At 39.5% G+C, this 115,343-nt stretch carries 111 protein-coding genes, 3 pseudogenes and 2 riboswitches (2 of these 116 running past the window's edge); of the genes and pseudogenes, 36 read left to right on the forward strand and 78 right to left on the reverse strand.

Annotated elements, in window-relative coordinates:
- A protein-coding gene (locus tag QNH29_RS29490; protein ID WP_283862782.1) for a (Fe-S)-binding protein crosses the window boundary here: on the reverse strand, window positions 1-746 show its 5' portion. Its footprint begins 1,354 nt before the window's first position; 746 of the gene's 2,100 nt are visible here — the first part of the coding sequence; its start codon is at window positions 744-746; its stop codon lies beyond the left edge, outside the window.
- A 214-nt stretch (window positions 747-960) separates the two neighbouring features.
- Here QNH29_RS29490 and cls point away from each other — a divergent pair, with 214 nt between their 5' ends.
- The 3 genes from cls (at window position 961) to QNH29_RS29505 (ending at window position 3,330) form a co-directional block, all read left to right on the forward strand.
- Entirely contained in the window at window positions 961-2,163 is a 1,203-nt protein-coding gene (cls, locus tag QNH29_RS29495) for a cardiolipin synthase (RefSeq protein ID WP_283862783.1), read from the forward strand.
- Window positions 2,164-2,178: 15 nt separating this feature from the next.
- Window positions 2,179-3,135: a UV DNA damage repair endonuclease UvsE gene (uvsE, locus tag QNH29_RS29500; RefSeq protein ID WP_283862784.1), complete on the forward strand. Its 957-nt coding sequence runs from the start codon at window positions 2,179-2,181 to the stop codon at window positions 3,133-3,135.
- A gap of 66 nt (window positions 3,136-3,201) precedes the next feature.
- Entirely contained in the window at window positions 3,202-3,330 is a 129-nt protein-coding gene (locus QNH29_RS29505) for a DUF4023 family protein (RefSeq protein ID WP_283862785.1), read from the forward strand.
- 33 nt (window positions 3,331-3,363) lie between these two features.
- Here QNH29_RS29505 and QNH29_RS29510 read toward each other — a convergent pair whose 3' ends face one another.
- The 5 genes from QNH29_RS29510 to speE form a co-directional block, all read right to left on the reverse strand.
- Window positions 3,364-3,543 carry an H-type small acid-soluble spore protein gene (locus tag QNH29_RS29510; protein WP_283862786.1) on the reverse strand — a complete coding sequence of 60 codons (180 nt, stop codon included), beginning with the start codon at window positions 3,541-3,543 and terminating at the stop codon, window positions 3,364-3,366.
- A 200-nt stretch (window positions 3,544-3,743) separates the two neighbouring features.
- Window positions 3,744-5,414, reverse strand: a complete 1,671-nt coding sequence (gene argS / locus QNH29_RS29515; RefSeq protein ID WP_283862787.1) for an arginine--tRNA ligase — start codon at window positions 5,412-5,414, stop codon at window positions 3,744-3,746.
- Window positions 5,411-5,830 (reverse strand): YwiB family protein, encoded by a 420-nt coding sequence (locus QNH29_RS29520; RefSeq protein WP_283862788.1) that lies wholly within the window; start codon window positions 5,828-5,830, stop codon window positions 5,411-5,413. Before QNH29_RS29520 ends, argS begins: the two co-directional genes overlap by 4 nt.
- A 141-nt stretch (window positions 5,831-5,971) precedes the next feature.
- Window positions 5,972-6,844: an agmatinase gene (gene speB, locus QNH29_RS29525; protein WP_283862789.1), complete on the reverse strand. Its 873-nt coding sequence runs from the start codon at window positions 6,842-6,844 to the stop codon at window positions 5,972-5,974.
- 318 nt (window positions 6,845-7,162) lie between these two features.
- Window positions 7,163-7,990 carry a spermidine synthase gene (gene speE, locus QNH29_RS29530; protein ID WP_283862790.1) on the reverse strand — a complete coding sequence of 276 codons (828 nt, stop codon included), beginning with the start codon at window positions 7,988-7,990 and terminating at the stop codon, window positions 7,163-7,165.
- A gap of 304 nt (window positions 7,991-8,294) precedes the next feature.
- On the opposite strand from speE, the gene QNH29_RS29535 reads away from it, so the two are divergent.
- Window positions 8,295-10,364 (forward strand): transglycosylase domain-containing protein, encoded by a 2,070-nt coding sequence (locus tag QNH29_RS29535; RefSeq protein ID WP_283862792.1) that lies wholly within the window; start codon window positions 8,295-8,297, stop codon window positions 10,362-10,364.
- Between the two features lie 158 nt (window positions 10,365-10,522).
- On the opposite strand, the gene QNH29_RS29540 is transcribed toward QNH29_RS29535, so the two are convergent.
- Together QNH29_RS29540 and QNH29_RS29545 are read right to left on the reverse strand one after the other, a co-directional pair.
- The gene (locus QNH29_RS29540) at window positions 10,523-11,035 is read right to left on the reverse strand and encodes a YwhD family protein (protein ID WP_283862793.1); all 513 of its coding nucleotides are present in this window, start codon (window positions 11,033-11,035) and stop codon (window positions 10,523-10,525) included.
- A gap of 20 nt (window positions 11,036-11,055) precedes the next feature.
- Entirely contained in the window at window positions 11,056-11,709 is a 654-nt protein-coding gene (locus QNH29_RS29545) for a site-2 protease family protein (protein ID WP_283865781.1), read from the reverse strand.
- 114 nt (window positions 11,710-11,823) lie between these two features.
- On the opposite strand from QNH29_RS29545, the gene QNH29_RS29550 reads away from it, so the two are divergent.
- The gene (locus QNH29_RS29550; RefSeq protein WP_045515968.1) at window positions 11,824-12,009 is read left to right on the forward strand and encodes a 2-hydroxymuconate tautomerase; all 186 of its coding nucleotides are present in this window, start codon (window positions 11,824-11,826) and stop codon (window positions 12,007-12,009) included.
- A 91-nt stretch (window positions 12,010-12,100) separates the two neighbouring features.
- Here the strand turns inward: QNH29_RS29550 and QNH29_RS29555 are convergent, their stop codons facing one another.
- From QNH29_RS29555 to QNH29_RS29565, 3 genes are all read right to left on the reverse strand, one after another.
- Entirely contained in the window at window positions 12,101-12,604 is a 504-nt protein-coding gene (locus QNH29_RS29555) for a YwgA family protein (RefSeq protein ID WP_283862794.1), read from the reverse strand.
- A gap of 23 nt (window positions 12,605-12,627) precedes the next feature.
- Entirely contained in the window at window positions 12,628-13,926 is a 1,299-nt protein-coding gene (locus QNH29_RS29560) for an HD domain-containing protein (protein WP_283862795.1), read from the reverse strand.
- A 120-nt stretch (window positions 13,927-14,046) separates the two neighbouring features.
- The gene (locus tag QNH29_RS29565) at window positions 14,047-14,268 is read right to left on the reverse strand and encodes a YuzB family protein (RefSeq protein WP_283862796.1); all 222 of its coding nucleotides are present in this window, start codon (window positions 14,266-14,268) and stop codon (window positions 14,047-14,049) included.
- Window positions 14,269-14,527: 259 nt separating this feature from the next.
- On the opposite strand from QNH29_RS29565, the gene QNH29_RS29570 reads away from it, so the two are divergent.
- On the forward strand, window positions 14,528-15,286 hold the full coding sequence (locus QNH29_RS29570; RefSeq protein ID WP_283862797.1) for an RsfA family transcriptional regulator: 759 nt from the start codon (window positions 14,528-14,530) through the stop codon (window positions 15,284-15,286).
- Window positions 15,287-15,363: 77 nt separating this feature from the next.
- Here QNH29_RS29570 and lipL read toward each other — a convergent pair whose 3' ends face one another.
- On the reverse strand, window positions 15,364-16,194 hold the full coding sequence (gene lipL, locus QNH29_RS29575) for an octanoyl-[GcvH]:protein N-octanoyltransferase (RefSeq protein WP_283862798.1): 831 nt from the start codon (window positions 16,192-16,194) through the stop codon (window positions 15,364-15,366).
- 235 nt (window positions 16,195-16,429) lie between these two features.
- Window positions 16,430-17,401 carry a phosphate acetyltransferase gene (pta, locus tag QNH29_RS29580; RefSeq protein WP_283862799.1) on the reverse strand — a complete coding sequence of 324 codons (972 nt, stop codon included), beginning with the start codon at window positions 17,399-17,401 and terminating at the stop codon, window positions 16,430-16,432.
- 233 nt (window positions 17,402-17,634) lie between these two features.
- Here pta and hemQ point away from each other — a divergent pair, with 233 nt between their 5' ends.
- Both hemQ and gerQ read left to right on the forward strand, forming a co-directional pair.
- On the forward strand, window positions 17,635-18,378 hold the full coding sequence (gene hemQ / locus QNH29_RS29585; RefSeq protein ID WP_283862800.1) for a hydrogen peroxide-dependent heme synthase: 744 nt from the start codon (window positions 17,635-17,637) through the stop codon (window positions 18,376-18,378).
- Window positions 18,379-18,589: 211 nt separating this feature from the next.
- Window positions 18,590-19,054: a spore coat protein GerQ gene (gene gerQ / locus QNH29_RS29590; RefSeq protein WP_283862801.1), complete on the forward strand. Its 465-nt coding sequence runs from the start codon at window positions 18,590-18,592 to the stop codon at window positions 19,052-19,054.
- 43 nt (window positions 19,055-19,097) lie between these two features.
- Here the strand turns inward: gerQ and QNH29_RS29595 are convergent, their stop codons facing one another.
- From QNH29_RS29595 to fdhD, 14 genes and pseudogenes are all read right to left on the reverse strand, one after another.
- Window positions 19,098-19,469 (reverse strand): DUF423 domain-containing protein, encoded by a 372-nt coding sequence (locus QNH29_RS29595; RefSeq protein WP_283862802.1) that lies wholly within the window; start codon window positions 19,467-19,469, stop codon window positions 19,098-19,100.
- Window positions 19,470-19,482: 13 nt separating this feature from the next.
- Window positions 19,483-19,773, reverse strand: coding sequence for a YwdI family protein (locus QNH29_RS29600; protein WP_283862803.1), 291 nt, complete (start codon window positions 19,771-19,773; stop codon window positions 19,483-19,485).
- Window positions 19,774-19,907: 134 nt separating this feature from the next.
- On the reverse strand, window positions 19,908-20,927 hold the full coding sequence (locus QNH29_RS29605; RefSeq protein ID WP_283862804.1) for a MoeB/ThiF family adenylyltransferase: 1,020 nt from the start codon (window positions 20,925-20,927) through the stop codon (window positions 19,908-19,910).
- A 100-nt stretch (window positions 20,928-21,027) separates the two neighbouring features.
- Window positions 21,028-21,261 (reverse strand): molybdopterin converting factor subunit 1, encoded by a 234-nt coding sequence (gene moaD / locus QNH29_RS29610; protein ID WP_283862805.1) that lies wholly within the window; start codon window positions 21,259-21,261, stop codon window positions 21,028-21,030.
- Window positions 21,254-21,718 carry a molybdenum cofactor biosynthesis protein MoaE gene (locus tag QNH29_RS29615; protein WP_283862806.1) on the reverse strand — a complete coding sequence of 155 codons (465 nt, stop codon included), beginning with the start codon at window positions 21,716-21,718 and terminating at the stop codon, window positions 21,254-21,256. Before QNH29_RS29615 ends, moaD begins: the two co-directional genes overlap by 8 nt.
- Before the next feature lie 12 nt (window positions 21,719-21,730).
- Window positions 21,731-23,653, reverse strand: a complete 1,923-nt coding sequence (locus QNH29_RS29620) for a molybdopterin biosynthesis protein (RefSeq protein ID WP_283862807.1) — start codon at window positions 23,651-23,653, stop codon at window positions 21,731-21,733.
- Between the two features lie 12 nt (window positions 23,654-23,665).
- Window positions 23,666-24,898 carry a molybdopterin molybdotransferase MoeA gene (locus QNH29_RS29625; RefSeq protein ID WP_283862808.1) on the reverse strand — a complete coding sequence of 411 codons (1,233 nt, stop codon included), beginning with the start codon at window positions 24,896-24,898 and terminating at the stop codon, window positions 23,666-23,668.
- Between the two features lie 25 nt (window positions 24,899-24,923).
- Entirely contained in the window at window positions 24,924-25,517 is a 594-nt protein-coding gene (gene mobA / locus QNH29_RS29630) for a molybdenum cofactor guanylyltransferase (RefSeq protein ID WP_283862809.1), read from the reverse strand.
- A 70-nt stretch (window positions 25,518-25,587) separates the two neighbouring features.
- Window positions 25,588-26,403: a formate dehydrogenase accessory protein FdhE gene (locus QNH29_RS29635; RefSeq protein WP_283862810.1), complete on the reverse strand. Its 816-nt coding sequence runs from the start codon at window positions 26,401-26,403 to the stop codon at window positions 25,588-25,590.
- Between the two features lie 79 nt (window positions 26,404-26,482).
- A complete protein-coding gene (locus QNH29_RS29640) occupies window positions 26,483-27,220 on the reverse strand; it encodes a formate dehydrogenase subunit gamma (protein ID WP_283862811.1) in 738 nt (245 codons plus the stop codon).
- Window positions 27,213-28,043 (reverse strand): 4Fe-4S dicluster domain-containing protein, encoded by an 831-nt coding sequence (locus tag QNH29_RS29645; RefSeq protein ID WP_283862812.1) that lies wholly within the window; start codon window positions 28,041-28,043, stop codon window positions 27,213-27,215. The genes QNH29_RS29640 and QNH29_RS29645 overlap by 8 nt, the downstream gene beginning before the upstream one ends.
- A 2-nt stretch (window positions 28,044-28,045) precedes the next feature.
- Window positions 28,046-30,445 (reverse strand): annotated as a pseudogene (gene fdnG, locus QNH29_RS29650) (formate dehydrogenase-N subunit alpha); the annotation flags it as partial.
- A 12-nt stretch (window positions 30,446-30,457) separates the two neighbouring features.
- Complete coding sequence (locus QNH29_RS30530) at window positions 30,458-31,030, reverse strand: twin-arginine translocation signal domain-containing protein (protein ID WP_481858767.1); 573 nt, start codon at window positions 31,028-31,030, stop codon at window positions 30,458-30,460.
- Window positions 31,031-31,231: 201 nt separating this feature from the next.
- The gene (gene fdhD, locus QNH29_RS29655) at window positions 31,232-31,993 is read right to left on the reverse strand and encodes a formate dehydrogenase accessory sulfurtransferase FdhD (RefSeq protein ID WP_283862813.1); all 762 of its coding nucleotides are present in this window, start codon (window positions 31,991-31,993) and stop codon (window positions 31,232-31,234) included.
- Window positions 31,994-32,468: 475 nt separating this feature from the next.
- Between fdhD and pdxK the strand changes: the two genes are divergently transcribed.
- The 3 genes from pdxK (at window position 32,469) to bshB2 (ending at window position 34,482) form a co-directional block, all read left to right on the forward strand.
- On the forward strand, window positions 32,469-33,296 hold the full coding sequence (gene pdxK / locus QNH29_RS29660) for a pyridoxine/pyridoxal/pyridoxamine kinase (RefSeq protein ID WP_283862814.1): 828 nt from the start codon (window positions 32,469-32,471) through the stop codon (window positions 33,294-33,296).
- A gap of 149 nt (window positions 33,297-33,445) precedes the next feature.
- Entirely contained in the window at window positions 33,446-33,796 is a 351-nt protein-coding gene (locus QNH29_RS29665) for a YojF family protein (protein WP_283862815.1), read from the forward strand.
- Between the two features lie 17 nt (window positions 33,797-33,813).
- Window positions 33,814-34,482: a bacillithiol biosynthesis deacetylase BshB2 gene (gene bshB2 / locus QNH29_RS29670; protein WP_283862816.1), complete on the forward strand. Its 669-nt coding sequence runs from the start codon at window positions 33,814-33,816 to the stop codon at window positions 34,480-34,482.
- A gap of 193 nt (window positions 34,483-34,675) precedes the next feature.
- Here the strand turns inward: bshB2 and QNH29_RS29675 are convergent, their stop codons facing one another.
- Window positions 34,676-35,419, reverse strand: a complete 744-nt coding sequence (locus QNH29_RS29675) for a Crp/Fnr family transcriptional regulator (RefSeq protein ID WP_283862817.1) — start codon at window positions 35,417-35,419, stop codon at window positions 34,676-34,678.
- A gap of 224 nt (window positions 35,420-35,643) precedes the next feature.
- Here QNH29_RS29675 and QNH29_RS29680 point away from each other — a divergent pair, with 224 nt between their 5' ends.
- The 7 genes from QNH29_RS29680 to QNH29_RS29710 all read left to right on the forward strand — a co-directional run bounded on the left by QNH29_RS29680 (window position 35,644) and on the right by QNH29_RS29710 (window position 42,277).
- On the forward strand, window positions 35,644-36,087 hold the full coding sequence (locus QNH29_RS29680) for a cytochrome C (protein WP_283862818.1): 444 nt from the start codon (window positions 35,644-35,646) through the stop codon (window positions 36,085-36,087).
- A gap of 16 nt (window positions 36,088-36,103) precedes the next feature.
- Window positions 36,104-37,972 carry a Sec-dependent nitrous-oxide reductase gene (nosZ, locus tag QNH29_RS29685; RefSeq protein ID WP_283862819.1) on the forward strand — a complete coding sequence of 623 codons (1,869 nt, stop codon included), beginning with the start codon at window positions 36,104-36,106 and terminating at the stop codon, window positions 37,970-37,972.
- Window positions 37,973-38,039: 67 nt separating this feature from the next.
- Window positions 38,040-38,606 carry a hypothetical protein gene (locus QNH29_RS29690; protein WP_283862820.1) on the forward strand — a complete coding sequence of 189 codons (567 nt, stop codon included), beginning with the start codon at window positions 38,040-38,042 and terminating at the stop codon, window positions 38,604-38,606.
- Entirely contained in the window at window positions 38,603-39,943 is a 1,341-nt protein-coding gene (gene nosD / locus QNH29_RS29695) for a nitrous oxide reductase family maturation protein NosD (RefSeq protein ID WP_283862821.1), read from the forward strand. Before QNH29_RS29690 ends, nosD begins: the two co-directional genes overlap by 4 nt.
- Window positions 39,907-40,704, forward strand: coding sequence for an ABC transporter permease (locus tag QNH29_RS29700; protein WP_283862822.1), 798 nt, complete (start codon window positions 39,907-39,909; stop codon window positions 40,702-40,704). The genes nosD and QNH29_RS29700 overlap by 37 nt, the downstream gene beginning before the upstream one ends.
- The gene (locus QNH29_RS29705; protein ID WP_283862823.1) at window positions 40,701-41,378 is read left to right on the forward strand and encodes an ABC transporter ATP-binding protein; all 678 of its coding nucleotides are present in this window, start codon (window positions 40,701-40,703) and stop codon (window positions 41,376-41,378) included. Before QNH29_RS29700 ends, QNH29_RS29705 begins: the two co-directional genes overlap by 4 nt.
- Entirely contained in the window at window positions 41,375-42,277 is a 903-nt protein-coding gene (locus QNH29_RS29710; protein WP_283862824.1) for a FixH family protein, read from the forward strand. Before QNH29_RS29705 ends, QNH29_RS29710 begins: the two co-directional genes overlap by 4 nt.
- 89 nt (window positions 42,278-42,366) lie before the next feature.
- Here the strand turns inward: QNH29_RS29710 and QNH29_RS29715 are convergent, their stop codons facing one another.
- The 4 genes and pseudogenes from QNH29_RS29715 to QNH29_RS29730 form a co-directional block, all read right to left on the reverse strand.
- Window positions 42,367-42,600 (reverse strand): hypothetical protein, encoded by a 234-nt coding sequence (locus QNH29_RS29715; RefSeq protein ID WP_283862825.1) that lies wholly within the window; start codon window positions 42,598-42,600, stop codon window positions 42,367-42,369.
- A gap of 14 nt (window positions 42,601-42,614) precedes the next feature.
- Window positions 42,615-43,698, reverse strand: a pseudogene (locus QNH29_RS29720) (PQQ-dependent sugar dehydrogenase).
- Between the two features lie 15 nt (window positions 43,699-43,713).
- Window positions 43,714-44,568 carry an HAD family hydrolase gene (locus QNH29_RS29725; RefSeq protein WP_283862826.1) on the reverse strand — a complete coding sequence of 285 codons (855 nt, stop codon included), beginning with the start codon at window positions 44,566-44,568 and terminating at the stop codon, window positions 43,714-43,716.
- Window positions 44,569-44,639: 71 nt separating this feature from the next.
- Window positions 44,640-45,305 carry a DNA alkylation repair protein gene (locus QNH29_RS29730; RefSeq protein WP_481858768.1) on the reverse strand — a complete coding sequence of 222 codons (666 nt, stop codon included), beginning with the start codon at window positions 45,303-45,305 and terminating at the stop codon, window positions 44,640-44,642.
- A 148-nt stretch (window positions 45,306-45,453) separates the two neighbouring features.
- Between QNH29_RS29730 and QNH29_RS29735 the strand changes: the two genes are divergently transcribed.
- Complete coding sequence (locus QNH29_RS29735) at window positions 45,454-45,609, forward strand: hypothetical protein (protein WP_169803734.1); 156 nt, start codon at window positions 45,454-45,456, stop codon at window positions 45,607-45,609.
- A gap of 44 nt (window positions 45,610-45,653) precedes the next feature.
- Here QNH29_RS29735 and QNH29_RS29740 read toward each other — a convergent pair whose 3' ends face one another.
- The 4 genes from QNH29_RS29740 to QNH29_RS29755 all read right to left on the reverse strand — a co-directional run bounded on the left by QNH29_RS29740 (window position 45,654) and on the right by QNH29_RS29755 (window position 48,215).
- On the reverse strand, window positions 45,654-45,893 hold the full coding sequence (locus QNH29_RS29740) for a hypothetical protein (protein ID WP_283862827.1): 240 nt from the start codon (window positions 45,891-45,893) through the stop codon (window positions 45,654-45,656).
- 71 nt (window positions 45,894-45,964) lie between these two features.
- A complete protein-coding gene (locus tag QNH29_RS29745) occupies window positions 45,965-47,077 on the reverse strand; it encodes a PRK06851 family protein (RefSeq protein WP_283862828.1) in 1,113 nt (370 codons plus the stop codon).
- Between the two features lie 154 nt (window positions 47,078-47,231).
- Entirely contained in the window at window positions 47,232-47,711 is a 480-nt protein-coding gene (ybaK, locus tag QNH29_RS29750; protein WP_283862829.1) for a Cys-tRNA(Pro) deacylase, read from the reverse strand.
- Between the two features lie 102 nt (window positions 47,712-47,813).
- The gene (locus QNH29_RS29755) at window positions 47,814-48,215 is read right to left on the reverse strand and encodes a hypothetical protein (protein WP_283865784.1); all 402 of its coding nucleotides are present in this window, start codon (window positions 48,213-48,215) and stop codon (window positions 47,814-47,816) included.
- A gap of 399 nt (window positions 48,216-48,614) precedes the next feature.
- Here QNH29_RS29755 and QNH29_RS29760 point away from each other — a divergent pair, with 399 nt between their 5' ends.
- Window positions 48,615-50,423: a TIGR04190 family B12-binding domain/radical SAM domain protein gene (locus QNH29_RS29760; protein ID WP_283862830.1), complete on the forward strand. Its 1,809-nt coding sequence runs from the start codon at window positions 48,615-48,617 to the stop codon at window positions 50,421-50,423.
- 30 nt (window positions 50,424-50,453) lie between these two features.
- Here the strand turns inward: QNH29_RS29760 and QNH29_RS29765 are convergent, their stop codons facing one another.
- The 13 genes from QNH29_RS29765 to QNH29_RS29825 form a co-directional block, all read right to left on the reverse strand.
- The gene (locus QNH29_RS29765; RefSeq protein ID WP_283862831.1) at window positions 50,454-51,161 is read right to left on the reverse strand and encodes an ABC transporter ATP-binding protein; all 708 of its coding nucleotides are present in this window, start codon (window positions 51,159-51,161) and stop codon (window positions 50,454-50,456) included.
- Entirely contained in the window at window positions 51,161-51,940 is a 780-nt protein-coding gene (locus QNH29_RS29770) for an ABC transporter ATP-binding protein (RefSeq protein ID WP_283862832.1), read from the reverse strand. The genes QNH29_RS29765 and QNH29_RS29770 overlap by 1 nt, the downstream gene beginning before the upstream one ends.
- Window positions 51,915-52,889, reverse strand: coding sequence for a branched-chain amino acid ABC transporter permease (locus QNH29_RS29775; RefSeq protein WP_283862833.1), 975 nt, complete (start codon window positions 52,887-52,889; stop codon window positions 51,915-51,917). The genes QNH29_RS29770 and QNH29_RS29775 overlap by 26 nt, the downstream gene beginning before the upstream one ends.
- 13 nt (window positions 52,890-52,902) lie before the next feature.
- Entirely contained in the window at window positions 52,903-53,781 is an 879-nt protein-coding gene (locus QNH29_RS29780; RefSeq protein ID WP_283862834.1) for a branched-chain amino acid ABC transporter permease, read from the reverse strand.
- Between the two features lie 128 nt (window positions 53,782-53,909).
- Window positions 53,910-55,085, reverse strand: a complete 1,176-nt coding sequence (locus QNH29_RS29785; protein ID WP_283862835.1) for an ABC transporter substrate-binding protein — start codon at window positions 55,083-55,085, stop codon at window positions 53,910-53,912.
- A gap of 276 nt (window positions 55,086-55,361) precedes the next feature.
- Complete coding sequence (locus QNH29_RS29790) at window positions 55,362-56,561, reverse strand: MFS transporter (protein ID WP_481858769.1); 1,200 nt, start codon at window positions 56,559-56,561, stop codon at window positions 55,362-55,364.
- Window positions 56,562-56,619: 58 nt separating this feature from the next.
- Window positions 56,620-58,482, reverse strand: coding sequence for an ABC transporter ATP-binding protein (locus QNH29_RS29795; protein WP_283862837.1), 1,863 nt, complete (start codon window positions 58,480-58,482; stop codon window positions 56,620-56,622).
- Window positions 58,482-60,212: an ABC transporter ATP-binding protein gene (locus tag QNH29_RS29800; protein ID WP_283862838.1), complete on the reverse strand. Its 1,731-nt coding sequence runs from the start codon at window positions 60,210-60,212 to the stop codon at window positions 58,482-58,484. Before QNH29_RS29800 ends, QNH29_RS29795 begins: the two co-directional genes overlap by 1 nt.
- Window positions 60,213-60,297: 85 nt before the next feature.
- On the reverse strand, window positions 60,298-60,645 hold the full coding sequence (locus QNH29_RS29805) for an ASCH domain-containing protein (RefSeq protein WP_283862839.1): 348 nt from the start codon (window positions 60,643-60,645) through the stop codon (window positions 60,298-60,300).
- Window positions 60,646-60,713: 68 nt separating this feature from the next.
- Window positions 60,714-61,511, reverse strand: coding sequence for an ABC transporter permease subunit (locus tag QNH29_RS29810; RefSeq protein WP_283862840.1), 798 nt, complete (start codon window positions 61,509-61,511; stop codon window positions 60,714-60,716).
- A gap of 28 nt (window positions 61,512-61,539) precedes the next feature.
- Window positions 61,540-62,337, reverse strand: coding sequence for an ABC transporter permease subunit (locus QNH29_RS29815; RefSeq protein WP_283862841.1), 798 nt, complete (start codon window positions 62,335-62,337; stop codon window positions 61,540-61,542).
- A gap of 6 nt (window positions 62,338-62,343) precedes the next feature.
- Window positions 62,344-63,228, reverse strand: a complete 885-nt coding sequence (locus QNH29_RS29820) for an ABC transporter ATP-binding protein (RefSeq protein WP_283862842.1) — start codon at window positions 63,226-63,228, stop codon at window positions 62,344-62,346.
- A gap of 12 nt (window positions 63,229-63,240) precedes the next feature.
- Window positions 63,241-63,864: a TetR/AcrR family transcriptional regulator gene (locus QNH29_RS29825; RefSeq protein ID WP_283862843.1), complete on the reverse strand. Its 624-nt coding sequence runs from the start codon at window positions 63,862-63,864 to the stop codon at window positions 63,241-63,243.
- A 162-nt stretch (window positions 63,865-64,026) separates the two neighbouring features.
- Here QNH29_RS29825 and QNH29_RS29830 point away from each other — a divergent pair, with 162 nt between their 5' ends.
- Window positions 64,027-64,986, forward strand: coding sequence for a nuclease-related domain-containing protein (locus QNH29_RS29830; RefSeq protein WP_283862844.1), 960 nt, complete (start codon window positions 64,027-64,029; stop codon window positions 64,984-64,986).
- A 199-nt stretch (window positions 64,987-65,185) separates the two neighbouring features.
- A complete protein-coding gene (pepT, locus tag QNH29_RS29835) occupies window positions 65,186-66,412 on the forward strand; it encodes a peptidase T (RefSeq protein WP_283862845.1) in 1,227 nt (408 codons plus the stop codon).
- A 64-nt stretch (window positions 66,413-66,476) separates the two neighbouring features.
- On the opposite strand, the gene QNH29_RS29840 is transcribed toward pepT, so the two are convergent.
- Window positions 66,477-68,035, reverse strand: a protein-coding gene (locus tag QNH29_RS29840) for an IS3 family transposase (protein ID WP_283861689.1) whose coding sequence is annotated in 2 segments (ribosomal slippage) — window positions 66,477-67,393 and window positions 67,393-68,035 — 1,560 coding nt in all. Because the reading frame shifts where the segments join, the coding sequence is not laid out codon by codon here.
- An 84-nt stretch (window positions 68,036-68,119) separates the two neighbouring features.
- A complete protein-coding gene (locus tag QNH29_RS29845) occupies window positions 68,120-68,731 on the reverse strand; it encodes a LysR family transcriptional regulator (RefSeq protein ID WP_283862846.1) in 612 nt (203 codons plus the stop codon).
- Between the two features lie 141 nt (window positions 68,732-68,872).
- Here QNH29_RS29845 and gdhA point away from each other — a divergent pair, with 141 nt between their 5' ends.
- From gdhA to QNH29_RS29860, 3 genes are all read left to right on the forward strand, one after another.
- The gene (gdhA, locus tag QNH29_RS29850; protein ID WP_283862847.1) at window positions 68,873-70,255 is read left to right on the forward strand and encodes an NADP-specific glutamate dehydrogenase; all 1,383 of its coding nucleotides are present in this window, start codon (window positions 68,873-68,875) and stop codon (window positions 70,253-70,255) included.
- Window positions 70,256-70,549: 294 nt separating this feature from the next.
- The gene (locus QNH29_RS29855) at window positions 70,550-71,116 is read left to right on the forward strand and encodes an RNA polymerase sigma factor (RefSeq protein ID WP_283862848.1); all 567 of its coding nucleotides are present in this window, start codon (window positions 70,550-70,552) and stop codon (window positions 71,114-71,116) included.
- A 3-nt stretch (window positions 71,117-71,119) separates the two neighbouring features.
- On the forward strand, window positions 71,120-71,860 hold the full coding sequence (locus QNH29_RS29860; protein WP_283862849.1) for an anti-sigma factor: 741 nt from the start codon (window positions 71,120-71,122) through the stop codon (window positions 71,858-71,860).
- 194 nt (window positions 71,861-72,054) lie between these two features.
- On the opposite strand, the gene QNH29_RS29865 is transcribed toward QNH29_RS29860, so the two are convergent.
- The gene (locus QNH29_RS29865; protein ID WP_283862850.1) at window positions 72,055-72,432 is read right to left on the reverse strand and encodes a hypothetical protein; all 378 of its coding nucleotides are present in this window, start codon (window positions 72,430-72,432) and stop codon (window positions 72,055-72,057) included.
- A 202-nt stretch (window positions 72,433-72,634) separates the two neighbouring features.
- Here QNH29_RS29865 and QNH29_RS29870 point away from each other — a divergent pair, with 202 nt between their 5' ends.
- Complete coding sequence (locus tag QNH29_RS29870) at window positions 72,635-73,351, forward strand: HoxN/HupN/NixA family nickel/cobalt transporter (RefSeq protein ID WP_283862851.1); 717 nt, start codon at window positions 72,635-72,637, stop codon at window positions 73,349-73,351.
- Between the two features lie 38 nt (window positions 73,352-73,389).
- On the opposite strand, the gene QNH29_RS29875 is transcribed toward QNH29_RS29870, so the two are convergent.
- The 3 genes from QNH29_RS29875 to QNH29_RS29885 all read right to left on the reverse strand — a co-directional run bounded on the left by QNH29_RS29875 (window position 73,390) and on the right by QNH29_RS29885 (window position 75,978).
- Window positions 73,390-73,986, reverse strand: coding sequence for a hypothetical protein (locus tag QNH29_RS29875; RefSeq protein WP_283862852.1), 597 nt, complete (start codon window positions 73,984-73,986; stop codon window positions 73,390-73,392).
- Window positions 73,987-73,998: 12 nt separating this feature from the next.
- On the reverse strand, window positions 73,999-75,177 hold the full coding sequence (locus QNH29_RS29880) for a ParM/StbA family protein (protein ID WP_283862853.1): 1,179 nt from the start codon (window positions 75,175-75,177) through the stop codon (window positions 73,999-74,001).
- A gap of 339 nt (window positions 75,178-75,516) precedes the next feature.
- On the reverse strand, window positions 75,517-75,978 hold the full coding sequence (locus QNH29_RS29885; RefSeq protein ID WP_283862854.1) for a DUF3052 domain-containing protein: 462 nt from the start codon (window positions 75,976-75,978) through the stop codon (window positions 75,517-75,519).
- A 244-nt stretch (window positions 75,979-76,222) separates the two neighbouring features.
- On the opposite strand from QNH29_RS29885, the gene QNH29_RS29890 reads away from it, so the two are divergent.
- Both QNH29_RS29890 and QNH29_RS29895 read left to right on the forward strand, forming a co-directional pair.
- The gene (locus tag QNH29_RS29890; protein ID WP_283862855.1) at window positions 76,223-78,058 is read left to right on the forward strand and encodes a M6 family metalloprotease domain-containing protein; all 1,836 of its coding nucleotides are present in this window, start codon (window positions 76,223-76,225) and stop codon (window positions 78,056-78,058) included.
- A 308-nt stretch (window positions 78,059-78,366) separates the two neighbouring features.
- Complete coding sequence (locus QNH29_RS29895) at window positions 78,367-80,736, forward strand: immune inhibitor A domain-containing protein (RefSeq protein WP_283862856.1); 2,370 nt, start codon at window positions 78,367-78,369, stop codon at window positions 80,734-80,736.
- A 105-nt stretch (window positions 80,737-80,841) separates the two neighbouring features.
- Here QNH29_RS29895 and QNH29_RS29900 read toward each other — a convergent pair whose 3' ends face one another.
- Window positions 80,842-82,971 carry a M6 family metallopeptidase gene (locus QNH29_RS29900; RefSeq protein ID WP_283862857.1) on the reverse strand — a complete coding sequence of 710 codons (2,130 nt, stop codon included), beginning with the start codon at window positions 82,969-82,971 and terminating at the stop codon, window positions 80,842-80,844.
- Between the two features lie 318 nt (window positions 82,972-83,289).
- On the opposite strand from QNH29_RS29900, the gene ilvA reads away from it, so the two are divergent.
- Complete coding sequence (ilvA, locus tag QNH29_RS29905) at window positions 83,290-84,462, forward strand: threonine ammonia-lyase (protein ID WP_283865785.1); 1,173 nt, start codon at window positions 83,290-83,292, stop codon at window positions 84,460-84,462.
- A 51-nt stretch (window positions 84,463-84,513) separates the two neighbouring features.
- On the opposite strand, the gene QNH29_RS29910 is transcribed toward ilvA, so the two are convergent.
- From QNH29_RS29910 to QNH29_RS29935, 6 genes are all read right to left on the reverse strand, one after another.
- Window positions 84,514-86,055: a glycine betaine uptake BCCT transporter gene (locus QNH29_RS29910; RefSeq protein ID WP_283862858.1), complete on the reverse strand. Its 1,542-nt coding sequence runs from the start codon at window positions 86,053-86,055 to the stop codon at window positions 84,514-84,516.
- 165 nt (window positions 86,056-86,220) lie between these two features.
- Entirely contained in the window at window positions 86,221-87,156 is a 936-nt protein-coding gene (locus QNH29_RS29915) for an ABC transporter ATP-binding protein (protein ID WP_283862859.1), read from the reverse strand.
- Window positions 87,153-88,208 (reverse strand): ABC transporter ATP-binding protein, encoded by a 1,056-nt coding sequence (locus QNH29_RS29920; RefSeq protein WP_283862860.1) that lies wholly within the window; start codon window positions 88,206-88,208, stop codon window positions 87,153-87,155. The genes QNH29_RS29915 and QNH29_RS29920 overlap by 4 nt, the downstream gene beginning before the upstream one ends.
- Window positions 88,209-88,227: 19 nt before the next feature.
- Entirely contained in the window at window positions 88,228-89,385 is a 1,158-nt protein-coding gene (gene opp3C, locus QNH29_RS29925) for an oligopeptide ABC transporter permease (RefSeq protein ID WP_283862861.1), read from the reverse strand.
- Between the two features lies 1 nt (window position 89,386).
- Window positions 89,387-90,313, reverse strand: a complete 927-nt coding sequence (opp3b, locus tag QNH29_RS29930; protein WP_283862862.1) for an oligopeptide ABC transporter permease — start codon at window positions 90,311-90,313, stop codon at window positions 89,387-89,389.
- Between the two features lie 170 nt (window positions 90,314-90,483).
- A complete protein-coding gene (locus QNH29_RS29935; RefSeq protein ID WP_283862863.1) occupies window positions 90,484-92,151 on the reverse strand; it encodes a peptide ABC transporter substrate-binding protein in 1,668 nt (555 codons plus the stop codon).
- Window positions 92,152-92,486: 335 nt separating this feature from the next.
- Between QNH29_RS29935 and QNH29_RS29940 the strand changes: the two genes are divergently transcribed.
- The 3 genes from QNH29_RS29940 (at window position 92,487) to QNH29_RS29950 (ending at window position 94,422) form a co-directional block, all read left to right on the forward strand.
- Window positions 92,487-92,852, forward strand: a complete 366-nt coding sequence (locus QNH29_RS29940) for a DUF3899 domain-containing protein (protein ID WP_283862864.1) — start codon at window positions 92,487-92,489, stop codon at window positions 92,850-92,852.
- A 62-nt stretch (window positions 92,853-92,914) separates the two neighbouring features.
- Complete coding sequence (locus tag QNH29_RS29945; protein ID WP_283862865.1) at window positions 92,915-93,292, forward strand: VOC family protein; 378 nt, start codon at window positions 92,915-92,917, stop codon at window positions 93,290-93,292.
- Between the two features lie 134 nt (window positions 93,293-93,426).
- On the forward strand, window positions 93,427-94,422 hold the full coding sequence (locus QNH29_RS29950) for a peptidoglycan recognition protein family protein (protein WP_283862866.1): 996 nt from the start codon (window positions 93,427-93,429) through the stop codon (window positions 94,420-94,422).
- 167 nt (window positions 94,423-94,589) lie between these two features.
- Here the strand turns inward: QNH29_RS29950 and phaC are convergent, their stop codons facing one another.
- The 3 genes from phaC to QNH29_RS29965 all read right to left on the reverse strand — a co-directional run bounded on the left by phaC (window position 94,590) and on the right by QNH29_RS29965 (window position 96,934).
- Complete coding sequence (gene phaC / locus QNH29_RS29955) at window positions 94,590-95,666, reverse strand: class III poly(R)-hydroxyalkanoic acid synthase subunit PhaC (RefSeq protein ID WP_283862867.1); 1,077 nt, start codon at window positions 95,664-95,666, stop codon at window positions 94,590-94,592.
- A gap of 77 nt (window positions 95,667-95,743) precedes the next feature.
- Complete coding sequence (locus tag QNH29_RS29960; RefSeq protein WP_283862868.1) at window positions 95,744-96,487, reverse strand: 3-oxoacyl-ACP reductase; 744 nt, start codon at window positions 96,485-96,487, stop codon at window positions 95,744-95,746.
- A gap of 42 nt (window positions 96,488-96,529) precedes the next feature.
- Window positions 96,530-96,934, reverse strand: coding sequence for a polyhydroxyalkanoic acid synthase subunit PhaR (locus QNH29_RS29965; RefSeq protein WP_283862869.1), 405 nt, complete (start codon window positions 96,932-96,934; stop codon window positions 96,530-96,532).
- A 413-nt stretch (window positions 96,935-97,347) separates the two neighbouring features.
- Between QNH29_RS29965 and QNH29_RS29970 the strand changes: the two genes are divergently transcribed.
- Window positions 97,348-99,012, forward strand: coding sequence for a peptide ABC transporter substrate-binding protein (locus QNH29_RS29970; RefSeq protein WP_283862870.1), 1,665 nt, complete (start codon window positions 97,348-97,350; stop codon window positions 99,010-99,012).
- 95 nt (window positions 99,013-99,107) lie between these two features.
- Here QNH29_RS29970 and QNH29_RS29975 read toward each other — a convergent pair whose 3' ends face one another.
- The 6 genes from QNH29_RS29975 to hprK form a co-directional block, all read right to left on the reverse strand.
- The gene (locus tag QNH29_RS29975) at window positions 99,108-99,836 is read right to left on the reverse strand and encodes a GntR family transcriptional regulator (protein WP_283862871.1); all 729 of its coding nucleotides are present in this window, start codon (window positions 99,834-99,836) and stop codon (window positions 99,108-99,110) included.
- Between the two features lie 67 nt (window positions 99,837-99,903).
- Window positions 99,904-100,686 carry a fructoselysine 6-kinase gene (frlD, locus tag QNH29_RS29980; protein WP_283862872.1) on the reverse strand — a complete coding sequence of 261 codons (783 nt, stop codon included), beginning with the start codon at window positions 100,684-100,686 and terminating at the stop codon, window positions 99,904-99,906.
- 67 nt (window positions 100,687-100,753) lie between these two features.
- Window positions 100,754-101,767: an SIS domain-containing protein gene (locus tag QNH29_RS29985; protein WP_283862873.1), complete on the reverse strand. Its 1,014-nt coding sequence runs from the start codon at window positions 101,765-101,767 to the stop codon at window positions 100,754-100,756.
- 84 nt (window positions 101,768-101,851) lie between these two features.
- Entirely contained in the window at window positions 101,852-103,189 is a 1,338-nt protein-coding gene (locus QNH29_RS29990; protein ID WP_283862874.1) for an amino acid permease, read from the reverse strand.
- Window positions 103,190-103,205: 16 nt separating this feature from the next.
- A complete protein-coding gene (locus QNH29_RS29995; protein WP_283862875.1) occupies window positions 103,206-104,033 on the reverse strand; it encodes a TIM barrel protein in 828 nt (275 codons plus the stop codon).
- Window positions 104,034-104,254: 221 nt separating this feature from the next.
- Window positions 104,255-105,190 (reverse strand): HPr(Ser) kinase/phosphatase, encoded by a 936-nt coding sequence (hprK, locus tag QNH29_RS30000; RefSeq protein WP_283862877.1) that lies wholly within the window; start codon window positions 105,188-105,190, stop codon window positions 104,255-104,257.
- A gap of 153 nt (window positions 105,191-105,343) precedes the next feature.
- Window positions 105,344-105,422, forward strand: a riboswitch (ZMP/ZTP riboswitch).
- A gap of 59 nt (window positions 105,423-105,481) precedes the next feature.
- Between hprK and QNH29_RS30005 the strand changes: the two genes are divergently transcribed.
- Window positions 105,482-106,681: a phosphoglycerate dehydrogenase gene (locus tag QNH29_RS30005; protein WP_283862878.1), complete on the forward strand. Its 1,200-nt coding sequence runs from the start codon at window positions 105,482-105,484 to the stop codon at window positions 106,679-106,681.
- Window positions 106,682-106,745: 64 nt separating this feature from the next.
- Here QNH29_RS30005 and QNH29_RS30010 read toward each other — a convergent pair whose 3' ends face one another.
- The 6 genes from QNH29_RS30010 to QNH29_RS30035 all read right to left on the reverse strand — a co-directional run bounded on the left by QNH29_RS30010 (window position 106,746) and on the right by QNH29_RS30035 (window position 112,813).
- The gene (locus QNH29_RS30010) at window positions 106,746-107,480 is read right to left on the reverse strand and encodes an amino acid ABC transporter ATP-binding protein (protein ID WP_283862879.1); all 735 of its coding nucleotides are present in this window, start codon (window positions 107,478-107,480) and stop codon (window positions 106,746-106,748) included.
- Between the two features lie 20 nt (window positions 107,481-107,500).
- Window positions 107,501-108,229, reverse strand: a complete 729-nt coding sequence (locus QNH29_RS30015; protein ID WP_283862880.1) for an amino acid ABC transporter permease — start codon at window positions 108,227-108,229, stop codon at window positions 107,501-107,503.
- A gap of 62 nt (window positions 108,230-108,291) precedes the next feature.
- Window positions 108,292-109,128, reverse strand: a complete 837-nt coding sequence (locus QNH29_RS30020; RefSeq protein WP_283862881.1) for a transporter substrate-binding domain-containing protein — start codon at window positions 109,126-109,128, stop codon at window positions 108,292-108,294.
- Between the two features lie 101 nt (window positions 109,129-109,229).
- Window positions 109,230-109,411: riboswitch (Lysine riboswitch) on the reverse strand.
- Between the two features lie 122 nt (window positions 109,412-109,533).
- Window positions 109,534-110,910 carry an MFS transporter gene (locus tag QNH29_RS30025; protein ID WP_481858852.1) on the reverse strand — a complete coding sequence of 459 codons (1,377 nt, stop codon included), beginning with the start codon at window positions 110,908-110,910 and terminating at the stop codon, window positions 109,534-109,536.
- A gap of 152 nt (window positions 110,911-111,062) precedes the next feature.
- Window positions 111,063-111,773, reverse strand: coding sequence for a purine-nucleoside phosphorylase (deoD, locus tag QNH29_RS30030; protein ID WP_283862883.1), 711 nt, complete (start codon window positions 111,771-111,773; stop codon window positions 111,063-111,065).
- A 305-nt stretch (window positions 111,774-112,078) separates the two neighbouring features.
- Window positions 112,079-112,813 carry a GntR family transcriptional regulator gene (locus QNH29_RS30035; RefSeq protein WP_283862884.1) on the reverse strand — a complete coding sequence of 245 codons (735 nt, stop codon included), beginning with the start codon at window positions 112,811-112,813 and terminating at the stop codon, window positions 112,079-112,081.
- 303 nt (window positions 112,814-113,116) lie between these two features.
- Here QNH29_RS30035 and QNH29_RS30040 point away from each other — a divergent pair, with 303 nt between their 5' ends.
- Both QNH29_RS30040 and QNH29_RS30045 read left to right on the forward strand, forming a co-directional pair.
- Window positions 113,117-114,235: an oxygenase MpaB family protein gene (locus QNH29_RS30040; RefSeq protein ID WP_283862885.1), complete on the forward strand. Its 1,119-nt coding sequence runs from the start codon at window positions 113,117-113,119 to the stop codon at window positions 114,233-114,235.
- 144 nt (window positions 114,236-114,379) lie between these two features.
- Window positions 114,380-114,637 (forward strand): annotated as a pseudogene (locus QNH29_RS30045) (EthD family reductase); the annotation flags it as partial.
- A gap of 230 nt (window positions 114,638-114,867) precedes the next feature.
- Here the strand turns inward: QNH29_RS30045 and QNH29_RS30050 are convergent.
- On the reverse strand, window positions 114,868-115,343 hold the end of the coding sequence (locus QNH29_RS30050; protein ID WP_283862887.1) for a helix-turn-helix transcriptional regulator. 487 nt of this gene lie beyond the right edge of the window; only the last 476 of its 963 coding nucleotides appear in the window; its start codon lies beyond the right edge, outside the window; its stop codon occupies window positions 114,868-114,870.

Below are 115,343 nucleotides of genomic sequence, written 5' to 3' on the forward strand. Positions count from 1 at the left end.
TCGACCTTCTTCAACTTACCTGGTTTTTCTAAACGGTTAAAATATACATTTGCCGGTCCGGCTATTAAATGTGCGTGTTTCGATTGTGGTACATAAACTAAGAAGGTTAGTAAGAATAATAAATGTATCCACCATGCCACATAAAAAATGACAATTGAAGCGGTTTCATTAATTCCCGAAAAAATAAGCGCAATAACCGAAGCAATTGGCTCTGTCCAAGTGGCCTCGTGACCATGCCAGATTATACTCATACCGTTTCCTACTAGAACGGACAGCATTAAACCGCCAATAAAAATTAATACAAGACCCGATTTAAAATTGCGCTTTAAGCGGACAAGTTTTTCCACATATCGGCGGTAAAAAGCCCAAATAACCGCAACTAGGATCATCAGTGTAACGATTTCTTGGAAAAAGGTAAACCCTGCATACAACGGGCCCAGCGGCAAATGAGAGCCCGGCACTAATCCCTTCCAAATGAAATCAATGGCACCAAATTGGACAAGAATAAAGCCGTAAAAGAACATTACGTGCATGATTCCGCTTTTTTTGTCCTTTAATAATTTCTTCTGACCAAAAACATTGACCCAAATTTTTTGCATTCGTTCTTTGACTTTGTTGTCAAATTCAACCTTTTTCCCCAGCTTAATGAATTCAATCCTCGTTTTAACCACGTAAACGAATAGACTGATTGCGTAAGCGGTTACAGCCAGGAATGCAATGAGGTTCACCCATAAAAGCCCATTCATTCAATACGCCCCCTTTGTTTTTTTAATCCCAATTGTTTGTTTTTCGTAGAAAATTTCAAAACAATAAAATTTTCTGACTACTATTAACACCATTATATAATGAATGAGCATTCAGTCAAATGATTTCTTAAAATTTATTTGACTTTTGTTCGTGATTCATACAATAGCCTCAGTTTGGCAAACCTAACAGATATGATTGGAGGAACGATACTGAATGAATTTACCATCCATCGTCATCGCTCTTATACTTCTTATCATTGTATGGTTTTACATTGACCTTACCTTAGGAAGAAAAAAGCATCGTTCACTTTTCAGCAAACGGGAAACCCCGATTCTGTACGGAAACTTCGATATTTTTCCACATGGAAAAGAATTGTTTGCTGACTACTTTCATGAATTAAAAATGGCAAACAGTCATATTCATATTCTTTTTTATATTGTGAGGGATGATCAATTTAGCCAGCAGTTTCTCGATATTTTAAAAGCAAAAGCAAAAGAAGGCCTTGAAGTTAGACTGCTGGTCGACAGGGTTGGCAGTCATAAGGTGAAAAAGCCGGCAATAAAAGAATTGCGTAATGCAGGTGTTCAATTTGCCTTTAGCAATCGATTACGGCTTCCATTCCTTTTCTATTCCACCCAGGTACGAAACCACCGTAAGATTTCGATTATTGATGGCAAAATTGGTTATCTTGGCGGTTTTAATGTTGGTAAAGAATATATTGATCAAGATCCCAAGCTAAGTCCCTGGCGCGATTACCATTTAAAAATGACGGGTGAAGGTGTCTCGTACCTGCAGCGTGAGTTTTTCTTGGATTGGAATGAGTACGCTTCTGATGATGTGATTGTAGATTCTCGTTATGCTCCTGAGCAGCCCAAAGGGACGGTACCACATCAACTTGTTCCAACGGAAGCAGGACGCCTTGAAGATAAATATTTACAATTAATTCAAAACGCAAAAAAGTCAATTACCATTGGTACTCCGTATTTTATTCCAAGCAAAAAACTCATGGATGAACTGCTTCGTGCGGCAAAGCGCGGCATTAAGATTACCATCGTTGTGCCCTATATAACAGATCATATGCTTGTACAAGAAGCTTCATACCGTTATTTACGTAAGATGTTATCAGCAGGGGCGCAGGCTTTTCAGTATAAGAATGGTTTTTACCATGCAAAATCAATCATTATCGACGATCATCTCTGTGATATCGGTACGGCTAATTTTGATAAAAGAAGTTTATTTTTAAACAAAGAAATTAATTGTTATTTTTATGACCCAGCCTTTGTAGATCGGTTTAGGGATGTCCTCCATAAAGATATTCTTGATTCAAAACCACTGAAACTGGAGGACCTTAATAAGAAAAGCTTTTTCAGGTCGATAAAGGAAGGCATTGCCGGGGCTATTTCATTCTTTTTATAGTAAGGAGTTTTTGCGATGAAGATTCGTTTCGGCTATGTTTCAACCGCTATCACCTTGTGGGATGCTTCTCCATCGAAGACACTTACGTTTACTCGCTACCAGCAGTTATCGGAAAAAGAGCGTAAAACTAAATTACTTGAGCTTACAAGGCTTAATTTAGCCCACACGCTCCGCATGTTCTATTTCAATCTCGCCCATGAAATAGAATTGTATCGGCTTTCGAGTTCGATAGTACCGTTGGCCACCCATCCAGATGTTTTTTGGGATTTTGTTACCCCCTTTAAGAAGCAGTGGAAAGAAATTGGCCAACTTATTAAAAAAAATAATTTACGGGTTAGCTTTCATCCAAATCAATATACGTTATTTACCTCTCCGCAGCAAAAAATAACCGATAATGCCGTCATCGATATGGAATATCATTACCGCATGTTTGAGGCCATGGGTGTCGAGGATAGAGGGATGATGAATATTCATATCGGCGGAGCCTATGGTGATAAAGCAGAAACCATTGTCCGTTTTCATGAGAATCTAAAAAAGCTTCCATCACATATTAAGCGCGCAATGACCTTGGAGAATGATGACAAAACCTACAATACCGAGGAGACGTTGATTGCCTGTGAAAAAGAGAGAATCCCTTTTGTGTTTGATTATCATCATCACATGGCCAATCTTTGTGAACCGCCGCTGGAGAAGCTGCTTCCGAGGATATTTCAGACATGGGACCATGTTGACTTGATTCCCAAAATCCATATTTCCTCTCCTAAAGGAGAAAAAGAATTCCGATCTCACGCCGATTTTGTGGATCTCGAATTTATCATGCCGTTAATAAAAATGCTTAAGGAAATTGGACAAGATGTTGACTTTATGATTGAGGCAAAAGCAAAGGACCAGGCTACATTGAAATTAGTCGAAGATGTTAGTAAGGTCCGCGGCTTTAAACGAATCAGCGGGGCAGCCATCGAGGTGAAATAACTCCCAGCATTTTTTCAACAGGGAATGGTTAAAGTAACTACAGATTCACACAAGGAGGGATTTTCAATGGAAAGCACCAATCAATTCGTACAAAAATTAGCAGAGAATGAAAAGAAGCAGAAAAAAAATCAAAAGCATGGCAACAACGACCCAGAAAGCAAATTACCAAACCATAAACATTCACAAGGTGTATAAAAAAGAAAGAGTCTCCCATTGCAGGAGACTCTTCTACTCTTCAATTAAGTTTAAGACAGGAACCTCTATCTCATTCTCCGGATCAGACTTTGTATACACCCGCGCCATCTTCGTATTATCATCCACATGCTGAATAATCACCGGCGTCCCCTCATACGTAACATTAATCATATCCATCGACTCAGCAATTTCCTTCGCTCTTCCCACATTCATCAAGGCCACTCCTCATCATAAAATTACTTCCATAATATTTACCAAAAAGCGGATAAATATTCAGTGATGAATAAATGGTGTCACCGTCTCTACATTGTTTGGTGCCTGTCACCGCTCGTGGACACTTTCCACCCCATATGGACACTATCACCCCAATGGAAAAAGTAAAAATGGCTCCCATAAAGGGAGCCATGCCAATTTTACATTTTTTCTGGTGCGGATACGCCGATTAATGCGAGGGCGTTGCGCAGTGTGATTTGAACGGTTTTGATTAACGCGAGGCGCGCCTTAGTGCGCTCTGGCTGCTCGCTGTCGAGTACTTTTTCTGCATTGTAAAAGCTGTGGAAGGTTGAAGCCAGTTCCATAATATAGTTTGTGACGCGGTGCGGTACGCGCTTTAATGCCGCTTCACCGACAGCCTGCGGGAACTCGCCTAGCTTTTTCAATAACTCGATTTCTTTTTCTGCGCCAATTAAGGAGAAATCCGCATTTTCATCAATTTTTATCCCCTGCTCTTCGCCTGAACGCAGGATACTGCAAATCCTTGCATGTGCATATTGAGCATAGTACACAGGATTTTCATTGGATTCTGAAACAGCTAAATCCAAGTCAAAGTCCATATGCGTATCCGAGCTTCTCATCGCAAAGAAGTAACGAGTGGCGTCGAGGCCGACCTCATCGACCAAATCACGCATTGTGACAGCCTTACCGGTACGCTTACTCATCTTCATCTTCTCACCATTTTTGTACAGGTGAACAAGCTGTATGATTTCGACCTCGAGGGCGTCCGCAGCATAGCCAAGTGACTGAATGGCCGCCTTCATACGCGGAATATAACCGTGATGGTCTGCCCCCCAAATGTTGATCAACTTTTCAAAGCCGCGGTCAAGCTTGTCCTTATGGTAGGCGATATCTGGCGTTAAATACGTATAAGAGCCATCCCCTTTAATCAGCACTCGGTTCTTATCATCGCCGAAATCCGTCGAACGCAGCCAAGTAGCGCCTTCCTCCTCATAAATATAGCCATTGTCACGAAGCACCTTTAATGCCTCATCAATCTTTCCATTCTTATATAGAGAGGTTTCAGAGTACCACACATCAAAGCGGACACGGAAATCCTCCAAATCTTTTTGAAGCTTTGCCATTTCATACCTTAATCCATACTCACGGAAGAACTCAAAGCGTTCCTGCTCATCCACATTCACATACTTATCGCCAAACTCTTCCGCCAGCGCCTTTCCAATCCCGATGATGTCTGCACCATGATAGCCGTCCTCAGGCATTGGCTTATCATGACCAAGCGCTTGGAAATAACGTGCCTCTACAGACAATGCCAGGTTATTAATCTGATTACCAGCGTCATTAATATAATACTCACGGGAAACATCATAGCCTGCTTTCGCTAGAATATTGCAAAGTGAGTCGCCGACTGCCGCACCACGGGCATGACCAAGGTGAAGGTCACCAGTTGGATTCGCGGAAACAAACTCCACTTGTATTTTCTGATTACCGCCAACTGTTGTTTCCCCGTACTTTTCCCCTGCCTCAAGAACTGTTGGAATTAAATCTGTTAGGTAGGCATTATTCATATAAAAATTGATGAACCCTGGACCTGCCAATTCAATTTTTTCAATCGAGGCTTTTGAGCGGTCAAAATTTTCAATGAGGGCTTCCGCAATCATGCGCGGCGCCTTCTTTGCCACACGTGCAAGCTGCATCGCCATGTTGGTGGAATAATCGCCGTGCGCTTTCTCCTTTGGTATTTCCAAAATCACATCAGGAATCTGTTCTTCTGCTGCAAGGTTTGCTTTCACTACAGCTGCCCGAATTTCCTCTTTCAATCTACTTTGAACCTGTTCAACTATGTTCATTTCTTCTCCTCCTGAAAAGCTATTTCTAACTGATATGTACTTGCCAGTGCACCCTCCATAGTAAAATCATAAAGAACACTAAAGTGACCTTTACCATTTTCATAGGAAAAATCTATTTTTTTTGCTTTTGTCACGGTTGCAAACTGGCCAAATGGCATTTCATAGCTGCCATTTAACTTCCGATTCAATTCAAACGGCAAACGCATTTTAATGGCACCGCCGCGTAAAATAAGGGCTTCAAGATGTCCCATCTTCACAATGGTTCGGACATTTCCCTCTTCCACCGCTTCTTCATAACGAAGATACGCAGCATTTCCTTTTTCAAAGTATGTACCAAATACGAGCAATTCAAAAGTCTCATCGTGGTCAATTGTTGTTTTTACGTTAATTTTCACAGGGATCTCAGGGATTGACATAAAACGCACACCCTTTTTTAAAAATAAACCTTATTTAGGTCATCCATAGTTTCTATTTAAACACACTTTTATCATTATACCTATAGTATGTACACAATTCAAAAGATGCCTGCCCCACTATTGGGACAGGCACAAAAAATGTTATTTCACCCAGCCAAGAAGCATTTCACGAATCAATTTGCTGGCAGTGTTTGCCGTTTGCTCAGATGGGTCGTAAATAGGCGCCACTTCAACCAGGTCGCAGCCGACAACGTTCACGCCAGAGCGGGCAATTTCATGAATAGAGGCAAGCAGCTCTTTCGAAGTGATCCCGCCGGCATCCACTGTACCAGTTCCCGGTGCATGTGCAGGATCCAACACATCGATATCAATCGTTACATAAACAGGACGTCCGACAAGCTCCGGAAGGACCTCTTTTAATGGCTGGTGCACTTCAAATTTTGAAATATGCATGCCGTTTTCTTTTGCCCATTGGAATTCTTCCTTCATCCCAGAGCGGATCCCAAAAGAATACACGTTTTTTGGTCCGATATGTTCCGCAATTTTACGAATCGGAGTGGAGTGGGATAATGGTTCGCCTTCATAGTTTTCCCTTAGGTCTGTATGTGCGTCCATATGAATAATCGCTAAATCAGGGTATTTCTTATAAACCGCCTTCATAACCGGCCAAGACACTAAGTGCTCGCCGCCCATGCCAAATGGAAACTTTCCAGCCGCTAAAACTTGATCCACGAACTCCTCAATCAAATCCAAGCTCTTTTGCGCATTTCCAAAAGGAAGCGGAATATCGCCGGCGTCAAAATATTTCACCTCTTCAAGCTCACGATCAAGGTAGGCGCTGTACTCTTCAAGACCGATGGAAACCTCACGAATACGAGCAGGGCCAAAACGCGAGCCCGGGCGATAGCTGACCGTCCAGTCCATCGGCATCCCATAAAGTACAACCTGACTATCTTCAAAACTCGGATGACTCTTTATAAACACATTACCAGAATAAGTCTCATCAAAACGCATGTTTCTAACCTCACTTATATATGTAATAAAACAGTTGAACCTCTATAGTTACCCTAATTTCAATTTCAACAAGAATACGGTCACTATAAGCTGGCTATAGTGACCCTATTTCCTTTTTCGACTCTGTTACGGTCACTATAAACCCTCTATAGTGCCCTTAATTCCTATTTCATGCATCCTTCAGTCACTATAACCCGTTTATAACGACCGCAACCTCCATATTTCAAAGTTTTCGGTCACTAACTGTCCGCCTGAGGTGTACAGTGTCCACGGGCGGTGCCTGTCACCGATATTTTTTCACCAATATTGTCACCGAATCTACTTAACCAAATCCCCAACAAATTTAGGGAGTACGAAAGCTGCTTTGTGCAGTTCTTTTGTGTAGTATTTGGTTTCGATTTCGTGGAAGCGGTCTTCACTTACTTCGAGTGGGTCGTATTTTTTGGATCCGATGGTAAATGCCCAAAGTCCGCTTGGGTATGTAGGGATGTTTGCTACATATAGACGGGTGATTGGGAAGATTTCTCGAACGTCACGCTGTACGTTACGGATTAAATCAGCTTTAAACCAAGGGTTATCAGACTGTGCTACAAAGATACCATCTTCTTTCAAAGCTTTAGAAATCCCAGCATAGAATCCTTTTGTAAATAAGTTTACTGCTGGTCCTACCGGCTCAGTCGAGTCAACCATAATCACATCGTACTCATTTTCACTTTTGGCAATATGCATGAAGCCGTCATCAACTTGAACATCGACACGAGGGTCGTCAAGCATTCCAGCGATTTCTGGTAAGAACTTTTTAGAGTACTCAATTACTTTACCGTCAATATCTACAAGCGTTGCTTTCCTAACACTTGGGTGCTTTAAGACTTCACGGATAACGCCGCCATCGCCGCCGCCGACAACTAAAACATTCTCCGGATTTGGATGTGTGAACAATGGTATATGTGCCACCATTTCATGATATACAAACTCATCTTTAACAGAGGTCATGACCATGTCATCTAATAGAAGCATGTTGCCCCATTCTTCTGTTTCCACCATATCAAGCTTTTGAAATTCTGTTTGTTCGGTATGTAAAGTTTTATTGATTTTCATGGTGATACCAAAGTTTTCAGTTTGCTTTTCTGTAAACCAAATTGCCATGTCCAACATCCTTCCGTATCTGTTTTTTGGCTGTGTTAAACTTAGCTGTTGATTTACGCTCCAATCAACAGGTTCTCAAAAGCAACAGTATCCTATAACACAGCCTTTTAATAAAGCCTTATTTACCATGAATTTCATTCCATTTTTATAGTACCCAAACTATTGAATTACAAACACAAAGAAAAGTCTAGCATAATCTATCAATTTTTTAGAAATATTTTCTTTTTGGTAGTTTAAAAACACTCTCTTAACTCAATACTGTAACTATGGGTATCTTTAAAATTTGGCAGAGGAGGGTATTGCTGTGGAAATTATGACGAATCATGGATTTCGGAAAACGATAAAATACTTGCGTGCATTTATTATCATTAGTTTGATAGGCTTTGGCTGTATGCTGATTGTTTTTCTTGGGATCCTCGGTTATGCCAAAATTCTTGGTGCACCGCCGCTAGCTGTCCCGCAATCCACTCTGTTCTTTGCCAATGACGGTACTTTAATCGGTGAGAGCAACAGCGGCCAAAAGCGTTACTGGGTTCCCCTCGAGGAAATCTCACCAGATTTAATCCATGCGACCATTTCCATCGAAGATAAAAACTTTTATGAACATAATGGCTTTGATTATAAACGAATTATGGGAGCCATCCTTGCCGATATAAAAGCAGGTGCAAAAGTACAAGGCGCCAGCACCATTACCCAGCAATACGCACGAAACCTCTTCCTAGAGCACGACAAAACGTGGTCACGGAAATTCCATGAAGCTTTTTATGCCATCCGAATTGAAATGAATTATTCAAAGGAAGAAATCTTAGAAGGGTACTTAAATACTATTTATTATGGTAACGGTGCCTATGGTGTCCAAGCGGCCAGCCAATTTTATTATGGAAAAAACGCTTCTGAGTTAACCCTGGCTGAAAGCTCGATGTTAGCTGGTGTTCCAAAAGGCCCTAGTTACTATTCGCCGCTGGAATCATTAGATAATGCTACTAAGCGACAAGCAATTATTTTAAACGCAATGGTGGAAAACGGCTATATAAAAAAAACAGCTGCACAACAGGCAAAGCAAACTTCCCTTACCTTTGTCGGTGAATACCCTCATAAACGGGTGGAGGCCGCACCTTATTTTCAAGATGCCGTTAAAAATGCCTTAAAAAATCAACTAAACCTAGATGATCGGACAATCGCTCTCGGCGGTTTAAAAGTCTATACCACACTCGACCTCAAGCAGCAGCAAGAGGCTGAAAAACAAATTCAGGAAACCATTGCCAGTAGTTCTGAAATCCAAGTCGGTCTCGTTGCAATGGACCCGAAAAACGGGTATGTAAAAGCAATGGTAGGCGGTCGTAATTATGAACAAAGTCCTTTTAATCGAGCCGTTCAAGCGGTTAGACAGCCAGGCTCAACGATAAAGCCAATCTTGTATTATGCAGCGCTTAGTCAAGGCTTTACGCCATCTTCTACGATGAGAAGTGAACTAACAACCTTTAAATTGGATGATGGCAGCACAGAATATTCTCCTCATAACTTTAATAACAAGTATGCGGATGGAGAAATTACACTTGCTCAGGCGCTTGCCGTTTCTGATAACATTTATGCGGTCAAAGCACACTTATTTATGGGTGCTGAAACCCTGATTAAGAATGTTAAAAAGTTTGGAATCTCAACGAAAATGGATAAAGTCCCATCACTTGCTCTAGGTACCTCGGGCGTTCGAGTCATTGACATGGCAAATGCCTACAGTCTCTTTGCCAATGCCGGTAAAAAGGTAACGCCCACACTGATTACAAGAGTAGAAGATTATAATGGCGATGTTATCTTTGAAAGTAACCATGAAGCTGAACGAGTACTGGATCCTGCAAAAGCCTTTGTCATGACGCATATGATGACAGGTATGTTCGATAAGAAACTAAACGGATATGCGAAGGTAACGGGTAACTCCCTGATTGATGAAATCACACGGCAATATGCCGGTAAATCTGGTTCAACCGAAACAGACAGCTGGATGATTGGCTTTACACCACAGCTGGTAACGGCTGTTTGGGCTGGCCATGATGTTGGGAAGCCAATTACCCTTACCGCTGAAAAAAGCTATGCCAAAAAGATTTGGGTAAAGTTTATGGAGGAATCGTTAAAAGGTAAGCCAGTCAAGGCATTTAACCCACCGAAAGAGGGAGTTATAGGTGTTTACGTGAACCCTGAAAACGGCAAGCTTGCTACAAAGGATTGCCCTGTTCGCCGGTTTACTTATTTTGTAGCCGGAACCGAGCCGACAGAATACTGTACCGACCATTTAGAACATAAAGAAGATAAAACGAAAGAAAAGAAAGAGGAAACAAAGGACCCATGGTATAAGCGGATTTTTAATTGGGGTAATTAAAATCGAAACCACCCCATTTAGGGGGTCCTTTAGCTAGATTAAACGGAAAAAGCTCCGAGGATTGGTCTCCGGAGCTTTTTCCTGTCCTAGTCTTACAGTGTTTACACACTGCATATATTTTACAACTTTTCGTCAAAAATTGCTATTGTAAAAAATGATTATTCTACAGCTAAGCCTTTTTTCAGCTCTTCTGCTGAATTATTCCACATGTCTTGATTGTGGTTTTGAAGGAAATCAGCTAGGACTTTCTTTGATTTATCGTCCATATGGTCGACGATGATATGACGCTTTAATGACTTATCCATCCTGTTAACGTGCTCAGGAAGTGATTTATAACCGCGGCGGATTTCGCGGTCTACTGTCATTTCGCATGCCGTTACTCCGGCATAATAAGGACCCTCTTCCTTCCTGTCAACAGTCACCCACACAAGCCAGTACGGTTTCGCATTCGGAACCTCTTCTTTGGTCTTTAGGAATTTTATTCCCTTTTCAACCACGCTGCGTGCATGCATAGCAGCGACATCAATGACCGCATCACCGGCCTCGACATCTATAATGACCGGTGAAACATTATCAAGGCTTAATGCACCTTTGCCAAAGCCTTTATGTCCATCCGTCGGATCAGGTTTTATAATATTAAAGCCAAGTGGTTTTTTCTTATTTTCTTCCATTAAAACTCAAAACCTCCTATTTAAAAAAACAAATTATAAAAGAAATTATTTAATCCCTGCCAGAGTCCAGGGATAATGAATTGGAAAATTGGCTGAATGGTGTAGCGATCTAGAGGAGTAATGACCAAAATCAGAAAGATTAATACACCATACTGTTCAAATTGCGTCATTTTTGCACGAATATGATTTGGAGCTAAATCCTCCACAATCCGATAGCCATCCAATGGCGGAAACGGCAATAAATTAAACACAAACAGCACTAGATTAAGCCAGTTAAAAATCTCAAAAAACTCAAAAATACCGGGAAGATTTACCGCTAACCCTGTTCTGCCTAATCCGAATGCAATAAAAAAACCAAGCGCGCAAAGGACAAGATTACTCAGAGGACCTGCTACTGAAACTAATATACCTGCAAGGCGCGGCTTTTTAAAGAAAAAGCGGTTAACAGGCACCGGACGAGCCCAGCCGAATCCGGCTATAAAAATTAAAATCGTCCCAAATGGATCGAGGTGCTTCAGTGGATTTAATGTTAAACGCCCCTGCTTTTGCGCCGTATGATCTCCGAACTTATAGGCAACAAAAGCATGTGCAAATTCGTGAAACGTAAATGCAATCATTAACGTAATCGCGACATAGGGAATCTCCCTTAAAGAATAAGCAAGAAATCCTTCCAAATTTTCCAAATTGGTTCCCCTTCTCCTCTTTTTTCCTATAAGTATACCTTAAACTGGATATAAAATGAAAATGTTTGCTAAACTATCCTTGTAGTAATCAAAGGAGGAATACATATGCCATATGTTACAGTAAAAATGCTTCCAGGACGTACAGATGATCAAAAAAGAGCACTTGTTGAAAAGGTGACTGACGCGGTTAGCGAAACAACTGGCGCTCCAAAAGAGGCTGTTGTTGTTTTTATTGAAGAAATGCAGAAAGAACATTACGGTGTGGCTGGCGTTAGAGCAAGCGACAAATAAGAAAAGTGGAGGCGCCCTGGCGCCGAAGCTGGACAATCATTAAAAAAGTGTCCGTGTCTTTGAAGGCAGCTTCAAAAACGCGGACACTTTTCTAATTTAGCTTAGCTTTTAATCCAGCTATATAGGTATAGGCCTGGTCAATTTCTTCCTCTGTATAGCGCTGGCTGCTTTTTAACGTAAAAACTTTCTCGGTTACTTCTTCTTTCGATAGATTATCAAAATATAAAACCGTCGAAACTAGCTCGAGGAATCTAGCATTCTGTTCGTTCATGTCTTCGAGGCAATCTTGCAGAAATGGCATTTCGACCTCATTTAAGCTCAAAAACTCTTTTCCCGCGTCTGTCAGGGTATAGCGATATTGAAAATAACCGCCTTTTTTCTCTTTGATTTCATTGAGAAAACCCATATTGCAAAGCTCTTCGACACGAAGCGTTAGTTCCTCCGAATATGGACCATAAAAATGAAACTGAAACCGCTCATGGAACGGAAAGCTCACCTTTTTTGCAATATATATCATCTTCTGCAGCTTTTTTCTCCCGATGATCTCTCCGGAAACTAAAACAGCCTGCATCAGCTTGGCATGATCTTTTAACACTCTCGTCAGCTCCTACTCCAGGATTATATCTCTAATAGGGTACGTATTTGTTTTTTTATGTCTTTTTGCGAGGATTCGTCCTGTAAAAAATCACCGGGGTAATATAATTTATGGTCCGTTCTCCTTTTACCAGAGATAGCATCCACAATCTCAGACTCTCGGGAAAGCTCCTTTAATTCCCCGCTTTTCATTAATAAATGAATTGGCAAACGTTCCTCTTCTTCACCAGGACGATAAAAATCGTATGGTAAATCAGATGATGAATCGACAACTAAGTAATATTCCGGATCAATTCCTGCTTTTTCAAAAAGACGGGTCAATTCAGCGAGCTTCTTATATTCCTTCGCTGGATCAAACTCAGCATATTTAAACAGATTTCGGTTCACAAATCGGCGGCAAAGATCGCTTAATATACCGTCTTCCTCTTCCTGCCAGATTTGAAAATAAAACAAAATAATCGATTCATCTAACTTTAAATAGTCTTCTAGCGTTACACTATCCGTAAAGAAAGAATAAAAGTGAATCGGATTATTTTTAAAAGAATAATTGTTTTCATACAGCTGCTTGGCACGATGAAGGATTTTGGTCAAGATTACCTCGGCACTGCGGGATACAGGATGAAAATAAACCTGCCAATACATCTGATAGCGGCTCATAATATAGTCCTCAACCGCATGCATACCGCTCTTTTTGATGACCACTTGGTCTTCCTTCGGCCTCATGACACGAAGAATCCGCTCCATATCAAATTGGCCATAGCTCACTCCGGTAAAATAAGCGTCCCGCTGCAAATAATCCATCCGATCGGCATCGATTTGACTGGAGATTAGGCTGACAACCAGCTTTTTAGCAGATGTTTTTGCAATCACTTCAGCGACTTGCTGGGGAAAATCAGGACTCACCTTTTTTAAAACGGAGTTAACCTCTGTATTACCTAAAACGATGTTTTGGGTAAAGTCTTCGTGGTCAAAATCGAACACTTTTTCAAACGAATGGGAAAATGGCCCATGCCCCAAATCGTGGAGAAGTGCGGCACAAAGGGTTAGGAGGCGATCATCATCATTCCATTCCGGTCTGCCTGCAAACACATCATCAATGATACGGCGGACAATTTCGTATACTCCGAGAGAGTGGTTGAAACGGCTGTGCTCAGCTCCATGGAACGTTAAAAAAGTAGTTCCAAGCTGTTTAATACGGCGCAGGCGTTGAAACTCTTTTGTTCCGACTAGATCCCAAATCACCCGATCACGTACATGAACGTAGCGATGAACAGGGTCTTTAAACACTTTTTCTTCACTCAGTTTTTCCGCCGAATATACCATTGCTTTCCCTCTTCCTCTAAACTTTCTTCTATTATATCCCAATTTCCAGCAATTTTCTGCAGGATTTTTCGACAAAGGGATGAAAAGAAAAATCACCTAAGGCTTATAAGTCATAGGTGATTATTTTAACTTTTTATTAACCTTTTCCATTAATTCCTCTTCCGTTAGGGCAGCAACCGGACGGTTATTGACAAAGGCAAATGTTTTCTTCCGGCCAGGTCCACAATAAGATTGGCAGCCAATTTTTATGTCAGCTTCAGTATCCAATTCTTTTAAACGAGGGATTAATGTCTTTAGATTCACGGCCTGACAATCATCACAAACGCGGAATTCATTTGACATTACTTCCACCCTTTCTTATCTATTACTACTATTTTAGCCAATTTCATTACCGTATAACTCCTTAGATATCTTACAATTTCTTTCAATCCATTGCAAGTTGCTTTTCTTTCGCAATCCTTCTAACTCTTTCAGTTAAAAAAACTATTATCCTTGCAGACATTTTGGTATAAAGCCTGAAAAACTTGTCCAAGATAAGACTAGAACTTTTAAAAACTCATCTTGAGTTAATGGTAATTATTATTTAGGGAGTTGAAGAGATATGAAAGTACGGCAAGATGCATGGACAGATGAAAATGATTTATTGTTAGCTGAAACCGTCCTTCGCCATGTACGTGAAGGCAGTACCCAGCTGAACGCATTTGAAGAGGTAGGCGACAAGCTAAACCGGACTTCTGCAGCGTGTGGATTTAGATGGAATGCCGTTGTGCGCCATCGCTATGAAAAAGCATTGCAATTAGCAAAAAAACAGCGTAAACAAAGACAAAGAGTGTTAGGAAAAGACCAAGGCGGAAAGAAAAAGTTACTGTACAATCCTCCAGTACCGGCTGCTGATGACTTTGAAACACTATCAGTGCCAGTAGAAATGCCTATGGAAGATTCCTATGAAATGCCAGATTTAACAACGGAAGCTGCATCTGAAACCTTTGTAAAACCTGAAACCTATGTAAAGCCAGCAGCACAAACGTACAGACCATCCACACCAGCAGCAGGTTTATCACTTGATAGCGTGATTGATTACTTACAAAACTTTAATCATGCGAATCTGCAAAATGAAGCATTAAAAAGTGAGAATGAAAGATTGAAGCGTGAAATCGCAGAGCTGCGCAAGCAAAATGAGGAAATGGCAGCGAAAATTGAAGGTCTTGAGCAAAATACCGAAACCATCCAGGAAGATTACGAGACACTCATGAAAATTATGAACCGCGCTCGTAAGCTTGTATTATTCGAAGAAGAAGAAAGACCCGCGACAAAATTCAAAATGGACCGTAACGGAAATTTAGAAAAAGTGGCAGAATAAAGAGAATGATTGGGAGAAGAGCTGTAGCACAGTATCCTCTTTTAAAAAAGCCGTAAATCCATTTGGTTTACGGCTTTTTAAATTTCATTCAGTTTTTCATTTCTCTCGACAATTCTTTTGTAATAACTTGGGAGAACCTCTAGCTCAAACTCATTCAATTGACCAGCATATAGATGGTCACTGTTATTTTTTAATTGGTTTAATAGACGCAGCATCACATCAGAAATGGTGAACGGCGTTTCCAATAGCTCAGAAAGAGAAGCCATTACTTCCGGAACAATCTCTGGATACGTAAACTTCGTTGGCTGCCCGTCTTTTGCTATCTCATAAAATTTCTGAATTACCTGGGCACGTTCACTTCCGCTGCCATTCACACATAAATAAATTTGAACAGCTACTCCTTTTTTAAGACGGCGCTGCGAAATGCCGGCAAATTTTTTGCCGCCAATACTAAGGTCATAGCTTCCCGGGCAATAGGAGCCGGCGATTTCTCTTGCTTCAATTGTGTGATTGTAATCAGAAAACATGTTTTGAACGAGCTGCCACATCGTATCATATCCTCGGTTGATGTCGATCCCTTTTTCTTTTTCAGGTAAAATCAATGAGATGTTTAAGACCCCTTCGTCGAGAACCACCGCTAAGCCCCCGGAGTTCCTGACAATAGACTGATAACCCTGTTCCCTTAGAAATTGCCTTCCTTCTTTTAAAAATGGCAGTTTGGTATCTTGTATGCCGAGTACGATGGTATTGTGATGAACCCAGGTTCGCGCCGTTGCGGGAGCCTGTCCGGAACCCACTGAGGCACAAAGAGTATCGTCAACGCCAAAGGACTGTAATGCTTGAAAATGTGTGCCAGCAGTTGACTGATCAATAATCCGCCATTCGGGCTGACGCAATAAACCTTCCATATCGTTAATCTCCTTGAATTAGATAATAAGTTTATTGTAGCAAAAAGTTAGTGTTCGTGTTGCATTTTCCAGTAAATGTCTAAATGTACAAAACACTTCAAAAACTGTACATAAGGGTTGAAAAAGTGTACAAAAACCGCCCAAAAATGTACAAAACACCAGATAAAATGTACAAAACCCCTAAAAATCCAATTATAAAAGCCAGCCCAACCTTGGACTGGCTCCCACTATCAACTTATAATCCTTGTGCCGCCGTGATTAATGCTAGTTTATAAACATCTTCTTCGTTACAGCCGCGTGATAGGTCATTTACAGGTTTATTTAACCCTTGAAGGATTGGTCCAACTGCTTCGAAACCGCCTAAACGCTGGGCAATTTTGTAGCCGATGTTTCCTGCTTCAAGACTTGGGAAGATAAACACGTTCGCATCCCCCTGAAGCGGCGAATCTGGTGCCTTCTTTTTCGCCACAGATGGCACAAATGCTGCGTCAAACTGGAATTCTCCATCAATAACTAGAGAGGAGTCACGGCGTTTCGCCTCTTCAACGGCACCTGAGACTCTCTCCGTTTCTGGAGATTTCGCAGAACCTTTTGTTGAGAAGCTAAGCATAGCAATTCTTGGTTCCATTCCGAACATGTCCGCTGTTTTGGCACTTTCAATCGCAATCTCTGCTAAATCATTGCTGTCTGGAGCAATATTAATCGCGCAATCAGCAAATACATATTTTTCATCTTCACGAACCATAATGAAGACGCCGGATGTTTTTTTCACGCCTGCTTTTGTTTTAATAATTTGCAGTGCAGGGCGGACCGTGTCAGCAGTTGAATGTGCTGCACCGCTCACTAAACCGTCTGCTTTATTCAAATAGACAAGCATAGTCCCAAAATAATTTTCATCTAATAGAATTTTTCGTGCATCTTCTTCCGTTACTTTTCCTTTACGGCGTTCAACAAACGCTGCTACTAGCTCGTCCATTGCCGCATAACTTGCCGGATCATAAATTTCTGCTGCATCTAAGGAAACTCCGAGCTCCTGGGCCTTTGCCTGAACCTGTTCGATATTTCCTATTAAAATAGGGGTTAATCGCTTTTCTTCCGCAAGCCTGCTTGCTGCTCTGACAATTCGCTCATCCAAGCCTTCAGGAAAAACGATTCGCATATCACGACCAGATAATTTTTGTTTCAAGCCTTCAAATAAATCAGCCACATTAAATCCTCCCTAAATAAATCTACCTCTTTTAGCATACTTTACCTGTTGAAAAATTCAACTTAGGCAGCGTTTACATTACAAATGTTCTTTTATTCAAAAAACTTCACACTCCTTTACTATTACCTCTTTTCAAAAAAATAACCATAAAGGTTTATTCGAGCGTGTCTTGGTCAAACTATGTTATAGTAAAGATTGTAAATAAGAAGAATGATTATTTAGGAGTGATTGTAATGAGTGAAGCAGCTCAAACGCTTGATGGCTGGTATTGTTTGCATGATTTCCGTACGGTTGATTGGACAACTTGGAAAATGCTTTCGAGTGATGAACGCCAGTCTGCGATTCACGAGTTTTTAAGTCTAGTTGAAAAATGGAATCACACACAAGATCGTAACGAAGGCAGCCATGCTTTATATACAATTGTGGGTCAAAAAGCAGATTTCATGATGATGATTTTGCGCCCAACCATGCAGGAACTAAATGAAATAGAAACAGAATTTAATAAAACAAAATTAGCGGAATATACCATTCCCGCTCATTCGTATGTTTCCGTTGTTGAGCTGAGCAACTATTTGCCTGCTGGTGAAGATCCGTACCAAAACCCGCAAATTCTCGCTCGTCTATATCCTAAGCTTCCTAAAACAGCGCATGTTTGCTTCTATCCAATGGACAAGCGCCGTCAAGGCAGCGACAACTGGTATATGCTTCCGATGGAAGACCGCCGCAATATGATGCGCAGCCACGGAATGATTGGCCGTACATATGCAGGGAAAGTAAAGCAAGTTATTACAGGTTCTGTTGGCTTCGATGATTATGAATGGGGCGTAACGCTTTTTGCTCAAGATGTTCTTCAATTTAAAAAGCTTGTCTATGAAATGCGTTTTGATGAAGTAAGTGCACGTTTTGGTGAATTTGGTGCCTTCTTTGTTGGTAACCTATTAGAAGAGGAAAGAGTTTCTCGATTCTTACACGTTTAAATCCTAAGTTCTCAGCTCATGCTGAGAACTTTTTTGTCGTTTGCATAAGTCATATTTGCCTATTCCCCTTCATACTAATAAAACAGCGAGTCTTAAGTTACAGCTCCGATTCTGCTCATATCGGGAACATCCCGATTGTCACCATTTAAGGCCTTTTGGAGTATGAATAGACTGTTGGGCATTCGTTTAGTCATTTTTAGGAGGGGAAAACATGAATCAATATTATAATCAACAAGGGTATCAGCCTTATCCCGCTAGACAGCAAGCAGGCAATCAATTTCAAGGGCAAGGGCAAGGATTTTTTCCTGGCGGGCAACAGCAAGGGTTTCCACAGTATCCGCAGCAAGGAGCTCCTGCAGGGACACCTGCAGCTTCACAGCAGCAGGCAATGCTGCCAATTGAGCAATCATACATCGAAAACATTTTACGCTTAAACAAAGGGAAGTTAGCAACTGTTTATGCAACCTTTGAAGGCAACAACCAATGGAATGCCAAAAAATTTGTTGGTATTGTTGAAGCAGCTGGACGTGATCACCTCATTTTAAGTGATCCACAAACAGGTCAGCGTTCCCTCATCCCAATGGTTTCTTTCGATTACGCTACGTTTGATGAAGAGCTTGAATACGAATATCCATTTGGTGCTGGACCGGGTTTAAGTACTTTCCCGCCAAGATAATAGAAAAAGGCATTGGAACTCAAATCCAATGCCTTCTTCTATTTTATAAGTCTTTCACAGTACCAATAATCATTAAAATCCAGCCTGCTAAGAAGGCAACTCCTCCCAGCGGTGTAATCGCGCCCAGCACTCCTACCTTCGTTAAGCTTAAAACATAGAGACTGCCGCTGAATAGGATAATTCCAACTAAAAATAACCAGCCGGACCAAGTGAAAAATGTACTAGCTGCCACTTTGCCCAGCAGAATTCCAATCACCAAAAGTGCAGTGGCATGAAACATTTGATACGTAACACCTGTTTTCCAAATGTCCAAATAATAGGGATCTAGCTTATCCTTAAGTCCATGAGCGCCAAAGGCTCCAAGTGCTACTGCTAAAAAGGCGTTAATTGCGCCAATAATAATAAATGTTTTCATTTTCTCTCCCCCATTAGAAATCAAATAAAGAGTCGCCGTTTGCTTCGTCTTCCATTTCTAGTTTTTTTGGCTGGTTTAATGTTACTGGCTGCTGAAAGGATGGCTGTACGGTTACTGGCTGATAGGCAGGGACAGGATTTAAAGGTGCTGCTTCCGTCTGTCTTTGCTTTTCATCTAGAATCAGTTCGCATAATATTTTAATAGAGTAAACTTTTTCCCGCAAGTTTTCTTGCTTTGTGCTGTTTTTCGCCAGTGTTAATTCCTCTTCGATTTTCTTTAATAATTTATCTATCGGTATATTCACGATTTATAAACTCCTCTATTTGCATTCTTGCTATCATCATACCAAATTTGCCAGCCAAATAGAAATTCGACATGTTTCACGTGAAACATGTTGGTTTATGTCACAAAAAAACCCGTACCAATTAGGTACGAGTTCTATCCTAAAATTCTTTGATAAATAGATTTAGCATAGGTTAGATCCTTTGTCCCGTGAATGAGAGCACGGCCGTCGTTAAAGATAACCATTCGTTCAGAATCCATTTCTACCGACAAAAGATACGGATTCCCTTTAACGGTATACCCGAGTGTGCTCAGTTGTCCTGCAAGCTTCTCAAGCGATAGTTCACCTTGTATCGATGGCCGGATTTGTACGGTATCCCGCCCGCATAAAACCGTCGTTTTTGTCATATTTTCTGCGTCAAGGTACGGATATGTCCTTTCCTCGCCACAGGATAAACAGCCGGAAAATTTGGCTTTTCCCATCTTCAAACTCGCATATTGGTTCCGCCATAAGTCAAAGCTCACAAATGAAGTTCGAACCGCATCCCAATCCTCGACCAGCATTTTCAACGCCTCTGCGCTTTGATGAGAGATCACCATTTGGACAGCAGGCGAGATAATTCCTCCGGTATCACAAGTTAACCCCTGCATAGGGATGGTCCGTAACAAACAATTTAAACAAGGGGTTTTCCCTGGAATAATCGAAAAACTCATCCCATAACTGCCAACACACGCCCCGTAAATCCAAGGGATCTTATATTTTTGTGAAACATCATTAATGGCCATCCGCGTCTCAAAATTATCAGTCGCGTCAATAATCACATCAACATCCTTCACCAAGTCCTCAAGCATAGAAGGAGTGGCGTCACCGATAATGGCTTTCACTTCGACGTCCGAATTGATTGCGTTTAACCGTTTTTTTGCTGCAGCCGCCTTCGGAAGCTTCTCAGCCACATCCTCTTCTGTATAAAGCTGCTGGCGCTGAAGATTGCTAGCTTCCACATAATCTCTATCGACAATTGTCAGCCTGCCAATCCCTGCACGTGTAAGCACCTCTGCGTTGCCAGATCCAAGGGCGCCTGCCCCTATCATTAACACATGTTTCGTACGAATTTTATCTTGTCCTTCTTTTCCGATCCCTGGAAAGAGGACTTGCCGTGAATATCGTTCGTCCATTCTGTTTTCCCCTTTTCCAAAATCGAACCTATATCTAGGAGGGAAAGTACCCCATCCGAGAGTAATTTCCTTCATGCGAGAGTATATCTCCCAGCTTTACTCAACCGCCGCTTACTGGCGGGATAAAAGCAACTTCATCACCATCTTGAATCACTTCATCATCCTGGGCAAACTCTTCGTTAATAGCGGTCATAACGGTATCTAATTTCGGAAGATTGTAATTGAGAGCCAATTCCGCTTTTAATTCAGCAACGGTTTTGCCGCTAGCGTCTAACTTAAGAAATTCTTCTCCGACTGCATCCCGTAAATGAGCGAAAAACAAAACTTTATTCATTCAAATCGTCCTCCTCTGGTTTGCCGCTTGGATAGGCTACAGTTTCAAGCTGGTTGCCCATCCACTCTTCGCCATCTTCCCAATGTTCTTTTTTCCAAATAGGCACGATTTCTTTAATCCTCTCAATGGCATAACGATTCGCCTCGTAGGCATCAGCACGGTGAGGAGTTGAAACGGCTATAACAACCGCGATATCCGTTATATCAAGCCTTCCTACACGATGGGTAATGGCTACTTGAGAACCTTCCCAGCGCTCTTCAATTTCCCTGCCGATTTGCTCCAATTTTTTTACAGCCATCGCTTCGTACGCATCGTATATCAAAAATAGTGTCTTTTTTCCTTTGGTTAATTCACGTACGGTTCCAATAAAAGTAGTAATCGCTCCAGCATTACGCTGAACAACTTTATCTATTACAGATTGAATATCAATCGGTTCTTTTGAAATTTGAAAATTCATTTGTGCACCTCTTCAGACCAATTTCTTAGGCTCTGCATTTTCCACCACTTCATAGCCGCCGATCTTTTCGACCTGCTGTTTAAATTCTGGTGACTGGATCATAGCAATTAACAATTTGCCGTTTTCACTTTCATAGAAGCTTCTTGTCATCACTAAATCATACTCTTCATCTGCAACTGGAACAAAATCCAGGTTCATTGCTTTCGCTGCAGGATAAATTCCCAGCCCTGCTCCATGTATGTCTCCATTTACCTCTGCGGCTACCGCTAGATGCGAGAACATTTCACGATCATAGCCGGTGAATTCTTCTGATGAAATACCGTTTTCCTCTAGCAGCATATCAAACAGAATCCTCGTGCCTGCACCTTTTTGGCGATTGACGAAGTTCGCCTTTCTCTCAAATATATCTGCCACTGTTTCAATACCAAGCGGGTTGCCCTTTGGCAAAATCCATCCTTGCTTTCTTTTTAAAAAAGGATAGAGGACAACATCGAAGCCAGCCAATATTTTCTTAACATATGAGATATTATATTGCTTTGTATTAGGGTCAAGCAAATGAATGCCTGCTACATGGGCCTCTCCTTTTCGAATCGCCATAATACCAGCCATGCTGCCAACATGGGAAGAAACTATTTTCATATCAGCACGAACCCTCTTTAACTGCGACGATAAAAGGTCAATCGTTAAATCATGGCTTCCTGAAAACATAATCGCATTTTTAATTTCCTCAAGCGGCCTTAAAAGCTCCACCTCAACGAATTCACCTTGTTCATAGCCAATGACGTTGGCTGGTACGACCAGCAGGCCATCTGCCCGCACATAGGACATCGTTACACCCGCTGCTCTTGTCAACGGATTCGCGACAAACTGTCCATTCACATAGCCGATATTCATTCGTACAAAATCTTCCGCACCCATACTTGATACAATCCGGCGGCCAAGCTTTACATTTACCGTTTGTCTTTTTGGCTCAGGTATCTGCAAATATTTGCAAATGAGCGGGCGGACAAACCACTCGAGTGCTAGATAGGCTGAAACAGGATACCCCGGAACACCTACGACAATCTTGTCATTTATTTTTCCTAATATAACAGGCTTTCCTGGTCTTGCGGCCACACCATGGGTAAAGACTGTGCCAATTTCAGCAATGATATGGACGGTATAATCCTTTGAACCTGCTGACGATCCAGCATTGATTACGATAATATCAGAAGTCTCCGCCGCTTCCAGCAAAACCGCCTTAATTTTCTCAGGATCATCCTTCACAATCCGGTGAAGTCTTGGTTCACCGCCCCAATCCTTTACAAAATTCGCAAAGACTGTGCCGTTAAATTCTATAATATTTCCAGATGAAAGCTTCGAATTCGCCTCAACAAGCTCATTCCCTGTTGGAATAATCGAGACAACTGGCTTTTTGGTGACGGGAATATGGAGCTGCTGACTTGCTAAAAGAACGCCTAAATCTGCAGGTCTTAATATATGTCCCTGTGGAAACAGCATTTCCTCCTGTACAATATCCTCTCCGATTGGGCGGATATGCTGCCAAGGGGTCGCCGGCTCAATGATTTCAATCGTTTCTTCATCAATCATATCTACGTGTTCAATCATAATGACCGCATTATACGGAGCAGGAATCGCATTTCCTGTATCGACAATGGAAAAATCCTTACCCAATTTAAGCCGTAATGGACTTTGCTCATGAGCTGTGTATGTTTTTTCAGCAATCACCGCAATACCATCCATTGCTGACGCATGGTAATGGGGCGCCGATACATTAGCAAATATCGGCTCTGCTGTTACCCTTCCAAGTGCATCCGCTGCTGGAATCAGTTCTGTTTCAAGGGGCAGCGAAAACGCCTCGAGAATTTCACGTTTCGCTTCCGATCGGGGTTTGTCCTCTAAATATATTTTCCGTTTATAGCGTTTATGGTCCATATTTGTTCCCCCTCATCGTGTTGCAATCACAGGCACATAGTCTCCCTGTGAAATACCCTCTTTTTCTGAAGTGATCTCAACAATTCCATCGCTTTTTACTAATGTTGTAATTAAACCTGATTTCCCAATAATAGGCTCTGCCCACCACTCTCCCTCCTTCTCGAACAAGCGGACACGGATATAATCTGAGCGCCCCGGTGCAGAAGGAATATTTTTGGTAATCCGTGCAAGTATTCTATCAGGTTTCTTATCTATTTTTTCGCCTTTTAATTTTCTTAGTATTTTTTCACCAAACAGCATGAAAATAATCATCGCAGAAGCTGGGTGTCCTGGTAAGCCAATCACAGGTTTTCCGTTTGCTACCGCAAGAATCGTAGGTTTCCCCGGCTTAATGGAAATGCCATGTACAAACACGCCTGGTGTACCTAGTGATTGAATGACATCTGTGGTATAATCCTTCGCACCAACCGAGCTTCCTCCTGAGAGAATTAAGCAGTCCACTTTATCATATAAACTCTGAGCCCTCTGCTGAAATTCTAGATAGTCATCTTTGACGATTCCACCGTAAACAACCTCAATATTCCATTGTTTCGCGAGGCCTGAAATCGTCAAATAATTGATATCCCGGATCTGACCTTCTGCTAATTTTACTGTTTGAAATGGAACAATCTCATCGCCGGATGATAGGTATCCAACTTTTAGCTTTCGATAAACTGTAACAGTGCTAATCCCAAGTGAAGCGATCGCGCCTAACTCCTGCGGGCGAAGTCTCGTTCCTTCTAAAAGAAGAATCTCTCCCTCACGGATGTCTTCGCCTGCACGAATAATATTTTCACCTGGTGCAACCGGCTTATAGGTATTTAAAAGACCATCATGGTCTTCACAATGTTCAATCATAATGACGCTGTCACAACCCGGCGGAATCATTCCGCCTGTCGGGACATAGACCGCTTCCCCTTGATTAACAGAAATAGCGGCAGACTCACCCATTTTGACCTCTCCAACCACTGTTAAAAATCCAGGCATTGATTCGGATGAACCATACGTGTCTTTTGCTTTAACAGCGTAACCGTCAACAGTTGAGCGATCAAAGCTTGGGACATTTTCCCTTGCGGTGACAGGCACCGCTAAAATATAATCGAGTGCGTCTTCTAATGAGCGCACTTCCATATGCGTGATGGCAGGTATTTTTTCTTCTATCATTGCAAAGGTTTCTTCGACTGTCTTTACTTTGAAAAATTGCACTGTGCCTTACATCCTTCCTATCTAATCAGCTTCTGAGCCACTTTTTTGCGTCCTCATACTCATGTGGATGATTCATATTGAAAAAGACACGCTCTATGTCTATACTACTATAATCCTGCAAATCTTTTTCGGTTAAATAAAGGACATTTAAATGGTCAAGCAGACCTTTTATCGGAAGATGTCCATTTTCAATACATTCTTCAATTTTTTTAACACTCTTCTTTTGAAAAACACCACATAAGGTTTGCATTTTTCCATTAATAACTGGTACTAAGGCGTCATAATGGTCAATCTTTTCCACGAGGGCCGCAGCAAGTTTGCCTGAAACAAATGGCATATCACACGCTACAATGAAATTCACATCATAATCAGAAGCTGATAAGCCGGCATGAAAGCCAGCAAGCGGCCCCTTGTCCTGATAGTGATCGGACACCATTTTCACGTCCAAGAACTGATAGGCTTCCTTATCATTGGTAACGAGAATAATATTTTCAAAATATACCTTTAGAGTATCGACCATTCTTTCTATGGTGGTTTTTTCATTTAATTTTAAGAGTGCCTTATTCGTACCCATTCTGCTAGATTTTCCACCTGATAAAATAATAGCCGCAGCCTTCATGTAAATGCACCTACTTAATTGGTTTGTTTAGTTTGTCTTTCGGAAGCTCCTATCAACTAGTGCACTTCATTTAACAGGCGCTTTCGCTTTTCTCATCCCCCACAGCTTGATAGCCATGCTCTTGGGCCACAAAATCAAGATGAATACTATTTAAATCCAGCAAAGCAGCTGATGGCTTGCTGAGATATTGTCTTGTATCGATCACTTTAATATATCCTGTACACTTGTCACAAACCTGGATTTGGGATGAAGCATCGCCCTCAATGGTCAAGAACTGAATCGTTTTATGGTCATCATTGCCACAGTGTGTGCATTCAATCCTTTTTGCGTTCCAATGAGCCAGGCAGCGCGGGCAGGTCATCACCTTTTTCCCTTCATCCTTAAGTACAGCAAGTCGTGCAGGCTCACCGCAAACTGGACAGCCAGCCCCAGGAACAGCGTGAGTAATTTCGTGCTGAATTTTCTCTGCCGTTAACTGCAGGTATGGTCGGAGTGCAGTTTCAGCAAGGAACTGCGGAATCCATTCTTCCAATTCATTTTCTTCAGCGAAATTTGTAAAATAAACACTGTTAAATGAAAAAGCTTCGTCAATCCAGCGAATGGCTGTTTCTTCGTTTAATAGACCGCTTACTCTCGCAAGTTTTGTTTCCCGGTCAGGGTTATTTTTGCTTAAAAGCTTATTTATCTCCTCTATCCACTGTTGGAATAGTGAAATTTCAAAATTAATAGACGCTAATGCCGCCGCAGGCACCCCTGCTGACATGGCTACTTTATCTAGGTTCGGTATAATTGATTCTGAATCAATACTCTCTTTCCAATTCGCTTGAAGTGCTATAATTTCCTTCTGTAAATTCTGATATTCTTTTGAAACAACGGATTTTTTCATTGTGCACCTCTTTTTAAATTTATAAAGCAATGGCTGTCTTATTACAGACAGCCATTTTGGTTATTAGTGATTCAATGGCTTACGCGCCTTTTTTCTTATTCTTGTTCGGACTAGTTGGCTTTTTTGGATTTCCATTTGCGTCAATATCAGGGAAGTTACCTTTTGCAACTTCTTCATCATACCAATCTGGATAGTGTTCTTTAGCCCACCAAGCAGGTACTTCTCCCGTGATAACACCTGAATATCCAGGTTTAGAGTTTTTGTGAATAACAGATAGATAAACATGTCCTACGACTACCGCTATTGCAAGGCCAAAACCAACATTGTGCAGTAAATATCCCCATTGGACTACAGCTCTAGGGAAAAATTGCGGGAACCACATTGGAAAGCCTGAACCGATAATTAAAATCGCCGTGACAATTTGGATGATTGAGTTAATCTTTTCACCAGCGTTAAAGAATGTTTGCCTTACGTGCTTAAAATTAAAACCGAATAGTTCCTTTACGAATTCAGTAAAGAACTCCAGGTCGCGCTTCTTCCAAGTAACAAGCTCCTTCATCCAAAGCTTAAAGCCTTTAAAATCAAAGATTACCCAGATAAGCGTTGGGGATATAAACGCTACTGCGAATATTCTGTGCAGCAACCGTGCACCTTCGGGACCGCCAAGTACCGGATATAACCAGTCAAAAAACTCTGTGTACATCGGCAAGGCTGTAATATAAAGTGCGAAGAAAGAAATAGCGTTAACAGCATGTGCCCAAACAAATGCCTTCGAAAAACGTCTTACTTTTACTGTCGACTTTTGAGGTTTACTCATGGTGTTCACCTCCGTCTTCGTTTTTACCGTTCTTTTTCTTACTTATAATCGTATTCGTAATGAAAGCTCCGACAACCGCCATTGTAGTTGCCCCAATCATCATCTTACCAATTGGCTGTGCATAGTCTTTCCAAATTACAGCAGATGTAGGTACTTTTGGATTTTCAGGTAATCCGTATACAGATGGTTTTTCAGCTAATACATAAACAGTATGTGTACCGCCTACACCTTGTGGATTATAAACCTGTGCATTTGGATAACGATCCTTAATTTCCTTTACACGCTTTTCAGCCTTCGCAACCATTTCAGCCTTGTCGCCGAACTCCATTGCACCTGTATGACAGGTTGTAACACATGCAGGCTGTAAGCCTTCCTCCAAACGGTCTGTACACATTGTACATTTATTTGCTTTACGGTATTTGTCGCCATTTTTATCAACGTATTCCTTAAGAGAAATCACTTCAAATGGACAGTTATTTACACAGTATCCGCAGCCAACGCACTTCTCATGGTCAATCACTACCGTACCAAACTCAGTGTAGCTGATAGCATTCTCTGGACATACCTTTTCGCAGGCAGCATCGGTACAGTGCATACAAGCGGAGTGACGGAATAGGTAATCCAGGCCGCCTTTAGAATTTTCATGCTCAATATATTGCAATACATTCCAAGTATCTGCAGTTGTTTTTGCATGTGATTGAGCACTGCCTAGGAAATCCTGCTGTTCTGCCGGAAGGTCATTCCAGTTTTTACAGGCAACCATACAAGCACGGCAACCATCACATTTGGTTACGTCGACAAATTTTACATATTCAGTAGCCATTGTTATGCCCTCCTTACGTCACAGAGGAATGCTTTGTACTCTGGAATGGTTGTATTGGCATCCCCGATATGAGGAGTCAGGCGGTTTGCTGTATCCCCAGTTGCGAATCCTTTATAACCAAAATGCCATGGCATTCCGATTTGGTGTACCTTTTTACCGTCGATGGTATGAGGTTTAAAACGTTTTGTCACCATTGCATAAGCGTTTACTTCACCACGGGCTGATGTGACAATGACTTTATCCTTATTTTTAATACCTTTTTCTTTTGCTAACTCTTCGCTCATTTCAATATACATATGAGGTACAAGTTCTGATAACCATTCCTGGTTACGAGTCATCGTTCCAGACTGCCAGTGTTCACTTACACGGTAAGTGGTAGCAACAATCGGGAAGTCTGCCTTGAAGCCGCGCTTGTTGAATTCACCTTCAAATAGTTGAATGGTTGGGTTAATTTCTTGGCTTGAGAATTTATTCTTAGTTGGACTTTCAAACGGCTCATAGTGTTCTGGGAATGGCCCATCATTTAAAGTTGGTGCATACAGTCCGCCCAAACCGTCATTCATCATGATGAATGGATCTTCAAAGCCTGGATCTCCAGGTTTTCTGACTGCTACGAAGTCCGGTACGTCCACCCCAGTCCATTTACCAAGTGCTGCATCATACCAAATAACTGCTTTGTCTTTGTTGTATGGTTTTCCACTTGGATCACAAGAAGCACGGTTGTAAAGAATACGGCGGTTCATCGGCCAAGCATATGACCAGTTTAGATATAAGCTCATGCCGGTATCTTTTTTGTCACGGTTTTTCGCGCGATTCTTTCCTTCTTCCGGATAGAATCCACAATAAATCCAGTTTCCGGAGCAGGTTGAACCGTCATCTTTCAAGTTACCAAAGCCTGCAATCAGTTTACCTGTATTCACGTCATAACCGTTGATTTCTTTACATACTAAGTCAATGTCAGGGTGATGTCCTTCACCATAATTCCAATATAATGCATTGATTGGAGCTGCAGATGGGCCAGCTTCATTTTTGTAAAGAGCCTTAATTCTTGTTGCAAGTTCATGGATGATTTCTAAGTCTGCTTTTGATTCACCCAGTGGCTTAATTGCCTGCCAGCGGTATTGCATCCAACGGGCACTGTTTGATACGCTGCCTTCTTTTTCATAAGAAGAACATGCAGGAAGAAGGAATACTTCTGTATTAACCTTAGAAGGATCGTTGCCAGCTTCTTTTTGCCAGAAAGCTGATGTTTCGGTTTCCCAAAGGTCAACTGCTACTAACCATTTCAAGTTGCCTAATGCTTCTTTCTCCTTACCAGCGTTTGGTCCGCCGACTACTGGATTTGTTCCAAATAGGAATGTTCCTTCTAGAGTACCTTCATACATTGCCTTGAAAAGGTTAATGTGTGAGTAGTTCTTGTTGCCTTTTGGCAGGTATTGATAACAGAATTCGTTATCTTTTGTTGCATTTGGTCCATACCATGCTTTTAACAAGCTGACGATGAATTTAGGCTTGTTGCTCCAATAACCTGTTTTAGGAGTCTCTTTTTCTAAGTGTCCTGCTAAAGTAGCATTTAAAGGATCTTTAGAAGTTGGAGCATTTAAGTAACCTGTTAAGTTACCATATAATAATCCAAAATCTGTTGAACCTTGGACGTTAGACTCTCCACGCATTGCTTGCAAACCGCCGCCAGGTATGCCTATGTTACCTAATAGAAGCTGTATGATTGCGAATGCACGTACGTTTTGTGTTCCAACTGTATGCTGGGTTGTTCCCATAGCGTATAAAATCGTTCCTGCCTTACCTACTTGACCAGTTGCACAGAACGCTTTATAAACTTTTAATAAATCTTCTTTTGGTGTTCCTGTAACACTTACTACTGTGTCAATATCGTAGCGTGAGTAATGCTTTTTCATTAATTGGAAAACAGATCTAGGATGTTCTAAAGTGAAGTCTTTAACTAGCTTTCCTTCAGCATCTTTCTCGAATGCCCACTGTGTTTTATCGTAAGAGCGCTTATCTTCCATATATCCAGAGAATAAGCCATCCTCGAATTTAAAGCTGTCTTTTACGATACCGCTTGCATTTGTATATTTAGCAACATACTCTTTGTGATAAAGATTATTTTCAAGCGCATATTTGATCATCCCGCCCATAAAAGCGATATCTGTACCAGAGCGTAATGGTGCATAAATATCTGACATTGACGATGTTCTTGTATAACGAGGGTCAACGCTCACAATCTTGCCGCCATTCTCTTTCGCTTTCGTTAACCATCTAAAACTGATTGGATGGTTTTCTGCAGGGTTCGCACCCATAATCAACGCACAATCTGTATACTGCAGATCATTCCAACTGTTAGTCATTGCTCCACGACCAAATGAAGGTGCCAGACCGGCAACCGTAGAACTATGTCATATTCGTGCCTGGTGCTCTAAATAGGTGACACCAAGCCCTCTCATCATTTTTGAAAGCAGGTAAGTCTCTTCGTTATCAAGAGCTGCTCCGCCGATGCTTGCTATCGCCTCGGTCTTATTTACTGTCATGCCGTCTTCTGAGACAACAAATGTTTTATCACGTGTTTCTTTTGTACGCTTGGCAATGGTTTCATACATCCATTCCCAGTCTTTTTCTACCCACTTATCACTGCCTGGTGCACGATAAAGCGGTTTCTTAAATCGTTTTTCAGAGGTATATAATTGTCTGATGGTTGTACCCTTGCTGCATAGTTTTCCTTCGTTAATTGGGTTATCCGGATCCCCTTCCGTATAAACCACTGTGTTGTCCTTTGTATGGACTAAAATTCCGCAACCAACGCCGCAAAAACAGCAAATGGTTGGCGTTACAGTTGATTTGGCAATTTTAAATTCTTTTGTTGCGGCTTGGGCTTTTTTTGTATCAAAGCCTAATTCAACAACAGCCAAAGTTGCCGCAGTAGCTCCTGACAATTTCAAAAATTGCCGGCGGTTTAAGTTGATTTCAACCATTTTTCTATCTCCTTCCCAGAATTGAATAGAACATCCCATGAAATGCGTAAGCGCCTTGCCCAGGGGCGACAGGCATAAGACGAGCCGGCTAGAAGGTTGTTTTTTAACCTTCTGGACGGATTGGCTTATGACCCGAGCCCCTAGGCGCTGAAGCTAGACACACTTTTTATCTAGTTTCTACCTTACTATTGATACCCCCCTTCAATGCATCTCGACAGCAGGTATTTCCACTAAATCATTTTCAACTCGGCCTGTTGAGGTATAAATATTCGCCATTTTCCCTCGTAAATAGCCAATTACCTCTATATTTAAGAACTTAGCCAGCTGAACAGCCTGCTTAGTGGCGGCTGTTCTTGATCCAATAACAGGAAAGCCAAATTTCGCTGCTTTGGAGAGCATTTCATATGAAACCCTTCCGGTTGTTAATAAAACTAACCGTTCAGGCTGCAAACCCATTCGTATGGTGTGGCCAATGATCTTATCGACTGCATTGTGCCGCCCAATGTCTTCGCGGACGATGATAGTGCCTGCTTCATCAACAATACAGGCTCCATGCATACCGCCGGTTTCAAGATAAAACGGTGAATTTTGAGCAAATTCACATCGTTTTTTTAATAGATAACTCAATTTATAGCTGTGTTCAGACGAAACCTTTTCAAAGTTTTTCACATCTGTCATCGAGAAAAAAGTAACCCCGCGGCCGCAGCCTGCAGTATAGTGCTTCTTCTTCGTAAACAACTCTTCTTCATTAAAGCCATTCAGAAGTTCAACATGAATGGTGCCCATTTCTTCATTTACCGTGATGGACCCAACATCACTCGATCCGTGAATAAATCCTTCAGAAAACAAATATCCATAGGCCCAATCCTCTAAATCATGTTTCGTTAGCTGAAATACAGCAATCTCATACCCATTTAAAACCAGAGTAATCGGATATTCATCAGGACATCCTTTGCGGTACATTGGTTTCCCTCCTTTCAGGAAATAACCATCTTGGCGTTTCAATTGTAAGGATGATGCCGAACCTTCTCAGCGACATTTATCACAACGAATACCAGATTGAAATGAATCCATTATTCTTTTAAATTTTTTTAATAATCTCGACGCCTTCATTTCAGGACTTTGTCAAATCTCAGACAATTTTGTGACAGATTATCGAATTCTTTCTAGTTAAATGGTTTTAATACTACGATAGAATGGTAAAGGTTTAATATGTAAGCGATTCCATTTAAAAAGTATATCTTTAGTACTATCGTACGATGAGTACTTTTTCCCTGAAGTAAGATTTATCACATATAACCATTTAATTAGGGTAAAAACAGTTATTTGTCATTTTTCTGACATAATCACTGTGTTTTGTAAAATTTCTACTATATTTTCAGGTTTGTTTTATAATAGGAATAGTGAAATTCACCAACTGTTAATAGGAGGAGTACATATGACTATCAAAAAGGTTATGACCATCGCAGGTTCAGATACGAGCGGGGGTGCTGGGATTCAAGCAGATATAAAAACATTCCAGGAGCTGGGTGTTTATGGGATGACCGCACTAACTACTATCGTTACAATGGATCCAAAGGACTGGCACCATAGTGTGTTTCCAATCTCTGTTGAGACATTAAAACCACAAATCGATACTGTCTTATCTGTAGGGATTGACGCAATGAAAACTGGTATGCTCGGGACAGTTGAGATCATTGAGTTAGTGGCTAAGGTTATTGATGAACACAAATTGGAGAAAGTTGTAATTGACCCTGTTATGGTGTGTAAGGGGGAAGATGAAGTATTGAATCCAGAAACAACTGATGCTATGCGTGAACTGTTATTACCGCGTGCATTGGTTGTGACACCTAACCTTTTCGAAGCAGGTCAATTAGCCCAAACGGGTCCGGTTAAAACGTTAGAACAGATGAAAGAAGCTGCTGTAAAAATACATGATTTAGGTGCAAAGTATGTTGTCATTAAAGGCGGCAGCAAGCTTTTAACAGAAGAAAAATCCCTAGACCTTTTATACGATGGCAAAAACTTTACCGTGTTTGAATCAGAGAAAGTGGAAACAAACTTTACACACGGCGCAGGCTGCACATTCTCATCAGCAATTACTGCAGAACTTGCGAAAGGAAGTTCTGTTGTAGAAGCGGTCGAAGTGGCAAAAGACTTCATCTCAGCTGCAATCAGCCAAGGATTCCGCTTAAATGAATTTGTCGGCCCAACTTGGCATGGTGCCTACCGCGGCGCAAAAACGGAATATTGTACAGATTGTTAATCATATAAAAACAGAGTCGGGCCTTGGGTTCGGCTCTTTTTTTAGGCAATGATTTCGCTTTTTCAATGTGATTTTAGTATGATAGTTACATTATTAAATAAACTTGTTTTTTGATTACATACCTTGCAATTGAGAAAGGAGATAGAATTATGGAACCGATTAAGGATTATCGCCAGGTTCAAGAAGCGATTAACGCATACGCGAACCAGGATGTATACATTCACCTGGAAACTACGAATGGTGCCTATGCTTCACATCACGATCAAACTTTCTTTTCAGCAGGTGCCTATATCCGCAACGCATTGGTTCGATACGAAATTGGGAAAATCACAGGAAGTGACCCCTATCGTGTTGGCTTAAAAATAAACCTTGGCTGGATTTATGCAGAAGGTCTCACTCATTTTGAAGTGGATGAGCAAAACCGTTTGCTGCTAGCCGGTCATGATAACAAAGGAAAACTCGCGGTAGCTCTTGAAATCAGTGCTACACCGTTTGAGTAAAGAAAGGAGCAGCCTTTATGGAAAAAGAACGTCATGTATTAGTCATCTTTCCACATCCGGATGACGAAGCTTTTGGAGTATCAGGCACCATTGCCACTCATGTACAAAATGGCACTCCGGTCACATATGCTTGTTTAACCTTGGGCGAGATGGGGCGTAACATGGGTAATCCGCCTTTTACCAATCGAGAAAACCTCCCGAAAATCCGAAGAGAAGAGCTTAAGGCTGCTGCCGCGGCATTAGGAATTCAGGATTTGCGGATGTTAGGGTACCGTGATAAAACGGTTGAGTTTGAAGATGATGAGAAACTTGCGAATGCGATATTGTCATTAATTAATGAGGTAAATCCATCATTGATTATTACTTTTTATCCAGGCTACTCCGTTCACCCTGACCATGACGCCACCGGTGCGGCGGTTGTCAGAGCCGTTGAAAAGCTTCCTGCCGCCGCAAGGCCTAAACTGCACTGTGTTGCTTTTTCTAACGATTGTGTGGAGAAGCTTGGTGAGGCCGACATTATCCATAATATTAGTGCTGTTGCCGATAAAAAGCTCGCTGCGATTCAAGCACATCGTTCTCAGACGGAGCAAATGTTTGGTGACGTGACAGAAAAGCTGAAAAACCAAGATCCGCAGATGATGGTCTGGATCAATAATGAACGGTTTTGGACGTATAAATTCAAATAATTCTATGTTTATAAAACCCGATATTAGGCGGAAATCACTGAGACGGTCCTCATGAGGCGTCCATGAAGCCCAAACTTAATTATAAAACCTCAAAACGGGTCTCATTACGCGTTCATGAAGCCCCAATTCAATAGAAAATCTGAAATCGGTCCTCATAACGTAAAAAACCCTCCGCCACTGGCGAAGGGTTTTTTCAATAGGCAGTATTCATCAGTGCACAAAGCCGGCACATATCAAGGATGATAATTTTCCTCGATTTCATTTCAATGATTCCCTCTTTTTTCAATTTCGAAAACACCCGGCTTACACTTTCCCTCGTGGTCCCTACGATTGTGGCAAATTCCTGAATCGTCAAAGGAATTTCAATGTTCCATCTCGAGCTGGAGGTATTAAATTTATTCCCCAGCCGCTCTAACGTCTTTACTGTCTTCGCATAAACATCTAATAACGCCAAATCTCTTAAGGTTGAGGTCATCTCGCGCAGCGAATCACTCATATATTGAATCATTTGTACTGCAAGCTCGGGATATTCATGAAGCCCCTTCTCTAATTCAAACTTATCTAAATAGAAGAGCTGACCGTCTTGGAGCATGGTGGCAGTCGCTGGATACAACTCTGAGGTTTTTGAAAATAAACAAGCCTCTGCAAACACATCACCCTTTTGCTTCATACAAACAATGATCTCATTACCACTTTCATCTTGCTTCGTCAGTTTGACGGCCCCTGTTTGGATAAAAAATACCCCTTTGGCAACATCATTCTCACAAATAACCTGTACTCCTTTTTTAACGGTTAACAGTTGAATTCGTTTGGCGATAAGACGAATCGATTTTGCAGATAAATCCTTAAAAATAACAATTTTCCGCAGAAAGTCCTCCATTTTCAACTCTCTCACTCTTCCTAATGGCTGTTCTTCTAACGCATGTACGGGATTCATTTTGCCCCTCCTCTCCTTACAACCTTGTTACTTCCCATTGTAGTAAAAATAATCACAACTCGTAGTGATTATCTTCACAAAACGTTCAATTTTTAAAACACTTACATATCAATACCCTTCACAAAACGTTCAAACTTACACAAAAAACAGTGAGGTTAATCACAAAATTAAGCTTTAAATCCATTTAGGATGAAATTGTTGAATAGACAGAAGGAGGGGGAAGTATGAAGAAGGCAATTATTAGCTTTGCCATCAGCTTAGTAATTGGTTTTGGCCTTGGATACTTAGTGTTTGGTGTCGTTATGGGGGATTCCGATAAACAGCCTCAAGTTGCTCAAACAGAACCAACCGAAGAAACAAGTGGAACGGAAGACCAAAAGGATGAAGCAAATACTGAAACAGCAACGGTAGATGCCAATAACATTCTTAACAGCAAGGGCTGTCTCGGCTGCCACGCTGTCGATAAACTCGGTTTAAAAGGCGGGGCTACGGGTCCTGATCTTTCAAAAGCCTTTACTGAAGTTGAAGGAAAGCATGGCAAGCCAATTGATGAATTCTTAAAAGAACCAACGTCAGCAGTTATGTCGAGCGTAATTGGCGGCAGCCCATTAACAGATGAGGAACGCACACAAATATTAGATATGTTGAAACAAGCATCTGAAAAATAAAAAGGTGGTGGAATAGATGAAGAAATGGGTTCCAATTGCTTCTGGATTACTAGCAGGTTTTGTAGCAGCAACGATTTCCTTTGCTGATTTTTCAAAGAGTACAAACACTCAAGTTGCTTCAAGCAGTACGAAAAGTGACGCAGAAAAGGTTTATGTTCCGTTCGGTGAAAAAGATGATTACTACTTATTTGCGTCAGGCGGCCACTCTGGCCAAATGTTTATCTATGGTGTTCCATCCATGCGTCATATCCGTACAGTACCAGTATTCTCACAAGACTCTGCAACTGGATATGGATTTGACGAGCATTCTAAAAAGATGATGGGCGGCTACACTTGGGGCGACCTTCATCACCCTGCATTCTCAGAAACAAAAGGTGACTACGACGGTAAATACATGTTTGCCACAGATGTCGGAAACAGCCGTGCAGCAGCCATGGATTTAAAAACATTTACGGTAAAAGACATTATTAACGTACCAAATACAAGCGGCCCACACTGTGCGGCGTTCGTTACCGAAAATACAGAGTACATGTTCCTGCCAACACGTTTCGCGGTTCCAATTGGCTCTGAATACAAGCCTTTAGATGAATACAGCCAGCAGTACCGCGGTGTAATGTCGGCCGTAACGTTTGATGAAACACAAGAAAAATTAAACATTGCCTACCAAGTTGCCCTTCCACCATGGTCTTACGACTTATCAGATGCTGGTAAGAAGAGTTCAGCAGATTGGGCAGTTATGACCACGTACAACACTGAAGAAGCAACTACTAATCTAGAAATTAACGCCTCACAGGCTGACCGTGACTTCATTGTTCTTTTTAACTGGAAAGAGCTAGAGAAAATGGTCGCAGACGGACAGTATGATGAAGTTACCGGCCAGAAAATGATTTTCCCTGAAAAGCATAAAGGCGGTATTTACCTTGTTCCTGTTGCGAAATCACCACATGGTGTCGACGTAACGCCAGATGGTAAACACTTTATCGCTTCAGGTAAGCTTGCACCGGCGATGACCGTATTCTCTTTTGAAAAAGCATTTGAAGCCATTGAAAAACAAGATTTCGCTGGCGAACGTAACGGTATTCCGATTATCAACTACGACTCTATTATGGAAAGAGAAGTTAATCCTGAAAACGCACTTGGACCGCTTCACACTCAGTTTGATGATAAAGGTATGGCCTACACCACGATGTTCATTTCTTCGGAAATCGTGAAATGGGATCCAAAAACAGGCGAAACATTAGACCGCGTACCTGTTCAATATTCACCAGGGCACTCTGTAGCAGCTGAAGGCGACACGGTTTCACCTGATGGAAAGTGGCTGATTGCATTGAACAAAATTGCAAAAGACAGCTATTTATCCGTTGGACCTTCACATCCTGAGTCTATGCAGCTAATTGATATCAGCGGCAAGATGAAAGTGATTCAATCTTCACCTGTAAACCCTGAGCCGCACTATGCTCAAATTATTAAAGCAGATAAGATTAAGACCATTGAAGTGTATGAGAAGGATGAAAGCAATAAGCTTGCGACTTATAAGCAAGAAGACGCAAAAATTGTCCGCAATGGAAATGAAGTTCATGTCTACGGTATCGCCATGCGCTCGAAGTTTATCTTTGACGCAAAGGCAAAACGCCCTGATGTGATTGAAGTTAATCAAGGAGATAAGGTGTTTATCCACTTAACCAATACGGATTTTGATGAGGATATTACCCATGGATTTGCCATCAACAGCTATAACTTAAACATTGAAGTTCAGCCTGGCCAAACAAATACACTCGAATTTACTGCAGACAAAGCAGGAACCTTCCCGCTATATTGTACGAACTTCTGCTCTGCACTGCACCAAGAAATGACCGGCTACTTCCTTGTGAAACCTAAGAACTAAAATGGATGGTAAGGGTATCAATTGTTTCAATTGGTACCCTTCTCCGTTTAGAAAGGACTTGTTTTACATGAAAGCAAAAAGATTATCTCTCCTTTCATCGATACTGATTGCCCTTGCTGCCGTTCTTGTCGGACTTTCATTACTCTTTCCTTGGTGGCAGATGATTTTCTTTGCTCCACAGTATCCAGAAGGATTAAATATTATCGTTTATCCTAATAAACTTGAGGGCGAAATTGATATTGTTAATGGCCTGAACCACTACATTGGAATGGAAAACTTCAGCGAAGAAAATTTCCCAGAACTAGCATACTTGTCATATTTGGTAATTGGTTTAGCAATAATCACACTGTTAACAGCCATTCTAAGAAAAAAATCAATGTTATATGGATTGATCGGTTTATTTATCATTGGCGGCAGTCTCGGTGTGTGGGACCTTTCAAGTGCGCTTCGTAAATTTGGCACCAACTTAAGCCCAACTGCACCGATTAAAATAGACCCTTTTGTTCCACCGCTATTAGGGCATAATACAGTTGCAAACTTTGTCACTGAAAGTATTCTTGGGTACGGTGCATATTGCCTTATTGCTGCATTTCTATTATTACTGATTCCGTTATGGAAGGACCGAACAAGATGAAAAAACTACTGCTCTTTCTATTCATTTTCTCTATCACTATTCTTGTATATCCTGAGAAAAATAGTGCTGCCGAAAACTTGCAAGCCATGATCGACAGCTTAGAAGAAGGAGCAGTACTCCAACTTGAAAATAAAACATATGAGGGCAATATTGTCATTAATAAATCATTGACTCTAGTTGGCACTATTAACACGGTGATAAAGGGAGATGGAACGGGAAATGTCATTTCCATTAAAGCACCTAACGTGACGATCAGAGAGCTTAGCGTCACAAATAGCAGCATGGACCGTAATTCTGCTGAGGAGTATGCGGGGATTAAGATTCATACCAACGGGAATATAGTTGAGAACGTTAAGATTTCCGATTCCTTTCACGGAATTTATTTAAGTCAGGCACATGAAAATAAAATTAATCATGTTGAGATTAAAGGTAAGGGCAAGGGAGAAATTGCCGCACAGGGTAATGGAATTCATATCTATTACTCCAATCATAACCTGTTAACACATAACACCATAGAAGGCACACGTGATGGCATGTTTTTTGACTACGGCAACAAAAATGAAAGCTATCAAAATAAGATTAGTCATACACGGTACGGCCTGCATTACATGTACTCCGACGAGAATATTTTTAAGAATAATACCTTTACGATGAATACGGGCGGCGCTGCGGTCATGAATTCGAACCACTTAGTTTTAGAAGATAACCAATTTATCGTAAACTATGGCAACCAATCTTTCGGATTACTGCTGCTGCAAGCCAATGATAATCAAATTAAAAACAATACGTTCTACATGAACCAAAGAGGCATTTACATCGATCAGGCCACTCGAAACAATATGGAAGGCAATAAAATCTCCCAAAACCAGATCGGGATTGAACTTTGGGCAAGTTCCAATGAACAAATTTTTTCTAAAAACCTAATTACTGAAAATACAATTCCCGCTGTTACCATCGGTGGAACTGGTGAAAACAACTTCTGGAGTCATAATGGCAAAGGAAACGATTGGGGAAGAGCTTTCCCGCTCACCGATTTAAACCAAGATCGCATTGGGGACTTTCCTATAACGTATCACTCTTCTTTATATCTGCTGTTAGAAGAACAAGAATTATCTTATTTATTTTTAAAAAGTCCTGCACTGCCTATCTTTGAAAAAATGAATGCAGTCTTGATGGACGAAAAGATTATGTTTTATGACCCTCACCCGCTGGCCGCTGCTAAAGGCAATAACCATTTGGTGTTAATAGCGGCTTTAGTGCTGGCCGCAGTGTTAATTTTACTAAAAGGGAGACATTTACTATGCATTACATTTGGAAGGAATGGAAGGAAAACATAAGAGGAAAAGGCTTATGGCTCGCTTTAAGCATTATCGTTCTGATTTCAATTAGTATCTTGTTTCGTTCCACTGCCCTTTCATTTGATAAAGGCTTCTATGTGCTCTTGATTAACTTGTTTGATACCATTATTTACTTTATTCCAATCCTCTGTTTATTTATCGGAGCCTTTTCGATTTTTCAAGAAAAGGAACAAAAGACGCTAATCATGCTGCTGACTAAGAAAGACAGCTATGCGAGTTTTTTACTGCGAAAGAGCCTAGGACTCTATACCGTTGTCCTTGTTCCCATCTTAGTCTGGTTTTTTCTCTATTTATTATTGCTTAAGTTTAACTTCCAGCTTGATATGAAGGCATATTTTATCTTTATTTTAGCCATTGTGACCCTGTCGCTCGTGTTCCTGCAAATGGGAGCAGCCATCGGAAGCTTTAGCCGTTCCAGAATGCAGATTATTGGGTATACCATATTTATCTGGTTTTACTTTTTCTTCTTGCATGACTTTCTTTTACTATCACTATTGCCTGACGTTACCTATGTAAATGTAAAAGTATTTTCAGCCGGCTACTTCTTAAATCCATTGCAATCTGTACGAATGTTCCTTGAAACAGGCATGGGTGTTTACTCCTTCGGTCACATGTCAAGGCTTCTCCAAGCCTTCATGTGGACAAAGCCTGTATTCTTTTTAATCGGAAATCTAGTATTTTGGTTCATCACTTCTATTGCAGCAGGTATTATTTTCCACCGTAAGGAGGGCTTTGAATGATTACGGTATCTGGTTTAAATCAATCCTTCGGGAAAAAATTGATTCTGGATTCGGTTAATATTGCAATTCAAAAACATGAAGTTTGCGCCTTGGTTGGCCGCAATGGCGCTGGAAAGTCGACTTTTATTAACAGTCTTCTTGGACTGCTTCCTGTAAAACAGGGCTCGATTTCGATTAATGGCGTTCCAGTTACGAAGAAAAATCATGAGTGGAAAAAAGCCATTGCCTATCTGCCAGAGAAATTTATGCTTTATCCCATGCTGACGGGTCTTGAGAATATTACCTTCTTTGCGGAGGCTGTTGATAAGAGTATTGATCAGGAACGGATGGAGAATGTTCTTCGGTCGGTAAGTTTATGGGATGACCGCGATGTGCAAGTGAAAAAATATTCAAAAGGGATGCTCCAGCGGCTTGGATTAGCGATCACTCTCTATCAGGATTCCAGTATCCTAATTCTTGATGAGCCGACAAGCGGAATTGACCCAATGGGACGAAAGGAAATATTAGAAGTGTTAAAATCGCTTCGTGATAAAACCATCCTTCTTTCCTCCCATCACCTTGATGAAATCAAACAGGTTTGTACACATGTCGCGTATTTAAATAATGGAAAAATGGAGAAATACAGTGTGGAGGAATTCTTACAATCACATAATCTTGGAGGGATAGAATCATGAAAAAAGCGATGAGGTTGACCGCAGTGCTGTTGCTGACACTGCTTGCAGGCTGTAATGGAGACCCTGAATATAATATTGAAATTACAAAGCCAATTTATCAGCAGCCTGATAAGGAAATGCCTATGGAAATTCAAGTAAAGGAGAAGGACGAGGCCGTAACTGGGCTTGATGCTTCGGCAGAATTCTCCATGGCCAATATGGACCACGGAATGACCAAGGTGGAATTAACGGAAGGGGAAGATGGAATTTATTCCGGTAATGTCGAGCTTCCTATGCCTGGCAAATATGAAATACTCTTCATCCTGGAAAAGGATGGGGAAAAGATTGAAAAGGTCATCAGTTATGAGGTAGAAAAACCAGAAGGTGTGGCATCAATTAACGGAGAATGGATTACGTATGAAGATGTAAACTTTTATAAGTTTATCAATTATCTCCAGCTTGCGATCAATCGTGAATCAGACCAAAAGCGATACACCGGCGATCAACTGAAAGAAGCATTAACTTATTGGGAGTCACAAGAAAAGCTGGTTGAAGACCAAAATCAATTATTAACCCAAATCATCCGCCTTCGCTCGATGGCGATGCTCGCTGAAGAAAAAGGGCACAAAGCAACCGAAGCGGAAGTAGAATCAGAACTCAACAAAGTCCGGGCCCAATACGACCAATTCCAATCAGCAAAAGCGATGATCAATGAATATGGTGAAGAAAAATTCTGGGAAACCGAAAAACAACAATACCAACTCATCGTCCTATCCCAAAAAGTACAAAAAGACATGATTGAAAAAGTAAAAAAAGAAAACCCAGAAATGAGCCAGCAAGAAATCAACTTCCAAGCCCAAAAACAATACGAAGAACTCCTAGTCTCACAGGTTAACTCATTGAAAATAGAGATACTATAACGATGGCAACGGTGACAACAACGGTGACAGGCACCATTTATGCAAAATTCGCTGTTTATGCAGCGCTTTTTGTATAAATGGTGCTTTTTTTAGGTTTCGGGTGTGTTGATGATTTTTATGGTTTTGAAGCCGAGGTTGATTTTGTAGTTTAGGTTCCAGTTTGCACCTTGGATTTCGATTTCGTTTTCTTGGATGGTGAATCTGAGCATGACGTCATTGTCTTCGTCGATGATGACGTAGGAGTTTTTGTTTGTAAAGATTTGATAGGTTGGATGGGCGATCAGTGTCCATCCATATAGTAATTTATTGCTTTTTGTCGTCATAATTACACCAGCCTTTACCCATTCAGATTGGTTAGCAGCACTCTGTACAATTTGTCATCCTTTTCATCAGGATTTCCTCTGCCGTCTGTATTGTTGCTGACAAAATAGAGGTATTCCCCCTCCACAAACACATCACGTATTCTTCCTAATCCTGTAATAATCGGCCTTGTCGTATTTTTTTCTACATCAAATTCCCGAACGGCATTGCCTCTTAATGCTGCAACATATAGCTTCCCATTAGCGGCGGCCATTCCTGATGGGGCCCAAGTTTCGTTGCCTGACTGGAACAATGGCGTCTCCATTCCGGCTTTTTCTTCATTTCCTTGTATTACCGGCCAGCCATAATTTGCCCCTGGCTTAATTACATTGAGCTCATCGCGGGCAGATTGACCATGCTCCGTCGCATATAACGCATCACCCATCCACACTAACCCCTGAGGATTCCGATGTCCATAGCTGTAAACATAGGAATTTTCAAAGGGATTATCCTCTGGAATACTGCCATCTAAATTCATTCTTAAAATCTTTCCGTTCAAGGACCGTTTATCCTGCGAAAGCTCCGGAGCAGTGGCATCACCAGTGGTGATGTACAGCTTCCTATCCGGACCAATCTTCAAACGGCCTCCATGATGGTAAGCGGCACTAGGAATCCCGTCAAGGAGAGTCCTTTTCTTCCGTCCATTTATTTCCCGCCAGCTGCAAGACAACAACCCTATTAAACTGTTCCTGTCCGGTCTCATACGTATAATAAGCAAATGCCTTTTGATTGGCTGGAAACTCCGGATCTAGGACAAAGCCAAGCAGCCCGGCTTCCGCTGCTTTCGCGAGCGGTTTTTTCAACTCCACTTGCTGCCGTTCCATTTTTCCATTATCAATTTTCACGATACTTCCTGTTCGTTCACTCAAATAAAAAGTCTCATTAACCTTATTAATCGACCATGGGACACTTAGTGTATCAGCAACAACTTCAAACTCTGGCTGCAGGACAACTGCTTCATCCTCAGGCTGGTCTTTCGGCTGCAGCCTTTCTTTTTCAAATAGAGAACAACCTGATAGCAATAGGACGATTGATAATAAAATGGAATACACTTTGACCATCCATCTCTTCCTTCCCTATAAAACTTCAAGGATTGCCTTAGCCACGCCATGCCCGTCATTTGTTGCAGTAATCACATCACAAAGAGATTTAATTTCATAATCGGCATTTCCCATTGCCACTGCTCTTCCGGCCCTTTCGAGCATGGAAATGTCATTAAAACTATCACCCATTGCCATCGTTTCGGAAATATGAATTCCTTTTGATTTAACAAACGTTTCTAAGGCAATTCCTTTTTGAGCATTTCGATTCGTTATTTCTAGATTGTTATGTCCCGAACTGGACACTGCCAACTCTGTTAATTCTTTTAATTCGTCTTCGGCAGCTTCACGTCTTTCTGCATCCATTGCAAATCCAAAGAGCTTGTAAATTTGATGCGTTTCATCATTAAATAAAAGGTCATAACTTTCAACCTGGTGGACTAAGCCATGACGAGTGCGCTCACCTGCTCGCTTCACAACATCTTCTGGGTCCACTTCAGGATTGGCACTAACTACAATATCAACCAGAATTTCGACTGCCTTATCAGGGTCTAACGAGTATGTACCTTTGTTTGTATATACTTCAAAATAAATATCCTTTTCCATAAGCTTTTCCGCAGCTTTTTTGGCTACATGCTTTTCTATCGGTACAGCAGACAGTATTTCTCCTTCTTTTGTGCGAACTTCCGCACCGTTCACACAGATTGCTGGACAATGGATACCCGCCTCATCGAGTACAAATCGTATCTCCTGATAAGATCTCCCCGATGCGATAACAACTTCTACCCCCTGTGACTGGGCTTTTAGAATGGCTTCTTTATTTTCCTGACTAACTTGTTGGTACGAATTTAATAAGGTTCCATCCATATCTGATGCAATACACTTAATCATGCTGTTCACCTATTTCTATTTTTTGTTACTGCCATCTTATCAGATATCCATATGCATTTTCACCATTTTGCTCACGAAAGATACTTACTGCCTTCCCTTATACTTAATGGAGCAAGCTTATTTTCTTCGATAAACGCCTTAACAGATAAAGGGTTTGTTTTGGAGTATTCCCGTAACGCCCAGCCAATCGCTTTTTGGATGAAAAATTCTTGACTATCCGCATTCTTAACGATGTAATCATAGAGAAGGTCCTCATTGGTTTGCTGTTTAAATTTTAATTGAAAAAGAATCGCAGTTCTCCGCAGCCATATATTCTCATCGACCGCCCAGATATCTATCGTTTCTTTAATAACTTCAGGATACTTCCGTGCGAGCTCTCCAACTAATGGGGCAATTGAATCAACACTATCCCACCATGATTTGGTTGTAATTAGCCTTTCAAGAAATGACACCACATCTTTAGGCAATTTCTTCGCGAATTTCCCTATATATGTAATAGCTGTATAGTGATATTCTCTTTCTTCCTTTTCCCAAAGACCAGTTACGAGGTCTTTGTCAAACGGCCCATTCAAGATCCCTGTCTCTTTGAAAAATGTTTTTTCCAGTTCTTTACGGAGCGGCGACTTAATTCCTAAAAAGGGAAAATGATCTTTCATATACTTTTTCATTGGTTCTGCGTTTTCTTCATTACTGTGTTCTTCAAATAAAAGTGTTAGTTTTTCAATTTCATTTTTCAAGATATATCACCTCTAAAAAAATCACTATATTTCTATTTTTGCTCTCCTACTAATTCTATAACCACCGCAGAACACCTTTATGAAAATGCATAAAGAATGATGCAAATGCCAAACTATATTGTACCAGTAGACGAAAGGAGAGGATTATATGACGAAGAAGGTTAATAAAGGCAGTAAAAATCAAAATTCTCCACGTGCAGGTCATGCTGAAGCTGAGTTCGCAAGTGAATTTGTCAGCGGAGATAACAGCAAAGGAAATAAGCGAAATAAAAGTCAGCAAAGCAAAACAAACCCTCATGAATAAAAAAGAGTCGGCTTACCACTGAGGGAGGCCGACTCTTTTTCGTTCTATTGAGGAGTAGAAATAGCTGCAGGAGAAGTGCGTATGTCTTTATTTTCGTTATTATTGAACTGGTTTTGTAACTCAATATTGGCTCTGTCTGCTTCAGATTGTGCCTGAATGGGAGCATGCACCTCTCCATCTTCCAATTGCTTGTTGATTTTAATATTGGCCTCTACGGCTGCATTTTCTGCATTCTGGTTATCTTTCAAGTCAAATAGCTCCTTCAATGTAAAATGTTTGGACATTGCTATTATCTTCCCCAACCCGCTACATAAATAACACGTAAAAAACTGCCCCACGGGACAGTTTTAATTTTCTACTGAGAGCTCACAATTGTGTCATGCTCTAATTCTCTAATTTCCTCTGCAATTCTTTCCTGAATATGTTCGACAACGGCAAAATCCATTGCTGGAACATAGATTGCTTCAAGCTGATCATGAAGTTCCTTCGCTCTTGCTAGATAAGAGATCGCTTCCTTCATTTTATTTTTGTAGCTTTCTGCAATCGGTTTAATTTTATCTTCATAGGTTTCGTCTGTACCCGGAGTAATCAGCTTTTCATACATATCAATGATTTCATCACTGGCACGGCTTGGAAAATACTCGTGTGGAGCCGTACTGTCAAAGATGGCGATGCCAAGCTCTCTAAAAATCACCATATCCAAGCTGTTGGGATCAAATCCACAGTGATATACCTCTACATCAATTCCTCTTTCTTCTGCAGCTGCCGCGAGCTTTTTCAGCATGGTTGATTTTCCGGAGCCAGGGCGTCCCTTTATAAAGTAACGCTTTTCGATGTCCTCCGTTAAATTAGGAACAAAGTCAACTGCCCCTTTTGGTGTTGCCGCCCCTAAAAATCGGTGTCGGACATCTGATTGCTTATTTATTTTTAACTTACCAAAAAAGGATTGTATTAATGTATTGGTCAGTTGATCTGCCTTTTCAAAATCCATGTTATCGATATAAATTTTTTCCCAATCATCATGAATATCTAAAGCCTGCTTAAAGGTAGAATACGCTAAATTAAAGGATGCACTGATTTGATTGGTTAACCGCTGAATGTTCTTTTTCTCACCAGCAAGTGCTTTTGCGTCCCACGCTTCTCCCAGATTAATATACTGTTCTATCGCACCTGGAGCCTTCGGTTCAATGACATGCGGAGCCGTTCCATCCACGATACCCACCTTTAAAGCACGTATGATCATGCCATCAATCGAACTATTATCTGACGAGCAATGCAAGAACTCGATATCATATCCCTTTTCAACCCATTCATTGCCTAAGTTTTTCATTAACGAAGATTTCCCTGTTCCAGGGCCGCCTTTTAGAATATAAATGCGTTCCAGCCCTTGTAAATTTGAATCATACAGGTTATGAAATCCCCTAGCTGTATTCCCGCCTGCATAGTAATTTTTTATCTTTCCTGCCACACCGAACACTCTCCTTTACGTGACATAGCAAAGTTTCATTTGTCTAGCTGCAGCGCCTAGGAAAAAAGCAATTCATTTTTTCCCTAAGCAAGGCGCTTTCGCTTTTCATTTCACCTTATCATATGCACTCTTTGTTTATAGGTGAATGCCTACATCACGATTTTCTAACATCAGGAGTTTCAGCCTTTGTCAGGTCTACTAACATTTTAGGATCTATTACGATTTGGACACCTATTTTTCCAGCACTGACAACTATATTTTCAAGCTCTAAACAGCTCTCATCAATAAATGTTTTATAATCCTTTTTCATCCCAATCGGGGAGCAGCCGCCGCGGATATATCCGGTCCATTTTAGAATATCTTTAACCGGAATCATCTCCACATTCTTTTCCCCAGCGGCCTTTGCTGCCTTTTTTAAATCTAATTCTGCTTCTACTGGTATGACAAACACATAAATATTTTTACTTGCACCTTGAGCAACCAAGGTTTTATATACTTCACGGGCATCTCTGCCTATCTTCGCTGCTACAGAAACTCCATCTATTTTTCCATCCTGATTATCATATGTTAATACCTCATAAGCCATCTTTCTCGCCTCAAGTATCCGGATGGCGTTTGTCTTGACCTTAGCCATATTCCTCATCCTTAATTGTTTTTACAATGATTATAACAATTTTTACCTGAAAATATAAAAAAAGGATATGAACCGCTATTGGTTCATACCCTTATTAATGATTTACGAGCATCTAAATGATCGAATTCTTCTCAAGTCCGTTCCATAATATACCCAGCGGAACCCTCTCCAGCGATATCCGGCAACTGAGTCTCTGCCAACAAATGTTGGATAAAACCAGAAACTGCTGCCATTGTTCAGCCAAACATAGGTAAAGCGGTAGAGACAGCCTCTAATCGCACCTGGATCAACAGCGAATAAGGAAGCTGATTCTTGCGGCGTGTACGATGGTGGTGGTGTAGATGGAGCTCCTCCTTGTTGTTGTCCTCCGCCAAACGGTGGAAACCCTTGCTGTCCCCCGCCAAATGGAGGGAATCCTTGCTGTCCTCCACCGAAGGGAGGGGGCTGGAAGCCAGGCTGCTGCCCTCCGCCAAATCGAGCGTCCTGCTCTAAAATTGGATACATTTCATACTGATTGGGATAACCATAATAATACAAGACATATTCCTCCTTTATGTGTGTTCCCTTTAATCTATGAAAAAAAGTTTAATTGGGTTAAAAGAGGAAGACTTTAGTAATACTTTATTTTTGAACCATGCCTGATAATAACGTGTAAGAGCACGGCATAATCATCCTTTTTGTATTACCTGGCTTCCACGGAATCTCCACATTGTTGTCACCCGTTTGTCACTCTATTAATCCATCATTATAGTAAAATAAAAGTAGTTAGAAAATAATTACAGCAATGGATATTGGCAAGAATTTATCTGGTTTATAACTTTGCCACGTTTCAATCAAGAATTACATGTGAAATTATTCACAATGACTAATATAAACATTATTAACTTAAAAAGGGTGGCTTATATGAAATACGATTTAGTCCTTTTACACGCACCAAGTGTATATGACTTTCGAAAAAATTCCCTGCTTGCAGGTCCGATCAGCGATGTAGTACCGTCATCACCAGTGTTTGAAATGTATCCGATTGGGCTGACAAGTATTGCTGACTATTTGGAACGGTTCGGACTTCGCGTAAAAATCATCAACATCGCCAACCGGATGCTAATGAGTGAAAAATTTGATGTTGAAAAAAAGCTAAAAAAAATCAAAACACGGGCTTTCGGTATTGACCTTCATTGGCTGCCGCATGCACATGGCAGTATTGAACTCGCTAAAATTGTTAAAAAGCTTCATCCTGATACTCCGATGATTTTTGGAGGTTTATCTGCTACCTATTATCATAGAGAGTTAATTAAATATCCATGTATTGATTTCGTTATACGCGGTGACTCCACGGAAAAGCTTATGCTTTTGTTAATGAATAAATTGGAGCTTGGAAATAATCACTATGCTGATATACCAAATCTAACCTGGAAAAAAGGCAGTGAAATTGGCTATAACCCGATTACTTATGTACCAAGGGATTTAGATGATATTGATGTACCCGGCTATCGTTACACCGTCCGTTCTGTCTTCAAATATCGTAACTTTCTCGATCCGCTGCCATACAATGGCTGGCTGCAATATCCCAATACAGCATTACTGACAGCTAGAGGCTGTTCGCAAAACTGCCTTATCTGCGGCGGCTCAAAAGATGCCTATGATCAAAACTGCGGAAGAAGTTCTCTCGCATTACGCTCACCAGAAAAACTTGTTGAAGACATCCAATTTATTTCACGGTTCAGCCGTGCACCAATCTTTATCCTGCATGATCTTCGCCAGGGCGGACGTGAATATGTAAAAGAATTCTTCAGCCGACTTAAAGCACTTAATCTCAAAAATGAAATCGTGTTTGAACTATTCCAATATGCGGGTGAAGAATTCTTCCAATTGATGAATGAAAGCTGTTCAAAATACAGCATTGAAATTACGCTTGAAACTCATGATGAAAAAATTAGACGTTATAATGGGAAGTTCAACTGTACGAACCCTAAAGTAATCGAAACCCTGAATTTCGCATTAAAACATGGTGCAAAGAAGATTGACTTGTTCTTTATGACTGGTATTCCAAGTCAAACATATCAAAGTGCAATCGAAAATATTGATTTTTGTGAAGAAATTCATCTTGCGTGCAATCAGGATCCTAGACTATTCTACTTTGTCGCACCGCTTGCACCATTCCTTGACCCTGCTAGCCCAGCCTTTGAAAATCCAGAGCTTCACGGCTTTAAAAAGTTCTGTCATACCCTTGAGGACCACCGCAAGGCGATAACCCAGCCTTCATGGAAGCATATGCTCAGCTATGAAACAACACAAATGACACGCGATGATATCGTCCAATCAACTTACGATTCTGCACAAAAATTAAACGAATTTAAATTAAAGTACGGTCTAATTAATCAAGCCGGCTACGAAGAAATTAAAGGCAAGATTGAGAAATCACAAGCCTATATTGAAAAAATAGATTATGTTCTTTCCCTTCCGGAAGCTGAACAGCAAGTGGAATTAGCAAAAATTCAAAAAGAAATAGAAGAATTAAATAAATACAGTATTTGTGGTAAGAATGAGCTAAAATGGGAGGTTCAAAAGAATTACGCGAACTTCTTCTCTCTTGCATTAGTTGGTTTGGAGCAGCTTTATGAGGAATATGTAATGAAATTCAAACATGCTCTGCAGCCGAAGCTTCGCCACCAATTCAAACTAGAAACACAGCATCAGAAAGTGAAAATATAGACAAAAAAAGACGTGTAATCACACGTCTTTTTAATGTCCTCCAAGGTAGGCCATTCTTATTTGGTCGCTTTGATTTAATTCGTCTGAAGAACCTGAAATGACAATCTTTCCAGTCTCAATCACATAGGCGCGGTCCGCAATCGATAATGCCATATTCGCATTCTGCTCGACCAATAAAATGGTCGTACCAGTCTTGTTAATTTCTTCAATGATTCTAAAGATTGTTTTAACTAAAAGGGGAGCAAGTCCCATAGAAGGTTCGTCTAATAGCAAAAGCTTCGGACGTGCCATCAAGGCTCTGCCCATTGCAAGCATTTGCTGCTCGCCGCCTGATAATGTACCGGACAGCTGCTTACGCCGCTCTAGAAGACGAGGGAATAAGTTGTAGACTTTCTCAAAGTCCTCTTTAATTCCTTGTTTATCTTTTCGCAAATAAGCCCCTAATTCAAGGTTTTCCTCGACAGACATATTAGCAAATACACGACGCCCCTCAGGAACATGGGAAAGTCCTTGTTTCACAATCGCTTGAGCTACCTTGCCTGAAATGGATTGACCCTCAAACAAAATGCTGCCGTTCTTAGGCTTTAGCAATCCGGAAATCGTTTTTAACAGCGTACTTTTTCCGGCTCCATTCGCTCCAATCAAGGTAACGATTTCCCCTTCATTAATATCAAGAGAAACACCCTTTAAGGCATGAATATTACCATAGTATACATTGATATCCTCAATTTTCAGCATTATGAAACCTCCTCTCCAAGATACGCCTCGATGACTTTTGGATTATTTCTGATTTGCGCAGGAGTCCCTTCTGCAATAAGCTGGCCATGGTCAAGCACATAAATTCGCTCACATACACCCATGACAAGGAGCATGTCATGTTCAATCAATAGAATAGTAAGCTCAAATTTATTACGAATTAAGGCAATTAAATTCATTAGTTCTTCTGTTTCCTGCGGGTTCATACCGGCTGCAGGTTCATCCAAAAGCAATAGTTTTGGATTTGCTGCCAGCGCCCTGGCAATCTCTAAACGCCGCTGCTGACCGTACGGCAGATTCTTTGCCTTTTCATGCAAGACAGTATCTAAATTAAAGATTTTCAAAAACTCTATCGCCTTTTCCTCCATATACTTTTCCTCTGAAAAGTGCTTAGGAAGGCGGAGGATTGAACTCATAATCGAATGCTTTGCAAGAGAGTGATAGGCTACCTTTACATTATCAAGTACAGACAATTCATTAAACAAACGAATGTTTTGAAAGGTTCTGCTGATTCCCTTTTTCGTAATCTTGTAGGGTGCTAATCCATTCAATTTATCGCCATCTAACTCAATGCTGCCTTCAGTTGGTACATATACACCCGTTAACAAATTGAAGAATGTTGTTTTTCCAGCGCCGTTCGGTCCTATCAAACCGACTAATTCACCTTGTTTTAATTCAAGGTTCACATCTGAAACGGCCTTTAATCCGCCAAAACGGATGCCTGCATTATTTACCTTAAGCAACGGTGTTTTTACTGCCATCGTTGACTCCTCCTTTTGCAGACTTTCCAAACTTAAAGAATGAAGTTAATTCTCTTGTTCCCATAATGCCTTGTGGACGGTAAAGCATCATAATGATTAGTACTAAGCTATAAATAATCATCCGCAGTTCCGGATAGCTTTGCAGGAAGGTAGAAACAATCGTTAAAAGTACCGCTGCCAGTACTGCACCAGACATACTGCCTAATCCGCCAAGAACTACAAAGATTAAGATATCAAAAGATTTTAAGAAACCGAAGTTTGTCGGCTGGATAATGAAAAAGTTGTGTGCATATAAGGCACCTGCAACACCGGCAAAAAATGCTCCGATGGCGAATGCAATAACCTTATAATACGTTGTGTTAATGCCCATAGCGTCAGCTGCAATTTCATTTTCCCTTACAGAAATACATGCTCGTCCATGGGTTGAATTTGTAAAGTTCCTGATGACAAGAAGTGTTAAGAGGATACTTCCAAACAGCCATGGCCAAGTAGTAAGCTGCGTTACGGTCATCCCGCTTGCTCCGCCGACATATTCAATATTTAAAAAGACAATCCGGACAATTTCACCAAACCCAAGTGTGGCGATTGCCAGGTAATCTCCTTTTAGCCGAAGTGTAGGAATACCAATAATTAAGCCTGCAATCGCAGCTGCAACTCCTCCCGCCAACAGCCCAAGCGCGAAAGGAAGCTCTAATTTCATTGTGATAATGGCAGAGGCATATGCGCCTACTGCGAGGAAGCCTGCATGTCCAATGGAAAACTGTCCGGTAATTCCAATAATCAGATGTAAGCTCGCAGCAAGAATAATGTTGATTCCAATAAAATAAAGTGTGTTTACGTAAAAGAAGTTAATTATTTCTCCGGTAATTAAAAATTGCATGACAACACCAAAAACAATGGCTAAAACGATTGATGACCAAAAACCTTTCGCTGATTTGAGAATATTCATCGCTATAGCCCCCTTACACTTTTTCCCGTACATTTTTACCGAATAAACCGGCTGGACGGAAAATCAAAATTAAGATCAGTACAACAAATGCTACGCCATCTCGCCATAACGAGAAGCCAGCAGCACTTACAAGCGACTCAATGACACCCAATAACAAGCCGCCAACCATTGCGCCTGGAATGATTCCGATACCGCCGAGTACGGCCGCAACGAAGGCCTTAAGACCTGGAATAATCCCCATTAATGGTTCAATTTTTGTATAGTACATTCCAAATGCAACACCCGCCGCACCTGCTAACGCAGATCCAATCGCAAAAGTGGCAGAAATGGTATTGTTAACGTTAATTCCCATCAATCTTGCAGCTTCCATATCATGAGAAACTGCACGCATTGCTTTTCCAATTTTGGTTTTATGAACGATAAACTGCAATAAGATCATTAATACTACAGAAGTGCCTAAGATTAACAGTGACTGACTGCTCACTTTTACTCCAAGGAAGTCGATGCTTGTTGCCGGAATAAGATTGCTAGGATAAGCCTCTGGCTGAGCACCGCGTACATAAATAACCCCATATTCAATTAACAGGGATACTCCAATTGCCGTAATAAGAGCCGCAATCCTAGTCGCATTACGCAAAGGTTTATAGGCGATTCTTTCAATTAGAACCCCTAAGATGGCACAAGTTGCCATGGATATAAGAAGGGAAGGGAAAAATCCTAAATCTAATATTGTAATGGAATAGAAACCAATAAATGCACCGACCATGAAGACGTCACCATGGGCAAAGTTAATTAATTTTACAATTCCGTAGACCATTGTATAACCAAGGGCAATCAACGCATAAATACTGCCTAATGACACCCCGTTAACCAGCTGTTGTAAAAATTCCATGTCTTGACCCTCCTAAAATTAGGAAACTATTATCTAAATGGGAATAGGGAGGCAATATGGCTCCCTATTCTTTTTGACCACTATAAAATTTGTTCAGCTAGAGCGCCAAGGCGCTTCCACTTTTGTTTTTATTCTGGATCTACCTTTGTATTAAATTCTTGCTTTCCGCCTTTGTATTCAAGAATTACTGCAGATTTAACTGGATCATGGTTTTTATCAAGTTTCATTGTTCCAGATACTAATTGAAGACCATCTGTTTCCTCAAGTGCCTTTTGGATTTTCTCAGGGTCAGCACTTCCTGCACGCTTAATTGCATCAGCAAGGAAATACAGGGAGTCATAGCCTAATGCATTAAAGGCATCAGGAGATTTACCATCATATTTTGCTTCAAATGCTTTTACGAAATCTTGTACTTTCGGATCAGAGTCACCAGAAGAATAGTGGTTTGTGATAAACGTATTGTTTAACGGATCAGCCCCAGCAATTTCTACTAGTTTAGGAGAATCCCAGCCATCGCCGCCCATGAAAGGAGCTTCAATACCAAGAGCACGAGCCTGTTTGATAATTAAGCCTACTTCCTCGTAATACCCAGGAAGGAAAATAAAATCAGGTTTGGCAGATTTAATATTTGTTAAGATCGCATTAAAGTCTGTATCCTTAGCAACATAAGCTTCTTCCTTAACGATTTTTCCGCCATTTGCTTCAAATGCTTCTGTGAATGCTGCTGCAAGCCCTTTTGCATAGTCGCTTGAGCTGTCAATGATGATCGCTGCATTTTTCACCTTAAGGTCTTTAGCAGCAAAGTTAGCTGCCACAGTTCCTTGGAAAGGATCGATGAAGCAAGTACGGAATACGAAGTCACTTAGCACGCCGTCTTTATTTGTAATCGTTGGATTTGTTCCAGTTGGTGTCAATAACGGAATTTTATTTTTTTGAGCGATTTGTACTTGTGCCAATGTATTTGTACTTGTAGCCGCACCGATAATAGCAGCTACCTTATCTTGGCTGATCAGCTTCGTAGTACCGCTTGTTGCCTCGGCCGCATCTGATTTATTATCGAATGTCACCAGTTCCAGTTTCTTTCCGTCAATACCTTCTTTATTGATCTCTTCCAATGCCAGTTTGATACCTTCTTCGATGGACTGGCCATAAGAAGCTACCCCGCCTGAAAGTTCAAGGTTTGCGCCAATTTTGATGGTTTCTCCATCCTTTTCACCGCTCGTACTTGATGAGTTACAGCCTGCCAATACGCCTGCCGCCATCATGAACGACATGAAAATACCTGCTAGTTTTTTCTTCCTCACTGTCTATACCCCCTATTTTTGAATAGTCCTTTACCCGTTGTTTCTCTTGAGATGTTTAAAAAAAGATAATATTCTGAAAACATTGTACAAAATAAATTCCTGTTCGTCTAGTAGAATCTGCGTTATTTTAATATAATTCTGAAAAATCTGTATTCCTATTATTGTCATAGGTTTAAATAGATGAAGTAAGCGCTCTCTTGCTCTAAAGGACTAAAATCATACTGTGTTAAAAAACAAAAGAGAGATTCCCTAATAGAAATCTCTCTTATTTAAACATTATACTAATACTTTATTTTTTGTTTCTTTTCCTAGAAAAATAACGGCAAAGGCAGCAATTAAAACGGAGATACAAAAAATTGTAAAGATAGTGCCAATCGATGTTTCTTGTGCTACCAAATATCCTACCAATAATGGTCCCAGCACCCCGCCTAACCTTCCAAATGCCGCTGCTGAGCCTGACCCAGTTCCGCGGATAATCGTAGGATATTGTTCAGGAGTATAGGCGTATAATCCGCCCCATGCACCGAGATTAAAGAAGGATAAAAGAATCCCCGACGTAATTAACAAGGCCGTCGACTCTGCATTTCCAAACAGAAAAGCACTGACCGCCGTTCCAACTAAATAGACAGCTAAAACAAATTTCCGGCCAAATCTTTCAATACACCAGGCAGCTGTAAAATAACCAGGCAGCTGTGCAAGCGTCATGATCAACACATACCCAAAGCTTTTAATGAGACTAAAACCTTTCATTACCATCACACTTGGAAGCCATAAAAACATTCCATAGTAAGAAAAAACAACACAGAACCAAACAATCCATAGCATAGTGGTTCTGCGGCGATATTCATTAGTCCATAGGTTCGCGATACTTTGGAAAGCAGAAATCTTCTCTTTATCTTTAATCGCTTCAAATCTAGGAGAGTCCGGCAACCCAACTCGTAAATATAAGGCATACAGTGCAGGTGTCGCACTAATTAGCAGAGCTGTCTGCCAGCCGAATTTCGGAATGATAAAATAAGAAATGACGGCCGCAATCAGCCAGCCTGCAGCCCAAAAGCTTTCAAGCAGCACAACAATTTGCCCGCGTTTTTCTGCCGGGACGCTTTCCGAAACAAGTGTCGAGGCAACAGGAAGCTCACCGCCAAGTCCCATTCCAATAAAAAATCTTAATATAAGAAAAATGGTAATGGACGTGGCAAATGCAGAGATTCCACTTCCAATTGAGAATAGTAATAAAGTAATGATAAATACATTTTTACGTCCAATTCTGTCTGCCATTAATCCAAAAATTAATGCCCCGGCAGCCATTCCAATCGATTGAACACTGCCAATCCAGCCCATTTGTTTGGCCGTTAACTCCCACTCCACACTTAGTGCCGCAATAATAAACGAAAGCATCCCAACGTCCATTGCGTCAAACATCCATCCTGTACCAGAAACCCAGAGCAATCTCCGGTTAGAAATTTCTTTTTTCATAATCAACCCCCTTGATGACTGCCATTAGTGACATTATTCCCTAATGAATCACCATTATTTAATCTGCCGCGATTTCTACATTTTTAAATTGATTGAAAAACATATGATAGTATCTGCCTTGCGTATCCATGAGTTCCCCGTGGCTTCCTTGTTCTACAATCTTTCCATTTTCGATAACCATAATTCTATCTGCATCACGAATGGTGTTTAAACGGTGGGCAATTATAAAACTTGTTCTGCCCTCCATTAAAGAAAGCAGTGCCTCCTGAATATGAAGCTCAGTTCGGGTATCAATGCTGCTTGTCGCTTCATCTAGTATCAATACTGCCGGCTTTGCGAGAATTACCCTGGCGATGGCAATCAACTGGCGCTGCCCTTGACTTAAGTTTCCGCCATTCTCTGACAGGATTGTCTCATATTGACCAGGCAGACGTTTTATAAAAGCATCCGCATTGGCCATCTTAGCCGCATTAATGACTTCCTCATCTCTTGCGTCAGGCTTGCCATACTTAATATTCTCCTTTATCGTCCCAGAAAACAAGTACGTATCCTGCAAAACAAAACCGAAACAGCTTCTTAAGCTATCACGGGTATATTCACGAATATCACGGCCATCCAGCAATATCCCTCCCTCTGTAACATCATAAAACCTTGTCAGCAAATTAACGATGGTTGTTTTTCCCGCTCCAGTCGGCCCAACCAGAGCCGTACTGCTGCCAATATCACTTTCAAAGCTAACATTTTTTATAATTGGCACATCGCCGCGGTAGCCGAAGCTTACATTTTCAAACACAACATGCCCCTTTGGCTTGTCCAGCACCACCGCGTCCTGTAAATCCTCTGGTTCCTCCTGCTCGTCGAGAATTTCAAATACGCGCTCAGCACCGGCTACACCTGACTGTAGCATATTAAAAATTTGTGCAAGGTCATTCAGCGGCCGGACAAACTGGCGGGAGTAGGTAATAAAGCTGGCAATGGCACCTACAGTGATCATATTTTCGACAGCAAGGAATCCCCCTGTTACAGCAACAATGGCAAAGCCTAAATTATTTATTACGTTCATGATTGGCATAAGAAAGCCGGACCAAATTTGCGCCTTAAGGCCGACCTCACGTAATTTCTGATTGACCTCTTCAAACTCATCTATCACTTTTTCTTCATGATTAAAAGCCTTCACTACTTCAATGCCTGAAATCGTTTCTTCTATTTGTCCATTTAGTTTTCCCAGCTGAATTTGCTGATCTTTAAACAGTACACTGGTTCTTTTTGCAATCGTCTTCGTTAACAGAAAAACAAGCGGAACGGTTACCAGGCTCGCCACCGTTAAAATCGGGCTTAGGATTAGCATCATTATGAATGACCCGCCGATAACAATAACACCTGACATTAGCTGTGTCGTCGATTGTGAAATCGTACTGCTGACATTATCGATATCATTTGAAAGCCTGCTCATTAATTCGCCATGTGTCCGTTTGTCAAAAAAAGCAACTGGCAGCTTTTGCAGCTTTTTAAAAAGCGCATTCCGTAAACGTTTGACGATTCGCTGCGAAACACCGGCCATTATCCAGCCCTGCAGAAACGTCAACACCGCATCTAGTATAAAAGCTGCTATTAGAATCAACACCATGATTTCAAGAAAATTAAAATCTACTTGTGTTTCCAGGCTTATGGCATCAACGGCTTTCCCAATTAAAAACGGTGAGAGCAGTGATAATGCAGAACTCAATAAGATGAACGAAAACACAATACTGAGCATTTTTCGTTCATTGCCAAAATAATGCCATAGTCTCCTAATTGTTTCTCTAAAATTCTTCGGTTTTACAACCGGTGCACCCCGGCGCTGGCCTCCAAAGCCGCCAGGTCTTCCCGGGATTGACAGGGGAGGAGGAGTTTTACTTGGTCGATCTTGAGTTTTCGACATTAGAATGCCACCTCCTTGCCCACTTGAGATTGATAAATTTCCTGGTAGACTCTGCAGTCTCTTAATAATTCCTCGTGTTTTCCAATTCCAACAATCTCACCGTGGTCCATAACAACAATTTTATCTGCATCGATTATTGAAGTAATCCGCTGGGCAATGAGAAGGCATGTAAGACTTTTTGCATATTTTTTTAAACCCGCTTTAATTCTTGACTCCGTGGTGACGTCAACCGCACTGGTACTATCATCTAATATTAAAATTTCAGGATTTTTAATTAAGGCCCTTGCAATCGAAAGCCGCTGCTTTTGACCGCCTGAAAAGTTGACTCCGCCTTGCCCTATTCTTGTTTGATAGCCTTCGGGGGACGCACTGATAAATTCATGAGCGCCGGCAATCTCCGCCGCCTTCATAATTTCATCCATTGACGCATCTTCTTTTCCCCATTTAATATTTTCCTCTACACTTCCGGTAAAAAGAATCGTTTTTTGTGGAACAAATGCAATTTTTTTGCGCAGTTCTTTAGGATTAACACGGTGTATCTCCTCATCATCCACCTTGATACTTCCGGTACTGACATCATAAAAACGGGGAATTAAGCCAACAAGAGTACTTTTACCAGAGCCTGTCGAGCCAATGATTCCGACAGTCTCACCTGGTGAGATTGATAGGTTAATATTTTTTAAAACAGGTTCACCGCTTGTTCCTTCATAAGAAAAAGAGACATTGTTAAACTCGATTCTTCCTTTTTCAACTCGAGAAGAGGCCGTTTCATCCACCCAGGTTAGGTCATCTTCCTGAGAAAAAACCTCACTTATTCTAACCGCGGAAGTTTTCGCACGAACAAACATATTAAAAACCATCGAGATCATCATTAATGAAAAAAGAATTTGCGTCATGTAATTAATGAAAGCAATAATATGGCCAACTTGAACATTGCCATTTGTCACCCCGTAACCGCCAATCCAAAGGACTGCGACAATGCCTAGGTTTACTGTCAGCATAATCGCTGGGCTAAATACAGCCATTAACCTTGTGGCAGAAATCGATTGTTTTTTAAACTCTTCATTTGTCTTATCAAACTTGTCCACTTCAACATCAAAACGATTGAACGCTTTCACCACACGGACACCGGATAAGTATTCACGCATTACACCATTTACACGGTCCAGCGCTTTTTGAACCTTTGAGAACATCGGGAACCCAAGTCTTAGGTTCAGTATAATAAATAGCGCAACAATTGGGACAACGACAACTAATACGACGGATAGATGAAGGTTTAACCGAGTCGCCATGATTAAGCCGCCGATTGCAAGAAGCGGAGATTTAACAAAAATACGCATTAACCCATTGGCAAAAACCTGTACCTGTGTTACATCATTGGTCAGCCTTGTGATTAACGACGCGCGTTCAAAACGGTCTATATTTTTGAATGACAGCGTTTGGATTTTTTTATATAAGTCCGACCGTAACTCTGCTCCAAAACTTTGCGAGACAATGCTTGCAAGTATACTTCTTGTGGAGGCAGCAATCGCGCCAAAAAATGTAATCAGCAGCATGAACCCGCCCATTTTTAAGACGTAGTTTAAATCTCTGCCTGCGACACCGACATCGATTATTTTTGCCATGATCGTCGGCATTAACAAATCACTTATCGCCTCAAAAGTTAAGAATAACACTGCTAAGCTAAAAGACTTCCAATATTTCTTTATGTATTTTGCTAAAAACCCCATGAATCTTCACCTCGAGGAAATCTTTGGATAAAGCTATTATAGCAAAAAAAAATATGAGTTCTATGATAAGAACTCATACTTTTATTTAATCTTCCAGCGGGCGAAACTCATGAACCCAAACACGCATTTGCGGAAGCCACGGCATCCCAGGATGATAGGCAAGAATGGATTGTTTATATTCTTCGACCGTAGGGTAGCCCTCGCGGCGAGCGTCATCATCCGTTAATTCACCTAAGCTTTGTGAATATACTCGTTCAACAACAAATTGACGTCCTTCGAGCGTCATAATTTCTCCTGGATCAGCATATCTTCCATTTCTTCGTGTAGCAGTTTTTTCTCCTGCAAGCACTTTTTTAACATCGCTTTCCATTGTTACTAAACGTTCGATGGAGCAAGTTTTTGGCGGCAGTGTAGTGTTTTCATTTTGGCTCATAGTGTTATCCTCCTTTTTCCAATTGCACTTTCACTATTTTAACACTATCGGCGCGTTATTAAAAACGTTTACACATTCAAATCTCTTTTTTTATAAAATACAAATGTTATGACTGTAAGTACTGCAATTAAGACACCTGATAACAGCACAAAGATGAACTCAAATCCGCCGCCGAACATAACATTTTTTGCCTCGAAATATTTAAATGGGGTGAGGTATTGTAGTATTTCAATGTTTTCATTCAAGTCAATGGCCACCGATAACAGATACGTAAGCAAAAGAACGCCGGTGGCTAAGGAAGCCGCTGTTTTAGACTTCCTTTTTACCGCAGCAAGGGAGCTGCCGATGACCAAAAATATGAGCTGCAAAATAAACATACCCGCCATTGTAATGGCAATATCATCCGTAAACACTTCACCATTACTATATTTACCAACCACAACTATTGAAGAAACGAATGTAATGATATTCAGAATTACGATATTTACGAATGCCGCAGCCAATTTTGCAGTTATAATCCTATTCCTCGATACAGGTTTTACAAATAAAAACTCTGTGGTTTTATCCCGCTCTTCTTTTGAAATAATCGTTGCTCCAAGCATCGCTGCATGAATCGTTCCCATTAATAACAAATAAATGAACAATAATCCGTAATAACCACTTGCTGTAGAGATATCAAAGTCACCTATTCCTAACACAGCAAGCAATGATTTTGGCATTCCTGCCAGCATTTCATTCATCGGCTGTCCAGAAGAAGAAAGACTCTCATATTTCACCATCCCTGACGCTACCATCAGAAAGATCCCAATACTCCAAAATATAAGGGATTTTCTATGTGACTTCATTTCTTTTATAAAAATATTCATCCTTCCAGCACCCTCCTTCGGGCAGGTTTTATACCGTATGGATATCCTTTTTATTATAAATAAAATAACTGATTCCGATTGCGAAAATAATGAAACCAGCGCCAGTCATTAAAAAGGAAGCTTCATAGTTAGCATGTTCCATGATATATGCTGTGTCAAAGTATTTAAACGGGGAAATATAACGTTTTGCTTCATCACCGGAAGTCGAGCTGAGCATCCCCAAAAAGTAAAAGGCAAACACCGTTGCCAGTGACACCGTTAACACCGACTTTATCTTTTGAAAAATAACCGAAACGATTATGCCTAGTCCTAAAAAAATTAATTGTGTAAATAAGAGTGTCAATGAAAGCTGGAGGAAAACGCCAACATCAAATGCTTCCTTTGCTACCTGATAGGCAAGCAGAGTGGCTGCTGCTATATAAAAAATATTTGTCACGATGATGGAAATAAGTGCAGCCAATAGTTTGTTCGTCAATATAGCAGTACGTGTAACAGGTTTTGTTAATAAGAAGTCAGCTGTTTTTTCCCTGACCTCTTTGCTGACAATACCCGTACCCAGGTTCATTGCTTGGATCGCGCCGCAAAGAGTGACAAAAGACAGTCCATAGCAATAGAATCCAAGAATCGAAAAGAAATTGTCCAGATTAATCCCGAATGCCTCCCTTAACGCAGCTGGATACCCCTCAAGCAGCTTCCTAAACTCCTCCGTATCCTTTGTAAAAGAAGGATAAAATGACATAAACAGTGCTGCAACCATGATTAACGATATCGTCCAAATAATAGTGGATTTCCGATAAGCCCTTAATTCATGCAACAATATATTCATCGTTTATTAGGCCTCCTTTTCATAATAATGCATAAAAATCTCCTCAAGGTCTGGCTCTTCAATCCATAGATTTGTAATTTCGACGTCAGCAATTTTCCTCATAACCTCGTTAATATTACCTTTAAACAAAAAGCTTGTAAGGTTACCCTTTACCTCTAACTTATTCACTCCTGATAGGTTAAAGTAATTAGGCTCGATGGCAGATTTAGTTTCTACTTTGAATTTTTTATAGGTATTTTCTTTCAATGTACTAATCTTTTCAACGGTAACAATCTTGCCTTCTTTAATAATTGCAACCCGATTACATAAGCGCTGAACTTCCGTTAAAATATGCGATGAAAATAGGATTGTAGAACCTTTTCGATTCTCTTCCTCAAGCAGTTCGAAGAATTTTTGCTGCATAAGAGGGTCCAATCCGCTAGTAGGTTCATCCAGGATAATCAGTTTCGGCTCATGCAGCAGCCCCTGAACAATCCCGACCTTCTTTTTATTTCCCAGCGAAAGGTCATCGATTTTTTTTGTGAGATCTAAATCCATAATCTCAGCCAACTCTTTTATTCTCTTACTGCAATCCTTTTTATAAAAACTAGCTGAATACTTTAATAGATCCTTCACCTTCATGTTGTCATAGTAAAATACCTCAGATGGTAAATAGCCAATTTCTTTTTTGATTTCTGGGGCAAACTTGATGGAGTCTTTTCCAAAAATAGTTGCACTGCCGCTGGTAGGATAGATGAGAGAAAGGAGTGTACGAATCGTGGTTGATTTCCCGGCACCGTTCGGACCAATAAAACCAAAAATCTCGCCTTCCTCAACGTTAAAGCTGATATCGCTGATTCCTCTTGCCGCACCGTACACCTTTGTTAGATTCTTAATCTCAATCACATTCATTGTCAATACCCCCTATTTATAAAAGCATTTAATGAAAATCTCAAAATACTCTTCCGCTTCGTGAAACACCTTTTCATAATCAATCTTGTGACCAGGGATCATTTTCGCTTTCTGAAGCTCCTCGTCACTCATTTTTTCAAACGTCCAGGATATAATTTTGAGGATTTTCTGGACATCAACGTCATCTCTAAATTTTGATAGGTCAATCCCGTCATAAATAATCCCAGTATTAACAGCATTTAGTTCCTGCTTCTTTTTATCAAATTCGTCTTTTATTTCCGGTGAATCTTGCATAAATGCTTCTTGGATAAACGTTAAGATTTCTGGATATTTCGTTTGGAGGTCCATTTTAATGTGTACAGCCTGACGAATTCGTTTGAAAAAATCACGTTCGGTCAGGTCTACCTTTTTATAAAATTCATCTGCAACAAGGTTGTAGCAGTAATCAAATAGAAAGAAAAACAACTGTTTCTTGTTTTGAAAATAATGAAAAAGCAGCCCCTTTGAAATTCCAGCTTCCTTTACGATTTCATTCGTTGAGGCATTATCATATCCCTTCTGGGCGAATTCCTTGATTGCTGCATTTATTATGCGGTCCTGTTTCTCTGAATCCAGGCTTAAAAATTTCGAAAACATCTAGTCTGGCCCCTTTCGATTAGTCGTTGACCACATCAGTCAATTATAGTTTACTCCCGTTGACTCACCTGGTCAATATTAGACAAGTTATATTTTTTACAAAATTATGAAGTTTATATATTTAGGGGCGACGTTGTGCTAGGATACATGTGGAGGTGAAAAATGAAAGAACGTTCTGACTCATTAACGTTAAAAGGATTGATCGCTGCCCAAAGCAGGCTTTCCTATGCGCATCCAACTGCGTCTGTTCTAGCTTCAAAACAATCAATCATTGAGGCGGGGATTGGCGGTGAGGAGCAAGTAGCAGAGGTCCTTGGGAGATACCAGTTTCCATTCAAAAACACCATTTACCACGATTTATCACTTTCTTCGGACACTTACTTTCAAATTGACCACTTATTGAAAACACCCCATAACGGTGTCGTTTTAGAAACCAAAAATTTAGCAGGCAGCTTGGAATTCAGGGATAACCCGCCACAGCTGATTCAAAAGCGGGATGACGGCCAAATTAAGTATTATGAAAGTCCAGTCGTTCAATTGGAGCGCAATATTGAGCTTTTTTCGTCATGGTTATCGCAACGAAATATTGATTTGCCGCTTTATGGTGCCATCGTATTAGCCTACCCGAAGCAACATGTAGAAATCCCCCCTGCCAATACGAAGATACTATTTCCAAATTTAGTCCCGCCGTTTATCAAAAGCCTTTCCCAGCAAGGAAAGGGTCTGAATACACCCACTTTTAACTGGCTGTCATCTGAATTATTGCGATGTCATCAAACCTACATTCCGAAACCTGTTTGTGAATCTTATCAAATTCCTGTAGGTGATATTCTACAAGGAGTGCGGTGTGACTCATGCGGGAAGCTTGGGATGATTAAAGTTCCTAGGACCTGGCATTGTCGATTTTGCGGGGTGAATAATCATCTGGCACATCAGAAGGCATTGATTGAATGGTTTTTGGTGGTGAAGAGGACGATTACTAATCGGGAGTGTCGGGAGTTTTTGCAAGTTAATGATAAATTCACTGCAAATCGAATATTGCAAAGTATGAATTTTAAAAGTCGAGGAACCTATCGGGATCGGACCTATTTTATGGACTTAAGGACTATCATCCGCAACTAATCTCGGCTATCCGCAACTAATTTCGGTTATCCGCAACTAATCTTTGGCTATCCGCAACTATTCTACAGCTATCCGCAACTAATCTCAGCTATCTAAACCAAAGATACCTAATTTCAGGATCCCTAAATTCCAATTTCCTCCCACCCCCACCAACATGCTATTATTAAGTGGTAAATATTGAAAGGGGAGTGCTGCAAAAGTGAAAAACGAGATTATTGAAAGGTTTACTTCCTATGTTAAGGTAGATACACAGTCGAATGAGAGCAATGAAAGTTGTCCTTCTACACCTGGACAGCTTACGTTGGCGAATATGCTGGTGGAGGAGTTAAAGTCCATTGGCATGCAAGAGGTAACCATTGATGAGAATGGGTATGTGATGGCGACCCTGCCGTCCAATAGTGATAAGGATGTGCCCACTATCGGCTTCTTAGCCCACGTTGATACTGCAACCGATTTCACGGGCAAAAATGTGAACCCGCAAATCATTGAAAACTACGACGGGAATGATATCCCTCTTAACCCAAACGTTATTATGACGACAAAGGATTTCCCAAGCCTTCCGAGCTATAAAGGACACACGCTGATTACCACGGATGGTACGACACTGCTGGGTGCAGATAACAAGGCGGGGATCGCTGAAATCATGACCGCAATGTCTTACCTGATTCAACATCCAGAAATAAAACACGGTAAGGTCCGCGTTGCGTTCACGCCTGATGAGGAAATTGGCAGAGGACCGCATAAATTTGACGTAAGTGCCTTCAATGCCAAGTATGCTTACACCGTCGATGGCGGTCCGCTTGGAGAGCTGGAGTACGAAAGCTTTAATGCTGCGGCTGCTAAAATTACAATCAAAGGCACCAACATTCATCCGGGATCTGCGAAAGACAAAATGGTAAATTCAATGAAGATTGCCATGGAATTACATAGCCAGCTGCCAGCTCTGGAGGCACCTGAACACACTGAGGGTTATGAAGGTTTCTACCACCTGATCTCCTTCAACGGCGATGTCGAGCAAACGAAGATGTACTATATTATCCGCGATCATGACAAGGAAATTTTCGCAGCCAGAAAAAATAAAATCGAAAACATTGTTAACTCTCTCAATGAAAATTATGGCAAAGATACTATCCTTCTAGAGTTAAAAGACCAATATTACAATATGGGTGAAAAAATCAAACCGGTTATGGAAATCGTTGATATTGCCCAAGAGGCGATGGAGAGTTTAGATATTAAACCGCTCATTAAGCCAATCCGCGGCGGTACGGATGGCTCGCAGCTTTCATACATGGGACTGCCAACCCCGAATATTTTTACAGGCGGGGAAAACTTCCACGGTAAATATGAATTTATTTCTGTTGATAACATGATTAAAGCAACAAACACTGTCATCGAAATCACGAAACTTTTTGAACAAAAAGCATAGAATAAAAGCCCAACCTTAATGAACTGCCCCCCGTCAAGTAGACAGTGGAAATAATAAAAATGATTTAGGCGGCTTTAGCTCTATATTCAATAGGGCTAAGGCCGTTTAGTCGTTTTTGATATCTATCGTGATTATAAAAATGTATGTATTCATTTATCGCTAAAGTTAGTTCTTCAAATGTATTATACTTACGCCTATAATACTTCTCACATTTAAGTGTTCCCCAAAAGGATTCCATTGGTCCGTTATCAATACATCTGCCCACTCGGGACATACTTTGCTTCATCTTTACTGCATCTATTCTTCGTTTAAAACCTTTCGAGGTATATTGAAATCCACGATCACTATGGATAAGAGGGCGTTCTCCATTCAAAAGTGCTGTAGCTTGGTCAAGTGTCTTGAATACAAGTTTATTATTATTGGAATGCCCGAGGACATAGCTAACAATCGATCCATCGTATAAATCACGAATGGCGCTTAAATAAGCCTTCTTTGCCCCATATTTAAGTTCAGTGACATCCGTAACCCATTTTTCATTAGGCTTTTCTGCTGTAAAATCGCGATTTAGTACATTTTCTGCCACATGCTGAGGGGTAGAACTTTTGTATGAATATTTCTTCTTTATCCGAATAACCGAGCGTAAATTTCCGATTCCCATTAATCGATAGATTCTTTTATGATTGATGTCCTCTTCAAATTTCCGATTCATATGTAACGTCATTTGTCGATAACCAAAAGTTCCATCTACTTTCTCTTGAAGAGCTTTCATTTCTTCTATAATCTTTCTATTCTGGAGTTCTCGATCTGTAGGTATGCGATTAAGCCATTTATAGTAAGCAGCGCGTGAAATACCGGCTATTTCACAAAGTAAAAGAATGCTCAAATTCTCTTCCTGATGAAGCTCCTGAATAGCAATGTACTTATCTTCAAATCGGACTTGGCTTATTTTCGCCTCCTTTCGATCTCCTCTAACTTTTTTAAGAATAAATTCTCCGCACGTAACCGCTCATTTTCTCGTTCTAACTTTTTCATTTGAAGCTGCATTTTCTCTTCTGAGGTCAGCTCTACTTCTTCTTTCTTCCTTCCTCTTTTATCTTTGAGTGCTTCTTCTCCGCCATCTTCATATTTCTTAACCCACTGGTACACTTGTTGATAAGAGACATTATGGGTCTCAGATGTTACTTGATAATCTTTTCCGTTCCCTAGACAATCAAGTACTATTTGAATCCTTTCATCCCAAGTAGTTTTTCTCCCTTTAGTCATAGAGCTCGTCCTTTCTTTTGACGTATCCTTTAATTCTCTATGACTATTATACTTCTTTATCCAACAACGAAGGGTGGAAGTACTAGGAATTTCATACTTTCTAGTTACCTCCCGAATGGAGTATTCGCCGCTAAGATAGTCCTTTACTGCGTCCTGCTTAAGTTCCTTTGAAAACCTCCTCCAGGTAGAGGATTCTTTTAATCCATCAACTCCGTATTTTTTATATTTATATATCCAATCATAAATGGAGACTTTATGGACGTTATATATAGATTCTAGTTCGGAAATGGAATGACTTCCTTCTTCTAATGCTTTTATTATCCTGATTTTATCCTCTAAAGAATGCACTCTTTTTGACATAAAAAAAACTCCCCTTTAAGGCAAACAGATTTTTATTTTTTAATCTGTCTACCTTACCGGGAGCATATCATAAAAGTTGGGCTTTTACCTTTGATATAGGTCAAGCATGGAAAAGAAATCTTTTAAAAAGTCATAGAAAAGTCTGACCGTAGGGAGCATTTTGCGTTCTCTTGGAATAATGACCCCGACCGTACGGGTCACCTCAGGCTCAATAACTGGTACCTTAACAGTCGAACGAGGGAATCCATCCACCAAAGTGATTTCTGGAATTAACGTGATTCCAAGACCTGCTGAAACCAATCCTTTTATTGAATCAATATCCACTCCTTCGAAGGAAACCTTCGGCTGGAATCCCAGCTGCTCACAAGCTTGAACGATAATTTTCCGTAATATATATTCCTTTGGAAACACAATGCGAATGGTCTCTTTCATTGGATCAAGGTATTCCTTGATTTCTCGTTGAGCTTCATCAATTACCTTCATCGCTTGTTCCATATGCTCTAGGAACATTTGCCCAATCATGGTAAGTTTGACATTGCGTCCCTCGCGGATGAATAAATTAACACCAAGTTCTTCTTCTAGATTAAAGATTTGCCTGCTTACGGCAGATTGTGCTACGTGCAATGCGGTTGCCGCCTCGGTAACATGTTCACGCTTGGCTACTTCCATAAAGTATTGAATTTGACGTAATTCCAAAGGGCTCACCTCGATCCATCTCATTATGAGATGGATTTCATCTATTATTAGCATTGTTAAGATTATTATTTAATTATAAAATAATTGATATTAATAATCTAATTATTTAAAAAATAATTTCCCATTAAAGAGGTGGATAGCTTGAAAACAATTGAACAGTTAAAACATGATGCGCAAGGCGCTGCACTCCAATATGTGGATGAAGTGTTTAATAAAGTGGTATATAGAAATGCTTATGAATCGGAATTTCACCAAGCAGTCAAGGAAATCTTTGACTCACTAATTCCTGTTTTTGCGAAACACCCAAAATACATCGAGCAAAATATTCTTGAAAGAATCGTAGAGCCTGAAAGAGTCATTTCATTCCGTGTTCCTTGGGTTGATGACAAAGGAAAAGTTCAAGTAAACCGCGGTTTCCGCGTTCAATTTAACAGTGCTATCGGACCTTATAAAGGCGGATTACGTTTCCACCCATCGGTTAATGCCAGCATTATTAAATTCTTAGGTTTTGAGCAAATCTTTAAGAATTCATTAACTGGCCAGCCTATTGGCGGCGGAAAAGGCGGATCTGATTTTGACCCTAAAGGTAAATCAGATGGCGAAATCATGCGCTTTACACAAAGCTTCATGTCCGAGCTATACAGACATATTGGACCTGATGTCGATGTACCAGCTGGAGATATCGGTGTAGGGGCTCGTGAGATTGGTTATATGTTTGGACAATACAAGAAACTTCGCGGTGCCTATGAAGCTGGTGTTCTAACTGGTAAAGGCCTTGGTTATGGCGGCAGCTTAGGCCGTACAGAAGCTACTGGATACGGTACTGTTTACTTTGTAAACGAAATGCTTGCTGACAAAGGTTATAGCTTCAACGGAAGCACAGTTGTCGTTTCTGGTTCAGGGAATGTTTCAATTTATGCGATTGAAAAAGCTACTCAATTAGGCGCAAAAGTTGTTGCCTGCAGTGATTCCAATGGATATGTTTATGATCCATCTGGTATTAAGCTTGAAACGGTAAAACGAATTAAAGAAGTGGAACGCAAGAGAATCAGTGAATATGTACTTGAGCACCCAGAAGCTCAGTACTACGAAGGCTGCTCAGGTATTTGGTCAACTCCATGTGACATTGCTTTACCGTGTGCAACGCAAAATGAAATTGATGAAGCAGCAGCAAAAATCCTCGTTTCTAATGGCGTAAAAGCTGTTGGTGAGGGCGCTAATATGCCATCAACTCTTGAAGCTGTTGAAGTGTTCTTAGAAAATGATATTTTATTTGCGCCAGGGAAAGCAGCAAATGCTGGCGGTGTAGCCGTATCTGCTCTTGAAATGGCACAAAACAGCCAACGACTTTCTTGGACATTTGAAGAAGTTGATGCAAAATTACACCAAATTATGATCAACATCTATCGTAACAGCATGAATGCAGCAGAGGAATATGGCTATCCAGGCAACCTCGTTGTTGGTGCTAATATCGCTGGCTTCTTAAAAGTAGCAGATGCAATGATCGCACAAGGTGTAATTTAACCTGCAAAAAGGGTGCTCCTAACTTGGAGCACCCTTTTTTACAGCCTTTCCAAACATTTCCCCCTTCAATCTTCTTTAATCATCAAACCAACCACAAGTAAAGCTTCTAATGGCAACATAAAAGAAACTATTATTTCTATATAACTTCCTTTGGCTTCTATTAAACTTTTGGCTGCAACTATTTTAAAGAGAGATTCATAGAATGAAAAATTTAAAATAAATTACTACAAACCGATCTTCTAATTCTTACGTTGTTTTATTTATAGGATCTGAAATTAAAAGGAGACTTGATTAATGCAGAATAAGACCGATGCTGAATTAATGCAGCTTATTAAAGAGAAACACCGTCCCGCTCTTGAAGAACTCTATGATCGTTACATAAAGCTTGTCTATTCCTTTATTTTAAAATCAACCAGAGATCAGGAGAAAACGCGAGTGATTGTCCAATTAGTCTTTACTCGCCTTTGGACAACCGTGAATGGCTACGACCACGATAAGGGTCAATTTGTTAATTGGCTCCTAACCATTACTCGAAATATTACAATTGATTACCACCGGAAAGAAAAGAGAGAAAGTGTTTTTACCCCAACCAAACAAGAGCAATTAGAGTTTATTCCTGATAGCTCCCAAAATGGACCCGAGGATATCGTCTCCAGAAAACTAATCCGTGATCAAGTACAAAAAGCCTATCAATATTTATCAAAAAGCCAAATCCAGCTAATTCAATGTTTATATTGGGAAGGATATACTCTTAGTGAAATTGCCGAAATGAATAAGGAACCTATTGGTACAATCAAAAGCAGATTGCATCAAACACTTAAAATATTACGAAATCACTTCGTTGTGGATATGGGGGAATAAAAAATGAGCACACTTAACAGCTGTTCATTTTCTAATGAATTAGTGAGTTTCTTAATTGGAGAAGAATCAAAAGATGAGAGAAATACGTTAAAAGATCATCTAATAAACTGTTCTTCTTGTAGAATCGAACTAGAGGAACTTCAGGAGGCATGGAATTTAATTCCATACAAATTAGACGATGTTGAAGTTCCTTCCGAATTAAAAGTAGAAGTAATGAATCATATTTTCTCAGAAGAAAAAAATCCTTCACCTATTACTAATTCAAAGCAGTCAAAAAAATCAATCTACCAATATAATCTCTATAAATGGGCAGCAGCTGTTTTCTTTTTGGCCTTTGCAGGTGTGTTATGGAGTCATATTTATCATAGTAATCAGTTCCAGGAGGAAACAAAACAAACTCAAGCTCCAACAAAGGTATTACAAGTGTTTGCCTTAAAATCGAACACACCATCAGACACCATCAAACAAGGAAAGGCTTGGCTTTATCAGCAAGGTGACAAAAAACAACTTGTGTTTCAACTGGAGGGGCTTACTGAAACTAAGGGTACTGAAGCTTATCAGGTTTGGTTAATCCGTGAGGGTAAAAGGCGAAGCGCAGGGGTTTTCCATGTAGATAGTCAAGGCAATGGCGTTTTAACCTATGAGTTAAAGGAGAATGAAGAAGTTTTTGAGGCAATTGGGGTCTCACTTGAACCAGATGCCAACGGCACCCAGCCCCGTGGACAAAAAGTATTAGGCACCTAAGAACAAAATGCCGATGATTCAATTTAGGAATCATCGGCATTGTTTATAATTAAAAATTATTATTTAGGTGATGTAATCAACCAGCCTACAGGTGCCCCTCCAACCAGATGCGTTAAGGTTTTCCCTTCGATAACCGATGTCCCATTATTATTGACAATCGAACCATCAGTCTTAACATTATAGTAGATACTTCCTTAATTTATTTCTTTATCTTTATAACTAAATATAAGTGGTTTATTAAATACTCCAATGATTTCGTTTGTTTCCAAATCGATGACACGGAAAGCAAAGTTCATGATAACCTTTTCTCCTGCAGGGACATTTGCTTGGAATTGTTTATTATTCCCTTCAAGGACCTGAAAGAGAACGTCATGATTAAAAGCCCCTTCTGGTACTTGAATTTTTATTCCACTATGGCTTATTTTTTCAGCTTCCCCAGCTTTAATATACTTTTCTACTACAACCTCTTTAAAGCCAAACTGTGTGAAATCTGTAGCTGCTGACACCATACCACCAAAGAAAAACATTGAGATGATTGACAAACCGATGAAGAACTTTAGACGTAACTTCATTCTCTTTCAGCTCCTTTAAATATGCTTTTTTGACTTACACAAAAGGAAACGATGGAATTGACCTATCGGTTTGAGGGAAATTTGAAAATTTTTTTAAACGGCCTTTCAGTAGACGGTCTTATATTAGATTCAGTACCCTTTTGCTGTGTTATAATTAAGAAATGTTCTCTTGTAGAAAAGAGTATTAAAGGAGGGGAATTGAATGGAGATCACTTTACTTTCCATTCTAGGACTAGGATTTGTTCTTGGAATAAAACATGCAATTGAGCCGGACCACGTTATTGCTGTTTCAACCATCGCTAGCCAAAGTAAAAAGCTAATGCGTTCATCCTTAGCAGGTGTATTTTGGGGGATTGGCCATACAGCAACATTATTTATTGTCGGCATCGTACTCATTTTAATGAAAGGTGAAATTCCTGAAAAATGGGCCATGTCATTAGAATTTTTAGTAGGAATTATGTTAGTTTATCTTGGTGTTACTACCATTCTATCCTTTAAAAATATTTATTTACTTAAGCATGAACATGATAGTGAAGTACATAAGCATGTCCATTCACATGGTCATCACAGTACACATGAGCACCGTAATCACCATAAACAAGTTTCCTATCTGAAATCTATGTTTATCGGCTTAGTTCACGGACTTGCTGGAAGCGGAGCAATGATTGTTTTAACAATGAGTACAGTAAATAGTGCTTGGGAAGCAGCTATTTATATCATGATTTTTGGAGCTGGAACCGTAATTGGAATGCTTGTCTTTACTACTATAATTGGAATTCCGTTTGTGTTTAGTGCGAAAAAGTTTAGTCTAAATAAATCTCTTACCCAGGTTACAGGTGTAATTAGTACTGTGTTTGGTATCTACTACATGTACAACTTAGGCGTTACAGAAGGCTTATTTAAACTTTGGATTCAATGATGAATTGAAAATGGACCCGAACATTCGGGTCCATTTTTCTATTTATTCATACTGGCTAGAAATCCGCCCAGCAGGTCATCTAAATCAGGCTCTTCCTCAACCTTTTCTTCTTGTATCAAAGGTTTGGCATTTTCCCAATCAAACTCATCCAAATCATCATCCATATCGGATAGATCGATAGAAGCTGCCATTTCCTCTACAACAGGTTCTTTTACTAGATATGAACTTATATCATGTTTCTCAGGAAATACTTCTTCCTCTTGCAGGTATAGTGCTTCATCAATATCGACCGATTTGCTATTTAAACTTGCGAGCAGAGAAGTAGAACGAACAGGGTCGGTTATCAATTGATAGATAATACTCCCCAACAATGCTTCTGAATGCTCGTGCTTTAACCAGTCACGCTGTGCTTTCGTCAGCATTTTCGGCAGAGGAACGGTTATCATCTCTCGTTCTCTTGCATTTACGTTACCGACACCTTCCATCACAAACTCAGCAATTTTGCTAGAAAAATTTCTTCTTTCAGTTTCCTTTAATTTTTGCAGCTGCTTAATTAAATGGTCAGGTGTGTCAGAAGGGACACGGAAGGAAATTGCCTGTCCACGCTGAATTTCATTTGAACCAGCCTTTTTCATATTATCACCCTATTAATTGGTAACAGGTTTTTTTGTTTGTTCAGGCTTTTGTTTCTCTGATCTTCTGACGAAATCTTGAATGAGTTTATAATAGGCATTTGCCATCATCCAAATACTTTCTTTTTCATCTTCAAAGAAATCAATATTAAAACCATCTAAATTGTTATTTAGGGTTTTTAGATAATCCTTTAAGACTGTTGCTCCACCGCCCACAAAGTAGCAAATCTCTGTTTGTGAGTTCTTTGACCAAACATTTCGTAATAAACGATATTGTTTCTTTGCTAAATCAAGTAGAATGCGGTCTGTGATATCATGAACACTTGTTCTGCTCCCTCTAACCATGATATGGTTACGGTCGTTTTTCTTCGTAATGATTTCAACAACATCGCGACGGCTATCTAATTCTACGCCATGCTTTTTTCTAATCTCTTCACGGATTGCTTCCAATGATTCTGAAACTCCAAGATTAAAACCTTGTGCTTTATCATCATCTACATTGCGGTTTTTAATAACAGCAATATCTGTTGATAAACCGCCGATATCTTGAATAAGAATCCGCTTATCGATTAAGTCTTTATTAATAATTTTCGAATTATTATCCATTACTAGGTTAATAAAAGCCGCAAAACCCTCTGGGTATACCTTAATCTCATCAAACTTGATATTTACCTTTAAACCTTGGTATTTAGGTGTAACGAGAAACTCTACTTGATGGACGGAACCTATTAATTTTGAACGATAGCCGGCATCTTTCCCTTCCTTAACTTCACGAAGAGGGAGGCCCGTTCCAAGTGTATAGTTCGCATCAATGACGTTTTTCGTTTGACGGAAATTATTTTTATTTCCTTCCTTCACAGCATCCAGTGCCAATGTAGTAAAAAGAAGAACTAAGGTTTGGTCTTCTTCGGACTTGCTGCTGCCTGGATCTAGTTCTGTCCCATTAGGGCTTTTAGTTGCAAGATTCCCAACACGGTAAATAGCATTGTTATCCTTCAAAGCAGGGGAGTGTACTCTGACATGAATGCCATCGAGAGGATTTTTGTCATCTAATTCTTCAATTCCAATTACAGGACGGTCTTCTGTATCTCTGGCAATAATATTAGGGATATTAAGTTCATATTCCATTTCTCCAAAAATCGCCTTAATGGAGTCATTTCCAACATCAACGGCTGCAATTCTAGTATTATTCAAAATTGTCATCCTTTCATTCTATTAGTTTAGATGTTAATGAAGATATGTATTTCATTTCTCTAGTCTTAGATTATATGAGATTGATAGATTCTTCAATCATGAAGTATAAAAGAAATCAAAGTGTAAAATTGTAAACAATACGTAATCGTTGTATACAATATTCGTTTACAACGATTACAAACACGTAAACATAGCGTAAAATCAACATGTACACACGTTTGTACACTTGTTTACATTTTTGTAAACACAATGTAAACAACTTTGTAGACATGTACACACTATGCGTAAACACGTAAACGTTTTTTGTAAACAAAAAAATAGACTCTCAATTAAGAGAGTCTATTCCTTTTCGGTACGTTTTTTTCCTTCCTCTGTTACTGCAAAGGTCCGAACCATTTTTTTAATTTTTTCCGGTTTTCTGAATCTTAGTGCAGACCAGTCATCGTCAATGGCAATTTGTCGGACAGGCTCAAAACCTTCTTCAGAGAGCATACCTGTAACAGTATCACGGCTGCAATCTGACCCTTTATAGGTTTTTGAGGTTTTCTTTGGATAACAAAGCCAGAGTAGTCCATCCTTACTAACAAAAGAAACCGCTTTTTTTGCAAGTGTTTGAAGTTCTTGATTACTTGTCCCAAACACTTGTACAAAATCATACTTCTCAAGTTCGGCCTGTTGATGAACCTCCCCTTCAAACGCACACTTAATACTATCATAAGACTTTGGTGCGTTAATCACTAAAACCGGCTGTCCTTGATCCTTAAAATTCAACTTTTTTAATACAGGAGCTGCTTCCGTCATTAATTAATCCTCCTCTCATTCTATATAGTCTCAATCATAGCATATACAAGATTACTGAAAATTATAATAGTAACTCCATCTCCTATTACTTAAATCTATTATCAAAATCTACCTTCACAAAAAAATGCTAGAAATTGGGTATTTCGACTCCCTAAATAAAAAGGAAATTAGGTAATTCGTTCCTCTCTTATATCTGATAATTCTGATATATTGTAATTCTCAAATAATTTTAGGAGTGACGTACATGTTAAAAGTACTATCAAAAACCGGTCTAACTCTAGCATTAGCTGGAAGTATTGTGGCAGCAGGCTTTCAACCTACTGAAGCCCCATACACAACAAAAAGTACATACTCTCTCAGCCCAGCAGAATTCGTTGGAGCTGCTCCAGAACTAGCAGCAAAGGCAAAGGAACTAGGAGTTGATTTATCAAAGGTTGACCCTGCAGAAAAGGCTAATATAGGAACAAAATTCCAGGAGCCTGGCAATAATCACGTAGCGTATAAGGAAGCAACAGGTGATGTACCTGTTCTTGTTATTCTAGCAAAATATAAGACCGGCGATGAACCAGTCGGTGACTTACCTGGACAAGTTCCAGCTCATTACTATGAAGACTTAATTTTCGGTACAGAATATAACCCATACGAGTTGGAATATTTTAAAAAATATGCCCAATACAACGGTGTTCAAGCCCCAACAGATCGTACTATGCAAAATGCTTATAAAGAATCCAGTGATGATAGAATTAATTTAGTTCGCAAAGAAAACACAGAATTTGTTTGGGTAGAACTACCTCATGGTGCTTCATACTATTTAGACCAAGAGGGTAAGTATGCTGAAAATGGCAAATATGTATTAGGAAATGTAAACGGAGATGCGCATACAGGAGAATTCGTCCGAGACCTATTAAAAGCTGCTGACGCACAAGTAGATTTCTCAAAGTATGCTGAAAATGGTGAAGTACCAAACATTTTTGTTGTTCACGAAGGAACAGGAGCAGAATGGAGCCGAGACCCAGCTCAATTCTGGTCTCATAAATGGAGTTTATTAAGTGCCTTATACTATGGTAAATACTATGAAACTGGTAAACCGGCAGATGTACATGCTGGAATGAGTCAAGCTGCTTGGATTGATAAGACTATTACTCAAGATATGACATATGATGGCGTAGTTGTAAACAACTACAATATCCAGCCTGCTATTGGCGGTAATGTTGCTGGCTTTAACGTTGCAACTAACGGATATGATGAAGCATCAAAAACAGGTCCATACCCTGCACAAGCTGGGGTTTATGCACATGAATTTGGACATGCATTAGGACTTCCAGATTTCTATGATACTCTTTATACTTCTGAAGGTGTTGGAAACTACTCGATGATGGCCGGCGGTTCATGGATGCGTTATCCAGACAATAACGCCTACTCTGGTAACTCACCTACTCATTTTGATCCATTCTCTAAGGTTTTCCTTGGCTGGGCAGAACCTATTAATGTAACACCTGCCGATGGTGTCAAAGAGATTACTTTACCGGCTATTAATAATGCGGACGCAACAAATGGAATTGTAAAAATGGAGGTCCCTGGTTCTAACGGAACAGAGTACTTCTTATTTGAAAACGTACAGCAAGATGGTTTTAATAAAGGCTTAATCCGCCAAGGTGCAGATTCTCACGGATTATTAGCATGGCATGTTGACGAAAATATCATTAACTTATATCAAACTGCCGGCTTCCGCCCTAATAACGTTGAAAACTGGATGAACAAGCGGTTCCAGTATAACCAGTCACAAACTGCCAGCAACGGTACTGTTGTTACTCACTACGGATTATCTCTTCTTCAAGCTGATGGATTATATGAATTGGAAAAGAATTTAAACCGCGGTAACGCCGGAGACTTCTTCAAAACAGGCGCGAAGATCACTCCAACTTCTTCTAATGTTCATACTGGTTCCTACTACTTCTGGAAGGGCTATAGCGCTACTCCTGCAGACTCTGGAATCCATGTAAACGATATTAAAGAAAATGCAGATGGTTCTATCACTGCTAAATTCTATTATAATTTTAATGAAGGTACAAAAAAATAGTTTAGGAAAACCTGAGTCCCTTAGGCTCAGGTTTTTTGTCTAATTTTATAAGAATCTTCCTTCTTTTTGTAAAATTAAACCTTATATGGACGAAGAATGTTGTCGATTTTTTAAGTATTTATTCTATTTTTGTATTTAATAAATTTAATATTTACAATATTCAGTGTAAGATATATCATCATATTACACTACTACTCTCTTAGGGACACGAAACTTTTTTTAGAATAGTAGATTTTAATAGTTGTGGGGTGATTTATACATACTGACCAGTTGGTTAAAAGGGGTAAAATAGAAAAGGGAGGTTCTATATGAAGAAGAGAAAAATATTATCCACTGCATTAACTCTTTCTTTAGGACTAGGGTTAGTTAATGCCACTTCAGTTCCACCAAATATTAAAGCTGCTGATTTTGCTTCTAAATTAACATCACATGGTGCCCCAATCGATCTTGGCATTGCCAATGATGAGAGATTAATAGAAATGCTCAAGAAAAATGGCATAATTGCTAAAAATGCTACCCCAGCAGAGGCAGAAAAAGCCTTACAAAAATACCTAAAAGATAAAGCAGCTGGTGCTTCAAAGGAAACTGGTGAGCTTCATAAGCACGAAAAGGAATTACAAAGTACATTAAAAGCCAACCTGGCAAATACAGGCTTAGTTAGTGGCAAAGGCAATAAGCTGGGACAGTCGAGTACAGTTAATCCTGTAAACGAAGAGGTTTGGAATGGAGGTCAACGTATAGATAATGTATTAGTATTACTTATTGAGTATCCAGACTTTCCAGCTGCGAATATTAAATCGGATGAGACCGATATGTTCTACGAGGACTATACAAAACAGCATTATGAAGATATGATTTTTGGTAAAAATGGATATAAGGGACCTAATGGTCAAACACTAATATCGGTTAAACAGTATTATGAACAACAATCCGGTGGCAGCTATAGCATTGATGGTCAAGTTGCAGGATGGTATAAAGCCTCCCAGCCTGCTGCCTATTATGGCGGAAATGATTCAAGTGATAATGACAAAAATCCCCGCGGCCTTGTTAAAGAAGCACTACTAGCTGTTGCAAATGACAAAACTGTAAATCTAAAAAATTATGATAAAGAAGACCGTTATGACTTAGATGGAGACGGAAATCTTCGTGAGCCAGATGGATTAATCGATCATTTAATGATCGTTCATTCTAGCGTTGGTGAAGAAGCAGGCGGGGGTTCCCTAGGAGCTGATGCCATTTGGTCTCACCGATGGGATCTTGGGGCTGTGACGACACTTCCTCGCACAAAGGCAGATGTTCGTTACTGGGGAGGTAATATGGCTGCCTATGACTATACAATTGAACCGGCAGATGGCGCTGCAGGTGTATTTGCCCATGAGTATGGTCATGACCTTGGTCTTCCTGACGAGTATGATACCATCTACTCTGGGGCAGGTGAACCTGTAGAGTATTGGTCCATTATGTCAAGCGGAAGCTGGGCAGGAGATGTTTCCGGAACAGAACCAACTGGATTTAGTCCGTATGCAAGGGAATTTTTACAAGCTTCTATGCCTGGAAGTAACTGGCTAACAGGAACTACCTTAAACCTAAGTGAAGTTACAAGTAAAGGGAAGGAAATCCTTCTTGACCAGGCAAACTCCAAAGGAACAAATAATGACGCTGTACGGATTGATTTACCTGAAAAGGTAACTGTTATAAACACTCCAAAGGACGGTAATTTTGAATATCATGGCGGTAAAGGTGATGAAGCAGATCACACCATGGTAGCTTCACTTGACTTAACAGCGGCGTCTACTGCTACACTTGATTTTGATGCTTGGTACAATATTGAAGAAGATTGGGATTTTGCTATGGTCCAAATATCAACAGATGGTGGCACTTCATGGAAATCCTTATCAACTCCGAATACGAGTTCCTCTTTAGTTGAAGGCGGGTATCCTGCGATTAAAGAAAATCTACCAGGTTACACAGGCACAAGTAATGGCTGGATTCATGAAACAATTAATATAAGCGAATACGCTGGACAAAATATCAAACTTCAATTCCGTTCTATGTCAGATTGGGGTGCGAATTTAGAAGGCTTTTTTGTAGACAATATAAAAGTAACTGCTGATGGAAGCGAAATATTCTTTGATGGCGCTGAAGGAGATTCTAAATTTACTTTTAATGGCTTTAAAAAGGATAGTGGTAAAACTACAGGTACTCACTATTACTTATTAGAATGGAGATCACACAATGGTGTTGATGCAGGTTTAGCACATATCCGTCGTGGTGCAAGCTTAATGAGCTATAACTCAGGATTAGTTGTTTGGTATGTCGATGAAACATATGGTGAAAATTGGACTGGAATACATCCTGGTGACGGGTTTTTAGGAGTTGTTGATGCAGATCAGCATACACTTTCATGGAGCAATAAAGCCCTTGCGTCAACTCGATACCAAGTACATGATGCTGCCTTTAGTCTAACTAAAGCAGATAATATGTTTATTAATTATCCAGGTCAGTTTACTATGACAGATAACTATACTCAACTTAACCCGCTATTCGATGACAGTGCAGACTACAGTAATCCTGGTCTCGTGGACGCAGGACGTAATGTACCAAAGTACGGATTAAAGTTCCGTGTGGTTGGTGAAAGTGCTGATCGTACGGTTGGTAAAGTATTAATCTTTAAATAAACTTAAATGCCTAAATTTAGGTGACTCCGGTGCTTGCCGGAGTCATTTTTTATAATAAAAAAACCGAACAATGACTATTTTAAAGTCATTGTTCGGTCTTAATTATTACTTCTTCTTTGCAGATTTCTCTTTCAAATGTACTTCATAGGAAAAATCTACTGGATTTTTATCATCTGCAGGCGCTGCATAAGAAGTAATCATATAGTTCTTTCCTTCTTGGAATAACTGTCTTAGAGTTAATGCATCCTCTTCAGTTACGTTGAACGGATCAACTGTAATTACCTTGTAGTTTGTTTTCGCACCCTTTTTATTACCAACTTCCTTCTCATTGATAAAAGTTACTGTGTAGTTAACATACTGACCAGCTAACTCTTGGAAGGATTTGAAGTCTTCTGTTGAACTTCCGTCATTTGTATAACCGATTTCTGGAATTTCAATGTTATCAATAAACCAGCCACCGTCAGTGTGACCCCAGTCTGTTAAGTAACGGAAAGAAACCAATACATTTTGACCGGCATAATCACTTAAATCAAACGATTCTTTTTGCCAAGCTTTTATATTACCAGTAAAACCAGGTACGTTTTCTTTAATTTTCGGATAGCCTTCTTCGACAACATCAGTACGCGTATTTTCATTTGATAAGCTCTTCCAAGTCTTACCGCCATCAGTTGATACTTGAACTACCCCGAAATCCCACTGTTCTTCGATATCAAGGTAATTGTCAAAATTTAAAGTTGCTGATTGAACCCCTGATAAATCCGCTTCAAGGACTATTGCATTATCTGCTTCGTCGCCCTGTCCGCCCCATAATACCTTATTCGCAGCATCCTTAGGATCTGCTACAGATGACCATGGAGTTGCTAAGAAATCAACACCATCAAAAGAAATGCTTCTAATCTTATCTTGGAAATCTAATACTTTAAAGTCTCCGCCCCAAGCTGGTACGCCTTCTTTTTCAAATGTTACTGCCTTTTCAAAGTCAACAGTCTTGCCGCGTTTTTCACCTGTTGTAGCATTCACAACTACATCACGGAGATCGATACTGTCAAAATTATATACTCCATTACCTACGCCATCAGAATCTAATGTCAATGCTGTGATAAAGTTTTGGTAAAGTTGTGTAAAGTCCAAATCAGAACCATGTGCTTTTAAGATTTCATTAACACTGTTGATACCTTGTGATTTACTTAGTGCTAGGTCACGAATAAATTCACGTCCAAATTTATCATTCATGTATAAGGTGAATAAGTATACTTGACCATAGTCTGCAATTGTTTCAGGTCCAGTTTTTGTTACACGATGCTCATCCCAGTTTACTAGAGAGTTCTCTGGATGGTCTAGGTAGAAGTTAATCGAACTGTCATCGTGTCCATATCCGCCAAGATATTCAGAGAAAGTAGACATACCTTCATTTATCCATGTTTCCTCTGCACCATCGTTATCAGCATGAATTAAGTGCTGTAACTCATGGATTGTTGTTCCGAAGAATGTAGACTCCAAACGAGTTTCCCAGCTATTTGTATCTATTGTAATGATATTTCTATCAATATAGTTCTCTAGTGTTTGCCAGAAGAAACCAGCAACAAAGAATGGATAAGTAGGGTCCTTATAATTATCATCTTGGATATTATCTACCAACATGATAACCTTATCACTTCCCTCATAGTATCCAACTGGGACATTCTTTCCAGCTAGTGGAGATTTCGATCCATCATGAACATCCGGTGTTCCAAAGAACGCAGTTGCCTTCGGGTAAATATTATTATCAAACTCATCACGAAGTTTATCCGCTTGCTCTTGCGTTACAACATGTGCTGGGCGTGGATCTCCTGCTGGAAATGAGAGGTCATTTGCAACCCAAATTTCAACATTTTCTCCTACACTACGTAGAGTAAATGGTTTGAATTTTAAATTTCTATTTAAAAATTGTTTTACCTGCCCTTCAGTTGGAGCTGTACTGGAAGCACTTGAACTTCCTGACGATTGATCCTCATTAAAATTGATTAGAGCAGCTTGTTCAGCAATCTTCTTTTCAGCTTGCTTTAAGTATGAAGAATCTTTACTAAGTAGATTTAGTTGACCATCAATATCCACTCGATCCCCATAACGCTCTACGTCCCATTTAGGTGCTGTTGCTTCCGCAGCTTCTGCCTTTGAATCGTTAGCTAATGGAGCAAAAAGTGATAGAGCTAATGCACTAGATGATAGAATTGAAAATAATTTTTTCTTTTTCAACTTCTGGTTCCTCCCTTTTATCTCTATTATATGTTTTCCAAATAATAGTAACATAATGAATTTTTAGAATATATAGTTAATTGGATACAAACAACTGATGCTTAAGTTTCAATTTCCCAACCTCTCACATACCCCTTTTTACCTAAAAAAGGAAATATAACTATTCCCGCCGATCTGACAAAAGTACCAAATCTCTATATTAGAATTATTTCCTGGAAATAATTCATAGTTTACTTTTCGCAGCACAACCTAAGAAAAAGGATGTAAACAGGAGGAAGAAATGTGAAAGCAGATGACATTATCATTGCTAGGGAAAAGATGAAGGGGGTTGTCCATACGACACCGCTGGATTATTCAAAAACATTTAGCAGACTCTCTCATAATGAAGTATATTTAAAGCTTGAAAACCTCCAGAAAACAGGGTCCTTTAAAGCGAGAGGGTCTTATAATAAACTCATATCTCTATCGCAGGAAGAGCTGCAAAAGGGTGTTGTAGCTGCCTCTGCAGGCAACCATGCACAGGGTGTAGCTTATTCAAGTCAAATGCTAGGCGTAAACTGTACAATTGTGATGCCTAAAGGAGCGCCTCTTAGTAAGGTCCTGGCAACGAAGCAGTATGGAGCGGAGGTACTCTTAGAAGGGGCTACATTTGACGATGCCCTTGCCTATGCTCTAGAGCTAAAAGAGCAGAGAGACGCCACTTTTATTCATGCGTTTGATGATGAAGCTGTCATTGCAGGCCAGGGGACAGTTGGGTTAGAGATACTTGACCAGCTAGAAGACGTAGAGGCTATTATTTGCCCTGTAGGAGGCGGAGGACTCATTGCGGGAGTTGCACTCGCCGTGAAGGAGAAAAACCCAAAAATCGCCGTATATGGAGTTCAGGCGCTTGCCTGCCCAAGCATGAAAACATCTCTAAAAGAAGAGCAACCTATTTTAATTGAATCCACTCCAACGATGGCAGATGGAATTGCTGTTAAGAAACCAGGACAGAGAACATTCGAACTCGTACAAAAATATGTGGATGATATTTATTGTGTCGACGAAATGGAAATAGCAAGAACGATGCTCATGCTTTTAGAGAGAAATAAACTGTTAGTAGAGGGATCTGGTGCATGTTCACTTTCATCGCTTCTATATGAAAAAGTAAAATTAAGAGAAAAAAAAGTGGTTGCTGTTTTAAGCGGCGGCAATGTCGATATGAATTTTATCTCTAGGATTATTGAACGCGGCTTAGTTGAGTCAGGAAGGTATGCAACGTTTAACATTACACTAAGGGATAAACCTGGTGAACTCCAAAAAGTATTAAGCTCCTTAACAGACCTAGACGCTAACATTCAATCCGTTAATCTCAATCGAATTGGCAAAAATATTTATCCCGGATATGCAGGGTTGGAAATTTCTGTGGAAACAAAAAACAATGACCATATCGATACGCTTTATAAGGTTCTTAAGGAAAAAAACTATATACTAGAAACCAATCAATTCTAACAAAAATCAAAAAAGAAGAGTGTTGAATAATCCAACACTCTTCTTTTTGTACTAAGCAGGGTTCGTATCTGGCTCTTCTCCAGATTTAACTTTCTTCTTTTTCTTTTCACCACTTGTCACTAGAGATTCCTTACCAAATTCTTTTAGTATTGAAATTGTCATAGCAATCAGGATGAAGGTCAATGGAAAGGCGCTCACAATAATCGCAGTCTGCATAGCGTTAAGCCCGCCAGAAAGCATTAACACCACAGCTGAAGCAGAAAGAAAAAGGCCCCAGGTGACTTTCACTACGTTAGGTGGATTTAGCTCACCATGAGTCGTTTGCATGCCCAGTACAAAGGTGGCTGAATCAGCCGAAGTAACGAAAAAGGTAGAGATTAATAAAAGTGTTACTACTACTAAAACACCCGTAAAGGGCAAGAGGTCATATACTGCGTACAACGCTGTTTCAAGACTTTCACCGGCAATATTCGTACCTTTAAAAAAGTCAAAATAAATAGCGGTCCCTCCAAAAACACTAAACCAGAATGCACATACAAGGGTGGGGATCACCAGAACTGCAATCATAAACTCACGAACTGTTCTTCCTTTGGAGACCCTGGCAATAAAGGTACCGACAAATGGGGCCCATGCTATCCACCAAGCCCAGTAAAAAATTGTCCAATCTTTAATCCATGTTGCCTGTTCTTTATTAAAAGGGGTCAATCTTAATCCCATACTTGGCAAGTTTTGAATATAGCTCCCTAATGTTGTTGTAAACAATTCAAGCACAAATCCTGTTGGACCCAAAAATAAGATGGCAGAGAGGATAATAACTGCTAACACTAGATTAGCGTTACTTAAAAATGATATCCCCTTTTTAAGACCTGTACTAGCAGAAAGCAGAAATAACACTGTTACAATGACTATAATAATAAGCTGAATTGTAAATTTGTTTGGTATTGCTGGAAAGACATAGTGCAGTCCGCCATTTATTTGTGCTGCTCCTAAACCCAAAGAAGCTGCCACACCAAATATTGTCGCAAACACCGCAATTACATCAATAATCGTTCCAATGATTCCAGTTGCCCGCTTTCCCAACAAAGGTATTAAGGTGACGCTCATCAATCCCGGCTGTTTTTTTCGAAATTTGTAGTAGGCTAGGACAAGTGCTATAACCGAATAGATCGCCCAGGCATGGAATCCCCAATGAAGATAGGTATATCGTAAAGCAACTTTGGCTGATTCACCTGTACCCCCCTCACCAATAGGAGGGGTCATAAAATGTGATATTGGTTCAGATACACCGAAAAAGAGTAAACCTATCCCCATTCCTGCACTAAACAACATTGCAAACCAAGTGCTATTTTTGAATTCGGGTTTATCAGAATCAGCACCTAATTTAATATTTCCATACTTGCTAAAAATCAAGAAAACTGCAAATAACAAAAAGAAGGTAGCTGATAACTGATAAAACCATCCAAATGTGTCTAAAAAGAAAGCCTTTGTTTCATCCATGACTTCACCCAATTGAACTGGGGCTATCATTCCCCAGATGACAAATGCACTTGCAATAACAAGGGATATCCAAAATACATTCGATACCTTATCCAATAATTCCAACTCCCTATATAAATTCAAATGAGATAATGTTACTCTTCCCCGGAATATAGGAAAAGATGATAAATTGTATTGATTGCACTCTAAGTATCCTTGACGCAAAAAATCCTTACTTTTGTTTAAGTAAGGAATTTTTGTGTTTGTTTTATTTAAACGTATTTATTTTTGTTTTAGTTCATTTTGATATCTTTCAAGTTCCTTTTCCGTACAACGGACAAAGTGACCTGGTGTAACTTCTCTTAGCGCAAATTCACCATCTGTATCGTGTACAGTTGGATCATATGCGATACGTTTACGCGTGCGCTCGTATCTTGGATCTGGAAGAGGAATAGCAGATAACAATGATTTAGTATAAGGATGAATTGGATTATTGTATAATTCATCACTTTCTGCTAGTTCAACCAAGTTCCCCATATACATAACGCCAATTCGATCTGAAATATATTTAACCATTGATAGATCATGAGCGATAAACAAGTATGTTAATCCACGTTCTTTTTGAAGCTTCTTAAGCAGATTGACTACCTGTGCTTGAATAGACACATCAAGTGCAGAGATAGGCTCATCGGCGATGATAAATTCAGGATCAACCGCTAATGCTCTGGCAATACCAATCCTTTGTCTTTGCCCGCCGCTAAATTCATGTGGAAAACGAGTAGCATGCTCTTTATTTAAACCAACAGCTTCTAGTAATTCCTCCACTTTCGCTTTACGCTCTGCATCATTTTTTACTAGTTTGTGAACGTCTAGACCTTCAGCAATGATATCCAATACTGTCATCCTAGGATTTAAGGAAGAAGACGGATCCTGGAAAATCATTTGAATTTTACGATTAAACTTAAGCAGTTCCGATTTATTTTTCTTGCCGTGAACATCTTCACCAGCAAATTTAACTTCGCCGCCTGTCGCATCATAAAGTCTGATGATGGTTCTGCCAGTTGTAGACTTTCCACAGCCAGACTCCCCAACTAGACCAAAGGTTTCACCTTTATATACATCAAAGCTAACACCATCAACTGCCTTGATGGTATTCTTTTTACCTACAGCAAAATGCTTTTGTAAGTTTTTTACCTCAAGTAGCTTTTCTCTTGTCACCGTTTTCCACCGCCTTTAGTACCTGTTTGAGCAAAACCTTGCATTCTGTGTTTAACAGCATCAGGCGGCTCAATTTTAGGCGCATCCGGGTGCAGAAGCCAAGTTGCTGCATAATGTGTGTCTGAAACCTTAAACATCGGCGGTTCCATGACCGTATCAATTTCTAAAGCAAATTGATTTCTAGCTGCAAACGCATCCCCTACAGGAGGTGTAAGCATGTTTGGAGGGCTTCCTGGAATGGCAAAAAGCTCCTCGTCACTGCTATCTAATGTAGGCATTGAGCCTATCAATCCCCAAGTATATGGGTGCTTAGGATTGTAGAAAATATCATCTACTGTCCCAATTTCTACGATTTTTCCAGCATACATTACTGCTACACGATCTGCCACATTTGCCACAACACCAAGGTCATGCGTGATAAAAATAATCGCACTATCAGTTTTCTGCTGGATACTCTTCATCAACTCTAAGATTTGTGCTTGAATGGTTACGTCTAATGCAGTGGTAGGTTCGTCCGCAATTAGAATCTTGGGATTACATGCTAATGCAATCGCTACCACCACACGTTGACGCATACCGCCTGAAAATTGATGAGGATATTGGTCTATACGTACATCCGGTCTTGGAATTCCAACAAGCGTTAGAAGCTCAAGAGCCGTTTTTCTTGCTTCTTGTTTGCTCATATTTTGGTGCTTGATTAGACCTTCCATAATCTGATTTCCAATTTTCATTGTCGGATTTAAAGAGGACATTGGATCTTGGAAAACCATTGAAATGTCTTTACCACGAATTTTTTGCATTTGCTTGCTTGTTTTCTTGGCAAGGTCAACTCCCTCAAGAAGGATTTGACCTTCTTTAATATAGCCATGCGGCTCAGGAAGAAGTCTCATGATCGCATTAGAGGTTACTGATTTTCCAGATCCAGATTCACCAACTATAGCCAATGTTTCACCTTTATTTAAATCGAAGGTAACACCTCGAACAGCATGCACTTCACCATTGTAGGTGTTAAATGATACTTTTAAATCTTTGACTTCTAATAATTTACTCATTTATTAAACACCTACCTTTCTATTTATGCATTTTAGGATCAAATGCATCTCTCAAACCATCACCAACAATATTAAATGCAATCATAAGTACAGAGATTACAATTGCTGGGTACACGAGCATAAATGGATAAAGTCTCAGATTGTCAAACCCAAGATCAATTAAAGAACCCAGTGAAGCATCTGGAGGAACAATACCTAATCCAATAAAGCTTAAGAATGCTTCAAAAAAGATAGCTCCTGGAACTGAAAACATCGTGTTAATAATGATAATCCCACTGATATTTGGAACCAAGTGTTTTCTAATGATCGTACCATTAGATGTTCCTAATGTTCTTGAAGCCAAAACAAACTCTTGGTTTTTTAGCTTTAAAACTTCACCACGAACAATCCGAGACATACCAATCCAGCCAGTGATCGATAACGCAATGACAATCGAAATAATACCTGGCTTAAGAACAAGCATCATTAATAGAATTATAACTAGGTTAGGAATACCTACCAAAATCTCAGCAATACGCTGCATAACATTGTCGACTCTTCCTCCATAAAATCCGGAGATACCACCGTATGCGACCCCAATAACAAGGTCAAGTACTGCGGCAACAAAAGCAATGATAAGAGAAACCCTCGTACCTAGCCAAAGTCTTGTCCATTGGTCACGACCTAAGGCATCACTGCCAAACCAGAAATAAGTATCTTTCATATCTTTCGCTTCATAAATATGATAGGTTGCTTTTACTTCTGCAGAATTTTTGGTACCGTCACCTTTATTAAGGACTTTAATATCAATAAAATCTTCTTTATTACCAAATCTCGCATTTGCTTTAGCAGTAGCCTGCTGAACATCTTTCCCTTGGAAAGTTCCAGATAATGTTCCATTCATCCCAAGCCAAGAGACATTCTCTAGAACTGGTACACGAGGAGGCATTTTTGCTCTTTTTAAATCCTGATCATCTGAACCAAAATCGTTCATCCAAGGACCAATAATACTCATGATAATAATAAACAGGATAAGAATCATGCTGAAAACAGCAGGCTTATTACCTAAAAGTGTTCTTTTCGCATCTTGAAAAAACGTTCTGCTTGGAGCTGATATTTTTTCACTCGTATCCTCTTTGCGTACAAGAGGAACAAATAACTCTTTTGGTATATTATTATTCAGGTTGTTTTTTTCCATTTTATTTACCTCCTGCTAGTCTAATCCTAGGATCAATCAATCCATATAGGAGGTCAATGAGTAAGATAATCACAATAAATCCGAAAGCAAATAATAGTGTTGTACCCATAATGGTTGGATAATCATTTACCATAACAGATGTAACGAATTGCTCACCAATACCAGGAATCGCAAAAATTTGTTCAATAACCATAGAACCTGTCATCAAACCAACTGCCATTGGACCCAATACAGTAATTAACGGAATGAGTGCATTACGCAATCCATGTTTTAATATAATTCCAGTTTCAGAAACACCTTTAGCACGTGCAGTTGTGATGTAATTGGAATGTAACACTTCTACCATTTCAGTTCTTGTAAAACGTGCAGCCGTTGCCATCGGGTGAATGGCCAAAGCAATCGTCGGTAAAATGGTATGTGCTGATGTGCCCCATAGAGCTACAGGGAACCAGCCTAATTTTACAGCAAATATATATTGCAATAACCCTGCAAATACAAACGAAGGTATCGACGTTCCTATAACTGCGATAATAGTCGATGAAAAATCGATAGGACTATTACGGAAGATCGAGGCTAATAATCCTAAGATAATTCCCAAGATAGAGCCTACCACCAATGCCTGAAAGCCCAATAGCGCAGATGGCCCAATTCTGTCCATTAGTATTGTTGTAACAGGTGTATTATCAAACTTAAATGAAACGCCCAAATCACCTTTAACAAGTCCGCCAAGATATTTAGCATATTGAACGGGAACTGGTTCATTTAACCCGTATTTTTCTAAAATAATTGCCTTTTGCTCTTCACTTAATTTATCTTCTGCCTGTAAAGGGCTGCCCGGCAATATTTTCATAAGAAAGAATGAAAACGTCGCAATAATAAATAGCGTTATTAACATATACCATACGCGACGGAGTAAATATCGAGTCATGCTGCACCTCCTAAATTTCTCTTTATTATATGTTATATCGAGTCGATTATAAATTTTTGTTATAATCGGAATATTCATACTCATAAGCCGAAAGAGAGTATATGCATAAAATGCATACACTCCCTTCAATTTTTATAATAGTATTTTTCATACTATTTTTTTACTGATTATTATTCTTCTGCACCAACGCTAGCCCACTTGTATTCGTAAGTTGCTCCGAATGCGTTTGTGAACACACCTTGTACTTTTGGAGAAACTAATAGAGCTGATGCTCTTTGATATACAGGAGCAATTGCTGCATCTTCAAATAAGATTTTTTCTGCTTTTAAGAAGTTTTTATTACGTGCTTCTGCATCTTGAGCTAAAGTTGTTGCTGTTTCATTTACTAACTTATCATATTCTGGGTTAGTGTAGCCCATTTTGTTGTTTCCGCCATCAGTTAACCAAAGATTCATATAAGTATATGGATCAAGGAAGTCTGGTCCCCATCCTGCAAACTGCATGTCATAATCCATAGCCGTGTCTAATTCTAGACGTTGCTCAAATGGTACTTCTTTTAAAGTAACCTTTAAACCAGGAAGGTTAGTAGATAATTGGTTTGCAAGGTATTGGTTCATCATTTTAGAAACTTCTGTGTCGCCGCCTAGGAATTCAACTTCTACTGTATCAGTTCCTAGTTCTTTTTTAGCTTGTTCCCAGAACTTTTGTGCTGCTTTAACATCAAATTTTACAAGATCTCCACTTACTTCGCGGAAATCTTTACCATCAGGAGTTGAAACGAAATCTTTTGGAACTAAACCGTTAGCAACGATAGAACCGTTATTTAAGATTTCATCTACTAATGCTTCCTTATCAAATGCTCTAGAGATTGCTTTACGTACGTTTGCGTTCTTAAGAGCTGGATTTCTAGTTTGGTTCATCTTGATATAGAATACCGAAGTATCAGGCTCAACTGTATAATCATCATGAGTTGAGTATTGGTCAACTAGGTCAGATGATAAACCAGCACGGTCAACTTCACCTTTTTCATATAAATCAACAGCTGTTTGTGATTCTTTAACAACAACGTAAGTCATTTTTTCTAATTTTACAGTTTTTGCATCCCAGTAATCTGAGTTCTTAACTAATTCCCACTTTTGAGCAGTACTAGTCCAGTCAGAGAACTTGAATGGTCCGTTAGATAATAGTGTATCAGCGCTAGTAGCGAATGTATCACCTTTTTCTTCAACGAACTTTTGGTTCAATGGTAAGAAAGTACCGAAAGTTGTTAAAGATTCAAAGTATGGAGTTGCATTTTCGAGTTCAACAACTAGTTTGAAATCGCCGTCAGCTTTAACACCTAATTGATCAACAGGGACTTCACCTTTGTTTACAGCAGTTGCGTTTTTGATAACGCCGCCCATCATGTATGGACCATATTCAGATCCAGTTGCTGGGTCAACAGCACGCTGCCATGCATAAACGAAATCGTTAGCGGTTACAGGATCACCATTTGACCACTTAGCATCTTCACGTAAAGTAAATGTCCAAGTTTTACCATCTTCACTTACTTCATGCTTTGTTGCAATACCTTCACTAACCTGACCTTTTTCGTCAAGACGATATAGACCTTCCATTGTAGCACCCAAGAATTGGAATGCATACTCATCAGTCCCTAATGATGGGTCCATAGATGGAATAGTGTCACCATTAATAAAGTTTAATGTTTGTTCTACTTTTGGAGCATCTTCTGCTGGTTTCTTATCATCATCAGCAGTTTCCTTGTTGCCTGAACATGCTGCTAAGAACATGCTAAGTACAAGGCTTAGAGCTAAAAGCCATGAATACTTTTTCTTCATAAAAAAATGACCTCCTATTGTTTTATTTTTCTGTCAATTCGCTCTTAAAAAAGAAGCTAAAGAAATCATACTATTTTTCTACTACTCTTGTAAAGACTAAATATATAAAAGAGTCAAAAAATTATTATATCATTATAGATTACAATAACATTACAGTTGATATATCAATACTTCTTGTCAGATTATTTAACAAAAAAATTATTCTAAAATTAGAATGCGCTTTCTTAATATTTAGGAGAAATTGGATAAAGTATACTTTGTCAGCATATTAGGTTAAAATACCCTTATTCTTTATTACATGTGTAAAATAATATTTTAAAGATAAGGTGAAAGTAATGTTTAAAAATAAATGGAAGTTTTTCTTACTCAATCTTTTAATTATCCTTTTGATCTTCTTTATTTTTTCATCAACCTATAATCTCTTGAACTTTATCAATTCAGTATTCTATCTTAGTTTTTTTTATCTCATCACAGTATTATTTATGTACACGGCAAAAGGCGGTTTTTTTGACGGTGTTACCTTCGGCTTTAGAAGATTCAATACGCTCATGTTCAAAAAGAACGATTATTTAGAAGACTGGCGTGAAAAACCATTGCCTTCGGAAAAGTTTAACGCTTCTCTCTATCAACGTCTCAAATTCCAAACTATTTCATTGCTCTTGCTACTTACTATCTTACTATTCCTTTACTATGTAATCTAAAATATGGTCATACTTAACTTGTCGGAAAATTAAGTTTACTTTATCTAAGGGAGAGGTTAGTAATGGGGAAAAATCAGATTCAACAAGTCGGTCAAATTGCCATTCCAGTAAAAAATTTAGACCAAGCAGTAAATTTTTATAAAGAAACGCTTGGGCTCCCGCTTTTATTTACGTCAAACGGCTTAGCATTTTTTGATTGCAATGGAATTCGTCTATTATTAAGTGTTCCTGAGACAGAAGAATTTGCTCGTTCAAGCTCCGTCATTTACTTTCAGGTAGAAAATATAAAAGAGGCTTATGAAGATCTACGAAATAAAGAGGTTTCCTTTATTGACGAACCACATCTCATCGCGAAAATGGGACAAATCGAAACTTGGATGGCATTTTTTAAGGATTGTGAGGATAATACTCACGCTTTAATGAGTGAATTTGAAGTTTAAAAAAATACTACGAGGACCGTTAATCAGATAACGGCCTCTTTTTTTCTCTTAATACCTTCTATATAAATAAATGCAGCATATTCTCCCTTGCTGTTCTGCAAACTATATATAAAAGTGCTAAAGGGGTTGTAAAAATGAGGAAAAGGCTTGTGCTTGTTATTAGCATTATTTTTAGTATGTTATCCCTGACAATACCTCCTGCCCATGCCGCTGAAATTGATAATAGTAATATTTATTTAGTAAAAGCAGGGGACAACCTGCCTGAAATTGCAAATAAATATAGTATTTCTATAGAGGAATTAAAAGCTGCAAATGGTTTGCAGTCTGATGAATTAATTGCAGGGCAGAAGTTGTGGGTACCGATCCTATATGAAGTGAGGGCAGGGGACACGTTAGTGGATATTTCCTCCGCATTTCATGCCTCCGTTGAGACAATTAAAGCGGTAAATGGACTTTCCTCCGAGCAGCTTTATACAGGTCAGCTATTAAAGATTACACCAAAAAGAATGAACATACAGGGTCAGCATATTCTCATGACAAAAGAGGAGTTTAAAGATTGGTTATTTAACACACAAGTTAAACGTGAAATTCGTTTAATACAGCAACATCATACTTGGCTTCCCTCCTACAAACACTTTAATGGTTCAAACCATTTTCAATTGTTGATAGGTATGGAGAATCATCATAAAAAAACAATGGGCTGGAAGAACATTGCTCAAAATATTACGACATTTCCAGACGGTAAAGTCGCAGTTTCAAGACCGCTAAACATCATTCCTGAAGGAACAATTGGTCCAAAAGCTAACTCTGTGGGAATCGCTATTGAACACGTTGGTAACTTTGATATAGGTCATGATGTTATGACAAAGGAACAACAGGCTGCCATTATTTATATCAACGCGCTGCTATGTATTAAGTTTGGGTTAACACCTTCAATTGACACAATTACTTACCATCATTGGTGGCATATGAAAACGAAAGAACGGGTATTAGATGCGGCAGCAAGTTACAATGTTAAATCCTGTCCTGGTACTGGATTTTTCGGAGGTAATTCCACAGCCAGCGCTAAGAATTACTTTTATCCGCTTATATCAGATAAGATCGAAGAGATAGTAGAATCCATGCAATAAAGGAGGGAAACAGGATGCACTAGACAATATAATCACTTTTATAATTACACTTGTTTACTTACTGAAAATTTAATATAATTATCTTTACCACTGTTTCTACCTAGTTTTCAAGGTTATACTAAAAAGTGCCCCAGTTGAAACCCTGGGACACTAACTCCTTTAAAACATCAGTTGGATCGTTCTTCTAACCATTCAGCGATTGTTGGATAGGTAATTTTTACAGCTTGGCTGCCAAATGTGATAGACGTATGTCCAACAGGTAAACATTTATATTCTTTATCTACACTGGAAATGGAATTCATTAATGCTTCTACTTGATGCGGTTGGGCGATAAGGTCGTTTTTACCTGCTAAATTGAGTACATTTGCCTTAATATTTCCAAGATCGACTCTCTTACCGCGAATAACCATTTCTCCTTTTATCAATTTATTTTTTTGATAAAAGTCTCTAATCCATTGACGATAAGCTTCACCTGGGAACTGAATACCATCGTTAAGCCATTTTTGTAATAGTTTAAAGCTCTTTATAAAGTTCTCATTATCAGCTCGTTCATAAAGACTAATAAATGGTCCATAGTTTGTTGCCATTGGATTGATCATCTTGTTTCCAAAGTCAATCATTTCAGGTGGAATAACCCCTAACGTATCTACTACTTTATCAATATTAAAATAGCGTTCATCTAACATAGCACCGTAAGACCCTGTGTTTTCAAAATCAAAGGGACTTGTCATAAAAATAAGATTACGGATTGGTAATTCTGGATGCAGCGCTGCAAAGATAGAAGTCATCGTTCCCCCCATACAATAGCCAAGGATCGAAACTTCATCAACATTCGACTTTCTCAGGACCTTACGAACTGCACGCGGTATGTAGTCCATAATGTAATCATCTAGTTTCATATTTCTGTCTTCGTAACCTGGTTCACCCCAGTCAAGCAGATACACATCAAAGCCGCGATTAACCAAATATTCTACTAAACTGCCGCCCTTTGTTAAATCTAATACATATGGTTTATTAATGAGGGCATAAACCAAAAGAAGAGGAATTTTATGTTTCTTAGGATTTTCTGAAATATACCGATAGAGCTTGGTTTTATTTCTTGTCCAAACAAGTTCCTTCGGTGTAGGTGCTACTTCCGGCTCCGCATCGGTCGTTAGGACTTGATTTGCCCTTATTGTACGTTGAAACATCTCTTTATATTGCTGTGGCGTAAATTCGATCAACTCATTCCAATCTGTAGGCATAAGTACGCTAATGACGGTTCACTCCTTACATATGAATTACTAGTCAATATATTAAAAAATACTTTCTTTCATGACACTTACATATAAAGTCCACCGTTAATATTTAATTGCTGTCCAGTAATATAGTCGCCATCTTTACATAGGAAAACAACACCACGAGCGATTTCTTCTGGTTTACCTAGACGTTTTTGAGGAACTTTTTCGACAATTCCTGCCAGCACTTTTTCAGGAATCGCTTGGACCATTTCGGTTCCGATAAATCCTGGGCAAATGGCGTTCACAGTTACATTACTTTTAGCAAGTTCAAGTGCAAGGGATTTTGTGTACCCAATCAATCCTGCTTTTGCTGCAGCATAGTTGGTTTGTCCAAACCCTCCAGCTTGCCCAATGATAGATGAAATGTTAATAATGCGTCCCGCATCTGATTCCAGAAGATAAGGTAACGCTGCGGATGTATTGTTGTAGACACTGTTTAGGTTTACATCAATTACTTTTCTCCAATCTTCCTCATTCAACTTTTTAAACGTACTGTCTCTTGTAATCCCTGCATTATTAATTAAAATATCTAACTTGCCATAATGCTTTATCGTTTCATGTACAAGGTATGCTGCTTCATTACTTTCCGAAACATCCGCTTGAACTGCGTATGCATCTCCGCCAAATTCATTAATTTCAGCGACAACTTTATCCGCCAATTCTTTTCGGATATTATAGTTGATAACAACCTTTGCGCCATTTCTAGCAAGTTCCAATGCAATGGCTGCACCGATTCCTCTGCTGCCTCCTGTTACAATTGCTACTTTACCCTTTAAATCTGCCATTTTCTCCACCGCTTTCTATATATTTTTTAAATTTATTGTTGGTTATTTTGATTCTTCTTTTGATTTTAATAAGGTAAGAACCTGATTCAACTTATTATCTAAACTCTTCATATCCTTTTTTAAATTCGACAATTCCTTGCTATAAGACTCCGGAATGACTACCTGTTCTAATTTCTCTTCTAATCTTTCTTCTAAATCGTCTACCTTTGCATCTACATTCACAATCAATGATGAAAGGTTAGCAATGTCATTACGAGATGGTACGTTCATGAACTCTAAGTATTTTAATGTTGATTCATCAATCATTTTTTTAAATTGGAGGTTCATCTCCAAAATTTGTCCCATTCCTTCAGACGGAAAATCATTGCCGATTTTTTCATCAAATAATTTACTGGTTTGTGAATAATAATCCTTCCATACATCATAAAAGTTAAAACCTTGGTTCATGTTTTTTTCCTCCTTATTCTTCTTAGACGTATTCATCATACTAACTATATGGGAATAATTAAAGATTAAAGATTGAAAATTATCAAAATACTTTTCTTCTTTTATTGACAAAATTCCATCTTTTTTGCAAATACAAAAAGGAGAAAATTAGGATTTTCTCCCTTTTTTCAGGCTAGATTTTCCTTAAATAGTAAATTTGCTCGACCTTTTTAAACACATCTCGACGAATATCGGCAGCAATATGAACAGCCGCTTTAGCAGCTTACACCATGCTTACCATTCCCACCGTTCCAGCATAAAAATAACCAAAAACTTTACAGGTAAACAAGTTATTAAGTATAATCAAAATTAGAGTCTAAATTTTCAGTACATATATAATATTCAGACTCAATTTCTATTTAGGGGGAAAAACAATGAAGGTCAAACATTGGTTATTGCTTTTAACATTTGGCTTGGTACTGAGTGTACTAGCCGCATGTTCCGGCGATGAGTCCAAGGAACCTGCAGGAACAGACGCGAAAGAGGAAGAAAAAGGGGAAAAGGTCCTTAACTTTTTAAACCCAGAGGCAATTCCTTCAATGGATCCATCCTTAGCTACAGATGAGTCTTCCTTTATCTATTTAGCTGCAACAATGGAAGGTTTATATCGACTAGATGAAAAAACACAACCTACACCAGGGATTGCTACTGAACATAAAGTAAGTGATGATGGTCTGACTTGGACCTTTACATTGAGAGAGGATGCTAAATGGTCAAATGGAGACCCGGTAACAGCTCATGATTTCGTCTATTCATGGCAGCGTGCCGTTGATCCAGCTACAGCATCTGAATATGGTCCGTATATGATGAATGGCGTAATCAAAAATGCTGAGAAAGTTAACAAAGGTGAACTAGCTGTTGATCAATTAGGAGTTAAAGCTGATGGCGATTATACACTAGTTGTTGAATTAGAAAATCCAACACCATACTTTGAAACATTAACGACATTTGGAACATTCCTCCCATTAAACAAAAAGTTTGTGGAAGAAAAAGGCGATAGTTTTGCCACTAGTTCAGAAAACTTATTGGCAAATGGTCCTTACACCATGAACAACTGGACTAGTACTAGTGATTCATGGGACTTGGTAAAGAATAAAGATTATTGGGATACTAAAACAGTAAAGATGGATAAACTGACTTTCAAAGTTGTTAAAGATCCACAAACGGCTGTAGATTTATATGAAGAAGGTACTGTTGATCGAATGGATTTAACATCTGATCTTGTTGACCAATATTCGACAAATGATGATTATGTGGTATCAGCAGATACATTTGTGTATTTCTTAAAGTTTAATCAAACAAAATCTGAAGCATTAGCAAATAAGAATATTCGTGCCGCACTTAGCAGAGCTTTTGATAAGGAAGCTTTAGTAGGAGAAATTTTAAATAACGGCTCAATCGCTGCAAACGGCTTGGTTCCAAAAGACTTTACACCAATGCCTGAAACAGGTGAAGATTTCCGTAAAGTAAGTGGAGATCTTGTCACGTATGATCTTGAGAAAGCAAAAGAGTTCTGGGCAAAGGGATTAGAAGAGTTAGGTACTGACTCCGTTGAACTAGAGTTTCTTGCAGATGATGACAAAACAACTAAAAACTTAGTTGAATACGTTGCAAACCAACTCTCAACAAATTTAGAAGGATTAAAAATTAACATCAAACAAATTCCAAAAAAGCAGCGTCTTGATTTAGATAAATCTATGGAATATCAACTTCAGCTTACAAGATGGGGCCCTGACTTCCTTGATCCATTTACTTACATGAATTTATTTATTACAGATGGCGGAAACAATATGACTGGATATTCAAGCGCAGAATATGACAAGTTAGTTAGTGAAACAGCTACAAAATTTGCTACAGATAATGCCGCACGTTATGAAAACTTCTTAAAAGCTGAAAAATTGCTATTTGAAGATGCAGTAGTTGCTCCTGTCTACCAGGCTTCTAGAGCACAATTGGTTTCTCCAAAAGTTCAAGGTGTGTTCGTGAACCCATTTGGTGCAACCTACGAATATAAATGGGCAGATGTAGGGGAAGAGTAAAATCTTCTGGTATAAAAAAGAGGGAGAAATACCAACTGGTATTTCTCCCTCTCTCTTTATCTATTGTAAATTTTTATAGCGGTCATTTAACCAACCTATCTTGCACGATGAACGGTCAAATTGACTTTACTTGTCTCACACATAAAAGTAGAGAGATGGACAGGTTCGTCATTATCATTAAATGCAATTTTTACGATTCTAAACAGATTAGCTCCGATATCACATTCTAATAATTTCGCATAGTCATTTGTCGCACCAATAACATCAATAATCTTATCATTACTAACAATTTCAGTATGATACTCTTCAGAAAGGACTTTATAAGTTGATTCTTTCCCGGCAATTTTCTTTTCTAAATCGGGAAACCGTAACAAGGAATAATGCGCGATATCGTAGAAAAGAGGGCGGTCATTTACATACATAAGCCGTTCAAGTACCAGAACAGGACTACTTTTATCAATTAATAGATGATCCGCAACATCTTCAGGTGCAGGAATAACCTCACTTCTTAATATCCGAGAATTAGGTATCATACCCAACTGATGGCTAAACTCTGAAAATCCGCTTACAGATAGTAATTCATTATGGAACTTTTTGGATGTAACAAAGGTACCTCTTCGGGGAATCCGTGTCAGGACACCTTCCTTTACCAATTCCTCAATTGCCTTACGTATCGTAATACGGCTTACGGTATAGATTTCACAAAGTTCTGCTTCAGTTGGAATCTGCTCATCTGGTTTATATTTTCCAGTTTGGATATCGTTCTTCAACATTTGCCTGACTTGCATGTATAATGGCTGTGGGGTTGAAGGATTTAAACTCATACTAAATCCATCCTTATCCGTCAATTGACAATTATACTAATCATTATACATTGATTGACTACAACAGTCACCAAGCACCAAAGTATTGAATCGTCTTCGCTGCCGTTTCTGCTCCCAAATCTAAACATTTGGCAGTAGGAAGACCTTTCAATTTTCCATAAATAAACCCAGATATAAAAGAATCTCCCGCTCCCATTGTATCTACTACATCTACTGCTACTACACCACATTTATAGAATTGTTCACCATCATAAGCAAGTGATCCATTCTCACCTAATGTCGCTATAGTAATTCTTGATCCATTATTCTTTACATCCTTTAGAAATTGGCGGATAAAAGAATCATCCTGTGTATAGGAAAAGAATGAATAATCTACATACTGTGGCAGGGTTTTGACAAGTATATGATCTAATTGGTTAGAAAAATCAAATGAGGTTTGTAATCCCCTTTTTTTAAAAAGAGAATAATACCTCTCAACATGCCCCCAAACTCCGGCATGTACAAGCTGATGTTTTTGAATAAAGTCAAGTTCTGCCGGTGTTAAGGTGAAGTCAGCCATAACACCTTCATCATATTCCCCAAAACAACGATCATTGTTTACTAATTCCACATAGGTAACAGCTGTTTTTCCATCCTTCTTTGATAGATGAGAAATATCAACACCCTTTTTTGAAATATCCTTTTGCATTAATTCACCATAAGAATCGCTGCCAACCCAGCCAATATAAGAGGAATCAGCACCTAATTCTGTTAAATAGACGGCTACATTGACAGGATTCCCACCAGGATAGGCCTTCCCGCTTGTTTGATAGACATCCATACAATTATCTCCGACTGTTGCAATCCTCATCTTTATTCCCTTCTTTCTTGAACATTAAGGAACGAGCACTACTAAGTAAGTAGTGCTCACATGCATTTTAATACTCCATTTGTCGGTAATATCTTCTTAGCGTTAAGGGATGATTTCTTTCCCGCTCAAGATATACGCTGATTCGACTTAAGACAGACCAGTTGATACTGACAGCAAAGTGTTTTCTAAACTCTTCACTAATCCCTTCCATCTTAAAATCCTTTGTATCAATAACAGTGAGCTGGTTTGTAATCTTTTCAGCGAATTTTTCTACACGGTCCATCAATGGACGTGTATCATCTTCACCCTTTAGTAAAATAACACTCGTATCTTCGACCACCAATTCAAGGGTACCGTGGAAAAATTCTGCTGCATGTATCGATCTCGCATGAATCCACTGCATCTCTTCTAAAATACACATAGCGTAGGAATATGTATTCCCCCATAAATTACCGGAACCAACCATCATGTGATAGTCCGTGTCCTTGTGTTTAATCGCAAATTCCTCAGCACTTTTATCGAAGGCCTTCACAGCGTTTAAAATGGCTTGCGGTAATAAAGCCACCTCTTTTGTAAACTGCTCATATTGCGGGAACTCATTATTGTTATACATGAAACGGAATACGAACATATACAGAAGCATGAAGAATGTATCAAAAGAATGTGTTTCGGACCCAGTTGTGATACAGTAGTCCACAATTTGAGTTAACGGAGTGTTTGGCTCAGCTACTAAAGCAATTGTAGTTGCACCTGCTGCCTTACAAAACTCTGCTGCTTCAACCGTTTCTTTCGTTGTTCCTGAAACGGATGTAAAGATACAAACGGAATCCTTGCTAAAATGCCTGTTATTCATCACCATGAATTCAGCAGCAATTTCTGCATGAACATCGATAGTAGAATTAGATTTTAATATATATTCATAAGGATACATCATCGCAATCGTTCCGCCCGCACCAATTAGAAAAATATTGCTGTAGCCTTTATTGCATATTCCATCAACAATATCTTCTATTTGCCCTCGAAAAGCAAGGCCTTCTTTTTCTACGAGTCTTAGAAATAAATCTTCATCAAATTTTAACATCAACATTTTCCTCCCTAACTAAATAACTACTTTTAATTTTAAGAATCTATTAATAAATGAACTAACTTCCTATTTTCACTTGTACTATGCAACTAGTTTGCTTTTGTTTTTCGAGCCATATTTCTTTTCCCAATAGTAATAAACAGGGAGACCTGTTACGATGACAATCAGTGCCGCAATCATCCCTTCTATCGGGGCCCAAGTGAACGTTCCCCAAGCAAGCCATGATGCACCAAGGATAGCTAAAATCGTGGTTAATCGCCAGACCGGCATGCGATATACCGGCTTATAATCCTCGCGTTTACGGCATTTATAAACTGCAGCAAAATCCATAATATTTATGAGCAACTGTATGAGCGTGAAATATCCCAGCAATGCTGTTAAATTACTAAACATCACAAGAATACAGGCATATGTAACCTGAACAATAATAGAAAAACTTGGTGTTTCATATTTCGGATGAACCTTCGCAAAACGTTGAAAGAATAGACCATCCTTTGCCATTGCATATTCCAGACGAGGCTGGAACATAATGCACGAGCTCAACGATCCCAGTATGACAATAATCGCTGTAACAGCAACAAATGAGGAGGCAACATCAGAGAGTCCCGGGATATACTTGACAGCGTCAGAAACCGCGGCACTAGAATTAATTAATTTTTCAAAAGGCATTAAACCTATAATACAAACAGCAAGCAATGTATATAACGCCAAGACTATTAAAACTGAGCTAATAAGAGCACGCGGCAGGACCTTTCCTGGATTTTTAAATTCCCCAGCCATAAAACAAATTGCCGCCATTCCCGTATACGCCCAAGTAGTGGCAGAAACTCCACCTATTAAGCTAGTTTTCACCTCACCGGACGCAGGTACATAGGAAAAGTTCCCCGGGTTTAAATACATAAGACCCAATCCGATGACAATTAAGAATGGAATGATTTTTACAGCCGTAATAATGACTTGGAATTTGCCGCCTTCTTTTACACTTCGATAATGAATGGAAGTAATGATGAGAATGATTGCAATGGCAAGTAATTTTCCAGCCATACCATTGAAAAATGGCAAAAAGGATGCTACATAGGAAACAATCGCCAGCGCCATAATGGCAATCGATGGTGGATCTAAAGCCCAGAACGTAGCCCATCCATATAGAAAGCCTAAAGGTCTCCAGCCTGCTTTATTTAGGTAAACATAGCCGCTTCCGTTTTGAGGATATGCCGTCGCTAATTCCGCGAGCACCATGACCTGTGGAATGGCAATGATTCCGCCAATAATCCATGCAAGAATAGAAATAGTAGGTGTACCAGCAGCTTTTGCCACATCACCAGAAGATACAAATATTCCCGAGCCAACAGTCGTTCCAACCGCAATGGCAAGAGCTGCCCAAAATCCAAGTTTTCGCGTAAGAGTCGCATTACTCATAAAGAGTTCCTCCAAATTAAGATGGTAAGATTCCTAATTCCTTTATTTTCTTAATAGATTTCATGATTGCATCTTGTGGATTTTGATAATAATTAGATCCCATGATTTCTAGGGTACATGTACCTTCGTAACCATGTTTTTGAAGACTTCTTAGGTATTCCTTCCACATTAAAACCCCATCATCAAGGCCCAAATGTGCGTCTGATTGACCATCCCCGTCTATTAGGTGAAAATGGCATACTTCTGAAAGTGCAGAAAAATAATCATCTGGCGTTTCGCCTGCTAACTGCATTGCTACTGTATCAATCATTCCTTTTAATGCAGGCGATTGAATTTCATCTATCATTCTCTTTAATCCATTTAAATCCGTAATAAGATTAGATTCATATTTCGTTAATGGTTCTAAAGCAAGCGTTAACCCTTCCCTTTCTGCTACTTTTGAAAGATTATAAATGGAGTCACTTGCATACTTCCATGATTCTTCATCAGACAAAGAAAAATCTCCTATCCCGGAAGTGATTAGCATCATTTTGGTATCAAGTTCAAGGGCTGCGTAAAGATTTTCTACAAAGTAATCTATACTCTTGTTTCTCCAGTGAGAGTCAGCAGCTGCAATATTATAAGGATAAATGCATTGTTCTGGAGTATAGCAGACGATGTTAATATTTCGTTTCTGAATCTCTTTTTTTATATTTCTGATATTCCCAAGGATGTTTCGGTAAACATATAAGTGCGGCTCGCCTGCCCATAATTCAATACTATTGATCCCTAAACGCTCCATGCTGTCTAAAAAATAGTGAAAGGGAAAATGCTTGAACGTGATATTCATTCCTGCCATTTTCATTTGTTTCACCTCCTTATTTGAAAACGCTTTTTTATTTGTTATGTCTTGTATTATAATCAGATATTATAAAAATTACAATATCAAATTTATTAAATATCTTTAAAAATTTTATTCAATCATAAAAAAGACGCCTCCATTGGAAGCGTCTTTTTCCTATTAAACAAATTTTTATTGGAATGAGGTATTTCTTTTGCCTACATTTATGGTGAGGTTTTTAAGAGTTAATCCCTGCAAGAATTCTTTATATCCGCCTCAACCCGGCTCATAAATTCTTCTACCGCGCTGTATCCTTGCTGTTTTAAGTACCAGTTATTTGCCGCTGCCTCTATTAACCCAGCCACATCACGTCCGGGCTGTAGTTGGATCTCCATACAAGGAATTTTCACACCCATATAGTCGGTATAATGATATTCCTGTTCTAAATCATTATATAAGGCGTCCTTTTCCCACTTCGTCAAATGAATATCAAGGGAAATTCGTGTTTCGTCCTGAAATGCCTTACGGCCATATAAGCGGACGACATTAAGCAAACCAATACTGCGAAGCGCCAAGAATTCTTTTGTTTTTCCATCATGGGTACCTAGAATGGTTTGCGTACTTAATTTCTTTAAAACCACGATATCATCCGATACAAGCCTGTGCCCGCGGCGGATTAACGTATGGGCGGTCTCGCTTTTTCCTACCCCTGAATTACCACGAAGTAAAATACCAATGCCTGATACATTCATACAAACTCCATGAACAGAAATCTCTGGTGCTAATTCCTTCACCAAAAACGCATCCAATTTAGGGATAAACTCTGAGGTTGTCTCAGGCTGTTTTGTCACTAACAACGGGATACCCTGCTCTGTACAATGGTGAATTAAATAGGTAAGTCCTTCCTCGCCAGCCGTTACGATAAAACATGGTGGATGGTAGTGTACGATATTCCCGATTCGAATTTTACGTTCCTCTTTACTTAACTTATGTAAGTAGGTGATTTCCTTTTTTCCTAATATTTGAACTTGTTCTGTTGGAAAAAAGTCAAAATGCCCCACAAATTCTAAACCCGGACGATGCACCCGCGGCTGCGTAATGACCTTCTGCAGGTGGTTTTCTCCAGCCAATACTTTCAGTGAAAACCTTTGAACCAAGTTTTCTATTGTTACCGTTTTCAACTTCTAATCACGTCCTGTTAGCCTTTTATTTTAAAATTATACTTGAGTTCACTGGAAACGTCATCCATTATAAAAATAGTTTCTAAATGGTTAAATTGCTGTTTTTAGGGTAGAAAACTTCAGAGAATTATGATAATATAAAATAAATTTAAAAAGACCATGTGTAACTGGCGAAACGCGGATAACCGCGAGGGAGCACATGGTGTCGCAGCCGTTCGCCTGGGCAGAGGTAAGGGATTCTATCCCTTACCTCTTTCTGCTTATTAAAGCTTAAAAATTAGGAGGGAAATTATGAGCACCATCACTCTAGAAAAAGTGAAAACAATTAAAACACTTAATAATATTGCAGAAAGTGGCCTAAAGGTATTTACTAAAGGCAATTTTCAGATTGACAACGACAGCGAAAATCCCGATGCCATCCTTGTTCGCAGCTTTAATATGCACTCAGTAGAACTCGGCAGTAACTTAAAAGCCATTGCAAGAGCCGGAGCAGGTGTCAACAATATACCGGTAGAAAAATGTACTGATCAAGGTATAGTAGTATTCAATACTCCTGGTGCAAATGCCAATGCCGTAAAGGAAATGGTACTTACTTCATTAATCTCTTCATCTCGTAACCTTTTTGCTGGTATTGCTTGGGCAAAGGCGTTAGAAGGCGAGGGCGACCAAATTCCAAAGTTAGTGGAAGCTGGTAAAAAACAGTTTGTCGGAAAAGAAATTAAAGGGAAAACATTAGGTGTCATTGGTCTAGGTGCCATTGGTGCGCTTGTCGCTAATGATGCACTTGATTTAGATATGGATGTAATCGGATTTGATCCGTTTATTTCTGTCGATACAGCTTGGAATTTGTCACGTAATGTCCAGCGGGCAATTACAATTGAACAATTGTTCGCAGAATCTGATTATATTACTGTTCACGTACCGTTTACCGAGGATACAAAAGAAATGTTTAATGAAGCTACATTTAGCATCATGAAGCCAGGTGTTCATATTTTAAACTTCTCACGCGGTGAGCTTGTGAATGAAAAAGACATGGCAGCAGCTCTCGAAAAGGGGATAGTTGGGAAATATATTACAGATTTCCCGAATGAAAATGTGCTGAAAATGAAAAATACCGTTCCGATTCCGCACCTAGGTGCCTCTTCACAAGAATCTGAGGAAAATTGTGCGATTATGGCGGCTCGCCAGGTAAAGGAATTTTTAGAAACAGGAAACATCAAAAACTCAGTAAATTTCCCAAATACGGTTCTTCCTTATACAGGAAAGCAGCGAGTACTAGCATTTCACCACAATGTTCCAAATATGGTGGGGCAAATCACTTCGGCTATATCTAGTTATGATTTAAACATTGCAGATATGGTGAACAGAAGCCGCGGGGGATATGCGTATACGATGATTGATATTGATAATAAGGTAAATGGTGATGTTATTCCGGGATTAGAGGAAAAAATTAAACTAATTTCTGGCATAATAACTGCTCGGATTATTTAAACATAAAAAAGAAATGGAGCCAAGTTTCAATCTGGCTCCATTTCTTATGCCTTAATCAAGGCAACTATTTTAACGTACGTTTCAGGAATTCTCTTGTACGCTCTTGTATTGGATTATTGAAAATTTGTTCTGGGCTTCCTTCTTCCGCAATGACTCCCTTGTCCATAAATACCACTCGATCGGATACTTCATTTGCGAATTCCATTTCGTGCGTCACGATTAACATCGTAAGACCAGATTCTGCAAGTTCTTTCATGACTTTTAGAACTTCTCCTACCATTTCTGGATCAAGAGCGGATGTTGGTTCATCAAATAGCATCACATCTGGCTCCATCGAAAGAGCTCTTGCAATTGCCACACGCTGCTTTTGACCGCCGGAAAGCTGCTTCGGCTTTGCATTAATGTATTTATCCATCCCAACAACCTTCAGGTACTTCATCGCTACTCTTTCAGCTTCTTCCTTCGAACGTTTTAATACTTTTACCTGGCCTACCACACAATTGTTAAGGACATTGTGATTATTAAATAGGTTAAATTGTTGGAACACCATGCCTAAATGCTTGCGGTAATCAGCTGCGTCGTGTTTTTCATCCAAAATATTTTCACCATGATAGATAATTTGACCGCCGCTAGGCTTCTCTAAAAGATTAATGCAACGAAGAAGAGTTGATTTACCAGACCCAGAAGAACCAATAATCGAGACTACTTCTCCCTTATTTACCGAAAAATTAATGTCTTTCAATACTTCATGTGTTCCGAAGGATTTGTTTAAATGCTGTATATCAATAATCTTTTCCATTTCCTCTCCTCCTTCTCCCATTATTTTTGACGGTCATTTTCAATCATTGTATAGTTGTCAGCGCCATCTAGTTTCTTTTCAATGTATAACAATATTCTCGTTACAATAAAAGTCATCACAAAATAAATCATACAAGCTACGAAAAACGACTCAAAGTATCTAAAGTTATTTCCGGAAATCGATTTTGTTACGAAATATAGTTCTGTAACGGAAATTACATTCAGAACGGATGTATCTTTAATATTAATAACAAATTGGTTTCCTGTTGCAGGTAGTATATTACGAATAACCTGCGGTAATACAACATTCCACATCGTTTGGACATGAGTCATTCCAATTGCATGAGCCGCTTCAAATTGCCCTTTATCAATCGAAACAATCCCGCCGCGAACAATTTCCGCCATATAAGCTCCTGTATTGATAGAAACAACAATAATCGCTGCAGCAAAAACATTCATATCGATACCAAATGCTAGCGCAGAACCATAGTAAATAACCATTGCTTGAACAATCATTGGTGTTCCACGGAAGAATTCAATATAGATAGAAAGAATTGCATTAATGACGTTTAACAGTACTTTCTTTGCCCCGCGTTCAGGCATTGGTATTGTTCGTATTACCCCTGCTAATAATCCAATTGCTGCCCCAATAATCGTTCCAATAAGAGCAATCAAAAGTGTTAAACCAGCGCCACGAAGGAACATAGGCCAGTTTTCTGAAATTATTTTTATGACCCACTCAAGACTCATCTTTTATCCTCCTTTACTGTATAAAACCGACTGTATGATTTTATACAGCCGGTTTCTCACTATTATTCTGCTGCTGGTTGATTTTTAATAGCATTATCCATAATGCTTGTACGTTCTTCCTCTGAAATACCTTTTAAAATATCATTGATTTTTTTAGTAAGGTCACTGCCTTTTTCAAGCCCGACCGCAATTGCTGTATCATCTGCTGAAGTTTTAAATCCTTCTTCGAATTCAACCATTACATAGTTTTCATTAGCAGCTGATGCACTGACACCTTCCGGACGCTCAGAAACATATCCATCAATCATTCCTGATTCAAGAGCTACCCTCATTGCTGGGAAGTTGTCCATCGCTGTTTTCTTGTCTACACCTTTGATTTGATCAATAACTGAATAGTGGAAGGTGTTTAATTGAGCTGTCACTTTTGCTCCTTTGAAATCTTGGATAGAAGTGGCATTTTCATATTTGCTGCCTTTTTTTACAACCATTACTAAATTTGAAGTATAGTAAGTGTCCGAGAAATCAATCGTTTCTTTACGTTCAGCTGTCGGTGACATCCCAGCGATAATCGCGTCAATTTTTCCTGATGTTAGCGCTGGTACAAGTCCATCCCACTCTGTTTTGACAATAACTAATTCTTTTCCTAAGCCCTCAGCCACTTTCTTTGCAATCTCCACATCATATCCGCCTGCATATTCTGAAGAGCCATTTATTTTAACACCACCGTTGGAATCATCGTTTTGAGTCCAGTTAAAAGGAGCATAACCTGCTTCAAGACCTACCTTAAAAGTATTATCCTCTGATGATTCAGATCCAGAACTTTTACTAGTCCCGCATCCTGCCAATAAAAGCATCGTTGAAACTAACAATAATATAAAAATAGTAAACTTATTCTTCATGATGTTTTTCCTCCTGTTTTTTATAATTACGACAAAAAGCGACCTGAGATAAACTCAGGTCGCATTATTCTTAGCTGCCCTAAAGTCCCCTCTTTTATCCCAAATGAGATAGCACAACTCAATAAACCGGAGAGTTTATTGAGACAGTCCTGCAGCTCTTAACTACAGACCCAGCATGTAATACTGAGAATATTACAAACTTCGGCGACATTTCCTTCTCCTTAGCATCATTGCCTCTCAAACTCCACTAAAGACTGTTAAATATCGCGCCTCTACCTCACTGTTAAAAAAGTGAGGTCTTATTAAATTATATTAATATACTACAGCATTTTGTCGAAATTCGTCAACTAGTTATTAAAAACAAATTCTACCAAACTATTGTTAGTACGTTACCTAAAGCCATTTTTACAAATCTGGTGAAGTCACATTTACTCTTCTTCCAACCAAAATCCAGTAGAGAAATAAGCTGAAAGCGGTTATAAGTACGAGAACAAAAAGAATATTACTATACATGGTTGCCTCAGGACGGTTTAAAATCCCCAAGATATTTGAACGCATTGCGGAATGATCCATCATCGCCGCTGTATAGGCAATTCCAATTGACATAGCAACATTTAACGTTAAATTATAAAATCCTATGGCAGTTCCCGTTTTATCTTTATCAATTGTGCCAATACAGGAATCCAACATTGGGGCATACATAAACGCGAACGAACTTGAAAATACAATCATTGATATTACAAAGATAATGACAGAGGTTGTTACAAAGAAACCGCCCAACAATAAACTGCCAATCATTCCAGTCATCGCAATCGTGATACATTGTCTGCTTCCAAGTACTTTTGCAATTTTCCCAGATAGCGCTCCTACAACTGCAGCCAGCAGATAAGCTGGAATCAGTAATAGCGAAATCGTATCCAGCTTTAAACCATATAGCTTTTCAAGCAAAAACGGAAACAAAAAAATATACGCTAACTGCACAGAGTAAATCACGAAAGCTACTCCGAGTAAAGAAATAAACTGCCTATTTTGAAAAAATCCTATACCTATGAATGCTTTTGAATTCTTATTGATATAAACAAGAAATAAAGCAGCAGCCGCAATAAATGCTAGAAGATAAACCCAATTGAAATCGGTAATATATAGCAGCAGGGAGGCGGCAATTCCCGCAACTAGAAATAATCCTGCTACATCAACATGACTGTTTTTCGTCTCTTCCTTAGGAAGATATCGTAAAATAAACGGGAGGGTGAAAAGAGTTACTAATGGGACTAAAAAAAGAGTTGTCCAATGTAAATACGTAGAAACATAACCCCCGGTTAATGCACCGATAACCTGTGATAAAGCAAAGCTGCTTGTACTTAACCCTAAGAACTTCTTTTGTTCGTGTACAGGCAAATGTTTAGTTACGAAGATAACATATAAAGTTTCAGCTGAAGCCAAACCTGCTGTTTGGATGATTCGTGAAACAACTACTAGTAAAAATGAATGTTGAAAAAGATATCCCATCACTGATCCAACACAAATTAAAATAATCCCGATACTTAATAGCTTTCTAATGCTTATAGAATCCGCCAAAGCAGCGTAAACTACTGCTCCAATTCCAATCACCAGCCCGGCTAAAGTTGCCTGCCAGCTTACTGTTGTTGCAGAAATATGAAAATCCTTTGCCATATCAGTCGAAATAATTTTAAAAGAATTATCAATTATTAAACATAATAGAAATAACAGAAGCATTACAGGTACAGCTTTCTTCACACTATATTCCTGAGTTTCTGTCATACTTGCATTTGCACTTAATGTAGTCATGACTGTTTTCCTCTCTTTTTTGGCAATCCGATATCTAATAATCCGGCATTTGATCACGACTTACAGCATCTCTTTTGAGTGAAATCCTTTGCTCAAGTCGTGCTCAAATGCCTCGTTGTTATCGCTTAAGCTAGCTCCAAAGCGATTTCCATCATATTCGTAAATGCAACTTGTCGTTCTTCTGGTGTCGTTTCTTCATGGCGAATCATATGATCACTTACGGTTAGAATCGTAAGGGCATTAACTCCTGCATAAGCAGCATTCATATAAAGACCAGCCGTCTCCATTTCTGCACAAAGAATCCCCATTTTGCGCCACTTTTCCACAGCTGTTTCATCGGCATTATAAAAAATGTCGCTTGTCAGGACATTTCCAACATGAACGGGAAATTCTTTTTCATCGGCTACCTTTTTCGCTTTTTCCAATAATGAGAAAGAGGCAATGTTAGAAAATTGCCCAGGAAGATTGTATTGGTGCACGTAACGTGAATCCGTTGAAGCTCCCATGGCAAAAACAATATCATATAGGTTCATATGGTCCTGCATCGCACCACAAGTACCAATGCGAATCAAGTTTTTCACACCAAATACATGTATCAGCTCCCATGAATAAAGACTCATACTCGGCATACCCATGCCCGTCCCCATGACCGATATTTTCTTTCCTTTATAGGTCCCTGTATACCCAAACATATTGCGGACAGAATTGAATTGGACTGCATCCTCCAAATAGGTTTCAGCAATGAATTTCGCCCTTAATGGGTCCCCTGGCAAAAGTATCGTTTCAGCAATCTCCACTCCATTTGGTTTGATATGTGCAGTTTCCTTTTTATTCATCTGTATTCTCTCCTTTTATCCGGTTTAGTTGGTAGTTTACCCTATTGTGCGATTTTATCTTGTTTCCGCTTTCATCGTGTTGTATAAAATTGATCTAAAATTAAATAATATTGTATAGTTGTATAAAAACTTGTATACATACACAACAATAAAAAGAATAGCATACTATCATTTTGTTCACAACTATCTTGTTAATTAAATTTTGTCTTTTTTGTAACAAAAAAAAGCAATTTCTCAACTGATTTTGATGAGAAATTGCTACCTCTTTAAAGAAACCCTATTTACAATTACCTTTTCCATTGACTCTATTTGACTGCATTAATTGTTATTTGGCTAGACTCTTTCGGTATATAGTATTTATTATAAATAACAGGATATTTATCACTTATGTATACACTTTCAACTAGTAAATCACAATCTTCCTCGTTGAGGATCTGATATTTTTGTGATGGGATGGAATCGGAACGCCTAAGTTCAATGGTTGCAGAATTTGCAAGCTCATATATTTTTTTGTCTATCATATCTAATAATTGCTGTTCATCTTGTAAATCTAAATTTAATTCCGATACTGCTTCAATTGCCATGATCGTAAAAGCATAGGCTACGGCTTGTTCATTACTTTTATACCAACGCTCAATGGCAACAACCGCGGTCATATTCCGATTTAAAACTTGCTTGGCGTAATCACTAATTAGTTCAATTCGAAAATGGAGTTCCACATTATCAATGTTGCCTGTGAAGCATTTATATAAGGGGTTTCCCAGCTTTTCTAGGCCAATCATGTTTTTATTATGATGGAATTTTGTAATAAAATTTCCTTTTCCATGGATATTTTTAACCAATCCATCTTCCTGTAATCTTGATAATGCATTCCTTAGTGTCATCCGACTCACGCCAAAAAGCTTAGCCAATTCCGGCTCTGTCGGCAGCCTGCTGTCAGGGGGAAAGGTTCCATCCATAATAAGTTTATACAATTTATCATAAACAACTGCAAATAATGGCCGCTTGGTTTTTTGAAAATCCTCGGGTTTAATACTCATTATCTTACACACCTTTAAATAAACTATTGGCCCACTCAATTTTAATAACACATAAACTATAAACTAATTTCCGCTCATTAATCAACTATCGCTCCTTAATTAGACTATAATGGAAATAATGATTGTACCTCATTTTAGCAGTGGCCAAAAAACAGGCAGCCTCATTAAACTCGGATATCAAATTGATAGAGTACGCCGTGACACCACTTGGTTACAACCCAACATGTTTTCATATTAGTAGGAATATATATATAACGGTTCAAGTCTTTTAATCTACCAGGGAATGGTAACAGGGGGAAAGAGATGTTATATACAGACGAGTTTTTGGAGAAGTTACGGATGGAAGGCGATCCAGCGCCTGACAGAATCATTGAAGAATTGTTCAAAAACAGTCAGGTTGGCTCCGTAAATGATTTGCTGAAGCAATTAATGCACAACGACCAAGAGTATCCGGAAGAGCTGCCTGATACCATAGAATTTTGGCTCAAGGATACAGCTTGTTGCCCAGAAGGCGTGGACTTGGCAAGAATAAGAAACGCAACCGACTTATTTCAGGAACACGGCATTGCCATCACCTTCTTATTATCAACAAGTTCCCTAGTGAATTGTTACGCTGCACGTAAAGGTGTGAAGGTCCTTACATTCAGTTATCGTTTAGGCCAAAATGCATACCGCAGGATAGCAGAAACAGGGCAATTTGTTCTTCATGTCATGGCACCGGGCGGACTTGAACCTGAGGGACACGGAATTAAAGCCATTCAAAAAGTCCGTTTAATGCACTCAGCCATTCGGTATTTGGTTCAAAAGACGGGAAGATGGAATGAAAAAGAAAATGGTATTCCCATCTGTCAGGAGGATCTGCTTGGTACCCTATTAACCTTTTCCATTGTCATCATAAATGGGCTTCGCCAGTTAGGTATGAAAATAACAGAAAAACAGGCGGAAGATTACCTGTACTTTTGGAAAATCGTCGGAATCATGCTGGGGGTCCGGAAGGATATCATCCCGAAAACCATGGAAGAAGCCATTCAATTGGAGAAAATGATAAAAAAAAGACATCACGGACCGTCTCCTGAAGGGGTCCAGATGACCCGAGCTTTACTTGAGTTTCATGCTGGTCTTATTCCCGGTCAGATGTTTGACACCATAATCCCTGCTTTAATCCGAGAAACCGTAGGGGACGAAATTGCCGACTGGATGGAAGTGCCGAATTCTAACTGGCAAAACTTCATGAAATACAAAGAGTTAATGGGTTTTTTGCTTGATTCTGACTATACAGGCTTTTTTGGAACTATGGTCAATCGTCTAGGGTTAGCATTAATTAAACGCCAGTCACTTGCCATGACCGATTATGAATATACTCCATTTCTCATCCCCACCGAACTGCGGAAGGTTTGGGGAATTGAAGAGAAAATAGTATAACAGTAAAAGTATTTGTCGAACTATTTTGATATTAGTATATCCTTCTGCCCTTTATAATTTAAATGAAGAAAATTTCCGTTTCACGAAAGGGGACTAAGGGATGGCAAAAGTTCTTGTTATGTATGATCAACTAAAAATCAAGAGGGATTTGAACAATACTATCAAAATGTACATATTCCTTTGGCGAAAGGTATTCCAAACTTAACAGGGATAGAAGTTCACCGTGTATTACAGACTCAAAATACAAGCGAGAATCTCTTTTTAGTTACAGAGCTCCAATTTGATAGCCAACAAAAGCTCGGGGAGGGCCTAGCATCTCCAGAGGGCAAGAAGGCTCAAGAGGATGTAGTAAATCTTATGCCATTTTTGAATAAGCCGCCCGTTGTAGCGATTGTAGAATGATATAATGGTATTAAGAGCCTTTAATATGGTTCTTTCACTTGATTCTTCCTCAGAAGCAAGAGAGCTGCCCCAAACATTACTCACCAAATAAACAGGTTTTTCTGTGATTAAGCTGCCAGGATAAATGATGAAAATAGCCCAGTTCATATGAACTGGGCTATTCCATTTTTCAAACAAAAAGCAGTGCAATTTCACCGTAACGCATATAAATGAAGTTTAGCCGGGACTGTTCATGGACAGTATAGGAATAATTTCTCTTGTAAACCTTCTAAGATTTCCTCTGGCATTTCCCTTACCTTGAGATCCCCGCCTAAGAACAGTAGCCAATTTGCTATTTCGGTTACTTCTTCATAATTATTAACATTGATGAAAGTCTTTAGAATGGCTGTGTTTTGGTAAGGACTTGTAAATGAAATTGAAACTTTTAAAGGATGGTATTTTTTGAACTGGGCAATCGCCTTTGGACCAAGTTCAATGACAAGGTTGTTTACTTCTTCCTGCATACTTAGTTTCTCTAAGATTTTCTTCTTACTTAATCTTTTCTTCACAGGGTACGAAGTGACACTGGTGAGATTGTCTACAGGGAAAACCTGCTTATTTTCTTCCTTTAAGTCAAACCCTTCAATCAGCCAAAGGCTTTTGTCACGATAAAGGTTCAAGAGATAAATGGGATAAGACTTTATTACCTTCTCTTCTTTGATCGTAA

The organism is Neobacillus sp. DY30 (genome assembly GCF_030123065.1).
Classification (GTDB): Bacteria; Bacillota; Bacilli; order Bacillales; family Cytobacillaceae; genus Neobacillus.

Bases quoted from the DNA above. Each gene is read 5' to 3' on its own strand.
- cls (WP_283862783.1), top strand. From the start codon at position 961: ATGAATTTACCATCCATCGTCATCGCTCTTATACTTCTTATCATTGTA.
- uvsE (WP_283862784.1), top strand. From the start codon at position 2,179: ATGAAGATTCGTTTCGGCTATGTTTCAACCGCTATCACCTTGTGGGAT.
- QNH29_RS29505 (WP_283862785.1), top strand. From the start codon at position 3,202: ATGGAAAGCACCAATCAATTCGTACAAAAATTAGCAGAGAATGAAAAG.
- QNH29_RS29510 (WP_283862786.1), bottom strand. From the start codon at position 3,543: ATGAATGTGGGAAGAGCGAAGGAAATTGCTGAGTCGATGGATATGATT.
- argS (WP_283862787.1), bottom strand. From the start codon at position 5,414: ATGAACATAGTTGAACAGGTTCAAAGTAGATTGAAAGAGGAAATTCGG.
- QNH29_RS29520 (WP_283862788.1), bottom strand. From the start codon at position 5,830: ATGTCAATCCCTGAGATCCCTGTGAAAATTAACGTAAAAACAACAATT.
- speB (WP_283862789.1), bottom strand. From the start codon at position 6,844: ATGCGTTTTGATGAGACTTATTCTGGTAATGTGTTTATAAAGAGTCAT.
- speE (WP_283862790.1), bottom strand. From the start codon at position 7,990: ATGGCAATTTGGTTTACAGAAAAGCAAACTGAAAACTTTGGTATCACC.
- QNH29_RS29540 (WP_283862793.1), bottom strand. From the start codon at position 11,035: ATGGAAGAAAATAAGAAAAAACCACTTGGCTTTAATATTATAAAACCT.
- QNH29_RS29550 (WP_045515968.1), top strand. From the start codon at position 11,824: ATGCCATATGTTACAGTAAAAATGCTTCCAGGACGTACAGATGATCAA.
- QNH29_RS29560 (WP_283862795.1), bottom strand. From the start codon at position 13,926: ATGGTATATTCGGCGGAAAAACTGAGTGAAGAAAAAGTGTTTAAAGAC.
- QNH29_RS29565 (WP_283862796.1), bottom strand. From the start codon at position 14,268: ATGTCAAATGAATTCCGCGTTTGTGATGATTGTCAGGCCGTGAATCTA.
- QNH29_RS29570 (WP_283862797.1), top strand. From the start codon at position 14,528: ATGAAAGTACGGCAAGATGCATGGACAGATGAAAATGATTTATTGTTA.
- lipL (WP_283862798.1), bottom strand. From the start codon at position 16,194: ATGGAAGGTTTATTGCGTCAGCCCGAATGGCGGATTATTGATCAGTCA.
- hemQ (WP_283862800.1), top strand. From the start codon at position 17,635: ATGAGTGAAGCAGCTCAAACGCTTGATGGCTGGTATTGTTTGCATGAT.
- gerQ (WP_283862801.1), top strand. From the start codon at position 18,590: ATGAATCAATATTATAATCAACAAGGGTATCAGCCTTATCCCGCTAGA.
- QNH29_RS29595 (WP_283862802.1), bottom strand. From the start codon at position 19,469: ATGAAAACATTTATTATTATTGGCGCAATTAACGCCTTTTTAGCAGTA.
- QNH29_RS29605 (WP_283862804.1), bottom strand. From the start codon at position 20,927: ATGGACGAACGATATTCACGGCAAGTCCTCTTTCCAGGGATCGGAAAA.
- moaD (WP_283862805.1), bottom strand. From the start codon at position 21,261: ATGAATAAAGTTTTGTTTTTCGCTCATTTACGGGATGCAGTCGGAGAA.
- QNH29_RS29615 (WP_283862806.1), bottom strand. From the start codon at position 21,718: ATGAATTTTCAAATTTCAAAAGAACCGATTGATATTCAATCTGTAATA.
- QNH29_RS29620 (WP_283862807.1), bottom strand. From the start codon at position 23,653: ATGGACCATAAACGCTATAAACGGAAAATATATTTAGAGGACAAACCC.
- mobA (WP_283862809.1), bottom strand. From the start codon at position 25,517: ATGAAGGCTGCGGCTATTATTTTATCAGGTGGAAAATCTAGCAGAATG.
- QNH29_RS29635 (WP_283862810.1), bottom strand. From the start codon at position 26,403: ATGAAAAAATCCGTTGTTTCAAAAGAATATCAGAATTTACAGAAGGAA.
- QNH29_RS29640 (WP_283862811.1), bottom strand. From the start codon at position 27,220: ATGAGTAAACCTCAAAAGTCGACAGTAAAAGTAAGACGTTTTTCGAAG.
- QNH29_RS29645 (WP_283862812.1), bottom strand. From the start codon at position 28,043: ATGGCTACTGAATATGTAAAATTTGTCGACGTAACCAAATGTGATGGT.
- QNH29_RS30530 (WP_481858767.1), bottom strand. From the start codon at position 31,030: ATGGTTGAAATCAACTTAAACCGCCGGCAATTTTTGAAATTGTCAGGA.
- fdhD (WP_283862813.1), bottom strand. From the start codon at position 31,993: ATGTACCGCAAAGGATGTCCTGATGAATATCCGATTACTCTGGTTTTA.
- pdxK (WP_283862814.1), top strand. From the start codon at position 32,469: ATGACTATCAAAAAGGTTATGACCATCGCAGGTTCAGATACGAGCGGG.
- QNH29_RS29665 (WP_283862815.1), top strand. From the start codon at position 33,446: ATGGAACCGATTAAGGATTATCGCCAGGTTCAAGAAGCGATTAACGCA.
- bshB2 (WP_283862816.1), top strand. From the start codon at position 33,814: ATGGAAAAAGAACGTCATGTATTAGTCATCTTTCCACATCCGGATGAC.
- QNH29_RS29675 (WP_283862817.1), bottom strand. From the start codon at position 35,419: ATGAATCCCGTACATGCGTTAGAAGAACAGCCATTAGGAAGAGTGAGA.
- QNH29_RS29680 (WP_283862818.1), top strand. From the start codon at position 35,644: ATGAAGAAGGCAATTATTAGCTTTGCCATCAGCTTAGTAATTGGTTTT.
- nosZ (WP_283862819.1), top strand. From the start codon at position 36,104: ATGAAGAAATGGGTTCCAATTGCTTCTGGATTACTAGCAGGTTTTGTA.
- QNH29_RS29690 (WP_283862820.1), top strand. From the start codon at position 38,040: ATGAAAGCAAAAAGATTATCTCTCCTTTCATCGATACTGATTGCCCTT.
- nosD (WP_283862821.1), top strand. From the start codon at position 38,603: ATGAAAAAACTACTGCTCTTTCTATTCATTTTCTCTATCACTATTCTT.
- QNH29_RS29700 (WP_283862822.1), top strand. From the start codon at position 39,907: ATGCATTACATTTGGAAGGAATGGAAGGAAAACATAAGAGGAAAAGGC.
- QNH29_RS29705 (WP_283862823.1), top strand. From the start codon at position 40,701: ATGATTACGGTATCTGGTTTAAATCAATCCTTCGGGAAAAAATTGATT.
- QNH29_RS29710 (WP_283862824.1), top strand. From the start codon at position 41,375: ATGAAAAAAGCGATGAGGTTGACCGCAGTGCTGTTGCTGACACTGCTT.
- QNH29_RS29715 (WP_283862825.1), bottom strand. From the start codon at position 42,600: ATGACGACAAAAAGCAATAAATTACTATATGGATGGACACTGATCGCC.
- QNH29_RS29725 (WP_283862826.1), bottom strand. From the start codon at position 44,568: ATGATTAAGTGTATTGCATCAGATATGGATGGAACCTTATTAAATTCG.
- QNH29_RS29735 (WP_169803734.1), top strand. From the start codon at position 45,454: ATGACGAAGAAGGTTAATAAAGGCAGTAAAAATCAAAATTCTCCACGT.
- QNH29_RS29740 (WP_283862827.1), bottom strand. From the start codon at position 45,893: ATGTCCAAACATTTTACATTGAAGGAGCTATTTGACTTGAAAGATAAC.
- ybaK (WP_283862829.1), bottom strand. From the start codon at position 47,711: ATGGCTAAGGTCAAGACAAACGCCATCCGGATACTTGAGGCGAGAAAG.
- QNH29_RS29755 (WP_283865784.1), bottom strand. From the start codon at position 48,215: ATGTATCCAATTTTAGAGCAGGACGCTCGATTTGGCGGAGGGCAGCAG.
- QNH29_RS29760 (WP_283862830.1), top strand. From the start codon at position 48,615: ATGAAATACGATTTAGTCCTTTTACACGCACCAAGTGTATATGACTTT.
- QNH29_RS29765 (WP_283862831.1), bottom strand. From the start codon at position 51,161: ATGCTGAAAATTGAGGATATCAATGTATACTATGGTAATATTCATGCC.
- QNH29_RS29770 (WP_283862832.1), bottom strand. From the start codon at position 51,940: ATGGCAGTAAAAACACCGTTGCTTAAGGTAAATAATGCAGGCATCCGT.
- QNH29_RS29775 (WP_283862833.1), bottom strand. From the start codon at position 52,889: ATGAATATTCTCAAATCAGCGAAAGGTTTTTGGTCATCAATCGTTTTA.
- QNH29_RS29780 (WP_283862834.1), bottom strand. From the start codon at position 53,781: ATGGAATTTTTACAACAGCTGGTTAACGGGGTGTCATTAGGCAGTATT.
- QNH29_RS29790 (WP_481858769.1), bottom strand. From the start codon at position 56,561: ATGAAAAAAGAAATTTCTAACCGGAGATTGCTCTGGGTTTCTGGTACA.
- QNH29_RS29795 (WP_283862837.1), bottom strand. From the start codon at position 58,482: ATGTCGAAAACTCAAGATCGACCAAGTAAAACTCCTCCTCCCCTGTCA.
- QNH29_RS29800 (WP_283862838.1), bottom strand. From the start codon at position 60,212: ATGGGGTTTTTAGCAAAATACATAAAGAAATATTGGAAGTCTTTTAGC.
- QNH29_RS29805 (WP_283862839.1), bottom strand. From the start codon at position 60,645: ATGAGCCAAAATGAAAACACTACACTGCCGCCAAAAACTTGCTCCATC.
- QNH29_RS29810 (WP_283862840.1), bottom strand. From the start codon at position 61,511: ATGAATATTTTTATAAAAGAAATGAAGTCACATAGAAAATCCCTTATA.
- QNH29_RS29815 (WP_283862841.1), bottom strand. From the start codon at position 62,337: ATGAATATATTGTTGCATGAATTAAGGGCTTATCGGAAATCCACTATT.
- QNH29_RS29820 (WP_283862842.1), bottom strand. From the start codon at position 63,228: ATGAATGTGATTGAGATTAAGAATCTAACAAAGGTGTACGGTGCGGCA.
- QNH29_RS29825 (WP_283862843.1), bottom strand. From the start codon at position 63,864: ATGTTTTCGAAATTTTTAAGCCTGGATTCAGAGAAACAGGACCGCATA.
- QNH29_RS29830 (WP_283862844.1), top strand. From the start codon at position 64,027: ATGAAAGAACGTTCTGACTCATTAACGTTAAAAGGATTGATCGCTGCC.
- QNH29_RS29855 (WP_283862848.1), top strand. From the start codon at position 70,550: ATGCAGAATAAGACCGATGCTGAATTAATGCAGCTTATTAAAGAGAAA.
- QNH29_RS29860 (WP_283862849.1), top strand. From the start codon at position 71,120: ATGAGCACACTTAACAGCTGTTCATTTTCTAATGAATTAGTGAGTTTC.
- QNH29_RS29865 (WP_283862850.1), bottom strand. From the start codon at position 72,432: ATGAAGTTACGTCTAAAGTTCTTCATCGGTTTGTCAATCATCTCAATG.
- QNH29_RS29870 (WP_283862851.1), top strand. From the start codon at position 72,635: ATGGAGATCACTTTACTTTCCATTCTAGGACTAGGATTTGTTCTTGGA.
- QNH29_RS29875 (WP_283862852.1), bottom strand. From the start codon at position 73,986: ATGAAAAAGGCTGGTTCAAATGAAATTCAGCGTGGACAGGCAATTTCC.
- QNH29_RS29885 (WP_283862854.1), bottom strand. From the start codon at position 75,978: ATGACGGAAGCAGCTCCTGTATTAAAAAAGTTGAATTTTAAGGATCAA.
- QNH29_RS29890 (WP_283862855.1), top strand. From the start codon at position 76,223: ATGTTAAAAGTACTATCAAAAACCGGTCTAACTCTAGCATTAGCTGGA.
- QNH29_RS29895 (WP_283862856.1), top strand. From the start codon at position 78,367: ATGAAGAAGAGAAAAATATTATCCACTGCATTAACTCTTTCTTTAGGA.
- ilvA (WP_283865785.1), top strand. From the start codon at position 83,290: ATGAAGGGGGTTGTCCATACGACACCGCTGGATTATTCAAAAACATTT.
- QNH29_RS29920 (WP_283862860.1), bottom strand. From the start codon at position 88,208: ATGAGTAAATTATTAGAAGTCAAAGATTTAAAAGTATCATTTAACACC.
- opp3C (WP_283862861.1), bottom strand. From the start codon at position 89,385: ATGGAAAAAAACAACCTGAATAATAATATACCAAAAGAGTTATTTGTT.
- opp3b (WP_283862862.1), bottom strand. From the start codon at position 90,313: ATGACTCGATATTTACTCCGTCGCGTATGGTATATGTTAATAACGCTA.
- QNH29_RS29935 (WP_283862863.1), bottom strand. From the start codon at position 92,151: ATGAAGAAAAAGTATTCATGGCTTTTAGCTCTAAGCCTTGTACTTAGC.
- QNH29_RS29940 (WP_283862864.1), top strand. From the start codon at position 92,487: ATGTTTAAAAATAAATGGAAGTTTTTCTTACTCAATCTTTTAATTATC.
- QNH29_RS29945 (WP_283862865.1), top strand. From the start codon at position 92,915: ATGGGGAAAAATCAGATTCAACAAGTCGGTCAAATTGCCATTCCAGTA.
- QNH29_RS29950 (WP_283862866.1), top strand. From the start codon at position 93,427: ATGAGGAAAAGGCTTGTGCTTGTTATTAGCATTATTTTTAGTATGTTA.
- phaC (WP_283862867.1), bottom strand. From the start codon at position 95,666: ATGCCTACAGATTGGAATGAGTTGATCGAATTTACGCCACAGCAATAT.
- QNH29_RS29960 (WP_283862868.1), bottom strand. From the start codon at position 96,487: ATGGCAGATTTAAAGGGTAAAGTAGCAATTGTAACAGGAGGCAGCAGA.
- QNH29_RS29965 (WP_283862869.1), bottom strand. From the start codon at position 96,934: ATGAACCAAGGTTTTAACTTTTATGATGTATGGAAGGATTATTATTCA.
- QNH29_RS29970 (WP_283862870.1), top strand. From the start codon at position 97,348: ATGAAGGTCAAACATTGGTTATTGCTTTTAACATTTGGCTTGGTACTG.
- QNH29_RS29975 (WP_283862871.1), bottom strand. From the start codon at position 99,836: ATGAGTTTAAATCCTTCAACCCCACAGCCATTATACATGCAAGTCAGG.
- frlD (WP_283862872.1), bottom strand. From the start codon at position 100,686: ATGAGGATTGCAACAGTCGGAGATAATTGTATGGATGTCTATCAAACA.
- QNH29_RS29985 (WP_283862873.1), bottom strand. From the start codon at position 101,767: ATGTTAAAATTTGATGAAGATTTATTTCTAAGACTCGTAGAAAAAGAA.
- QNH29_RS29990 (WP_283862874.1), bottom strand. From the start codon at position 103,189: ATGAGTAATGCGACTCTTACGCGAAAACTTGGATTTTGGGCAGCTCTT.
- QNH29_RS29995 (WP_283862875.1), bottom strand. From the start codon at position 104,033: ATGAAAATGGCAGGAATGAATATCACGTTCAAGCATTTTCCCTTTCAC.
- QNH29_RS30005 (WP_283862878.1), top strand. From the start codon at position 105,482: ATGAGCACCATCACTCTAGAAAAAGTGAAAACAATTAAAACACTTAAT.
- QNH29_RS30010 (WP_283862879.1), bottom strand. From the start codon at position 107,480: ATGGAAAAGATTATTGATATACAGCATTTAAACAAATCCTTCGGAACA.
- QNH29_RS30015 (WP_283862880.1), bottom strand. From the start codon at position 108,229: ATGAGTCTTGAGTGGGTCATAAAAATAATTTCAGAAAACTGGCCTATG.
- QNH29_RS30020 (WP_283862881.1), bottom strand. From the start codon at position 109,128: ATGAAGAATAAGTTTACTATTTTTATATTATTGTTAGTTTCAACGATG.
- QNH29_RS30025 (WP_481858852.1), bottom strand. From the start codon at position 110,910: ATGACAGAAACTCAGGAATATAGTGTGAAGAAAGCTGTACCTGTAATG.
- deoD (WP_283862883.1), bottom strand. From the start codon at position 111,773: ATGAATAAAAAGGAAACTGCACATATCAAACCAAATGGAGTGGAGATT.
- QNH29_RS30035 (WP_283862884.1), bottom strand. From the start codon at position 112,813: ATGAGTATTAAACCCGAGGATTTTCAAAAAACCAAGCGGCCATTATTT.
- QNH29_RS30040 (WP_283862885.1), top strand. From the start codon at position 113,117: ATGTTATATACAGACGAGTTTTTGGAGAAGTTACGGATGGAAGGCGAT.